The sequence below is a fragment of the Amycolatopsis marina genome (genome assembly GCF_900111885.1).
Classification (GTDB): Bacteria; Actinomycetota; Actinomycetes; order Mycobacteriales; family Pseudonocardiaceae; genus Amycolatopsis; species Amycolatopsis marina.
In genome coordinates, this window is record NZ_FOKG01000004.1 from 174164 (window position 1) to 289506 (window position 115343).

Here is a 115343-nt window from a genome sequence, read left to right on the forward strand (position 1 = left end):
GTTGACGACCCGACTGCCGCACACCCTGGCCGCGATGCGGGCCGGGGTAGTGGACGGGTACAAGGCCTCCAAGATCGCCGACGTCACCGGATGTTTGTCCGATGATCTCGCGCGGCTTGCCGATGAGCGGTTGTCGCAGCGGTTGGCGGGCAAGGACCCGACGCGGTTGCGGCGGGCGGCGCACCATGTCGTCGCCCAGGTCGTTCCCGACGGCTACGCCAAGCGGGTGGCGCGGCGGCGGGCGGAACGGTCCGTGCAGTTGGTGCCGCAGGGCGAGGGCATGGCCACCCTGATCGCCGACCTGCCCGCCGAAACAGCCACCTCGATCTACACCCGCATCGACCGCGAAGCCCGACGGCTCCGCCACGCCGGAGCCACCGACACCCTCGACCAACTCCGCGCCGACTTGTTCGGGAAGATGTGCCTGCGTGACGGCACCGGGTCGGGGGCTGTGCGGGCGGAGGTGTTCGTCTACGTCGCCGCCACCACCCTCCTCGGGCTGGACGACGAGCCTGCCGAGATGACCGGGCACGGCTACATCCCCGCCTGGCTGGCCCGGCAGATCGCCACCGGACCCAACACCGTATGGCGCCGCATCCTCACCGACACCATCACCGGGCACCCGATCGACCTCGGCCGCACCCGCTACCGACCCCCCGCACCGCTGGACGAATTCGTCCGCATCCGCGACCGCGAATGCCGAGCATCGGGCTGCTACCGGCCGTCACAGTCCTGCGAACTCGACCACAGCCTCGACTGGCACAAGCACGGCACCACCACCGAAAAACGCCTCATCAGCCTCTGCAAAACACACCACCGCCTCAAAGACCAACCCGGCTGGAACTACACCGTCAACCCCGCCGACAACACCCTCACCATCACCACACCCACCGGCCAACACCACACCACCCGACCACCCCGCCTCCACCAACCGGTCAGTAACTGTTCGTGTCGACCCCCTCATTCACGGTCACCTCGGGACTAAGGTAAGACTTACCTCGCATCTCCGCCTAGCCGAGGAGAACTGTGACTGTCGCTGCCGCCGTGGCCAGCTCCGTGCGCGAATCCATCCTCGACTGTGTCGGCAACACGCCCGTCGTCGCGCTGCGCAGGCTGTTTCCCGCGCCGGACGTCGAGGTGGTCGCGAAGCTGGAGCTGATGAATCCCGGCGGCAGCATGAAAGACCGGTCGGCGCGCTACATCGTGGAGAGCGGCCTGCGCGACGGCACGATCCCGCCGGGCAGCAGGCTGATCGAGAGCAGTTCCGGCAACTTCGGTATCGCCCTCGCCATGGCGGCCCGCGTACACGGCCTCGAGTTCACCTGCGTGGTGGATCCGAAGACCACTACTGTCAACCTCGCGATTCTGCGCAGGCTGGGCGTCACCCTCGAGATTGTCGACAAGCTGGACACCGCGGGCGGCTACCTCGGCACCCGCATCCGACGGGTACAGGATCTCCTCGCCGAACAGCCGGAAACCATCTGGATCAACCAGTACGCCAACGACCGTAACTGGGAGGCGTACTACCACGGGACCGGCGCCGAACTGGTCACCCAGCTCGCCCTGCCCCCCGGCTACCTGTTCGCGCCGGTGAGCACCACCGGCAGCGTGCTCGGGTGCGCACGTCGGCTCCGCGAACACTTCCCCGGACTGCACGTCGTCGCCGTGGACGCCGTCGGCTCCGTGATCTTCGGCGGCCCGCCAGGGCACCGCGAGATCCCCGGCATCGGCTCGAGCCGCGTGCCGGAACTCTGCTGCCCTGCCGAGATCGACGAGGTCGTACACGTCGACGACGTCGACGCCGCCCTCGGTTGCCGGGAGTTGCTGTCCGCCGAGGGGATCTTCGCGGGCGGTTCCAGTGGCTCGGTCGTCGCCGCGATCGCCCGCCGCCTGCCGACGCTGCCCAAACCCTGCCGCATCGTGGCGATCTTCCCCGATCGCGGCGACCGCTACCTGGACCTGGTCTACGACGACGAATGGCTGGAGCAGGCCCGCGTCCGTCGCACCGAGACCGACACCACTACCACCACCGACACCGACAGGAGTAGTTCGTGACCTCGACCCATGCCGCCGCCCCGGACACCGGCACCGCTTCCCCGCGCATGCTCTACCTCAACCGCCGGGACGTCGTGGCGGCCGGCGGCACCGACCCCGAGCTCTACGTCACCGCCCTGCGCACCGCCCTCGTCGCCCACACGCGGGGACGAACCGTCCAGCCACTCAAGCCGTACCTGCGCGCGAACGGCAAGCAGGGGCATATCGCCGACCGCATCATCGCCATGCCCGCACACGTCGGCGAACCCGGTATCTCCGGCGTGAAGTGGATCGGCAGCAAACACGACAACCCGACCACGCGGGGACTAGAGCGGGCCAGCGCCGTGATCGTGCTCAACGACCCGGACAGCAATTACCCCATCGCACTGCTGGAAGGCAGCCTGATCAGCGCATGGCGGACCGCCGCGGTCACCTGTCTCGCCGCCGAGTACTTCGCGAGACCCGGCTTCACCGACGTCGCGCTGATCGGTTGCGGGGTGATCGGCAGCACCCAACTCAGGGCGCTCACCCGGTGTTACCCGAACATCACCACCGCGCACATCTTCGACACCGCACCGGAAGCGGCGCAGGCGCTGGCGGACCGCATCAGCGAGGAACGGCCCGGCCTCAAGGTCGCGATCGCGGAGTCTGCAGAGGAAGCCGTGCGCGCGGGTGAGGTCGTCATGCCGTGCACCCTCGCCGACCGGCCCTACATTCCCTTCTCCTGGCTCAGTCGCGGCACCTTCCTCGCCAACGTCTCGATCATGGACGTGCACAAGGACGTGTTCCTCAACGCGGACAAGGTCGTCGTCGACGACTGGGAGCAGAGCAACAGGGAAAAGAAGATCATCAACCAGCTGGTCCTCGCGGGCACCTTCTCCAGGGAGCGGCTGCACGCCGAACTCGGTGACGTCATCGCGGGCAATCGGCCGGGCAGGGAAAACGCCGACGAGATCATCCTGCTCAACCCGATGGGGATGGCCGTGGAGGACATCGCCTGCGCGGCCGAGATCCATCGCAGGGCCCGTGAGCGGGAGATCGGCACCTGGCTGGATCTGTACTAAATGGACCTGCCCACCGAGGAGGTCATGCGCGACCTGGTCGACACCCTTTTTCAGGAGAACCTGTTCGGCTTCGCCGACGGCGAGGTCGAACCGGCCGGCCCAGGCCAGTGGCGGTACCGGGCAGCGGGTGTCGAGGTCCAGGTGCGTCCAGGGGGACGCCTGCAGGAGTACCGCTACAGCCAAGGCCCGGTACGCCACGATGAAACCGAACTGACGCCGGACGAGCTGCTACGTCTGCTGGCCTCGGACTCCGCGCACACCGACCTGGTCGCGGCTGATCTGCACACAGCCGTGGAACACGCGCGGGTGACACTGCACGCTCGGCACGACCTGCTTCCTCGGTCCGGGAGTCTGCTTGCGGGTGAACGCCTCGCCGCGACCCGAAACCGCCCCTTTCACCCCACCGCCCGGGCGGCCAGCGGGTGGACCGCGTCCGAACTCGCCGCCTACGGCCCCATGCGTCCATCGCCGCTGGCGCTGACCTGGGTCGCCGTCCGCACCGAGATGCTGCGCCACGGTTCGGGGGAAGACAGCAGGCGAATCGCCGAACTGCTGCTGGACGAACAGGATGCCGGACAACTTGCCGACGTACTCCGGAAAAGCGGCCTTCCGTCGGACGAGTTCACCGTCTTGCCGGTACACCCCTGGCAGTTCGAGCACGTGCTCCCCCGGGAATTCGTCGACGAGTTCACGGCAGGTACCGTGCGGGTGCTGGGCAAAGGCATCGGGCAGGGGCATCCGACGGCATCGTTGCGCACGATCACGACCGCACCGGAATCGGCTCGGCACCTGAAACTTCCGCTCGGAATCGCCACCCTCGGCGCCGCGCGGCTACTACCGCCCCGCTACCTGGACAACGGCGAGCGCGGTGAACGGTTGCTGCGGACCCTGCTCGACCGCGATCCCGGACTACGCGCCAGAGTGCTGGTCTGTGACGAGCGCACCTGGGTCGGCTGGCAGGCGACGGCCGAGGACGAGTTCGCCGATCGGCCGGGGCAACTGGCCGCACAGGTGCGGGAGTACCCGGGTGGCGTGCTCGACGACCCGGAAACGATCGCTCTCCCGATGGCGGCGCTCGCGGCACACGAATGGCGGGTGTTCGGCCCGGTAATCCTCTGTGGACGGCGTCCGCTCGATTTCTTCACCGAGTTGGCGGAACTCTTCCTCGCGAGCATGCTGGGCTTTCTCCGCTATGGGGTACTTCCCGAACCACACGGGCAGAACGTCGTGCTGACCGTGCGAGAAGGCAGGCCGGAACGGCTGGTTCTGCGGGATCACGACACCGTCCGGCTGTACCCGGAGTGGCTGACGGCAGCAGGCGTCGCGAACCCCGGATACCGGGTCCGCCCCGGCGCACCGCAGTCATTGTCGCTCGAAACGGCGCAACGGCTGGTCGGCTACCTGCAGACACTCGGCGTTCAGGTCAACCTGTACGCCATCGCCGACGCGATCGGCAGGCAGTACGGCATCGCCGAGGACACGCTGTGGGACAGCATCCGGACGGCGACGATCAGCGCACTTGACACACTCGACCTTCCCGCGCACGTGTCAACTGTCCTGCGGCGGCAACTGCTCGAGGAAACTCGTTGGCCGAGCAGGCAGGTGCTCGGTCCACTGTTGCGCAGTGGCCCGTCGTCCGGAGTGAGCATGCCCGCCGGCACCGGTTCGGTGCCGAATCCACTGCGGAGGCCATAGTGGACGGATCAATGGAGACCGTGGATCCGTGTCACGCCGAGGCGGCCTGGCGCGGAGCACGCGAGCGGCTGCTGAACGCCTTCCTGCGTGAAACGGGACTGGACGTGCCTGTCGAAGGTGAACTGCACATCCCGCTGCCCGCGACGAACCGCGTCCTGCTGGTACGGGTGCGTTACCTTTCCGCGTCCGGCGGGCACCAGTTCGCGGACGACATGCTGCTTCGTGACGACAACGGGGTGACCGGCCCAGTAGGAAACGCGGACTTCCTCGACGCGCTGCTGTCCGAGGTCGCCGCGAGGTCGGGGTTGAGCGACGCCGAAGCGCGGAGGAAAGAACTCGCCGAACAGGTGCAGGGCAGCGTCTCGCACACGGCCCGCTACCTGGCCGGGGCGGCGAGCGCGCCGCAGCCCGCGCCGGATGAGAAGGTGTCGACCAGGTACGCCGAGCAGCACGTCCTGACTGGACACCCGTTTCACCCGACACCGAAGAGTGCCGAGGGATTCGACGAAACCGACCTCGGCCGCTACAGCCCGGAACTCGGCGCCTCGTTCATTCCGCACCAGCTGGCGCTTGCCGGGGAACTGGTGCTACAGCGGAGAATCACGGACACCAGCTGGGTGCCCGACGAGGTTCGGGGGCACGTGCCCGACGGTTTCGTACCGCTTCCGGCGCACCCGTGGCAGGTTCGGTACCTGCTCGCGCAGCCCGCGGTGCGAGAGCTGGTGCGTCAGGGCGGGCTGGTGCCGCTGGGGCCGCTCGGCCCAGCGGTGTATCCCACGTCGTCGGTGCGAACGGTGTGCGCACCCGCGTTCCCGACCTCGTGGAAGCTCCCTCTGCACGTGCGCATCACCAACTTCTTCCGCACCAACCCGGTCGAGCACCTGCGGCGGGCCGGTGACGCCTCCGCGCTCATCGCGCGACTGCTGCCGGGCTGGTCCTGCGCCGGTTTCGAGGTACTGCTGGAAAGTGGCTTCAGGACGATCGATCCGGACACGACGAGTGCCGATCTTTCGGCCGAGTTCGGCGTGCTGTACCGGGACAACCCGTTCCACTCCAACGGCCAGTCGCCCAGGGTGCTCGCGGCACTTCTGGAAGAGGGTTCCAGGGGCGAACCACCGGAGTTGGTCCGTTGCGCTTGGGAGGCGGGGGACGTCGTGGAGTGGCTGCGGCACTACCTGCGGATCTCTTTGCTGCCCCTGCTGGGCGTCTTTGCCGCCGACGGCGTCAGTTTCGAGGCACACGTGCAGAACTCCCTGCTGTGTACCGAGGACGGCTGGCCGGTGCGATTCTGGGTGCGTGATCTCGAAGGTGTCAGCGTGAGCAGGGACCGGATACCGGCCAGGGCGGGCGACAGCGCACCGGTTCGAGACAGCCCCGTCTGCTACGACGATGCCGAGGCGTGGCTACGGCTGCGATATCACGCGATCACCAACCAGCTCGGACACGTGGTCCGGATACTCGGCAGGCACACCGGAATCGGGGAGAAGCCACTGTGGCGAGTGGCCCGTGCGGAGGTCGCGGCCTGCGGAGCCGCAGGCGACTACGGGGGCGAGTTGCTCGGCGCGGCAACTCTTCCGGCAAAGGCGAACCTGCTGAGCCGGTTCAGCGGGCGCGGTGAGCGGCCGCTGTACGTCGATGTACCCAATCCGCTGCGTGAGGAGTGATCAGGTGAGGCAGATGGAACCGGATCTGGTGCAGCGGGCGCTACGAGCGCCGGGCTTTCCCGAGGTACGGCGCAGGGTGTTCCGTCAGTTGCTGGAGTCACTGCTCTACGAGAACGCGGTGCGGGCACACGAGAACGACGATGGCCGGTCGGTCGTGGCGGCGGTGAGCGACGAGGGAGAGCCGGTGCGCTACGTCGTCACCGCGCGCCGCCGGTTCGGCTTCGGCCGGGTCGCCGTGACCGGGCCGGTCCTACGAACGGACTCGGGCGGCATCGCGGAAGCCGAGTCACTGAGCGGGTTTCTCGGTGAGGCACGGGCGGCGCTGGACGCGGATCCGGAACTGCTGACCAGGTTCGCGAGGGAACTCGAGGAGACGCTGGTCAAGGACGCGGCAGCACAGTACGTACGCGTCCGGCGAGGTGGTCGACTGGCGGACGCGAGCTACGACGAACTGGAAGGCCGCATCACCGACGGACACCGGTATCACCCGACGTTCAAATCGCGGATGGGTTTCGACGCCGCGGACAACTACGCCTACGGTCCCGAGTTCGCTCACCCGGTACATCCATTGTGGATCGCGGCGCACAACGAAATCAGTGAGGTGAGCACGTCCTCGACACTGTCCGGACAGGACTTCGTTCGCGGACAACTCGGTGCCACGAAGACCGAGCACTTCCTGGACATCCTTCGCGAGGCGGGGGCGGAACCCGCCGACTTCACGTTGGTACCGGTGCATCCCTGGCAGTGGCGGGAGCAGGTGGCGACCGCGTTCGCCGAACCACTCCGGCAGGGTTCGCTGCACCTGCTCGGCCCCGATCCGGACGAGTTCCTGCCGCAGCAGTCCATCCGGACCATGGCCTGCGTCACGACACCACATCGCCCCTACCTCAAACTCGCACTGTCCATCGTGAACACGTCCACCAGCAGGGTGCTGGCCCCACACACCGTGCGCAACGCCGCGCCGATCTCCGACTGGCTGCGGGACGTGGTCGAATCGGACCCGTTCCTGCGCGACGACTGCAGGGTGGTCCTGCTCGGCGAGGTGCAGGGCAGCGCTGTCGTCCCGGACCAGCCAGGTGGGTTGCTTCGGGAGGACACCTACGGGGTCCTGTCGTGCATCTGGCGCGAGAGCCTGTATCCACATGTCGAACCGGGCGAGAATGCCGTGCCGTTCACCGGACTGACCGCGCGCGAACTCGACGGAACCCCGATGATCGAGCACTGGGTGCGCAAGCAGGGAGTGATCGGCTGGCTCGACAGGCTGGTCGAGGTCAGTGTCGTTCCGCTGCTGCACCTGCTGTGCAGGCACGGCATCGCGCTGGAGTCGCACGCGCAGAACATGGTTCTCCTGCACCGGGGAGGAGTTCCGGAGCGGGTGGTGCTGCGCGACTTCCACGACGGGGTGCGATTCTCCCGTGCACATCTCGCCGAGCCGGATCGTTGCCCGGAACTCGCCGGGACACCGGCACACCACGGGAACCGGAACTCCTTTGTGGAGACCGACGATCTTGATCTGGTGACGGACTTCCTCCTGGACGCGTTCTTCTTCATCAACCTCGGCGAACTGTCGATCTTCCTCGCGGACACCTACGGGCTGGCCGAGCGCGAGTTCTGGAAGGTGGTTCGGGCCAGGGTCGCGGCCTATCAGGAAGCCTTTCCCGAACTGACCGGCAGGTTCACCCTGTTCGACCTGGCCAAACCGACCATCGCGGTGGAGCGGCTCACCACCAGGCGGCTGTTGCCGGACACCGAACTCCGGCTGCACTCGGTGCCGAATCCCCTCGCGGGCCCGTGATGGCAGCGGACAGGATCACCGCGCTGGTCGCCGAACGCGCGACGCGGTCCGAACCTGTATGTCTCTATGCCTACGACCTCGACGCGCTGGCGGCGCACGTCGGCGCGCTGGTTGGCGAACTTCCCGAGCGGTGCCGGATGTTCTACGCGATGAAGGCCAACAGCGCGGCGCCCTTGCTGCGCACACTGGCCCCGCTGGTCGCCGGATTCGAGGTCGCGTCGGGCGGCGAACTGGCGAAGGCACGGGAGGCGGACCCGGACGTGCCGGTGCTGTTCGGAGGGCCCGCGAAGACCGACAGCGAGATCGCCGAAGCGCTGCGCGCGGGGGTACTCCGGCTGCACGTGGAGAGCGTGCTGGAGCTGCACCGGGTCTCTGCGGTCGCCACCCGCCTGGGTAGCCGTGCCGACGTACTGCTGCGAGTGAACCTCGCGGGACCGTTTCCGGCCGCGACCATCGCGATGGCAGGAGTGCCCACCCAGTTCGGAATCGACGAGTCGGCACTGCCCGAGGCGATCCGTGCTGCGCAGGACCTCCCCGGCGTCCGGCTGACGGGGTTTCACCTGCACTCGCTGTCGAACAACCTCTCGGCCACCGCGCATCTGGAAATGCTTGCGCTCTACCGGGACCGGGTCATCGGCTGGGAACGGGAGTTCGGGCTGCGCTGCGAGGTCGTGAACATGGGTGGCGGGATCGGCGTCAACTACGGCGATCTGAGCGCGCAATTCGACTGGCCCGGTTTCACCAGCGGGCTGCGCGACCTCGCCAAGCGGACCTTTCCCGGGCACTGGCGGGAGATCGACTTCGAATGCGGCCGGTTCCTGGTCGCCGGATGCGGCAGTTATGCGGCAGAAGTCCTCGACATCAAGCACAACCACGGTTCGGCGTTCGCGCTCGTGCGCGGCGGCACACACCACTTCCGACTGCCCGTGTCCTGGCAGCACAGTCACCCGTTCGTCGTCCAGCCCGTCGAGCGGTGGCGGTACGACGCGCCGCGGCCGGAGTCGTCCGGTGAACCGGTAACCGTGACCGGCGAGCTGTGCACACCCAAGGACGTCCTCGCCAGAGCGGTGGTGGCACCACGGATCCGGGCGGGCGACGTGCTGGTCTTCCAGTACGCGGGGGCCTATGGCTGGGAGATCTCACACCATGACTTCCTCAGCCATCCACACCCTGAGCAGGTGTTTCTGGGCAGAAGGTGACATCCGCTATGTACGGATTGTGTTAACGAACCCGAGGATCTAGGGTCCGTTAGCCAAGCCTAACCAAACGGGTTATCCGGAGGAATGCCATGCCCAGTTCGACACGCCCGCGCCGCATGTGGCGGACCGGCGTCGCAGCAGCCATGGCGGCCTGCTTCGCGCTCACCGCCTGCGGCGGGACCGAGGAGCCTGCCGAGCAGGCACCGGCCGGCGAAGGCGCCTTCCCCCGCCCCATCGAGCACGCGATGGGCGAGACCACCATCGAGGCCGAGCCGCAAACCGTCGCCGCGCTGGACTCCAGCTACGTCGACGCCGCGCTGGCACTGGAGACGAAGGTCGTCGCCTTCACTCAGTTCCCGGTTTCGGGCGAGCAGTTGCCCGACTACCTGCCGGACAGCGACAAGCAGTTCGCCGCGGACGCCAAGGTGATCGGCGAGCTGGGCTCACCCGACGTCGAGCAGTTGTACGACATCCAGCCGGATCTGATCGTCTCCGCCAAGGTCCGCCACGAGCAGATCTACAACGAGCTGACCGGGGTCGCCCCGACGGTCTTCAGCGAGACCACGGGCGCCACCTGGAAGGACAACATCCGGCTGCTGGCGAAGGCGCTGGGCAAGGAAGAACTGGCCGAGCAGAAGATCGGCGAGTACGAGGCCAGGGCCAAGGAGATCGGCGACAGCGTCCGCGAGAAGCTCGGCCGCGACGCGACGGTGTCGCTGGTCCGTTTCGTGGAGGGCGAGCCGACGGTGCGGCTCTACAGCAGCGCGTCCTACCCCGGCATCGTCTTGAACGACGCCGGACTGAAGCGCCCCGAGGGACAGCCGAACCCGCAGGACTCGATCGCGGCCGACCTCAGCCAGGAGAACATCACCCAGCTGGACGCGGACCACGTTTTCGTCTCCACCTACGCCGATCCCCGTACCGAGGAGGAGGACCCCCGCGCGCAGTTCGAGAGCAACCCGCTCTGGGGCACGCTTGAGGGCGAGATCGCCAGTGTGAACGACACCACCTGGTTCACCTCGGTGAGTCTGCAGGGCGCGCACGCGATGCTGGACGACCTCGCCAAGCAGTTCGAGGTCGACCCCGCTCGCTGACTCGTTGACTCATGACCGATGGCCGGGTCGCGCACTCGCAGCGCGGCCCGGCCATCGTCATCAGAGCGGGTGTTCCAGCCAGACGTTCGGCTCGACGTAGACGCCGACGTCCTGCGCGGTGGATGCCAGTACCGGAACGAGGCCGCCGTCCACCTCGTTCTCGCCGTCGGCGAGGGCCAAGCCGGTCCAGTCCCGCCACTGGGCCAGCGTTCCGGTGATGGTCATCGCGAAGGGCGCGATCTTCACCAGTCGCGCGCCGAGCCGTTCGTGAGTGCGCAGCCAGGGATCCCCGGGCAGGCCGTCCGCACGGCGCCAGGTGAGGTACTCGGCCATCGGCACCCGTGGATGATCCCGCTTTCCCGTCGGCCGCACCGGTACGACGAGTCGGCTCAGCCCCTGCTCCCGTGCGCACTCGCGCAGCGCGGTGAGCGCCGCGGCGGCCACGCCCTGACCACGGCGAGCCCGCGCCACCTGCACGTCCAGTGCGCAGAGCGCGGTCGGCGCCCGTCCGTCCAGTGCATCCTGGACGGCCCAGAGGATCGCCCCGTCCCACCCGTGCTCCGGCAGTTCGGTCCTGTCCTCCGCCGGAAAGGCCAGCGGGATGCCGACGGCCCTGGCGACGGGCTCACCTTCGTCGAGCACAACGAGGAAGAACTCCGGCCAGCGCCGGGCGAGGCGCCGGGCCCTGGTCAGATCGCCGATCGGGTCGTGCTGCATGAACTCGGCGCCGATGTCGCCCAGTGCCAATGCCGGTTCAAGCAGGTCGGGCCGGTTGGCCAGGTTGTGGATCACCATCTCGCCATCCTCGCGATCCGGCCCCGCCGAGCGCAGCTGATTTGCCTCAGGGCTCCGCGGTGGTCGGTCACGGCCGGGTCGGCGAACACTCACGCAGAGAAACAAGCTGTCACCAAGAGTAGTAATGTGGCGACACAAAGGCGGGGAGCGGCCCAATGGGCGGCTCCCCGTACCTAAGACTCTGCGCCTAGCGCTCTACAAGGATAGCACCTCGTGACACAACCCTCATCTTTGTCTTCGGCAAGCTTATCCAACGACCCATACGCGAGCCACGTACTGGCGCGGCTCCTCGACTTTTTCCATGACACCACCCCCTGGCCACGCCGTCTCTGGGAGGTCAGCAGCGTTCTTGCTCTGGAAGAGGCCGCGGAGTGCGGCGACTGGACGCGAATGAGGGTGCTGTCGTCGGGGGCTGCATCCTGGTACATGCACGAACTCGAGCGCCAACTTGGACCTGACCGCGGCCTGGGCCACACGAAGCTGCGGAAGGAACTGACCGGTCTGCTGCGGTCGAAACTCCTGTCTGACAGCCGGGAGCGTCGTCGATTGATAGAGCTCTTGCCATCAATCAAGCAGGGTTACTTATCCAGATGGGCTGACAGCGTCGATTCGGCAAACCCTCCCTCGCCAGAACGCCTCGCACGCGCGCTCGCTACCTACTTGCTCGATTGTGGCCACAGCACAGGACGCCTACACGGGTGGGCTCGCAAGCTCAGCATGAACGCCGACGCAACGTTGGTCGACCTGCTCGCAGGTGCCTGTCAGCTGGCAGAACAACGAGATCAGACCTTCGAAGTAATCGTGCCCTTCATGTCTGTTCCCGACCATGAGTCGTTGGCCTCGCACCTACCCGAGTGGCTCTCACCTCGCCAGACTGCCGCGTGGTTTGCGGAGCAAAATGTAGCTGATCCGCCACGACACAACGGCGCCTTCGTCTATCAATTCACCGTCAAGGATGCAGTGGCTGCAGCAAGGGCAGCCGGCGCTCTGGTTCGTCGCCTGGACGCCCGCCGCTCATATGCTCGGCGAGCGAAAAAACAGCTCACGGCCGTCGGACGGGTTTGGATTGCTGGCCAGCCGGGCTCACTACCACTCTCGCCACCTGATCGCGGAGTCAGTGTTCTGTCCCTGGTAAGTGAGAAGACGATGTACTCGGTAGACCGGAACGACCGGCTCGATGAGGCACTAGAATTGGCGGCGCCCCTCAACACTGGCTCGGTGTCCACGGCGGCCGCAGGCGCCTGGGCCGCGATTGAATCCCTGCTGTACCACCCTGGCGACCAGATGGATGTCGAAGAGGGGCGAGCGGTGGTTGCCGACCGCCTTGCAGCAATCGTCGCATGCTCCTGGCCACGAGCAGAACTCACTGCATTGTCCTATCGTCACAAACCATCTGTTCCTGATGACGTCAGCCGACGCCTAGTAGCATGTAACAGCAACATGGAACGCAGCAGGGTAATTGCTGACGCGCTAGTAGAGCACATTCCATTGCGACTGACCACACCGCACGAGAAGGCTGCTTCAAAACGCATGGAAGCAGTTCTCGTCGATCCATACAGACAACTAGGCGACGTCAGCACCATTATCCGAGGCGTCTTTCGACGTCTGTACCGGCAACGCAATATCGTGGTTCACGGTGGAAACACCGCAGCGGTGGCTCTCGAGTCGGCCTTAAGAACGGCTGCGCCGTTGATCGGCGCTGGCTTGGACCGTCTTGTCCACGCCCAGCTGATCAACGGCGTGAGCCCACTGGTTCTAGCCGCACGTGCCGAAAATTCCCTCGCCTTGGTCGGGGATCCACTTGGACCCCATCCAACCTGCCTGCTTGAGTAAAGCGACTCAAAAGACGGCCACGCAACTGAATCCTGCCAACCAGGCTGTGGATCATCACCATCTCGCCATCCCTCAGGGCTCCGCGGTGGTCACTGCCGGGTCGGCGAACACCCGGTCGACGAGGTCCACGGCCAACTCCCACGCTCCCGGGAACAGCGCGAAGGCCAGCACCGTGAAGACAGGGAAGATCACGGCGTTCTCGACTCCCTTGCCGGTGCGGAACCGCAGGAAGCTCGGCGGGCGGATCTCGTACCACGTCTCCCCCGCGATGGGCACGGGGAAGAGAAAGGGACAGCCGGACTCCGTCAGCGCGTCACCGAGACAGTGGGTGATGCAGCCGACCGCGACGGCGATCCCGAGATAGCCCGACACCGCGTCCAGCTGGGCGAGCGGATTGGGACCCGCCTCGTACACCCACCAGACCACGGCAGCGCCACCGACCGGCAGCAGCCAGTCACCGAGTGCGTCCTCGGCGAGCAGGAGCCCGAGCAGTACCACTCCGGCCACCGCCCACGGCCCGCCCGCGGCTGTCCCCGCCGCGGTGAGAGCGCCGAGCGCGAGCGCGAACAGCACCGTGTGGGAGAGGTGCCGGTGGGTGCCCTTGCCGTTCTCGTCCCTCGGCCCCTTCGTGACCGAGTAGAGGGCGCCGGATGCCTTGCGCAGCAGCCAGGACACACCCCCGGTGAGCGGGCCGAGCAGTTTCGACGCACGGGCGCCGGGATGGTCGAGGTCGGGCAGCAGGGCGAAGCCCGCCGTGGTCGACGCGAACACCACCGCCTGCGGGATCGAGTCCACCCCGGTCAGCGGCGCGACCGCCAGTCCCGCGCACCAGCCGGTCAGCGCGTGCGTTCGACCCATCATCTGCTGTTTGCCTCCGAGCCCCAGATCCGTGCGGAGGCATCAGTCTCTCGGAGGGCACCGACAGTCCGGACTACTGACGCGCCGCCCTACGGCAACGTGATCATGAAGACACCCGGGCGCGGGCGCCTGCTCTGACGTCGACGAAGCGGGTGCCGGTGACCAGGCCGCTCAATCCGCGGTGGTCGCCGGTACGCCAGACCAGCACCACGCTGACCACAGCCAGAACGGCGCCGGCGGCAGTCGCGTCGAGGAACACCAGGACGAAGAACCCACCGGTCCCGGTCAGGAACCGCACGAGGATGCGCAGGACGGAAGGTTTGCTTCCGCCTGGATCCACCGGCGCGAGCAGCACGACCCGCTGCCCGAACGTGCCGCCGTCGCCGAACAGCGGCACCAGCAGCAGCAACAGGACCGCGGGCAGCAGGGTGCCGATCGCGGGGCTGGCGTTCCAGTCGAACGGCTTGCCGTAGCCGTAGATCCCGATCGTCCTGATGACCACCTGCGCGGTCCAGCCGAGCAGGGCGACGGACAGCAGGTCGAGCATCATCCCCAGCAACCGCCGCCACGCGGTGACCGGTCGCGGTTCTTCGGGCTCCTCGGACACCGCCTGTGCCGGTAGCAGTCGCAGGACAGGTGCCATGACCACGCCGACCGCGGTGCCGACGCCGTTCGCCAGCAGGTCGTCCACGTCGAAGATCCGATAAGGACAACGGAACAGCCCCCACACGGCGGTGAACTGGGTCAGCTCGATCAGCAGTGATGCCAGTACACCCAGCGCGAGCACGGTCGGCACACCGCGTCGCAGCAGATGCCTGCCGAACATACCGAGCGGCACGAACAGCGCGACGTTGAACACGAACTGCTGCAACGCCGGGTTGTGCAGCAGCGCCGCGACGCCGGTACCCCGCTGCTCCCTGCGGATGTCCGTGACGAACTGCAACGGCCGCAACTGCGGTGTGCTCGTGGCGTGCTGCGCGCACCACTGCGCTGTCGTGTCGGGTACCGGGACGAGCGTGTAGGTCCACAGCGCCATGAGGTAGACGAGGAACGCGCCTGCGAGCACGGCGTGCCCGATCCCGAGTTCACCACGCCTCCGGTAGCTCCACGCCACATACGGCACGACGAGAAACACGGCGAGGACACCGCCGGCCAGGAAGGCGATCAACGCCGAGGTCTGCAGGCTGCTCACCAGGCGACGCTAACCCGTCCGTCCCGGCGTCGCCGGGCGCAGACGCCCCCGGCGTCCGCAGCTAGCCCGAGTGCTCCGTGCGTTCCAGAAGTTCCTTCGCGCCCCGGATCTCCCGCTCGACATCGGATCGCAGCGTCCGCCGGAGGATCAGCTCCACCGGCAGGCCGACGATCGGAAGGAAACCGAACTCGATCGTCCGAGTCACGCGCGTCCCATCGCTGACCGGCCTGCACACGAAACTCGCGGCGAACGTGGACAGCCTGCGGGAGAGCCGGTTGTGCGGCGACGGCGCGTACTCCACGTCGACTCGCTCGCCGGGCGTGAGCCGCATCCGGGAGACGACCTTGGGCATCGGTCCTGGCAGTCCCGGCAGCCGGGAGCGGAACTTGAACTCGGTGACGTTGCCTTCGCGTCGCACCCAGTCGATTCGGCCCAGCTTGTCGTCCACCTCGGCGTAGCGCCGCGGGTTCAGCACCAGGGCCAGGAACTCGTCCGGTGAGCAACGCACTGTCTGCTCCACGCGTACTTGAACCATAGTAAGAGAGTACTCTCTTACTATGGCGAGAACCACTCCCGGAGTGACCAGGGAACGCATCCTCGACGAGGCCGTCCGGCTCTTCTCGACGCGCGGTTACGACGCGACCTCCGTGGTGGACATCCAGGTGGCGTGCGGCCTCTCGCCCGGTTCCGGCGCGCTCTACAAGCACTTCCCTTCCAAACAGGCGCTGCTCGAACACGCGGTCAAACGGAACCTGGAGACGATGGCGAGCAGGCACGCCGACGCCGTCGCCGAACTTCCGGAGGATCCACGCGAAGCGCTCCGGCTGCTCGCGGACGTCGTCTGGTCGGTGATGGAGCGGGAGCGCGAGCTGATTCGGATCATGATTCGCGAGTTCTCCGGCTTCCCACAGCTGTTCGAGCAGATGTGGCAGGGCGTGCTCGCGCACGTGTACAGCGTTTGCGCGGACTGGATCAGGGCGCTGCGTGACCGGGGACAGACGAGCGTCACCGACCCAGAAGCGACCGCGGCGGTGCTACTCGCTTCGCTGACCTACTACCCGATCCTCGACACCCTCATCGGGCACACTCCCGGCGATCTGGAAGCGCCGCGCTTTCTGGCCGCCTGGCTCGACCACGCGGCCGGCACCCTCGGCCTGCCCGCCGAGCCCTGACGAGCGGACGTCATCACATCTTCGTGCTGCGCCCGAAGAACACGCCGAGCGCGAGCATGCCGACCGCGAGGCCGAGGTGCAGCCAGTTGTCGGCGGTGTTGACCGGCAGGAAGTTCGCCGCCGAGCCGGGCCGCACGATCAGTCCGTAGATGCCGAGCACCAGGTATGCCAGCCCGCCGCCGAGCAGGAACGCCCGCGCGCCCGTGGCGGCGCGGGCAAGCGTCAGCCCCACGACCCCGAACGCCAGGTGCACCAGGTTGTGCAGTACGGACACGGCGAAGACGCCGAACAGCATCGCCCCGCTCCCGTGCCCGGCGAAGGCCAGCAAGTCGTATCCGGAGGTGGCACCGGGCACGAATCCGAGCAATCCCAACAGCAGGAAGATCACGGCCACCGCGGCCGCGACGACCTGCACGGGCGCGCGACCGGTGTAGTGGGCGACGTCGTGCGGTGCCATCGGCTGATCCTGGGGACGGGACATGCTGACGCCCTCTCTGATGTCTCTCCGTGTTCACCGCCTCACGCGGAAGCAGTATGTCCAGTGTGGATCCAGGGCCAAGCCTGCGCCAACTTGCGAGGGAAAATCTCACTGTCCGCGCTCCGGCAACTACGGCACTCCACCTCCTCCCTTCCTGTCCTCACCCGCGCGGGTCAGGGTGAGCTTCGCCGCGTTGACCACCCACCACAGCGGACACATACTTCGAACAGATGTTCGGAGCATCGACGCTGGCTTCCCCACGGCGGCAGGATCAATGTGGAGAGAAGTGCGATGTCGTTCAACAACCCTGTGCTTCCGTGGCGTGACCTGGAGCGAGCACTGTCCGGTCGCGGCCCCGAACCCACGGGGGACGGCGGGGACAGTCCGGCGTGGACCCGCAAGCGCGAGGGCTACGCCGGACCGGCGAACCTGCGGCCTTCCCGCGACAGCGGCGGCTTCGAGATCCGGGTCCCCTACGCGGAGCTGCACGCCCACTCGCACTTCAGTTTCCTAGACGGCGTGAGTTCGCCCGAGGCGCTGGTGGAACAGGCCGTGCGGGCGGGGCTGGACGCCATCACGCTGACCGACCACGACGGGATGTACGGCGTGGTCCGGTTCGCCGAGGCGGCGCGGGAACTCGGGATGCGGGTGGGATATGGCGCCGAACTGAGCCTCGGCCTGACCGGACCGCAGAACGGCGCGGCCGACCCGGCAGGGACGCACCTGCTGGTGCTCGCGCGGGGACTCGAGGGTTACCGGCGGCTGTGCCGGGTGATCAGCAACGCCCAGCTCCGTGGTGAGGAAAAAGGCAGGCCGGTCTACGACCACGACGAGATCGTCGAGGAACTGCGCGGGCACAGCGTCATCCTCACCGGCTGCCGCAAGGGCGCGGTCCGCGCGGCACTGGCCAGGTCCGGCCCTGCGGCGGCGGCAGCGGAACTGCGCGGTCTCGCCGACAAGTTCGGCAGGCACCACGTGGCTGTGGAGCTGACCGACCACGGCATGCCCATGGACTCGGTCCGCAACGACTGGCTGGCCCGGATAGCGGCCGATCTCGATCTGCCGACAGTGGCGTCCAACGCCGTGCACTACGCCGTTCCCGCCGATGGCAGGCTCGCCGCGGCCGTCGCCGCCGTCCGGGCGAGGCGCAGCATCGACGAGCTCGCCGGCTGGCTACCGCCCGCACCAGCGGCGTTCGTCCGATCCGGCACGGAAATGGCCGCCCGGTTCTCCCGGTACCCCGGGGCGGTCCAGCGGGCCGCGCTGTTCGGCGTGGAGTGCGCCTTCGACCTGCGACTCGTCGCACCGGAACTGCCGCCGTTCCCGGTGCCCGACGGCCGCACGGAGGTGAGTCACCTGCGGGCCCTGACCTGGGCCGGCGCCGCGACCCGCTACGGCACCCGAGCCGAGAACCCGGCCGCCTATCGCCAGCTCGAGCACGAGCTGGCGATGATCGAGCAGCTCAACTTCCCCGGCTACTTCCTGATCGTCGCCGACATCGTCAGATTCTGCCGGGACAACGACATCCTCTGCCAGGGCAGAGGATCCGCCGCCAACTCCGCCGTCTGCTACGCACTCGGTATCACCAACGCCGACCCGGTGCGGTGGGGTCTGCTGTTCGAACGCTTTCTCGCGCCCGAACGGGACGGGCCACCGGACATCGACGTGGACATCGAGTCCGACCGCAGGGAAGAGGCGATTCAGTACGTCTACGGCAAGCACGGCCGCCACCACGCCGCGCAGGTCGCCAACGTCATCACCTACCGCGCCAAGTCGGCGGTGCGGGACATGGCAAAAGCGCTGGGGTACTCCCCGGGGCAGCAGGACGCGTGGAGCAGGCAGATCGACCAGTGGGGACATGTCGCCAAGGCCGGTCCCGGCGAGGAACAGCCGATCCCTGCCGAGGTGGCAGAGCTCGCGAACCGGATCGGGGACGCGCCGCGCCACCTCGGTATCCACTCGGGCGGGATGGTCATCTGCGACCGCCCTGTTTCGGAGGTGGTGCCGGTCGAGTGGGCCAGGATGGCCGGGCGCACGGTGCTGCAGTGGGACAAGGACGACTGCGCGGCGGTCGGGCTGGTCAAGTTCGACCTGCTCGGGCTGGGCATGCTCTCCGCGATCCACTACGCGACAGACCTGATCGCCGAACACGAGAACATCACCGTGGACCTCGCCGAACTCGACCTGGCCGACGAGGCCGTCTACGACATGTTGTGCAGGGCCGACGCGGTCGGCGTGTTCCAGGTGGAGTCGCGCGCGCAACTGGCGACCCTGCCCCGGTTGAAACCGCGGGAGTTCTACGACCTGGTCGTCGAGGTCGCACTGATCCGGCCGGGTCCGATCCAGGGCGGGTCGGTGCATCCCTACATCCGCAGACGCAGCGGCGAGGAACCGTGGGAGCACGAGCACCCGCTGCTCGCCAGGGCACTCGACCGAACGCTGGGCGTCCCGCTGTTCCAGGAACAGGTGATGCAGATGGCGGTGGACGTCGCGGGGTTCAGCGCGGCAGAGGCCGACGAGTTGCGCAGGGCGATGGGGGCCAAGCGCTCCAGCGCGAGGATGAACCGGCTGCGTGAGCGGTTCTTCGACGGCGCGGCGGCCAACGGCGTCACCGGCGAACTCGCCGAACGCATCTTCCACCAGATCCACGCCTTTTCGGGATACGGCTTTCCGGAGGCGCACTCGATGTCCTTCGCGCTGCTCGTCTACGCCTCCGCGCACCTCAAGCACTACCACCCCGCGGCGTTCTGCGCGGCGTTGCTGCGCGCTCAGCCGATGGGCTTCTACTCTCCGCAGTCACTGGTGGCCGACGCACGGCGGCACGGCGTGCTCGTCCGGGGCCCGGATGTCAACGTCAGCCTCGCGCACGCCGATCTCGAAGCCGAACCCGGCAGCACCGGCGGGCAGGCCGTGCGCCTCGGGCTCGCCGGGGTCAGGGGAATCGGTGACAAACTCGCGGAAGCGATTGTCGCCGAACGGAATGCGGGCGGGGTCTACAGCGACACCGCCGACCTCGGCCGCCGGGTCACACTGCGCGAACCGCAACTCGAGGCGCTGGCGAGCGCGGGGGCGCTGGCCGGATTCGGCGGTGACCGCCGCCAGGCGCTCTGGGCCGCGGGCGCCGTCGCCAGGCAGCGCCAGGGACACCTGCCCGGCAGCACGCCGGGCCAGCAACCCCCTGCGTTACCCGGAATGTCCAAACTGGAGGTCGCGGCGGCGGATGTCTGGGCCACCGGAATCTCCCCGGACAGCTACCCGATCCAGTTCCTCCGCGAGCGGTTGAACGCCGCAGGCGCCCTCGCCACCGCATCGCTGACCGACGTCCCCGACGGCACGCGCGTCCTGGTCGGCGGGGCCGTCACCCACCGGCAACGCCCGGCGACGGCCGGCGGAATCACGTTTCTCAACCTGGAGGACGAGACCGGGATGGTGAACGTCGTGTGCTCGCCGGGGTTGTGGACGCGGCAGCGCGCCATCGCCCGCAACAGCCCGGCCCTGCTCGTGCGCGGGGTGGTGCAGAACGCGACGGGTGTGGTCAGCCTGGTGGCCGATCTGTTGCGCCCCTTGGAAATGGGCGCCGTCGGCAGCAAGTCCAGGGACTTCCGCTGATCAACCGGGCCGGAATACCGGAATCGATGAACTCAGCGACGCCGCAGTGACGGGTCGAGCAGGGCGGGCGGTGTGTCGTGCTTTTCGTGCGGGGCGAGGTCGACGCCGGGAGCGACGATCGCGTCGATCGCGTCGAGCACGTCGGCGGAGAGCACCGTGTCCGCGGCGGCGAGCTGCGAGTGCAGGTGCTCCGGCGTGCGGGGGCCGATGATCGCGCTGGTCACGGCCGGATGCGCGGTGACGAACCCGAGCGCCAGCTGGATCATGGTCAGACCGGCCTCGTCGGCGAGCGTGGCCAGCTGTTCGACGGCATCGAGCCTGGCCCGGTTGGCGGGGATGGTGAGGTCGAAACGCTCCGGCAGGATTTTCGAACGGTTGGTGCTGACTTCCCGGCCCTCGCGGACCGCGCCCGAAAGCCAGCCCGAGGCCAACGGGCTCCACGCCAGCACGCCCGTTCCGTACTGCTCGGTCACTGGCAGGACGTGGGTCTCGATCCCCCGCTGGAGGATCGAATAGCTGGGCTGCTCGGTGACGTATCGGCTCAGGTGATGCTCCCGGGCCGCCCACTGAGCCTGCACGATGCGGTAGGCCGGAAAGGTCGAGGAGCCGAAGTAGCGGATCTTTCCCGCCCGCTGCAGGTCGGTCAACGCCGACAGGGTCTCCTCGTCGCTGGTGCTCGGGTCCCACCGGTGGATCTGGTAGAGGTCGACATGATCGACACCGAGGCGGCGCAGGCTGTTGTCCAGCTCGGTGACCAGCCAGCGGCGTGAGCTGCCCTGATGGTTGCGCTCGGTTCCCATGGGCATGCCCGCCTTCGTGGCCAGCACGATGTCGTCGCGACGGCCTGCGATGGCTTTGCCGACCAACTCCTCCGATTCGCCGTCGCTGTACCTGTCGGCGGTGTCGATGAGGTTGATCCCGCCCTCCAGAGCGGCATCGACGATAGCGGTGGCCTCGTCCTGGGTGGTACGTCCCAAGCCGCCGAAGTTCATCGCGCCGAGCACGAGGGTGCTGACCTGCACACCGGTGCGGCCCAAGGTGCGGTACTGCATGGCTGTTCCTCCTGGAGAGATGAAGGGAGTCCGTGTGGTGCGTGGATTGGCTTTGCTCCGCCGGTTCTGGCATCCTGAGCAAACGGAACCGTGTTCCGCTAACCAACATACGGAACAATGTTCCGTTTGCCAAGCAGGGTGCGGGAGGTAGTGGCGCAGTGGTCGACACCGACGGCGGGTCAGGGTCACCTGCCCCACGGAAGCGGGCCGACGCCCGGCGCAACGAAAAGGCGCTGCTGGACGCGGCCGCCGCGGCTTTTGTTACTTCCGGCGTCGATGTGCCCGTGCGCGACATCGCCGCAAAGGCGGGCGTCGGTGTTGGCACGATCTACCGCCACTTCCCGACGCGAGCCGATCTCATCGTCGCCGTCTACCGGCATCAGGTCGAGGCATGCGCTGAGGCGGCCCCGGTGTTGCTGGCTAACAGCAGCACACCGCACGCCGCTCTGGCGCAGTGGATCAGTCTCTTCGTCGACTTCGTGATCACCAAGCACGGCCTCGCCGAGGCACTGCAGTCCGACGATTCCGCATTCGAGACACTGCACGCCTATTTCCTCGACCACCTCTTACCCGCGTGCACCCAGCTGCTCGACGCCGCTGCCCGAGCGGGCGAGATCCGCCCCGACATGGATGCCTACCAACTGCTGCGCGGCATCGGCAATCTCTGTATCGGCGCGGACAACAACCCCCACTACGACGCGCGTCGCATGGTCGAACTCGTCATCGCCGGACTACGCATCCATTGAGGACAGCCGATCACGGATTGGCCGTCTATGGCAACCGGACGACGGCGAACGAAACCGTCTCGGCGGTGAGCGCGTCAACCGGGTCCGGCACGTCGAGGCCGAGACCGTGCTCGCCGAGCAGCCGCACGATCCGGTCGGCCGCGTTGCGCCTGCCGCTGGGGCTGGCGTTCATCACCAGGGCCAGTGCGGGGCCGTTCGGTGCGGCTTCGATCCGGTACGACGCCGGGCGCACGCTGCGCAGCGCTCGGGTGATCTCGGCGGTGGACACGGGTTCGTCGGACACGTGCACAGTGTCGCAGGTGCCCCGATTCAGCGACAGGCAGTGCTTTTGTCCCATGGACACACCCGCGCCTCTTCGGGGGAAACGTCCGCGCGCCGCCCCGGAATTTGTCGCGCCCGGTCTAGTTTCGGGTCCATGGAGGATCGCGAAACCACCGTCCGCAGCCGGGAACTGGGTGAAGCGCTGCGCGCTGCGATGCGCGGGGCCGGTCTGTCCGGCTCCGAAGTCGCGCGCAAGCTCGGCTGGTCACAGAGCCGGGTTTCCCGGCTGTTGAGCGGAAAGCGCGGCGGCACGGAGATGGAGGTGGTCAGCTTCCTCACCATCTGCGAGGTGAAGGGCGCCGAACGCGAACGGCTGCTCCAGCTCAGTTACGAGCAGACCCGGCCGGGCTGGCTCCAGCAACACGGCGACCGTCTCCCGAAGCAACTCCGCACCCTCATCGACCACGAGGACAAGGCGGTGAGCATTGGCGACTTTCAGCCGGTGATCCTCCCAGGACTGCTACAGACCGGCGACTACGCGCGAGCGTTGATGACCGAGACCGGTAACGCACCTCCCGATGAAATCGAGGATCGAGTAGCCGCCCGACTTGCCAGGCAAAGCCTGCTCAGCAGGTCTCCCGCGGTGCGCCTTACCTTCTTTTTGCACGAGTTCGTCCTCCAGCTTCCGGTCGGAACACCGGAGGTGATGTCGGACCAGCTGCACCACCTATTGCGAATGTCAGTGCGCCCACACATCTCCCTGCGCGTGATACCCGCTGCAGTGGCGGGCACGCCGGGATCGCAGGGCACTTCCAGTTGATGGACTTCGCGGAGTTCAAACCCGTCGTGTACCTGGACAGCGAGACCTCATGCCTGTTCCTGGAGGAATCCCGGGAAATCGCGGCCTACCGTCGGGTCTTGAACGGGCTCGCGGACAAGTCCCTCAGTGAGGGACAATCGCGGGAGCTGATTGCCAACCTGGCAACCGAGCTGTACTCGTCGGGAGAGGACCGCGATGAACAAGCCTGAGCCGGGTGGCGTCGCCTGGCGGACCAGCAGCTACAGCACCAATGGCGGCAATTGCGTGGAAGTCGGCTGGCAGACCAGCAGCCACAGTGGCAACGGCGGCGACTGTGTCGAAGTCGGCTGGCAGACCAGCAGCCACAGTGGCAACGGCGGCAACTGCGTCGAGGTCGGCCACCGGCCGGACGAGGTCCTGGTCCGCGACACCAAGGACCGGTCCGGCGGCACCCTCACCGTCCCTCACGCTCCGTGGCAGGCCCTGCTCACGCAGGTGCGTTAGTCACCGACTTCCACCACGTGGTCCAGCGACCTTCCAACCCCGCGAAGTCGGCCGGGTCGGTCTCGTAGGCGGTCAGCACCGCGAGGGCTCCGCCGTCGGGACGGTTCGGGTTGCGCGGTTGCCGGGCCACGACGAGCAGTCCGTCGCCGAGTTCGTCGACGGTGAGCAGCAACTGGTTCTCCGTCCGCGCGTAGACCACACCGTTGAACTCGTCGCCTGGTGCCAGGCTTGCCCGGTATCGCTCGCCCTCCGCGAGTCCGGCCGCCGCACCGAGGCCGAGCACCTGGGCGAACGGTTCCCGCTGATCAGCCAGGATGCCTTCCAGCACAAGGGTTTGCCGCTCGGCGAGACCGTGCCGCTCCACAGCGAACCGCAGCTGGTGCAGGAACGTCGTCCAGCCCTCGGTGATGTCGTCGTAGTAGGCGTCCCAGTCGGGATCCAGCCCGAGCGGTGACCGGGTGATCCGGACGACCGTTCCACCATTCACCGGATGCAGGCTGAACCGGTCGTTCCCCTGAACCTTCAGCACGCGCTGCTCGGGGTCCTCGGTCACGTCCTTGAAATAGATCTCGCGCACCTCGTCGTCAAGCCCGTCGAAGTGCCACCCGTGCCAGCGCCGGATGAGTTCCGGGTCGCGCAGCGCCTGCCAGACCTCGTCGGCGGGCGCGGCGATGGTGACCTCGATGCGCGGGCTTTCCTTGCCCTGTGACGGGTTCGCTTCCATGTCTTCTCCCAGTCGGTGATGGCCGGTCATTCGGCTTTGGGGGCGGGGTGACCGGCTCCGATCAGCCGGTAGGGGCGCCCGGACGGCGTGTCGAAGTCGGCCACGACGTCGGCGATGGCGCCGGCGAGGGCCTCGGTGAATCGGTGTACGTCGCCGGGAGCACCGAAGCGAACCTCGGTCTCCACGGTGAAGGTGAGCAATCGCTTGCCCTGACGTTCCGCGCCCGCCTGCATCCTGGCGACGTCACGGACGGTGCGGGTGGCCGCGTCGAGCAGATGCTCGGCGGCGTGGATATCGGCCGCGTGGCGGCTTTCGTGCCTGCCGAGCACACCGGGGTCGACCACGAAAGCGTCCGCGGTGGACCGCAGCACCCGCTCGACGAATCCACGCCTGCGCCGCTCCTCCACGAGCTCGATCAGCCCGGCTTCCTCCAACTGGCGCAGGTGATAGCCGAGGCGCTGACGCGGCATCTCCAGCTCGGCGGCCAACTCGGACGCCGACGCGGGAGTGCGCAGGCGGGCCAGTAGTTGCCGGCGGAGCGGGGACAGCGCCTGGCGCACCCGGTCGGGCTCCTCGACGAGGTCTCGTGTGGTCACAGTCACAGCTTCCAATTGACAGATTAATTTGTCAAGTGAAAGCCGTTGGCTGCACAGCCATGGCGCAGCCGGCCCCCAGGAAGGTCGAGCGAGGGCGGATCAGGCCTCGTCGCCGTCCTCGTCCTCGGTGGAATCAACCGCTTCCGTCTCCGTGACGGCATCAGCGGCGGCGGGGGTGTCGTCGGACCCCTCCGCCTGCTCACCAGCCTGCGCGGTGTCCTCAGCGGTGTCATCCTGCTCGGACTCGCCGGTGATCTCGGCGATGAGCTGGGTGAACCCGAACTCCTCACGCAACTGCTCGAAAATGGGTGTGCTGACCCGCTCGGCCGCGGGCGCTTCGATCGTCTTCATGCGTCTCCCTCGCTCCCTGCGTGTGACGCACACACTCACGCAGTCGTTCCCGATCCGAACGCCCGTCCCCGCATCCGCATCGATGTCTGTTACCGCGCGTAATACTAGGCAGTTGATCGAATTAACCGAAACGAAATGTGAAACTCGCCGCCCTCGCAGTGGTACACGCCACTGCTGGGACAACAAAATGGAGCGGCTAAATGTCATTCGGACTTCAGGTGGTCACCCAGGGTAGTACGCGGACTCAACCGCCTGCCATCGCCCCGACGACAAGGAAGGGCTCGGCGCCGGTGACGACCGACTCGGGCAGCGGCTCATCCGGCGACTCGTGGGAGAGGTCCTCCTCACAGGCGAAGAAGCGGACGAAGGCACGCCGTTTCTGTGTCACGTGGTCCCGGATGGTGCCGCGAAGCATCGGATAGCGCTCCTCAAGCGCGTCGAGGACCGCGCGCTGGGTGACCTTTCCGTCGATGTCGAGCAGCACCTCGCCGTCAACCCGGGCGAGCGTGCGCAGGTGGGTCGGCAACTTGACGCGAATCATGGCAACGTCTGGACTTCCACGGAGAGCACGGCCGGAAGGTCGCGGACGATGGGCGACCAGCTGTCACCCGCGTCGGCGGAGACGTACACCTGACCGCCGGTGGTGCCGAAGTAGACGCCGCAGGAGTCGAGCGAGTCGATGTCCATGGCGTCCCGAAGGACGTTGACGTAGCAGTTGCTCTGCGGCAGGCCGTTGGTCAGCGCCTCCCACTCGTTGCCGCCCGTCCGGCTGCGATAGACCTGCAGCTTTCCGTCCAGCGGGAAGTGCTCGGAGTCGCTTTTGATCGGAACAATGTAGACGGTGTCCGGCTCGTGCGCGTGCACACTGATCGGGAAACCGAAGTCGGTGGGCAGGCTGTCGCCGATGTCGTGCCAGGATTCACCCGCGTTGTCGGTGCGCATGACGTCCCAGTGCTTCTGCATGTACAGCACGTCCGGGCGCGATGGATGCATCGCGAGGTTGTGGACGCAGTGGCCCACCTCGGCGTCCTCGTCGGGAATGCCGCCGGACCGCAGGCCCTTGTTCATCGGCTGCCAGGTCTTGCCCGCGTCGTCGGTGCGGAACACACCCGCGGCCGAGATGGCGACGAACATCCGCGCGGGGTCGCGAGGGTCGAGAACGATGGTGTGCAGGCACATTCCGCCCGCCCCTGGCTGCCACGAGGGCGCCGAGTCGTGCGTGCGCAGGCCGGGCAGCTCGGCCCAGGTCTGCCCACCGTCGACCGAGCGGAACAGCGCGGCATCCTCGACGCCCGCGTAGACGGTGTCCGGGTCGGTCAACGAAGGTTCGAGGTGCCAGACCCTGGTGAAGTCCCAGGGCCGCTGCGTGCCGTCGAACCACTGGTGCGTACCGACTTCTCCGTCGTACGTGAACTCGTTGCCCACCGGCTCCCACGTGTCGCCGCCGTCGTCGGAGCGCTGGATCACCTGGCCGAACCAGCCGCCGGACTGGGAGGCGTAGAGACGGTTGGGGTCGGCGGGTGAACCGGCGAGGTGGTACATCTCCCAGCCCGCGAAGTGCGGGCCACTGACATCCCACTTCTCGCGCTTGCCGTCCGAGGTCAGCACGAACGCCCCCTTGCGCGTGCCGACCAGCACTCGTACCCCGGTCATCCCCACTCCGTTCGCCAAAGCTGCCGTCGCGCGAATGTAGCAGCCGTCACTCCTAAAAAACAACCAGACAGTCCGAAATAAAGATCAGCGCTGCTAGCCTTGGGCGTTATGGCAACCAGTAGGAGCTACAACGACGCGTGCGGGATGGCGCACGCACTGGACCTGGTCGGTGAGCGTTGGGCCCTACTGGTCGTACGAGAACTGGTGCTGGGCCCCAAGCGCTATACGGATCTGCGGGTCGGCCTGCCCGGAATCAGTGCGAACGTGCTGTCCCACCGGCTCGACGAGCTGACGGAGACAGGAGTCGTGCGGCGGCGCAGGCTCGGCCCGCCGTCCGGAGCGTCGGTGTACGAACTCACCGAGTGGGGCCAGGAACTCGAGCCGGTCATCATGCGGCTCGGCCGCTGGGGGGCCCGATCACCGTCCCGGCCCCGCGAGGCGAACCTCAGCGTCAGCTCTGTCGTCCTTTCGTTGCGCACGAACTTCGAGCCCGCCGCCAGTGCGGACATCGGTGTCGGGCTGGAGTTGCGCTTCGGCGAGGAGCACTTCCTTGCCAAGGTGGACCAGGGCAAGTTCGAAGTCCACCGAGCACCGGGCAATCACGACCAGGCTCCGGACGCCGTCGTGGATACGACGCCGATCATTCTCGCCGGGCTCCTCTACGGCGGGCAGGATCTCGACGCCGCGGTCGACTCGGGATCGGTGACCGTGGAAGGTGACCGGGCCGTGGTCGAGCGATTCCTGACACTTTTCCCCCTTCCGGTTCCCGCAGCGGGTTGGACCGAACAGACCAGCCGGTAACACCAGGCCCCCGCGTCGCGAAATGTTGGTACAGCGCAAAAGCGCCGGTTTGCCAACGGGGCAGGGAGCCACCTGAATGATCGAGTCGCCTGCTGCGCGGCAGGCAAGGAAGCCCCACCCGGCCCAAATGTTCAGCATCGGTGGGGTCGCTGCTGCGCTGGTTGCCTCGGTCATCGCGCTGTTCGCGACCAGTACGGCAACCGGTGAGTACTCGATCGTTTACCGAGTGACCGGAAGCGGAACCGCGGAGACGATCAGCTACATCACCGACGGGATCGCGCGTCCACCGGTCAGCGGCAGACAGCACGCTGATGTCGAACTGCCCTGGGAGAAGCACTTCACCCTGCCCCGGAACGATCTCGGTTTCGTTTCCGTCACGGCGCAGGGAGACGGCAGGGGCGAGCTCACGGTTCGGATCGAGGTGGACGAGCTCCTCATCAAGGAGGTGACGGCGGCAGGCCGGGACCGAGCTGTGGCAACGGCGGATCTGGCTGGGTCTCCGCGCCCCGGATAATGGTGACGCCGTTCAACACCGCACGTTCCAGTCTCTCCCGATGAGCAGCCTCACCGTCACCGTCCTCGGCAGCGCCACACCATACGCACGGCCGGACACCCGTGTTCCGGTTATTTGGTGTCCACTGGGGAGACTCGGCTCTGGTTCGATACCGAAACGGGCACGCTCGCCGAACTCCAGCGGCACACCACACTGGAGCAGTTCGACGAGATCTGGATCTCGGATGCCCATGCCGATCACACTCGGCCGAGCGCAGCCAGGCCGAATCCGCTTTCGCCATCACCGAGCTACACGAAGGTTACCGGGCAAAGGTGGGCGACCCCGCCCTGGAGTCCACAGTGGTCCAGCACGGAAATACCGGCGTTCGCGGTACGCGTCGAGCCACCACACTCCGGAGGACGCGGTCATGCGGGCGGGCCACTGAAACACATTTCGGGATGATCGGGACCACCCGTCCCACTGCCGCACGGTTTCGGCGCGAGGTCAAGGCTTCCACGCAGGATCCCGGCCGGTGAGGCCGAGGACCCGGTCGAACAGAGGCGCGTCGGCGGGGACCGCCGCCACCGGCCCGAACAGTCCGTTCTTGCCGTCCTCGTCTGTCGACTGCGACAAAAGCGCGAAGAGTGCCTCCGTGCTCCCCTGATCGCATTCGAACGGCTGCCCGGTCGCGCGAGCAAGGTCCCAGCTGTGCACGGCGACCTCGTCCAGTGCGATGACGCCCATCATCTCGGCAGGCATCGTCACGCCCCCGGCGCGCGTTTCCCCGGTCCAGGCGACAGGGTCCGCCCAGGCCTCCACCAGTGCGTCCAGCCGTGCGGGAAGCTGCTCCCGCCAATCCGCGGGCAAGTTGCCGGCCGAGGCCTCGGGCGGCCCTTTCGTGCCCGCGCCGGGCGTCTTCTCGGCAGCGGTGCGAAATTCGTACGTCAGCGCCATCAGATGGTCGAGCAGATCCCCCACCGTGTACTCGGTGCACGGCGTCGGCGCCGAGAGCTGGTTGTCAGTCGTCCCGTTCAGCAACATCTTCAGCTGCCCGGCCACCGGGGCAAAATCCACCACGACATCTCCAAATAAACCAGATAGTTAATTAACCGTCCGGTTTAGGATAGAGATTCCACACGTGCTGTCAAGGGCGGAAGAGGCGTCCGGCGCGCTTCAACGTCAACAGAGCACCCACTGTCGCGTAACCTCGCCACTCCAAGGTCGCGGCCGGCGAGTAGCTGGCGAAGTCGACCGTCCAGCCGCCATCCTCCTGCTGTTGCGCGGCCAACGCGTCCAGTTCGGCTTCGATCACGTCGGCCCGCAGCAGCGCACTCGCCGGGCTACCGGGCACCGAAGCGAAATTGAGTGCACGCATCGTCTCCCCTTCGCTGCCACCCTGAACCGGAACCAGGCCGGTGTCCGGCACGAACCGACCGAGTCGCGCCAGCAGCGGCGGCGCCGCTGAATACCGCTCGTGCGCGGCATCGAGGAAGCGGACGGCGAACGACAGCGCGATCGCGTGCGGCGCCGAGTCCAGCGCGGCGAGGGCGTCGAAGCAGTACTGGGTGGCGCGCTCCAGCCAGGGATGCGCCGCGACGGCAGGATCGTGTGCGGCAACCCGTAGCGCGACGCCTGCGGTGAACACGGTGCTCTGCAGCGACGAAACGGTGTGCTCGGCTCCTGCCCAGAAGGGCGCGCAGGCGGTGGCGTCGGCTACCGGCAGCGCGAACGGCAGGCCGCCGTCCGGCAGCGTCACGGAGTCCAGCCAGTCACACAGCTCAACCGCCCGCGGAGTCCTCGCCGGTGCGATTTCCTCGAACACCTCGAAGGCATGAAGCGCGCCGCCGGGCTGACTTTCCGGCGCGCGCAGGTCAGGTTCCAATCCCCAGCCGTATCCGCCGTCGGGGTTGCGATAGCCATCAACTGCGGCGAGTACGGCGTCTGGCCCCGTTTCCCCCACAAGCAACTCGAAGCGACGCCGGTCAAGCAGCCGACCATGACCGGAAAGGAATGACGCGGCACGCGACAGGTCAACACTCATGGGACCAAGCTTGGCGTACCGGAAGGAAGCGAGTATTGAACAGATCGGCCACCCGACGTGGAGAGGCGGCGTTGCGACATTCGTACGTCAGCGCCAACAGGTGGTCGAGCAGATCCCCCACCGTGTACTCGGTGCACGGCGTCGGCGCCGAGAGCTGGTTGTCAGCCGTGCCGTTCAACAACACCCTCAGCTGCCCAGCCACCGGAGCAAAGTCCACCACGCCGGCCCCCTAATAAACTAATTAGTTAATTAACCTTTCAGTTTAGCATGGTGGGTCCGCACGTGCTGTCAAGAGCGGATTACGCGGTCGAGGGTGTCGGCGGCTCGTCGCGAAGCTGAGCCAGACGAACTGGCACTGGGGAATCAGGCGCCGCCTGATTCCCCAGCAGACGCAAGACGAGCAGGATCACGCGACACTAGACGATCGGTTCCCCTTCATCGGGCTCACCTGTCCCGTCCAGCTTCCACTTGAGCTGGAACTCGATCTCCTCCTCGTCGTCGCCACGCTCGTGCTCGATGGAGAACTGAGCCCGACCTGGCACCCGGAATCGCTCGCCCGCAATCTGAATCCGGAAGGAGCTTTCCGTCTCCAGCGCGTCCGCGAGGCGCCGCAGCTTCGCGACGACGTCTGCCGTGGAGTAGATACGTTCGATGTCTCGTGGTGCCTTGGTCACGCGGGTCCTCCATTTCGCCCCTTTCGACAGGGGCATCTATGCGCCGACAACTTCATTCAACCGTCTGCGGGCGCCTGTCCGCCACCCTGCTGCCCCCGAATGAGGACCGGCCACGACGCCCGCTTCAGCGCCGGGATTCGCTGTTCCGGGCCAGGTACTTCGCACGCCACCTCGAGCGGCATGCCGATACCTCAGGCCGTTCTCGCCGTCCTCGTCCGTCGGCTGCGACAGCAACACTAATTTTGTTGCAGCGCCAGTGCCATGTATTTCGTGCTCAGGTACTCCTCGATGCCTTCGTCTCCACCCTCGCGCCCGAGCCCGGATTGCTTGACACCGCCAAATGGACCCGCGGGATTGCTGACCAGTCCTTCGTTGATGCCGACCATCCCGGTTTCGAGGGCTTCCGCTACGCGAAATGCTCGTGAGATGTCACGGCTGAACACATAGCCGACGAGCCCGAACCGGGTTTGGTTGGCCAGGGTCAAGGCCTCGTCCTCACCGCGGAACGTCGTGATGGCCGCAACCGGGCCGAAGACCTCCTCCTGCGCGATCCGAGCGGTCGCGGGCACATCGACTAGCACAGTGGGCGAGTAGAAGTAACCCCGATCACCTGGCATCAGACCACCGGTGACGGGCCGTGCTCCACAGGTGACGGCGTCCTGCACCAGTCCGGCCACCTTCTGCCGCTGCTTCTCGTCAATCAGCGGGCCGACTTCGATTCCGTCCTCGGTACCCCGGCCGACGCGCAGGGCAGCCATCCTCTCTGCCAGCCGTTCGACGTACTCCTCGGCGATGGACTCGTGCACCAGCAGCCGGTTCGCCGCTACGCAGGACTGCCCCATGTTGCGCATCTTCGCCACCATCGTTCCCTCGACCGCATCGTCGAGGTTCGCGTCGTCGAACACGATCAATGGCGCATTTCCGCCAAGTTCCATCGACGCGCGCAGGATCGTGTCCGCCGCTTGGCGCAGCAGGATCTTGCCAACTTCGGTCGACCCGGTGAAAGACACCTTGCGGAGCCGGGAATCGGCCAGGATGGGGGCCACCAGCGCCGCCGCATCGGACGAGGTGACGACGTTGAGCACACCAGACGGCAGGCCTGCTTCGCTGAGTACTTCCGCCAAGAAGAAGCTGGCCAGTGGTGTCAGCTCGGCGGGTTTGAGCACCATGGTGCAACCCGCAGCGATGGCCGCGCCAACTTTGCGTGTGCCCATGGCCAACGGAAAGTTCCACGGTGTGATCAGCAGGCATGGGCCCACCGGCTGCCGGTGGGTGATGAGCCGTTGAGCGCCAGCCGGAGCTGGTCGATAGGTGCCGCCGATATGCGCCGCCTGCTCGGAGAACCAGCGCAGGAATTCCGCCGCGTATGCGACTTCGCCCCGTGACTGCGCCAGTGGTTTGCCCATTTCCAGGGTGATGAGCAGCGCCAGTTCTTCGGTGCGGGCGACCAGCCCGTCGAAGGCGCGGCGCAGTATCTCTGCCCGTTCCCGCGGCGCTGTCGCCGCCCAGTCCGGTTGCGCGGCACACGCGGCATCGAAGGCTGCCCCTGCGTCAGTGGGGCCACCATCGGCAACAGCGATCAACGGGAGCTCAGTAGCCGGATCGACGACCTCGAACGTGCGTCCGGATGCGGCAGGCCGCCAGTTGCCTGCGGCGAAAACGCCGGTGTGCACGGCGTCGAGCACTCGTCGCTCCCGATCGGTGTGCATGCCGGTCGACCCGCCTGGAATCGTGGTCATCTGTCGTCGCTCTCTCGTCCGCCCGTTCACAGCGAAACGGTCAGGATCTCTTCGATCTCGGCCTGGGCGAACAACCGGGGATGGTTGCCACTGACGACGTCCTCGAGCGCGCCTCGCGCGATCGAGGCGATCATCGTGTCGTCGACGCCCAGGTCCCGTAGCGGAAGCCGGGCCTTGACGTCGTCGGCCAGGTCTCGAACCGCGGTGATCGCGGATCGGGCGTTGCTCCGTGTGTCGGCGGATGTCGGCAATGCCATCGCCTGTGCGACCAGGCTGTACGGCGAACCGGCCACGTCGACCGATCGTCGCATTACTTCGTCGAGCACCGCGGTCAGCGCGAGTCCGTGGACGGCGCCGGTGTGATTGGTGATGGTGTGGGCGATGCCGTGCACCAGGCCAAGCCCACTGAGGGTCAGCGCGAGGCCGGCCAGGTGCGAACCCATGATCAATCGAGATCGTGCGTCGAGGTCGGAACCGTCAGCCACGGCGGTCACCAGACTGGAGCTGACCAGCCGGATGGCCTCAGTCGCGTAGGCCACCGACAGTGGGTTGGCTCCCTTGGAGGCAAGCGACTCGATCCCGTGCGTCAGGGCATCCATTCCGGTCGCGGCTGTCACTTTCGCGGGTAGACCCACGGTGAGTTCGGGATCGAGTATCGCGTAACGCGGACGTACGCTCGCATGGCCGATATAGACCTTGCAGCGGGCAACGGGATCCTCGATCACGCCGAAGCCGTTGGTCTCGGCGCCAGTCCCCGCCGTAGTCGGTACAGCCACGATCGGCAGGCCGGGAAACGGTGGTTCCGCGGTGTAGGCGTAGTCCCTGGCAACACCACGGTTCGCGGCCAGCAGGGCGATGCCTTTAGCGGCATCGAGGGCGGAGCCTCCGCCGACGGCGACCACGGCAGCGGCGCCGAACCGGCGTACCTGGGCAGTGGCATCGTCGATGGTGCGGGTGGTGGGGTTCGATTCGACGCCCTCGTAGAGCGCGGTCTCGATGCCAGCGCTCTCGAGGATGCGAAGCACCTGGTCGAGAATCCCAGTCGCTCGCATCCCCCTGTCGGTGACGACGAAAGCGCGCTGATGTCCGACGTATGCGATCGCCTGGGGCAGGTGGTCCACCGCGGCGGCCCCGAAATCGACATGCGCGTGCGGTTCGATACTCAACGCTGTGCCGGAAAGCGGGCCGACGAGTTCGTTCATGGTCACGCTCCCGCCGGGACGCGCAGGTCGATCCCTGCCAGTTCCTCGTAGAGCCGCACCGGAATCATCTCGCCCGCAAGGCCACCGTACTTCGCCTTGCCCCGGCGGTAGATCTGTTCCACGACCGCCGAAAGCTCCACGGGAACGTTCACGTCGCGGGAGAGATCGACTGCCAGCCCGAGATCCTTACAGGCCAGCATCATGGCGAAGGACTCGTCGTAGTCCCCGTGTTCGAGAATGCCTGCCACGTCCCGTTCCAGGAACCGGGAGTTCGCGGGACTCGCGATCAGGGACTGCCGGAGCACATTCAGGTCGACCCCGGCCTTTACGCCAATGGTGAGTACCTCGGCGGTGGCGACCAGATGCGAGAACCAGAGCAGATTCACCATCAGCTTCACCGTGTACCCGGCCCCGTGGCCGCCGACCAGGAAGATCCGCTCGGCATCGCCCATGATCTCCAGCAGTGGCCTGCACCGCTCGAAGATCTCTTTGTCACCACCGGCGAATATCTGCAAGGTGCCCTCGCTCGCTCCACGCGCCATCCCGCTGACCGGAGCGTCCAACCGATGTACACCACGCTCAGCAAGGCGTTCGCCCGCGGTACGCGCAGCCTCCGGCGTCGAGGTGGACATGTCGATCCACACGGCGTCGGCGTGCAGTTCCTCGACCACGCCGGAGCCGACCAGGACGCTCTCGACCTGGCGCGGTCCGGGAAGCATCGTGATCAGGACGTCGACCTCGGCCGCCACCTCAGCCGGCGTGTCGGCCCATGACGCGCCGAGCGCGACGTGCTGCTCCGCGGCTTCGCTGTCTCTGTCGTGCACCACGAGCGGGACACCGGCCCGCAACAGGTTGAGCGACATGGGTCCACCCATGTGCCCGAGTCCGATGAATCCAACCTTCACGAGTACCTCACTTGGCGAGAAAGACGGAGTTGGGAGAGGCCGGCGCGGATGGCCGGTGTTCAGGAGAAGTCGATCCAGGTGGTCTTCAGCGCGCTGTATTCGTCCATGGCGTGCAAGGACTTGTCGCGGCCGGAACCGGAAGCCTTGAAACCACCAAAGGGAGCGAAGACATCGGTGGCGTCAAAGGTGTTGACCCATACCGTCCCGGCGCGCAGTTTGCCGGCGACGCGGTGGGCGGTGGCCAGGTCCTTGGTCCAAACCGAGGCGGCAAGGCCGTAGACGGTCTGGTTGGCCATTGCCAAACCTTCCTCGACGCCGTCGAACTCCAGCACGGACAGGACGGGACCGAAAATCTCTTCCTGTGCGACCCGGCTGGTGTTGGCGATCTTGTCGAGGACGGCGGGCTCGACGAAGTACCCGCCGCTGTCCGGGTTCAACCTTCGCCCGCCGATCAGGTCAGCACCATCTTCCCGGCCGAGGTCGATGTAGGTGAGCACTGTGTCGAGCTGACGCTGATCCACGATCGGCCCCATCGTGGTGGTGGGATCAAGCGGATCGCCGACGACGAACCTTGCCGTGACGTCGAGGACTCGGGACAGTAGTTCGTCCTTGACAGCGCGGTCGGCGAGCAGCCGCGATCCCGCGTTGCAGGTCTGGCCGGCGTTGTAGCAGATTCCCCAGGCGATCGCTTCGGCTGCGGCAGGCAGGTTGCTGGAATCGGCCAGCACGAGTTGTGGCGACTTGCCGCCCGCCTCGAGTTGCACCTGCTTGCCGTTGGACTCGCCCGCGTACTGCAGGAAGAGCTTGCCCACATCCCCGGAGCCGGTGAAGGCAATCTTGTCGACGTCGGGGTGACGGCCGAGTGCCTGGCCGGCCTCCACTCCCAGTCCTGGCACCACGTTGAACACGCCTGCCGGAACACCGGCTTCGATCGCCAGGCGGGCCAGCAGCAGCGCGGACAGCGACGATTGTTCCGCCGGTTTGAGGACCACGCTGTTGCCTGCCGCCAACGCGGGTGCGAGCTTCCACGAAGCGATGATCAGCGGGTAGTTCCACGGGACAACGGCACCGACCACCCCGAGCGGTTCACGGGTGATTGTCACCAATGTTCCCTCACCGCTGGGTGCCACCTCGTCGTAGATCTTGTCCAGCGCTTCGGCATACCACTGCAGGCAGAACGCCGCGGACGACACGTCGACACGAACCGACTCGGCGATCGGTTTGCCTACGTCGAGCGTCTCGAGCAGCGCGAGTTCCTCGGTGTGCTCCCGGACGAGTTCGGCCCACCGCAGCATGATCTGCTTACGGGCGCGGGGCGCCAGCGATCGCCAGCGTCCATCCTCGAAGGACGATCGGGCGACGCGGACAGCCGAGTCGACGTCCGCCGCACTCCCGCGCGCCACCTCGGCAATGACACTGCCGTCACGGGGGGTACGTGACTCGAACGTCTCGCCGGACAGCGCTGGCCGGTAGTCGCCGTCGACGAACATGCGCCCTTCCGGTGTGCTGTTCTTGGCGGCCCGCACCCAGTCTTCGTGGCTACGCTTCAGCAACTCGCTCATCGCACCGCGCACCTCTCGACTGCGTCCTCGTCCAGTTCCACGCCGATCCCTGGTGTGTCAGGGACATTGACATATCCCTCCGCATCGATCCATACCGGTTTCGCGAGCATGAAGTCCCGTCGCTCGGCCGTCCATCCCACCGGGTCGTAGGGGAACTCGAAGTAGGGTGCTGCTCCGACGCCCGCGGCGACATGCAAGTTGGCGAGCACGCCGATGCCGTTGGTCCAGCTGTGTGGGGTGAATTGGCGGTTGCGGTGTTGAGCCAGTTCTGCCGCCGTGCGACTGCGATGCATGCCGATGGCCAGTACGCAGTCCATTTGATACACATCGAGCAGGTCGTGGTCCAGATAGGTGAGCACGTCATTGAACGAAGGAAGCATCTCCCCACCTGCGATCCGCAATCCTGTCGAAGCGCGCAGCTCTTTGAGACCTTGCAGATCGTTGTAGGGCAACGGTTCCTCGACCCAGAAAACGCCCAGCTCCTCGAGCCGACGCACGGTTCGGGATACGGTCTTGACGTCCAGTGCCGGGTCGACATCGCCTGCCATCCGCCACGACTGGTTGAGGTCGACCATGATGGTGAAGTCGTCCCCCAACGCATCGCGCACACCGCGCACCGAGGCGATCCCCCGCTCGATGCCGTGCCGATCGATCCGAATCTTCATCGCGCGAAACCCCTGCTGCCGCGCGGCAAGCGCTGACTCGACCCGCTCCTCCGGGCCCTTGAGCTCCCCTGTGGACATGTAAGCGGGGATGCGGGTGGTCAGGTTGCCGAACAACACCGATACCGGAACGCCGGTGACTTTTCCGATGATGTCCCACAGGGCGACTTCGAACGGCCAGAACCGTCCGGCGTGGAAGTTGATGGTCTCGATGACCCTGATCTGGCGCATGATCTGCAACGGATCGGTGCCGATGAACAGGTGCTCGAACGCCTCGAACCCGTCCATGGTGTCGCCAGACCCGATGCCGACGATGCCCTGGTCGGTCTCCACTCGAACCACCGTCGCGTCGAAATGCGTTCGTGGGATCGGATCCCATGCAGCATGGAACGGCGGGTCAAGGTTCAGCCGGAGCCGGTCCAGCCGAATATTGGTGATCTTCATTCTCAGTCCGCTGTGTAGAAGGGATTGTGGGGGCGGGCACGGGCCTGGAGCACGCGGTCGAGGTCAGGTTCCCGAGCAGCCCCCGCGTTCAGCGCTGTCCGAACCGCCTCACGGTTGTTGCGGTAGACCAGGTCGGGGTCCTTCGCGGCCGGGTTCACCCAGACCGCGGCGATCAACGCGAGTTCATCCACCTGCTCGGCCCGCACCACTCCGTCGGCCACGGCGTCAGCGACCCCGGCCGCGATACCTGCCTGCGCCGGTCCCCAATGCAGCAATCCGTGGTCGTGCTCGGAGATCGTGGCCTTGTTGACGAAGAGGGTCAGGGGCTTGACGGGTAACCCGGGGCGAAGGATGGCGACGAACGGCTGGTGTCCAGGGTTGGGGCCGGCCAAGGCGCCCGCCCAGGCGGTACCCACGGAGCCGTCTCGCGGGCCGAGAACCGTATTGACGTGAGCTGCTTCGGCGCCCTCACCGATGAAGCTCTCGCCGATCTGCACCTCGGTCACAGCAGTCCCTCCTCCTCGAGCCACTTCTCCGCCACGTCGTCGGCGTCCAGGCCATCGACGTCAACCTGGGCGTTGAGCCGCCGCATCGTCTCGGTGTCGAGCCTCTCCGCCAGAGGTGCCAGGATCTGCGCGATCTCCGGGTGCTCGTCCAGCGTCGCTTGCTGCAAGGTCGGTGCTCCTTGATAGACGGGAAAGAACTGCTTGTCGTCGGTAAGCACGGTCAGATCCAGATTCGCGACCCGGCCGTCGGTAGCGAACACCTCGCCGAAGTTGCAGGTGTCGCCGTTGTCCGTCTCGGTATAGATCACCCCGGTATCAAGCGTCTTGATCTGCTGGCGGGGAACGTCGATGCCATAGGTCTTGAGTAGGCCGCTGAGCCCGTCGTCCCTGGCCGCGAATTCACTTTCGACGCAGATGGTCACTGCTTGTGGGTCCGACTTCGCCAACGAGGCAAGATCGGACAGGGAGGCCAGGCCCTTCTCCTCGGCGAACTCTCGACGGACGGCGAGGGCGTAGGTGTTGTTGAAGTCCGCCGGCTCCAGCCAGGCGATGGCGTTTTGGGCACCGTCTTCCTTCTTCACCGCCAAGTACTGTTCCTCCGGATCACCGATCGGCGTGGTGTGCTTGAGGTAGGTGATCCACCCGGTTCCGGTGTACTCCCAGTACAGGTCGACTTCGCCGGACTCCAGGGCCTTTCGGGTATTGACCGAGCCGGTGATCTGCTTGGGCTCGGCGTCGGCACCGTTGGCGGCCAGCAACTGGGCTGTCAGGGAGGCAAGGATGTTCTGCTCACTGAAGTCTTTGGCACCGACGACGAAGGAAGCGCCTGCCAGCGACCCTTCGCCGACCGAGGCATCCCCGGACCCGCATCCGGCGAGCGCGACCGCCGCAAAGCCTGCGGTCGCCAAGGTGAGAAGCTTGCGCATATACATGGGGTTCTCCAGAAATGGTGGTGTGCGGTTCAGAGTCCGCGTGGACGAACCGACTTTTCGAGGACTCCCGCGAGCCAGTCGAGGGTGAACGCGACGACGGCTGTGAGCACGGCACCGGTGACGAGGATCGGGGTCCGGGTGGTCTTGATTCCGGCGACGATGATGTCGCCGAGTCCTCCTGCGTTGACGAAGGTGGCGACTGTCGCGACACCGACACAGATGATGATCGTGGTGCGCAGCCCTGCGAGCATCACCGGTATCGCAAGCGGCAGTTCGATCTTGCGCAGCACCTGCAGCGGAGTGAGGCCCATGCCGTTCGCGGCCTCTACGAGGTTCCGGTCCACCTGCTGGATACCGACGATGGTGTTCCGCAGGACCGGTAGCACGGCGCTGGCGATCAGGGCCGCGATCGCGATGTTCTGGCCGATCGAGAACACCATCGCCATGATGACCAGGACACCGAGCGCAGGCGTCGCCTGACCCACATTGGCGGCGACGAGCGCGAACGGTGTGAGCCACTGGGTCCCCGGTCGCGTCAGCAGGACACCGAGCGGCATCGCGATCAGTACCACTGCTGCTGTGGCGATCGCCGTGAGTTTCAGGTGCTGCAGCGTCGCGTCACCGATCATCCCGGCATTGAGCACCCTGACCTCGATACTGTCGAGTTCGCGGCTGGAAACCCATAGGTACAGCGCGAGAACGACGCTCACAAGTATGGCGGGAGTCAGCAGATGTTTGGCCAGTGCGCGCCGCGACCAGCGTTCATCTGTTTTCACCTCGAACGCCGAACTGAGGGTGTCAACGGACATGGGAATCATTCACCTGGCCGGCTCGTGCCCACAGTTCGCACACCCGCTCGAAGTCGAGACTGCCCAGCGGATGTCCGGCCGCGTCGTGCACGGTGACGTGTGCGCTTCCGCCGCGAAGCATGGCGTCGATAGCGTCCCGGATGGTGTCCTCGCAGCGCACCACTATCCCGTCGGTACTTCCGTCCGGTAACGCCCGATCGAGCACGCCCTGGTGTATCGCGTCGCCGACCGTGGTCAACCCCATCCGCCGGATCGCGGCGCCGGAGCCGACAAAACTCGCGACGTAATCGTCTGCCGGTGCGGACAAGATCCGTTCTGGGGTGTCGAACTGGGCGATCACCGAACGTTCTCGGAGAACCGCGATTCGATCACCGAGCCTGATGGCCTCGTCGAAGTCGTGCGTAACGAAGATGATCGTCTTACGCAGTTCCTTCTGCAGTTTCAGGAACTCATTCTGCAGGTGTTCCCGAGTAATCGGATCGGTCGCACCGAACGGCTCGTCCATCAGCATGATCGGCGGATCGGCGGCGAGCGCGCGGGCAACACCCACCCGTTGCTGCTGTCCACCGGACAGTTGCCGCGGATACCGTCCGCGGTATGCCGAAGGGTCCAAACCCACCAACTCGAGCAACTCGTCGATACGGCCGGCGATCTTCGTCGCTTTCCAGCCGAGCAACCGTGGGATCAGGCCGATGTTGTCCCCGATCGTCATGTGTGGGAACAAGCCGATCTGCTGAATGACGTATCCGATGCTCCGGCGGAGTTCGTTTCGGTCGATGCGCAGGACGTCCTGCCCGTCGATGAGGATGTGCCCGCTCGTCGGCTCGATGAGCCGGTTGATCATCTTCATCGTGGTGGTCTTGCCGCAACCGGAAGGACCGAGGAACATCACCAATTCGCCGGGGGCGATGTCCATCGAGACATTCTCTACAGCGGGAACGGACTGACCGGGGTACCGCTTGGTCAGATCGGCGAGTTGGATCGAAGCGCCGTGCGAACGTGCGGCCGGTGAACCAAGGCCCGGACGGCGAGCATCGGCGACAGGAATGGGGTTAGACACGGAGCCCCCTCGAAGTCGTGAGACGGCGGATGAGAATGAAAGTGGCGTCGAAAGCCAGTGCGAGCAGGACAACACCGACCGTGCCGGCAATAGCCTGGTTCAGCGCGTTCGTCGCGCCAAGCCGGGAAAGGCCGGCGAAGATTTCGTTGCCGAAGCCCGGCCCGGCGACGTAAGCGGCGATGGCGGCGATGGCGAACAACATCTGCGCTGCGACGCGGATGCCTGTGACGATCACCGGCCACGCCATCGGAAGCTGTACGCGCCAAATCGCGGTCGGTCGCGACAGCCCCATTCCGTTGGCTGCCTCGAGGATGGCCGTGTCGACGCTTCGCAACCCGGCAATGGTGTTCCGCACGATCGGCAGCAGCGAGTAGACCACCAGAGCGATCACCGAGGGCACCCAACCGAGACCGAAGAACGGGATCAACAGGGCCAGCAGTGCCAGCGAGGGGATCGTGAGAAGTCCCCCTGCTGTGGACACCGCGATGCCGGACCAGCGCGGGCTCTGCCAGGTCAGCACGCCCACCCCCAACCCGACGACCGTGGCGATTCCCAGCGCCAGCACCACGACCGTGAGGTGCTCAAGGCTCATGACGAGAAGGTCATCCCAGTTGAAGTCGAGGTACTCGAGGAACGTCACCTGCCCACCTCCGTTCGTGTGACGGCGACAACAGGAAGCTACAATCGGGTAGGTTTACGAGCAATATGAGTTGTCCATATGGCAACACCCCCTGGGAGCGAATGTGGCAACGCGGGTCAACGCGGCTGGATTGCGACGAGATTTCGAAATTCTCGATGTGCTCGCACACGGGCCCTCCGGTCGAGGTGAGCCGATGGGCGTCAGCAAAGTGGCCCAGCTGGTCGGCCGGGAGAAGTCGCAGGTGTCGCGGGCCTTGTCATCCCTGGCAGAAGAGGGGCTGGTCGAACGCGACGAGCAAACCCTGGGATACCGCGTCGGTTGGCGGCTCTTCGCGCTCGCTGCCCGAACGCTCGAGTCGCGTCTGGTCACCATCGCCACGCCCTACCTGCGGGGAGTCGTCGCCCGCGTGCAGGAGACGACTGTGCTGTGCGTGCTCCGCGGAAATGACGTCCTCACCATCGCCAGCGAAACTCCTTCACACGCGTTCCGCGGGGTGGGCTGGGAAGGCGTAGCAGTCCCTGCCGCGGCGACCTCGGCGGGCAGGGTGCTCGTCTCCGACTGGGACACCGATGCGGTACGCGCCTTCTTCACTGCGGAGAAGCTGGCAACGGCCGGCGCACACCCCCGCATACAACATCCGGATCAACTTCTGTCCGAAATAGACGGGATCAGGACCCGCGGATACGCCATGGTGGACGAGGAGTTCGAGCACGGAGTGGTCGGCTGCTCGGCACCGGTTCGCGACTTCAACGGCCGGATCGTAGCCGCGATCAACATCACCGCACCCAAAGCACGCCTTGGGGACCGACTCGAAGCAGCAGGCCGGTTTGTCGTCGGCGCTGCGCAGCAACTCACCCAACGACTGGTCAGCGAAGGCTGAGCATTCGCAGATCGACCTCGCAGAGGCCGCCGTCCGCGAGAAAGATCTCGAACGGCAGGAACAACACCTGCCCAGAGGTGGTTCCCAACGTGGAGCCGGCAAGGGGGCTCGAACCCCTGACCTTCTGTTTACAAGACAGATGCTCTACCAGCTGAGCTATACCGGCCAAGTCGCGACGCGGCCGGACAGGTCCGGGTACGCCGTCAAGATCCGAGTTTATCGCCCACGTCTCGGCACCTCGCGCGACGGGTCGGATCGCACAACTCGCGCCCCGTACGGCCTCGCGGGCAGAATGGCTCTCACCTGCGGAAACTTCAGGTCATAACGCGGCGCTCACGATCACGACACGATGTGGTGGACGCCACTACTACGAACGTGCAACGGTCGAGGCTCCGGCGTCGATGGTCAGCGGGAATCAGTGAGGAGGTGGACCGAGCTTGAAGATCAGCCAGCGCGGGAAAATGGCCGCCAATCGCAGGCGCGCGTGGAACATCCTGGAGCCGCCGGAGGACGACCAGGGCGGTGAGAAGCGTGCCGCCGCGGGCAAGCGCCGCGGCCAGGAACCCGAGCGCGCCTGGCATGTGCTGGAGGCGCCGACCGGCGAACAGCCGGCGGTGGACGCCGAGATCGCCATGGGGCCGCAGTTGCCCGACGAGACTCGGGTCCACTTCGTGCTCGACCTCGCGCTCCGGCTCGGCGAGGTGCAGATGCTCAGCGGGGCGGGTGCCTCCGACGTCACCGCCACGATCCTCGCGGTCACCTCCGCCTACGGTCTGCCGCAGTGCGAGGTCGACGTGATCTTCACGTCGATCACCGTGAGCTGCCACCGTGGTTCCGACGTGCCGCCGGTCACGTCCCTGCGCGTGGTGCGCAGCCGCAGTCTGGACTACAGCCGCCTCACCGACACCGAGGCACTCGTCCAGAAGATCACTCGCGGCCACATCAGCGCCGAGGACGCCTACAGCGAGTGGCAGCGGATCTACCGCGCTCCGCACCCCTACCCGCGCTGGGTCTCCACCCTCGCCTGGGGCGGGATGGCCGCGTTCGTCTCGATCATCATCGGCGGCAACATCTGGACCGCACTCGTCGCGTTCGTGATCAGCTCCGTGGTGGACCGGCTCGGCCGCTTTCTCAACAAGTACGGGCTGCCATTCTTCTTCCAGCAGACTGTCGGCGGTCTCATCGCCACACTCACGGCGACCGTGCTGGTCAACACCAGCCTGATACCGCTGGAACAGCCGACGATCGTCGTCGCCGCGGCGATCACCGTGCTGTTGTCCGGGCTGTCCACCGTCTCGGCCGTCCAGGACGCCATCACCGGCTACTACGTCACTGCCTCGGGTCGGACCATGGAAGTGGCCATGATGAGCGCCGGACTGATCACCGGCGTCGCGCTCGCGATCAACATCGCCGCTTCGTTCGAGGCCGACCAGACCCCGCCACCGATCCCGGCCACCACGGCGTTCGACCTGCCATCGATCATCATGGCCGGTTCCGGCGCGGCGGCCTGCTTCGCGCTCGCCTCCTACTCACGGCTGCGGCCCCTGCTGGTGGCCGCGGTCGCCGGCGCCGTCGGCGCCGGGGCCTACGGCTCCCTCCGACTGCTCCCCGACGTGGAGCAGATCACCGCGTCCGCCGTCGCGGCCACGCTGGTCGGCCTCGGTGGCGGGGTGCTCGCCCGCAGGCTGAAGGTGACCCCGCTGGTCGTCGCCGTGTCCGGAATCACCCCGCTGCTACCCGGTCTTTCCACCTACCGCGGCCTGGACCAGCTCGCGAACTTCGGCGAGATCACCATCCTGATGAGCGCCGTCGCGATCGGACTCGCACTGGCCGCCGGCGTGGTCCTCGGCGAGTTCCTGGCCCAGCCGCTGCGCACCGGTCTCGGCAGGCTCGAACGCAAGCTGTCCGGGCCGCGCATGGCCGGTCCGCTGCGACCGGGACGCCGCCTGGACTGAGGACACCGCTGATCAGGCGTCAACCTGCGGAATTGCTCACACCACGGACTCGCCTCCCGCGCGATAGTGTCGGGGTATGCCGCGCCCGGACACTACCGAGCCAACGAACACGGCGGCGGAGTTCGTGGTGGTGGCCAATCGGCTGCCCGTGGACCTCGACCGCTCCACCGACGGAACACAGCGCTGGACCCAGAGCCCCGGCGGCCTGGTGTCCGCGCTGGAGCCGTTCCTGCGCTCCCGCAAGGGAGCCTGGGTCGGCTGGCCCGGCATTCCGGACGTCGAGGTCGACGAGTTCACCGACGACGGGCTGATCCTGCACCCGGTGACGCTGTCCGCCGACGAGGTCCGCGACTACTACGAGGGCTTTTCCAACGCCACCCTCTGGCCGCTCTACCACGACGTAGTGGAGCGGCCGGTCTTCGATCGTGGCTGGTGGGAAAGCTACGTGCGGGTGAACCAGCGGTTCGCCGAGGCCAGCGCGGCCGTCGCGGGCGAGGGCGCGACGGTGTGGGTGCAGGACTACCAGCTGCAACTGGTGCCGAGCATGCTCCGTGAACTGCGTCCCGACCTGCGCATCGGCTTCTTCCTGCACATCCCGTTCCCGCCGGTGGAGCTGTTCATGCAGCTGCCGTGGCGGGCCGAGATCGTGCGAGGCCTGATCGGTGCCGATCTCGTCGGGTTCCATCGCCCGGGCGGCGCGCAGAACTTCCTCTGGCTGGCGCGCCAGCTGATCGGCCTCGAGCCGAGCCGGGGGGCCGTCGGCGTGCGTTCCCGGCCCGGCATGGTGCAGGTGGGCGACCGCACGGTACGGGTGGGCGCCTTCCCCATCTCCATCGACGCGGCCGGCCTCGACAACCTCGCCCGGACCAAGGAGGTAGCCGAGCGCACCGCACAGCTGCGCACCGACGTCGGCAATCCGAGGACGATCCTGCTCGGCGTCGACCGGCTCGACTACACCAAGGGCATCGACCTGCGCCTGCAAGCCCTGCACGAGCTGCTGCAGGAGGGCCGTGTACACCCGGAGGACGTCACCTTCATCCAGCTGGCCACCCCCAGCCGGGAGCGGGTGGAGCACTACCAGCGGATGCGCAGCGACATCGAACAGATGGTCGGCCGGATCAACGGCGAGTTCGGCCGTGTCGGTCACCCGGTGGTGCACTACCTGCACCAGTCGGTGAACCGCAAGGAGCTCGCCTCGTTCTTCTCGGCGGCCGACGTCATGGTGGTGACTCCGCTCCGCGACGGGATGAACCTGGTGTGCAAGGAGTACGTCGCATGCCGACATGATCTTGGCGGGGCGCTCGTGCTGTCCGAGTTCGCCGGCGCGGCGGCCGAATTGAGCAGCGCGTTCCTGGTCAACCCACATGACCTTGATGGGGTGAAGAACGCTCTGGAGGCTGCCATTACGCTCGACCCCGCCGAGGGCCGCCGAAGGATGCGCGCCCTACGCCGTCAGGTCCTCACCCATGACGTCGATCGGTGGGCGCGCTCGTTCCTGGAAGCTCTCGGGGCCGAGCCGTCCAGCTAAATCTCAATCGCCCCTGCCAGCTCCCAAGGAGGAGTGTTGACCGCCGAGGCCCTGCCCGCCGAGCTGCGGCGCGCGATCATGCAGATCGCCAGGACGCCGCGCCTGCTGGTCGCCTGCGACTACGACGGCACGCTCGCGCCGATCACGGCCAACCCCGACGAGGCCCGCCCGCTGCCTGAATCCGTCGGTGCGTTGCGCTCGCTCGCCGGGTTGCACGAGACCACCGCAGCGGTGATCTCCGGTCGCGCCCTGCGCGACCTCGCGACGTTGTCCCGCCTGCCCGCCGAGGTCCACCTGGTCGGCAGCCACGGTTCCGAGTTCGACATCGGCTTCGTGCACGCCCTCGACTCGACTGCCAGAGAGCTGCACCGCAGACTCGAAGCCGAGCTGGAAAAGCTCGTGCTGGACGTGCCGGGCGTGTCGCTGGAGGTCAAACCGGCGAGCATCGCGGTCCACGTGCGCCGCGCCGAGCACTCGGCAGGCCGGCGGGTGCTGGAGGCGGTCCACTCCGGACCATCCCACTGGGACGGCGTCTCGGTGACCGACGGCAAGGAGGTCGTCGAGCTCGCGGTGGTGCAGACCGACAAGGGTAAGGCGCTGGACACACTGCGTCACCAGGCCGGTGCCACCGCCGCCGTCTTCATCGGCGACGACGTCACCGACGAGAAGGCGTTCGCCCGGATCACCGGCCCGGACCTGGGTGTGAAGGTCGGGGAGGGCGAAAGCCTCGCCCAGTACCGCGTTCCGGACACCATTGACGTCGCGACGGTGCTTGCGTTCGTGCTCGAGGAGCGGCGCAACTGGCTCTACGGCGAGCAGGCGCCTCCCATCGAGCGACTGTCCATGCTGGCCAGCGAGCGTTCGGTCGCACTGGTCACCCCGGACGCCACGCTGAACTGGCTGTGCCACCCCGGCCCGGACGCGCCTGCCGTGTTCGCCGACCTGCTCGGCGGCCCCGGGGCAGGCCACTTCTCCATCAAGCCGGACCGCAACGGCCTCCCGCTCGGGCAGCGGTACCTGCCGAACACGATGACCGTGGAAACTCGCTGGTCCCGCCTGCTGGTCACCGACTACCTCGAGCCAGAGAGCCCGCAGCACCGCACGGACATCGTCCGGGTGATATCCGGTGAGGCGACCGCCTCCGTGGTGTTCGCGCCGCGTCCCGAGTTCGGCGGCGTGCCGGTGCGGCTGCTGCAGGAGGAGGACGGTCTGCGTGTGCTCGGCACGTCGGAGCCGATCGTCCTGCGCGCACCCGGTGTGCAGTGGGAGATCACCTCCGACGGTCTGCACGACACCGCGTCTGCGCTGGTGCAGCCGACACCGGAGAAGCCGGTCGTCCTCGAACTTCGCTGTGGCACCACCGACCTCGGTCCGCACGAGCTATCCGAAGTGGATCGTCGCAGGCGGGCGGGCGGGTACTGGAGCGACTGGGCCACCACGTTGAAGCTGCCGCAGGTCGAGTCCGAACTGGTGGCGCGCTCGGCGCTGACGTTGCGTGGTCTGGTGAACACCGACACCGGCGGAATCATGGCCGCGGCCACGACCTCGCTGCCCGAGGAGATCGGCGGTGTCCGCAACTGGGACTACCGCTACTGCTGGATCCGGGACGCGGCGATGACCGTTCGCGAACTGGTGGCACTGGGCTCGATGGCCGAGGCCGAGGGCTATCTGGAGTGGCTGCACGGCGTGCTCGCGACCCTGGCCGGCCCGGAGCGGCTGCACCCGCTGTACACGCTGGCCGGCACCCAGATCGGCGCCGAAGCCGTGATCGACTCGCTGCCCGGCTACAAGGGCTCGCGGCCGGTACGCGTCGGCAACCTGGCCAACCACCAGGTGCAGCTCGATGTGTTCGGCCCCGTGGTGGAGCTGGTGGTCGACATGGCGGCGGCGCGCGGCGAGCTGCGGGACCACGACTGGCAGCTGGTGCGGGCGATGGCCGAGGCCGTCACGCGACGGTGGTCCGAGCCGGACCACGGCATCTGGGAGGAGCGGCACGTGCCGCGCCACCGGGTGTACTCGCGGGTGATGTGCTGGGTGACGATCGACCGGGCGATCAAGCTCGCGGAGGTCTACGGCCGGGAGGTGCCGAACGGCTGGGTCGAGCTGCGTGACGCGATCTCGGCTGACGTGCTCGAAAACGGCTGGAACGACGAGGTCCGGGCGTACACGACGGCCTACGACGGAACGGACCTCGACGCGGCGTCGCTGTTCGTGGGACTGTCCGGCCTGCTCGACCCGCAGGACGAGCGGTTCCAGTCGACGGTGACCGCGATCGAGGCGGAACTGCGCAGCGGGTCGACCGTGTACCGGTACCGGCGCGACGACGGACTCCCCGGCGATGAGGGCGGCTTCCACCTGTGCGCGGCCTGGATGATCGAGGCGTATTTGCTCACCGGGCGAAGGACCGAGGCGGAGGAGCTGTTCGAGCAGCTCGTCGACGCGGCGGGACCGACCGGCCTGCTGCCCGAACAGTACGACCCCATCGCGGAACGCTCACTCGGCAACCACCCGCAGGCCTACTCCCACATCGGCCTGATCCGCTGCGCCAACCTGCTGGCGCAGTAGCGGCTCGCAGCCCTCGGTGCCACCCCACGTACGCGGGGTGGCACCGAGGGGACTGCGCTAGCGAATGACCTTCGCCTTGCCGACCTGCACTTCGACCGTGCCCTCGGCAGGCGCGTTCAGCTCGTCACCGCTGTACCGCACCGACAGCTCGTAGCGGCCGGGCTTGAGCGCCCTGTCCGGAATGGTCACGGAGACGGTGCCGTTCTCCGCCACCGTCGCCGTGGCGACCAGCCGACCACGGTGGAGCAACTCCACCGTGCCCGACACCGGGACGGCCGAGGTGATCGTGAGGTCGATCGAACTGTCGTGGCGGAACGGTATCCGCGCCGTGTCACCGGTGACGCCGGTGCTTGCCTTGGCGACTTCCACGGCGACGGCGCCCACCGCCGGCAGATTCGCCTCGTCACCGCTGTAGCGAACGGACAGCTCGTGGTTTCCCGGCACGAGTGCCGTGCCCGGCATGGTCACGGCGGCCGCGCCGTTCTCGGCCACCGTCGCCGTGCCGAGCACCCGGTCACCGTCGAGCAGCTCCACAGAACCCGAGACCGGGTTCTCCGACTCGACCATGACATCGACTGTGCTCTCCTGGCCGTACGTCAGCTGCGCCGGAGTCGCGGTGACGGAGGTGGTCGCCTGCTCGATGGGCTCAAGCCAGATATTGCGGAACTGCACCGGGTTTCCGTGGTCCTGCAGCCGGATCGCGCCGGTGAACGGCCCTTCGGGAATGGACCCGCCGGTCGGACCGGTGATGGCGACGTCGTCGTGCACGGTCACCCCGTTCCACACCACGGTGACCCGAGCGTCCTCGGTCTTGTTCCCGGCGTCGTCGAACCGCGCGGCGCGGAACTCGATGTCGTAGCTCTGCCAGGTTTCCGGTGCCGTTGCGGCGTTGACGTCCGGCGGCTTCTGCAGATAGATCGAGCCCGCCTCGTTGTTGTCCAGCGTGTCGTCACCGAACGAGTCCAGGATCTGGATCTCGTAGCGCTCCTGCATGTACACACCGCTGTTGCCACGGTCCTGCCCGGTCACGTCCGGTGGCAGTTGCGGCACCTTGAACTCGACGTGCATCCGGTAGTCGCCGAAGGCCTCCTTGGTCCGCAGGTCACCACCCGCTACCTCCATGGCGTCGCCGTCCACGTTCTTCCAGCCGGCGGTGCGTCCGTCGGTGTACAGCCACTCGGACTGGTCCCCGCCATCGAAGAGGGTGATCCGCTCACCCGGCTCCCGGACGGAGATGAGGTCGAGGTTGACGTGGCCGGTGTCGTCGGAGTCCACTCTGTACTCGATGGTGTTGGCACCGGCGCGCAGGTTCAGTCTCTCCTTCTTGGTCGCCCACTCCTTCCAGGTCACTGTGGACGGCAAGGTGGTCTGCCTCGCCTTCTCGCCGTTGACGTAGATGCTGACCGTCTTGTCACCGGTGAACGGGTTGGGACCGTTGGAGTACCGCAGGCCGACGTCGTAGCCGCCTTCCTTGTCGACCTCCACCCGCATCGTGGTGGACGCACCCGGTTGCCCGAAGCCGGCGACGAAGCCGACGCCGGAGTGCCCGGCGTGGTCGTTGTCCACCCGCGCGCTGCCTTCCAACCGGGCTTCCTCGGCCTCGTAGAAGACCTGAGTCGTGTCCGGCTGCTCGCCGGGGATCGCGTTGAGCGTGTACCACGCCTCGGTGTTCCACAGCTCCTGCCCGTTCGCGGCGGCGAACGGACGTGGCGACTGCAGGTGCACGACCCGGCCCCGCTTCAGGCCATCGATGTCGAGCGTGACCGTCTTGCCATCCGCCGAAACCTCGGCAGCGGCGACGGTCAGGGTTTCCTCGTCGACCTTCGGGCCGCCGTAGTCGGGAGTCGGCACATAGCGCCACTGCTCGACCTTGTAGCTCTGCGCGATGTTCTCGACGGCTTCGGCGGACAGCGGCTGGGTGTACTCGATCCGGAATCCGTCCTCGGTGGCGCTCATCGACTTCATGTCGAACGTGTTCTCGCCGCTCGGCGCCAGTTTCTGCAGGCCGTACTTCAGCTTGCCGGGTTCACTCCAGTTGCCTCCCTCGCCGATGCCGCCGACGTAGATGGCCCCATCGGGACCGATGACAGTCCGGTTGACACCTGCTTCGAGGCCCGCCGAGTGCCGGAACACCGCGCCCTGATACTCCCCGTGCACCTTCTCCAGCGATGCGCGCTGCAGGCCGCCGTAGGTCACGTCACCGAAGAGCAGTTGACCGGCGAAGGGCCCCTCCTCCAGCGTGACCGGGTTGCTCGGGGAGTTGCCGATCTCGTTCTGCGGCAACCACAGGACCGGCTGGGTCACCGGGTTGTCGTCGAACGGCCCATCCGGGTTGGTGTAGTGGTTGAAAAACCGGTCCTGCTTGACGTGCAACAGTTTCGACGAGGGCAGCCAGCCGCCCTGGTTGTCCATCACGAAGAGTTCGCCCTCGGGGCCCCAGCCCATGCCGTTGGGCGTGCGCAGCCCGCCTGCGACATAGCTGACCTCCCCGGTTTCCCGGTTCACCTTGATGGTGGTGCCGCGGTTCTCCGCGGGCTGCGGGTCGGTCGTCGCACCGCCCTGGTTGATCGCGACCGAAAGGTTGACGTAGAAGTTCTCCTCGTCGTGCAACAGGCCGAAGGCGAACTCGTGGAAGTTTCCGCCGTAGGGCCATTCGGTGACGGTGGCGTGCTCGAGGAGCCCGTCGCCATCGGCGTCGGTCGTGAGTTCGGTGAGGCGATCCCGCTCCGACACGTAGATGGAGCCGTCCACGACGGCAACGCCCATCGGGTTCAGGAGACCGCTCGCGACCTTCGTCACCGTCACCTCGTCGGGGCCGGTCGCACCGGTGACGTTGTCCAGGAGGAAGACCTCGCCTGGCTCGGGATTCTCCACCGGGCCACCCGGGCTCACCGAACCGGAGGTCACGACCACCAGCTGGTCGTCCTCGGTCCAATCCATCGCGGCCACCATCGGCTGAAAACCCTCGGGGCGCAGGTCGGTGAGGGTGTAGTTCGGGTTCACCGAGTCGAGGGGGAGGCCATCGCCCGGAGTGTCGGTGTCGCCCTCGCAGTACTTGCGTCCCGGCGCCGTCACGCGCACGACGTCGGCGTCGGTGCTCAGCACCGAGGTCGGCACCACGGTGAACTCAGTGGCACCTGGTGGCTGCCACGCCAGGGTGAGTTGCTGGTCGTAGTGCGCCTCGAAGTACTCGATCCGCAACGCGTGGTAGCCGGGCGTCAGCGTGACGACGCCGTCCTTCGGCTCCGCCGCGTGCAGGCCGTCGTGGTCGATGACGAGCTGGTCGTCGATGTACAGCCGCGAGCCGTCGTCGCTGATCAGGCGGAAGGTGTAGTCGCCCTCGTCGGGGATGTTGATGTTGGCGACGACGTGCGACAGGAAGTTGTCCTCGAACCCGAACTCACCCGCGCTGCTGAAGTCGATCACCGGCATCAACTTGTCGACATTGGGCGTGCTGCCGGACTTGAGCTGACAGATGCGTTCCAGCGACTGACGCAGGTCGAAGGTGCGCAGCGTCACCCCTGGTTCCTGAGGTGGCACATCGTCGGCCTGCGCGGCAGCGGTTGGCGCGCCGACGACGGCGATTGAACCGAGAAGGGCGACCCCGAGGAGCCCGACCAGGCTCCTCCGGCATCTCTGCAGCGTTCGCGACGGCATCTGCTTCCTCCTTGAAAGTCGATCGTGGCGACGGCAGTGGCCTCCATCACACGATCGATACTTTCTCACAGAACCATCAAAAGCTAGATCTCGTTACACAAAAGTTTGCTCAACGAGCTCACAAGTACCGAGGTGGACGACAGTTATCCACAGACGGCACGGGGTTACCCACAGCTAAAGCCGCCACCCGGCGAGTGGCGGCCCTGCTCAGAACGTCCCCAATGCCACATTGGGGACATGCCCGAAGCGCACGAGCGCGTTCAGCGCAGTGGGACGTGGCGGACCGCGTTGATGGCGGCGCCCAGGTTGTCCACCTCGAGCGCGCGGATGCCCTGGGGAAGCGGACCTGGGTCCGGCGGCACGATCGCGTGGGTGAAGCCCATCCGCACGGCTTCCGCCAGCCGCCTGCCGACGCCGGTGACCCTGCGGATCTCCCCCGCGAGCCCCACCTCGCCGATCGCCACCAGTCGCGGCGACAGTGCGACGTCACCCGCTCCCGACCAGACGGCCAGCGCCACCGCGAGGTCGATCGCGGGTTCGGTGATCTTCATGCCGCCGACCGTCGCCGCGTAGACGTCCTGCTCGCCGACCTTCAGCCCGCCCCGCTTCTCCAGCACGGCCAGCACCATGCCGACCCTGGCCGAGTCGAGCCCGCTGACCGCGCGCCGCGGCTGGGCCAGGCTCGACTTCGCCACCAGCGCCTGCACCTCGGCCAGCAGCGGACGCTTGCCCTCCACCGTGACGGTGATGGCCGTTCCCGGCACAGCCTCTGCGTGCCGGTTCAGGAACAACCCGGAAGGATCCGGTACGCCGACGATGCCCTCGTCACGCAGTTCGAAACAGCCGATCTCGTCGGCGGGCCCGAACCGGTTCTTCACGCCGCGCACCATGCGCAGGGTCGAGTGCCGGTCACCCTCGAACTGCAGGACGACGTCCACCAGGTGTTCGAGCACCCGCGGGCCGGCCACTGATCCGTCCTTGGTCACGTGGCCCACCAGCAGCACGGGCAGCCCGCGTTCCTTCGCCAGCGCGACCAGGCCCGCGGTGACCGCGCGAACCTGGGTGACCCCGCCAGGGGCCGAGTCGGCCAGTGGAGAGGCCATGGTCTGCACGGAGTCGACGATCAGCACACCCGGCTTGACGTCGTCCACGTGGGCGAGCACGGCCGACAGGTCGCTCTCGGCGGCGAGATACATCTGGTCGTGCACGTTGCCGGTGCGCTCGGCGCGCAACCGCACCTGACCCGCGGACTCCTCGCCGGTGACGTACAACGAAGGCCCGAACTCGCCGTCCTGCCGGAGTTCACGACGACCCGGCTCCGGCTCCGCGCCGGCAGCCCAGCGATAGGCCACTTCGAGCAGCAATGTCGACTTGCCGACTCCAGGCTCGCCTGCCAGCAGCACCACCGCACCGGGAACCAGCCCGCCGCCGAGGACCCGGTCCAGTTCCGGGACTCCCGTGCTCCGCGCCCGCGCGGCCTCGACATCGACCTCGCCGATGGGCCTCGCCGGGGCACTCGGCGCTCCCGCTGCGATCCTCGCGATCGCGGGCCGGGCGTCCCCACGCTCCTCGATGGATCCCCAGCCGTGGCACTCCGGGCACCGCCCGACCCATTTGGCGACCTCGTAACCGCACTCGCCGCAGCGGTACGTCGTCCCCTTCTTCGCCATGGATCAGACGCTAGTCACCGGGTCCGACAACGCGTGGCGGCGGTCGCGCACATCTACGCCGGTCGGCTCGGCTCGCAGGCTCACTCTCAGTGGCTGCTCGAGGAGTCCTCGTGCTCCCCGTGCTCCTCGGTCACCCTGGAGTGGGTCGGGGCGCCAACGGGCATGTCCACCGTGACCGAGCCCGCGTTCTTGAACGTGAAGGTGACGGGAACGCTCTGACCTGGCCAGATCTCCCTGGTCAACTGCTCCAGCACGATGCTCGCGTGCCCCACCTGGTCGTCCACCTGCTCCTCGCTGGGCGGCGGGACCGAGGCGGACTGGGGCAGATCGGCGTTGACGTCCTCGCCGATCGGGCCGATCACCAGGGTGCTGCGCTGGACGACGTCACGGTCACCCTGTACCGAAACGTTGCCCGCCGCCTCCGAGGTCACCGAGACGAGTTCGTCGTCGGTGGCGCCCTCATTCACGATGACCAACTCCGCGATGGCCTGCGAACCCGACGGGTAGTAGTAAACGGGCTGACCCGACTCCGTGGTGGACACGGCCTCGGGGAAGACCAGCTCCGCGTCGCGGATGGCGAGCGTGCCTGCGTTGGCCGCCGCACCGTTGATCGCGGCCTCCTGGGTGTCGGTCTGGGTGATCTGCCCGGCACCGCATCCAGCGATGAACAGGACTGCACCGAGACCGGCCACGACCGAGCTCATCCTGCGCGAGCCCAGCGCGCGACGATTCTGCTGCCTCACGGTCTTCAGCCCTTCCTAGCTACTCCACGACCCTGCTCGCGAAGGGTAGCCGGGCGGCCGATCACCTCCGGCACGTGGTCGTCATTGCGGGCGAGCGGCGCAGGAATTGTGAGATCGAATGGTCCTTAGTGGATTGCAACACGCACGCCGAGACGATTCGCCGTCACCTGCGTGAGTATGGAGAAATCGGGTTTGTCAACCCCCATCCAGAGCAGGATTAGGCCACTGACCTGCAAGGACGATCGCGGGCCGCTAGGTACGCACTCTCGTCGCGTGCTAAGCTGGATGTAGCGAAAGGGGCAGAGGACACATGGTTTTCAAGGTCGGAGAGACCGTCGTCTACCCGCACCACGGTGCCGCACTCATCGAGGCAATCGAGACCCGCGTGATCAAGGGCGAGGAGAAGAAGTACCTCGTCCTCAAAGTCGCGCAGGGGGACCTGACGGTCCGCGTGCCTGCTGACAACGCCGAGATCGTCGGCGTACGTGATGTCGTTGGCCAGGACGGTCTGAACCGCGTTTTCGACGTGCTGCGTGCTCCCCACACCGACGAGCCCACGAACTGGTCTCGACGGTACAAGGCCAACCTCGAGAAACTCGCCTCCGGCGATGTGAACAAGGTGGCCGAAGTGGTGCGCGACCTCTGGCGGCGAGAGAAGGACCGCGGCTTGTCCGCTGGTGAGAAGCGGATGCTGGCCAAGGCGCGACAGATACTGGTGAGCGAGCTCGCACTCGCCGAGGGCACTGACGAAGGCAAGGCCGAAGTGCTGCTCGACGAGGTTCTGGAAACCGCAACAGTCTGACCCGGGCTTCGAGACATCGCGAAGCGACGGCGTACAGACAGGTGAGGGCTGCGCAGGGCTGCGACACCGCTGTCGTCGCGCTGGTCCCTTACGACAGGGATGACCGGGCTCCGGCCGTGGAGTCAGCTGCGCTGGCTCACGTTCGGGACGAACCCGTCCTGGTTCACACCCTCCGGGGCCTGCTCGGCTCCGGAGTCGTGGACCGGGTGGTGCTTGCGGTACCTCCGGCGGACTCGCCCGACCACTCGGCGTATGCCGGCTGCGTCGCGGCGCTCGAATCCGCCGGCACCCGCCTGGCACAAGTGCACTGCGGCGCCGGCCGCACCCACGCGGTGCGGTCGGCGTTCGCCGCACATCTCCTGGACGACGCCGACGTCGTGCTCGTGCACGACTCCACCAGGCCGTTCGTCCCGCCATCCGTGCTTCGGTCGGTGGCCGCCGCCGTTCGAGCCGGCGCCCCCGCCGTGGTTCCGGTGGAAGCCGTCACCGACACGATCAAGGTCGTCGCCGACGGCACCATACGGTCCACTCACGACCGCTCCGGTTTGCGATCGGTACAGAGTCCCCACGGCTTCTCCGCAGCGGAACTACGGCGCCGGGTCGCCGCGGACGGCCCTGGCCTGGATGATGCTGTGTCCGACGCCACAACCGTCGCAGGTCATCCGCATGCCGTACGGCTGAGCACCCCGTTCGACATCACCGTCGCCGAGGCGTTGCTCGCCGACGAACAACACCAGGCCGGAGGGCACCAGTGAGAATCGGTCAGGGCGTGGATGTCCACCCCGTCGAGGCGGGCAGGCCGTGCTGGATCGCGGGTCTGTTGTGGCCCGGCGTCGACGGCTGCGCCGGGCACTCCGACGGAGACGTCGCGGCACACGCACTCTGTGACGCACTGCTGTCGGCCGCGGGGCTCGGTGACCTCGGCGCTGTGTTCGGCACCGGCGATCCGCGCTGGGCGGGCGCGCACGGCGCGGAACTGCTCGCCGAGGCGCAGCGGCGCATCGAGGCGGCCGGCTACCGCGTGGGTAACGCCGTCGTCCAGGTGATCGGCAACGCGCCGCGCATCGGCACTCGCCGTGCGGAGGCCCAGCAGACGCTGAGCCTTGCCGCTGGCGGTCCGGTAAGCGTTTCCGGCACCACCAGTGACGGGCTCGGGCTGACCGGGCGCGGCGAGGGCGTCGCCGCTGTGGCCACCGCTCTGCTGTTCCCCTTGGACGTCGCTGATGCGAGCACCACGGCGGGTTGAGCACTAGCCTCGCGCTCATGACCGTGAAATTCAACGAGGCCGTACGGGGACTGCTCGACGGCAAGAACTTCGCCACCGTTGCCACCGTGAACCCCGACGGAGGACCGCAATCCTCGGTCGTGTGGGTCAAGCGCGATGGCGACACGCTGCTGTACTCCACGACCAGGGGCAGGCGTAAGGAACTCAACCACCGGCGGGATCCGAGGATCAGCGTGTCGATCTTCGAGACGGAGAACCCGTACAACTACGTCGAGATCCGGGGCACCGTCGAGCTGACCGAGGAGGGCGGCCGCGAACTGATCGACGAGCTGTCGAACAAGTACGGCGGCAAGGACTACCCCGCCGAGGCCGAGGGCACCGTGCGGATCGTCGTCCGGGTGATCCCGGAGAAGATCACCGGCTTCTCCGCCTGACCCGCCCACCCGTCACCCGACCACCCCCCCTGAACGCGGCACTACGTGCCCACCCGCCCACCCGTCACCCGACCACCCCCCTGAACGCGGCACCACGTGCCCACCGTCACCCGGCCATCACCCCGTAGTGTTTGGGGCGTGACCATCGAGGCTGTTCTTTTCGACTTCTCCGGCACGCTGTTCCGTCTCGAGCAGGACGAGACGTGGTTGGACCACCTCACCGACTCGGGTGGCGATCCGCTCGACGTGGAGGCACAGACCGAGCTGATGCGGCGAATGACCGCGCCGGTCGGCAAGGTCGTGGACCTCTCCGCTGATCACCAGCACGCGTGGGAGAACCGCGACCTCGACCCTGAGCTGCACCGCAAGGTCTACCTCGAGGTGCTCCGGCAGTCCGGGGTGCCGCAGGTCGAGCAGGCGAAGGCCCTCTACGACCGGCTGATCGATCCCAGTCAGTGGACGCCGTATCCGGACACCGCGGACGTGCTGAAGGGGTGCGCGGACCGAGGCCTGCCCGTCGGCGTGCTCAGCAACATCGCGTTCGACATCCGGCCCGCGTTCACCGAGCGCGGCCTGGACGCGTTCATCAAGGAGTTCGTGCTCTCCTTCGAGGTGGAAGCGATCAAACCGGACCCGGCGATCTTCCGTACCGCCTTGGACCGGCTGGGCGCCTCCGCTGAGCGGACCCTGATGGTCGGCGACAGCGCCGAGGCCGACGGAGCGGCCGCCGACCTGGGCTGCGCGTTCGCGCTGGTGGAACCGTCCCCGACCAGCCAGCGGACGGACGGGCTGGTCACCGCGCTGCGCACGCACAACGTGCTCTAAGCGTCGCGCACTTGCTGGCCTTCACTGCACCCTGGCTGAGGTGACCCGTACCATTTCAGGGTGGTCCTACACCTATACGACACAGCGGCCAGAGACGTGCGGGAGTTTCACCCCGCTCGCAGCGGAACTGCGTCCATGTACGTGTGTGGTGCCACCGTCCAGGGAGTTCCGCACATCGGCCACGTCCGTGGTGCGCTGAACTACGACGTGCTGCGCCGCTGGCTCATCCACAGTGGACTCGACGTGCTCATGGTGCGCAACGTCACCGACATCGACGACAAGATCCTGGACAAGGCCGAATCGGCAGGCAGGCCTTGGTGGGAGTGGGCGGCCACACATGAGCGCGCGTTCGAGGACGCGTACGAGGTGCTCGGCTGCCTGCCACCGTCGATCACGCCGAGGGCCACCGGGCACATCACCCAGATGACCGAGCTGATGCAGCGGCTGATCGACACCGGGCACGCCTACGCCGCCGACGGCAACGTCTACTTCTCCGTGGCCTCGTTCGCCGGTTACGGCGCCCTGTCCGGACAGCGGCTGGACGACGTCCAGCAGGGGGAGAACCAGGCGACCGGCAAGCGCGACCCGCGGGACTTCACGCTCTGGAAGCGTGCCAAGCCCGGCGAGCCGTCCTGGCCGACGCCGTGGGGTCCGGGCAGGCCGGGATGGCACCTGGAGTGCTCCGCGATGGCCACCAACTACCTGGGCGCCGAGTTCGACATCCACGGCGGCGGGGTCGATCTGGTGTTCCCGCACCACGAGAACGAGCGGGCGCAGTCGCACGCGGCCGGTGACGGGTTCGCCCGCTTCTGGCTGCACAACGCGTGGGTGACCCTCTCCGGCGAGAAGATGTCGAAGTCGCTCGGGAACACCGTGGCCATCCCCGAGATGCTGCGCCGCTACCGCCCAGTGGAACTCCGGTACTACCTGATCCAGCCGCACTACCGCTCGACCATCGAGTATTCCGACGGCGCACTGTCGGAGTCGGCGCAGGGGTACCGGCGGATCGAGCAGTTCCTGCGCCGCGTCGCGGGAACGGTCGACGAACTGGGCGTTGGCGAGGTGCCGGCCGACTTCGCATCCGCCATGGACGACGACCTCGGCACCCCGCAGGCATTCGCCGTGCTGCACAACACTGTGCGCGACGGTAACGCCGCCTTGGACAACGCCGACACCACGAAGGCGCTGGAACTGGCCACGGCGGTGCGGGCGATGGCCGGGGTGCTCGGCGTCGACCCGTTGTCGGCGACCTGGGCGGAGAGTTCGGGCGGCGACACCGGCGTCCGGCAGGCGCTGGCCGTGCTGGTCGAAGGCATGCTCGAACAACGGCAGCAGGCGCGAGCCGATCGTGACTTCGCCCGAGCGGACGCCGTGCGAGATCAGTTGCAGGGCGCCGGGATCACGGTGGAAGACACCGCAAACGGTCCTATGTGGACTATTAAGGACTGAGGAACAATGGCAGGCAACTCCCGACGCCAGGGCGCGATTCGCAAGCCCGGTACGAAGAAGGGGCAGGTCGTCGGCTCCGGCGGCCAGCGACGCAAGAGCCTTGAAGGCAAGGGGCCGACGCCGAAGGCCGATCAGCGGCCGGGGCACCCCAAGCAGCGCAAGGCGGCAGCCGCGGCCAAGGCCGAGAAGGCGCGGAACAAGAAGGCCGAGGGCCCGGAGATCATCGCCGGACGGAACCCCGTGGTGGAGGCGCTGCGCGCCGACGTCCCGGGGACCGCGCTGTACGTCGCGTTGAACATCGACGCCGACGATCGGGTGACCGAAGCCGTGCGTATGGCAGCCGACAAGGGCATTTCGATCCTCGAGATCCCGCGCGAGGAACTCGACCGCAAGACCGGCAAGGCGATGCACCAGGGCCTCGGCCTGCAGGTGCCACCGTTCGAGTACGCCCACCCGGACGACCTGTTGACCATGGCGCAGGACTCCGGGAACGCGCCGCTGCTGGTCGCGCTGGACGGGGTGACCGACCCGCGCAACCTGGGCGCGGTGATCCGTTCGGCGGCCGCGTTCGGCGCGCACGGTGTGCTGCTTCCCGAGCGCAGGAGCGCCGGGATGACCGCCGTTGCGTGGCGGACCAGCGCCGGAACCGCGGCGAAGCTGCCGGTGGCCGTCGCGACGAACCTCACCCGCCAGCTCAAGGCGTGGGCCGCGGAAGGACTGATGATCGTCGGTCTCGACGCGGACGGCTCGGTGGACATCGACGAACTGGACCTCGCCGCCGACCCGCTGGTGGTCGTGCTCGGCTCCGAGGGCAGGGGCCTGTCGCGGCTGGTCAGGGAGAACTGCGACGCGACGGTGTCGATCCCGATGGCAGCGGGCGTGGAGTCGTTGAACGCCTCCGTCGCGGCGAGCGTTCTGCTCGCCGAGGTGGCCCGGCGCCGGCGCATCGCGGGCCGTATCTGACACCGGCTGTCACCATGGCCGGTCCGGGGCGGTAGGTAGCCGCGAAGTGGCCATGGTGACTTTCCTGCGACTCCTCACTCCAACGGGCTAGGCCCTCGGCTAGGGTCACGACGTCCTCACCTCATCCAAAGGTGCGGACTATGTCGCGCTGACCAGGGGGCCCGTCCAGCATGTCGTTCGTCTCGCCACTGTTCCTGTGGTACTTCATGCCGGCGGTCCTGCTCGCCGTGCTGGTGTGCCCCAGAAGCTGGCGCAACGGCATCGTCGCCCTCGGCAGTCTGATCTTCTACGCGACCGGCGCCGGAGCGTTCACGCTGCTGCTGATGGCCTGCATGGTGGTCAACTACGCGGCGGGACCGAGGCTGCAGCCCGACGAGTGGGACATGCGGCCGGACAAGCAACGCCGCTGGCTGCTCATCGGCGTGATCGCCTTCGACCTGTCCATTCTGGTGATCTGGAAGTACGCCGGGTTCGCGACCGAGCAGATCGCGTGGTTCACCCAGCAACTCGGTGGCGACTTCCCTGTCGCGCAGCTGGCGCTGCCGATCGGGATCTCGTTCTTCACCTTCCACCACATTTCATACGTGGTGGACATCTACCGCGGCGAACGGCAGCCGCTGCGGAACCCGGTTTCGTTCGCCACCTACATCGCGATGTTCCCGCAGCTGGCGGCCGGACCGATCGTGCGTTACCGGGAGATCGCCGACCAGCTGCCCCAGCAGCGCCTGCACCGCCTCGACGACATCGCGGCCGGTTTCCCCCGGTTCGCACTCGGCCTGTGCAAGAAGGCGATCATCGCCGACTCGCTCGCGCCGATGGTGGACGCGTGCTTCGCCACTCCTTCCGACGAGATGACGTTCTCGATCGCCTGGCTCGGTGCCATCGCCTACACGCTGCAGCTCTACTTCGACTTCTCCGGCTACTCGGACATGGCCATCGGCCTCGGCCGCATGCTCGGCTTCCGGCTACCGGAGAACTTCGCGCGGCCCTACTCGTCCGTCACCATCACCGAGTTCTGGCGCCGCTGGCACATGTCGCTCTCGCGCTGGTTCCGCGACTACGTGTACATCCCGCTCGGCGGGAACCGGGGCGGGATCGGGAAGACCTACCGCAACCTCTGCATCGTGTTCGTCCTGACCGGGCTCTGGCACGGGGCGAACTGGACCTTCCTGATGTGGGGCGTCTACCACGGCGCACTGCTCATCGTCGAGCGAGCGTTCGGCTGGGACCGCAACCCGGAGCAGCCGGGCAAACTGCTCGGAAGGCGAGTACTGACCCTGGTCCTGGTGATCTTCGGCTGGGTCCTGTTCCGCTCACCCGACCTCGGTCAGGCGCTGACGATGATCGGGCACATGCTGCTCCCGGACTTCGGCGGCCTCACCGACGTCGTGGAGTCGACCATTACCAATCAGCGGTTGATTCTCCTGCTGGCGGCGCTGGCGGTGTTCGCGCTACCGGCACACCCGGTAACCGGCCCGATGCTGGAGTCCTCGCGAACCAACTCGGCAACCGTCCTGCGCGTCGGCGTGATGACCGTGGGCCTGTTCTACGCCGCCATCCTCGTCGCCACGGGCACGTTCAGCCCGTTTCTGTACTACCAGTTCTAGGGGTGTAGCCACCGGGGAACGGGGTACTCGTCAGCGCCGTCGGTATGGCGGCAGACGGTCACGCTGGCCAGAGGACGAGGGGCACCGATGACACGGACGCCGACGCGGAAAGCGACATCCCAACCGATTCCCCATGCCCCGAGGCGGGCAGGAGCGCCCGGCCAGGCGCTCCTGCGCCTGATCAGAACGACCGACCACAAACAGATCGGCATCCTGTACCTGGTGACGTCGTTCGGGTTCTTCCTGATCGGCGGCCTGATGGCCCTGCTGATGCGCACCGAACTGGGCTACCCGGGCCTGCAGTTCCTCTCCAACGAGCAGTACAACCAGCTGTTCACCATGCACGGCACCATCATGATGCTGCTGTACGCGACGCCGAACGTGTTCGGCTTCGCGAACTTCGTGCTGCCGCTGCAGATCGGCTCACCGGACGTCGCGTTCCCCCGTCTGAACGCCCTTTCCTACTGGCTGTACCTGTTCGGGGCCATAATCACTATCGCCGGGTTCGCCACTCCCGGTGGAGCCGCGGACTTCGGCTGGTTCGCCTACACCCCGCTTTCCACAGCGGCCTACTCTCCCGGGGTTGGCGGAGACCTGTGGGCGGTTGGTCTGATCATCACCGGACTCGGCACGATTCTCGGTGCGGTCAACATGATCACCACGATCGTCTGCCTGCGGGCGCCCGGCATGCTGATGTGGCGAATGCCGATCTTCACCTGGAACATCCTGTTCACCAGCGTGCTGGTGCTCGCCGCGTTCCCGATCCTCACCGCCGCGCTGTTCGGCCTGCTGGCCGACCGTCACCTCGGCGCGCACGTGTTCGACCCGGCGAACGGCGGGGCGATCCTGTGGCAGCACCTGTTCTGGTTCTTCGGCCACCCCGAGGTCTACATCGTCGCCCTGCCCTATTTCGGCATCATCAGCGAGATCATTCCGGTGTTCAGCCGAAAACCACTCTTCGGCTACAAACTGATGGTCTGGGCGACGGTTGCCATCACCGGCCTCTCGCTCGCGGTGTGGGCGCATCACATGTACGCCACCGGTGCTGTGCTGCTGCCGTTCTTCGCGTTCCTGTCATTCCTGATCGCGGTGCCGACCGGGATCAAGTTCTTCAACTGGATCGGCACGATGTGGAAGGGGCAGCTGACCTTCGAGTCACCGATGCTGTGGTCGATCGGGTTCATGGTGACGTTCCTGTTCGGCGGCCTCTCCGGGGTTCTGCTCGCGGCACCGGCAATCGACTTCCACGTGACCGACACCTACTTCGTGGTCGCGCACTTCCACTACGTCCTGTTCGGCACCATCGTGTTCGCGACGTTCGCCGGAATCTACTTCTGGTTCCCCAAGATCACCGGCCGGATGATGGACGAGTCGCTCGCCAAGCTGCACTTCTGGACGACGTTCATCGGCTTCCACACCACGTTTCTGGTGCAACACTGGCTCGGCGCGGAGGGCATGCCCCGGCGCTATGCGGAGTACCTGGCCGGCGACGGCTTCACCCTGCTGCACATGGTGTCCACGATCGGGTCCTACATCCTCGGCGCGTCGGTACTGCCGTTCATCTGGAACGTCGTTCGCAGCTGGCGCTTCGGTGACCCCACCGACCTGGACGACCCGTGGGGCTACGGGAACTCACTCGAGTGGGCCACCACGTCGCCGCCCCCACGGCACAACTTCTACGACCTGCCCCGCATCCGCTCCGAACGACCGGCCTTCGAACTGCACTACCCCCAGTTTGTCGAACGCTTCCGCAACGAAAGTCATCGCACACCCAGAAGTCAGCGGGAACGACCCGTGGCCCCCGAGGAACTGGGGGCCGCGCTGACCCAGCCCGAAGAACAGGGACCGAGCAGCGATCCACGAGGGAAGTGACGGGAATCGCCTGACGGGGTGTCGAAGAAGCGCGAATTTGCCGCGACCGCATACAGCGAATGGCGGGACGAGGACGGGGTCCGGCAGCCGCTCCCGCGATCAGGTGAGTTTCGGGTAGTCCCGCCTGCTCCAGCCGAGCATGCCCTCGATCCGGACCATGCCCGCCTGCTCCAGCAGTTGCACCGGTTCCGCCCCCGTGAAGCGGTACAACCCGGTCTCCGTGGACCGGAACCGGGCACGGGACTCGGCGGCGTACCAGTGCATCGCCGCTCGGTATGCCGGATCGTGCGCGATCACGTCGAGTTGGAGCAGATTGCTGAAGAAGATCGCGTGGAACCGGGCAGGCTGTGCGAAGTAGCGCTCGTTCTCGGCGTAGTAGGCAAGTGCGGTGCTCGCGGTGGAACGCGCCTGCTCGAGGTACCGAACTTCGCCGGTCGCCCGGTACAACAGGACGCCGGCCCCGATCATCACCCCCTGGTTGTAGGAGAACTGCGCCTCCCAGATCGATCCGTCCAGCCTGATGTTGTCCCAGTACAGCCCGTTGGGCGCGAGCAGACAGCCGCGCACCCACTCGTACATCCGCAGTGCCCAGTCGAGGTAGTACTCGTCACCGGTGATCAGATAGAGGTGCAGTCCGACCTCCGCGCCCGGACCGTTCGAGACCGTGTTTCGATCCGTACTCCAGTCCGCCTGGGTCCAGAAGACGCCGCCGGGACAGGGATGATCCGGATCGGTGTCCCAGCCGAACACCACGAGATCGAATATCTCGGCGGCACGATCGAGCGCCGCCTGGTCGCCGCCTTCCGTCATGTAGTGCCGCTGAATCAGGCCGAGCGCGTTCCATTCGTTGTCGTCATAGAACTTGTCGCCACCCTGCCCGAGCGGTGGGCGCAAGTAGGAGTCGTACCCCGGCGGTTCGGTTGTGTCGTTCCAGTACAGCTCCAGCGCCCGGTAACGATCGGCGACATCTCCGGCGTAACGGTGGCCGACGGCCGGCAGGCCGGCCAAAACCTGCGTGGCGATCATCGCCTGGGAGAACGGCCACACGTACGACCAAGGGTTCCCGCCGGTGCGTGGGTACTCCTCGAGGTACAGGGAGCGTTCGGGGTCGTAGAAGTGGCGCTGAAGCGCCATATAAGTCTCCTGCGCACGCCGCGCGTACAGTCCACGGCCCGCACCACCTGATCCTCCGGTCCCGTCGCTCGCGAGCGCGGAGGGCGCGGCGACGAGGCCCGCGGTGACCGCAGCGCCGCCTGCGATCAGAGCGCGTCGTGAGATGTCCCGGCGAATATGGTCCACAATGTCCTCCCAATGCAACCGAATCAGGGACTGTGCCTTGCCGGAAAGCAGGTCAGCCAGGTCCTGGTCCCATGTGGACAAGCTCGGAGAGCCGCTAGCGGAGCGGGCTGATACGCAGGCCTCGGAGGTAGTCGTAGGAGACCGACGCGGTACGCGTGGGGTGCGGCTGCTGGTCCCGCTCGATGATGAAATGGTGCGAACCGAGGTGCCGCAGATGCGCGAGAATTCCCGGAAAGTCGACCGTTCCGTCGCCGAGGTCGGTCTCGATCCGCTCGGTGGGAGTGCCGTCCTTGAGGTGCAGCAGCGGGAACCGCTCCTCGTATGCGTCGAGGTAGGGGCCTGGATCCACACCCGCGCACAGGATCCAGTAGAGGTCCAGTTCGAACCATACGAGCGCGGGATCTGTGTGTTCGAGCCAAACGTCGAACAGCCGCTCCCCTGTCTCCGGGGCACGAGCGAACTCGTTGTCGTGTAGATGGGCGTACCAACGCAGCCCACGCGCACGGGCCGCCTCGCCCCAGCGGTTCATCTCCTCGGCCATCCGCCGATAGCCGTCAACGGTCTCGGCACCGTCCATGTACGACACACCGACGTACTTCTGTCCGAGCGCCGCGGCGCGGTCGAGGGTCGGCCCTGCCCGCTCACCACGAAAGTCACCGGGATGGTGGTGACTACCGATCACGCGAAGGCCGTTGTCATCGGCAATCCGGCGGAACTGTTCCGGCGTGCGATTGCCGTAGTCGTATGCGGGCTCGATTTCGGCGTACCCCGCCTCGGCGAGCATGGCGAGCGTTGCCTCCGGGTTCTCGGCCAGCATCGAACGGACCGAGTACAAGCCGAAACCGATCTTGCCCGGTGGCACCGGCCGGGCCCCACGAGCGTCCGCGTGTGCGCTGAGCGCGGGCGGGACGGCCATCGATGCGAGACCTGCGGCCGCGGCGACACCGACCCCTTGCAGAAGGTGCCGGCGCGACGGCTTCTGTGTACCGAAGTCCATCTTTTGCTTCCAATCATCAGAAGGCAGTACGTCGCACGTTAATTGCCCGCCCTCCAACATTCAAGGCATTCCGCTGCCACTACCCGGCCTGACCGGATTGCTGTCCAGGACATTGGGCCGGACGGCGGCACGTCATCCGGCAGATGCCGTCATCCTCAGGCTGCCCGGTTGCCCCTCGGGACGGTCCGCTCAGCATCCATTGTGGACAGAATCACTGTGGAAATCGCCGGCCAACAGACCGGCGAACCGGTCAGGAATCGAGAAGCAGCTACGGGTCGGTCGATCCTAATGTGGCCTTCATGAACGCAAAGTTGAAGGTCAGCACCGTCATGCTCGGCGTCAAAGATGTGGACCGCGCCAAGAAGTTCTATGTCGAAGGCCTGGGTTGCGAGCCGGAACAGGACTTCCCTGGTTTCGTCAAGTGCAGGCTGGGCGAGGGATCGTCGTCATTGGCGCTCTACGAATGGGCGGCAGCGGCCCAGGACGCCGGTGTCTCCCCAGAGGGAGCGGGGTTCCGGGGCTCTTCGTTCCACTTCATCACCGATTCCAGGGACGAAGTGGACGAGGTCATGCGCACCGCCGTGGCTGCCGGCGGCACTGCGGTCAAGAAGGCGGCCGCTGCCGAGTGGGGCGGGTACTTCGGTTACTTCAGCGACCCCGACGGATACCTGTGGAAGGTCGCCACCACAGCCTGACCGGCAGAACCGGTCACAGGCCGAGCAGGTGCGGGGCCGACGCGAGCGAACGAAAATGCTCGGCCGGATCCTGGACCAGACGGCGAGTGGCGAGGTCGAGCACTCCGCCCACGTTCGCCACCTCGGCCACGAGCGTGCCGTCCGCGCGACGGACATCCTGTTGGACCCGGAATGCTTTGCCCTCGCCCCAGACGAACGTGCAGGACACGTCCACCTCGTCCCCGGCACGGAGCTCGTGGTGGTATCGGACCGTTTCCTCGATGCGCACCGGCGCGACACCACGGGCATGCAACTTCGCCTGGGTGATACCCGCCGCCTGTAGACACTCCCACCGGGCGTGCTCGCCGTACTGCAGGTACACCGCGCCGTTGACGTGCCCCTGGGCGTCGAGCTCGTAAGTGCGGACGCCGACGCGCACTCGAAAGACATCGGGCATGTGCGGGCACCCCTCCCGGTCGATCTGCGTGTCGCTCGGAGGCTAGACCCGGCCACCGACAGTCCGAATCAACCGGGGTCGTCCCGTCTCACCTGGTCGCCATCGGTGACCCCGCCTCCTCGGGCTGCGGCGGGGCGACTCCGGGAGGCGGCGCGGACGCGGGTGCGCGTTCGCCGGGGTCCTCCATGGACGGAGCCGGTGTCGCCGGCGCCGAGTACGGGGATGGAGGCGGGGCGTAGGAGGTGGTGATCGGGCCTGGACCCGCCGGTATCCGCTCGTCGGAGCCGACCTGCCCCTGCGAGACCGCCACGCTGATCAGGAAAACCGCGGCGCCGGTGGCCAGCGCGCTCGCGCCGATCGCCACTCCCTTGCCACGCCGCCGGATCCGGCTGCCCTGCCGGATGATCTGCTCGGGCTCAAGACGTATCGGCGGGCCAGTACCGACGTCGGTGAAAAGGCTTCTGATGTCGTCGTCGTTCATCGTGTCACCTCCCTCCTTCCCTGCTCAGCGCGATATCGCCGTAGTGTGGCCCCAGCCGTTGGCGCAGCGTGGCCAGACCCCGTGCGGCCTGGCTCTTCACCGTCCCCACCGAGCAGCGCAACGCCGCCGCCGTCTCCTCGACCCCCAGGTCCTCCCAGTACCGCAGCACCAGCACGGCGCGTTGTTTCGGCGGGACCGCGGCCAGCGCGGTAAGCAGCAACATGCGGTGCGACGGGTCGTCGTCGGTGGCGGCGGGCGGCTCGGGGAGCGTCCCGGGAAGATGCTCCCTCCGCCGCCACAGCCGCCGGTTCTCCGCGAGAAAGGTACGCACCACGATGCGCCGCGCATACGCGTCGAGCGCATCGTGGCGGGCAAGCCGCGGCCACGCCACATACAACTTCACCAGCGCCGTCTGGGTGATGTCCTCGGCACGATGCCAGTCACCACACAGCAGGTACGCCGTTGAGCGCAACGGATGCACCCGCGCGGCGAAGTACTGGCTGAAGTCCCCGTCCCAGGGCGAGCCTGAACGAACCACCGTTATTTGCGCCAGGCTGCCGGTGCGGGAGCGGGTTCGACCACCGGAGCGGGTTCTGCCGGGCCAGCCCCCGGTTCGGCAGGCGCGGGCACCGCTCGCGGCGGGGCAGGAGCTGGAACCGCACGCGGGGGCTCTTTCTCCGGAACCTCGCTTGGCGCGGCAGGCACGGGCACCGCACGCGGGGGCTCTTCCTCCGGAACCTTGCGGGGTGGGGCAGGCGCCGGCGTCGAACTCGGCTCCTCTTCCGCCGGAACGGCGCGGGGTGGCTCCTCCGGCGGCGCGACCTGTGTGGGGTGCGGTTCCCGTGGTTCCTCCGACGCCGTCATCGCGGCGGCCACCGGAACCCCGACACCGACCGCGAGCACCACCGCAGCCGCCGAAACGACAATTCGAGTACGCATGCAACTCCCTGTCCGTGGACGCCGTCCCTGTTCGACGGCATCACTACAGATAGACATGCGCCGACCCACACGGATGGTTGCAGCCGGTTTTCGGCAGGTTCGCGCCGCCCTCGCTCGCGACTACCGCGAGGACGGCGACTGCACACGACGTGCCTCGACCCCGTCGAGGATGACGTCAAGGCCGTCTTCGAACCAGTTTCTGTCCCCCTCGGGTAGTGAGTCCGAGATCAGCGCCCGCAGAAACGGGAATGCCCGAAGATCGACGTCACGAAGCCGTTGCTGCCAACTCCGGCCCGGGTCTTCGGCAGCGTTTGCCTGCCGGTCGCCCAGGAGGACGCGTGCGGTGCCCTGGACGTAGTTGTTGATGGTCATGATCGCCCGCGCGGCCTCGTGCGGCGGAAGCCTCAGCTGTGCGAGTGCGGACAGCGCCCACTCCATGGCAGCGAGCGATGCTGTCCCGAAGGGCGGGGTCACGGTCGCGGTGGCGGTGAGCATCCAGGGGTGGGCGAGAAAGGCCGACAGGTCCTGACGGGCCAGCACATGCATGCACTCGCGCCACCGCAGTCCGGCGGGGTCGGGATAGTCGTAATCGCCGGTGACCTGTTCGACCATCGCGGTCACCAGCTCGTCGCGATGGGAGACGTGCCGGTAGAGCGACGCCGCCCCGGTTTGCAGGTGTTCGGCGACGCGGCGCATGGACACCGCCTCCAGGCCGTCCTGATCGGCGAGCTCGACTGCCGCGGCGACGATCCGTTCTCGTGACAGCGGGCCAGAAGGCCCGGTTCGAGGACTCACACTGCCACCTCCAGGCCACACCCTATTGCATTGCGAACAACGTTCGCTACTCTCGTTGCGAACGGTGTTCGCAACGAGAGGTGGTCACATGCCAACTGACAGGACAGAGCCAAGATCGCGGTGGCTCGGGCTCGCAGTCCTGACCCTGCCGGTGATTTTGACCTCGATGGACGTCACGATCCTGCACATCGCGATACCGACCATCACCCATGAGTTGACGCCGAGTCCGAGCCAGACGTTGTGGATTGTGGACTCTTACGGATTCTTGCTGGCGGGTCTGCTGATCGTGATGGGCAATGTCGGTGACCGGATCGGACGGCGCCGACTCCTGCTCACCGGCGCCGCGGTGTTCGGCACAGCCTCAGTTCTCGCGGCATTCGCCGCGACCCCGGAAGTGCTCATCGCGGCGCGAGCTTTGATGGGCGTCGGCGGTGCCACGCTGATGCCGTCGACGCTGTCCCTGATCCGCAACATGTTCACCGATCCCGGCGAACGCACCCGTGCCATTGGCGTCTGGACCGCCAGCCTCTCCGGCGGCATCGCCGTGGGCCCTGTCGTCGGCGGCGTGCTCCTGGAGTCGTTCTGGTGGGGATCGGTCTTCCTGATCAACGCCCCGGTCATCGTGGTGCTTCTGGTGGCCACACCTCGCTTCGTCCCGGAATACCGGAGCCCCAGCAAGGCACCGCTGGATCTGTTCAGCGTGGTCCTGTTGTTCGCCGCGATCCTGCCGGTCGTCTGGGCCATCAAGGCTGCCGCGGAAGAATTGGCAGTCACTCCACCAGTGCTGATCGGACTGGTCGGTGGCCTGTGCGCTGGCACGGTGTTCCTCATCCGGCAACGCCGCCTGCAAGCTCCGCTCGCCGATGTCGGACTGTTCGTCAATCCGCGTTTCACCGGCGCGATCGTGGGAGCTGGTCTGGCCATGTTCTCGCTGGTGGGCGTGATGCTCTACAACGCCCAATACCTGCAACTCGTTCATGGTCTCGCACCGCTCGTCGCCGCCGTGGCGATGCTTCCCGTGATGGTGGCGGTGGGTGGCATGGCCGTTGTCGCCTCAGTACTCGTCGGGCGTCTCGGCTACTCCCTGATCTTCGGAGCCGGAGCGGCGATCGCAGCCAGCGGGATGCTGGCGTTCAGCCGGGTATCGGCCGACGACGGCCTCCTGCTGGCCATCGTGGCCGCCGCCTTCATCGGAGCAGGGATAGCACCGATGATGACGCTCGCGACCGACATCGTCGTTGCTTCCGCTCCTCCCGCCCGATCCGGCTCCGCGGCCGCGCTGTCCGAAACCGCCAGCGAGTTCGGCGCCGCACTCGGCATTGCCGTCCTCGGCTCGATCGGCACGGCCCTCTATCGAGCCCGCGTCCGCGACGGACTCCCCGCCGACCTCCCACCCGAGGCCACGGAGACCGTCAGCTCCAGTCTTGGCGCAGCCACAGGGTTTTCCGAGCAACTACCGGCACAAGCCGCTACCCACCTCAGCGACCTCGCCCGCACGGCTTTCGTCGACGGCCTGAGTGCCGCCACGACCGCGGCAGCTGTCATCCTCTTCGCCGCCGCCGTCGCCTGTCCGGTCCTGCTCGGGAAGCGACGAGTGGCCGAGCCGCTGTGATCAAACGGATTCGGCTCGTCCGGAACGCTCAGCCCACCGGGAGCGAGGGGGCCGAAGACGCTGCCGGATCCCCTGGTTGCTGTTGCTGGCCGGCATTCGGGTCGATCTTCCGTATCGCCAGCTCGGCCAGCTGCAGCAGTGGCTGCGTGAACTGTCCTTCGTCGAGTCCGTCATGGCTGTAGTGCAGCGTGACCACCACGTTGCGGTAGAGAATGGACAGCTGAGCGGCCGCGACACCACCACTGCTGCCGTCGATCTCACGGAACTTGTCGTCGGTCGCATTCGGAACCCCGATCGCACTACCGGGTTGGCGGCGCAGTTCATCCTTCGCCTTGTCCACGCCTGACTGCGCACGGTACTTACGTGGGTCGTCGGCCTTGTGCAATCGCGTTGTCACAGAGATATGTGCCCCCGGCTGCCCTTCGTCGCGGAAGGTGTCCGTATTGGAGTACATGCACTGCGCGTCTTTCGCATAGCTTTTGTCACCGCTGAGGCCGCTGCCGCCCTCGGTGGTGAACGTGCCGGGAATGACCTGGCGGATCTCGGTTTCGGTGAACATGCCGCAGCCCATCGGCGCATCCGCGAGGTCGAGGGATGTGTCGATGGGCGTTGATTCGTCGGAGTCGCTACTCAGGTACCAGAGCCAGTACCCGCCGAACGCAAGACCGAGCACAAGGAGAGTGACGAGGATGCCGATCAGCACCCCGCCCTTGCGTCCGCGTTTCTGTTTCGGGGCACCGGGTGCCGCGCCCTGCTGGTAGTACCCCTGCGGGTACTGCTGGTGGTATTGCTGCGGGTACTGCTGAGCGTATTGCTGCTGGTACTGGGAGTACTGCCGGCTCGGGTTCGGCTGTTGTCCAGTCCCCATATCCTCCGCCTCTGTTCACAAAAAAAGGGGGTACTTGCCAGCCCCACGGACTGGCAAGTACCCGCCGTAGCTGCCCCCAGCCCCTGACCACAGCTGTCGCAAGACTAGATCAACGGCGACACCCGGTTTGTCAGGTGAACACCCGACATCGAGGTCACGTTTCGACACCCCCAGTTGGCGGGGATGTCACCTGGGGACCGGCGAGGGCCGTTGCCGCGTTCCTGGAACGAGCGCCAGCTGGTCCGCGTGGAACGCGTCGCGGCGCGGTGGCGGCAGCCAGGTGTCCGGCCGCAGATGCCGTTGCCGGGCCAGTTCTGTCGCGTCGAGCGGAGCCGCGAGGTCGATCCCGTAGTTCTTGGCGTTGCTGCCGACCGGAACCAGCCGCATACCCTCCGGTTGCACACCGATACCGATCGCGACGAGATAGGCGTCGTCGAGCAGATCGGTGAAACCTGCCCAGGCTCCCGCGAACGACCAGATCGACGCCTGTGCCCAGCGACCGCCGATGTCCCAGGCCACTCGCGGCCACTGGGCATGTCGCTTCGCCTGTTCCTCCGCGTGCTCCACCATCGCCGGGATCAGTCCGTCCGGCCGGGGCACCGAGCCGTCCGGCAACGTGAGGTTGATGAGGCCGAATGCGGCACTGAAGGCTACGGCGACGAGAGGATCACCCGATCGTGGGGAAAGTGCTGTGTCGTATCGGTCGCGAGGCAAGGTGCCCACGCGTACGCCGTGCTCGCTACCTTCCTCGCGATGCCCCAGCCACAACGCCCACACCGGCTCACCAGGCCGTCCCTCGAAGAAGTCGAGCCACCGCGGACCTCGCCATCCCCAGTCGAGGCCGTAGATGGGAAAGTCCACTGGCGGCGACACCTGCTCACCCATCGGATCCATTCGGACATAGTGCACCCGTACGGCCGGAAGCGCACCATCTCCGTTGTCACTCCGACGTCACAGGAATCGGCCAGACCGGCTGCTTGAGCACCCTCCGTGTCCGCATACCGCCGATCGAGTCGTATTCGCACCCGAGCTGGACCCCCGAGGTGACCGCCAGTCAACTCGGCTCACCTAGTGCAACGTCTACAGTGGACAGCGTCGTTCACAGCTGCCAACGGCGGAAGCCTGCCTCCGCGTCCACCACCTGGCCGGTTATGGTGCCCGCATCCCTGCCCAGCAGCATGGCAACTACTCCGGCCGCCTCGTCCGGCGTGTTCCAGCGTCCCCTCGGTAGCTGCCTGCCGACCTCGCGGGCCAGGTCGACACCCGCCCAACCGGTATCGGTCGGTCCGGGATTCACGCAGTTCACGGTGATCCCGTCATCGACAAGCGCGTCCGAGAGCGTCAGTGTGAGCTGGTGCAACGCACCCTTTGTGGTGGCGTAGGGAATCTCCCCGCTCATCGGCGCCCGGTGCTGCCCCGAGGTGAACAACACGACCCGGCCCCCGTGCGGACTCTCGACGTACTGGCGCGCAAACGCTTGCACCAACAACAACGTCGCGCGCACGTTCACCGCCCATGTCCGGTCCAGCTCTTCGGCCGTTGTCTCGACGAGCGTGGCCACCGAGCTACGTGCGTGGTTCACGACGAGCGCGTCCACAGAGCCGAACCGGCTCACCGCCGCGTCCACCAGCCGAGCGGCCGCCAGCGGGTCTTCCAGATCGACCTCGGCGTGGTCGATCGTCCCACCGGCAGCGCCGAGTTCCCCGATCACGGCGTCGATTCCGCCCGCATCCGCGCCCCACGGTTCGGTCGCATCGTAGGGAGACCAGGACTGCGCGAACACCTGTGCGCCTTCGGTGAGCAACCTGCGGGCGATGGCGAAGCCGATCCCCTTCCTGCGGCTTACCCCGGTGACCAGTGCGGTACGCATATGCAGAGTGTCGGCACGCGCGACACCGCGGCGCAAGCGATTTACCGCCGAGTCCGATATGGACGACTGGCGGGTTCAGCCTGGCCGTAACCGCGCAGCCGGTCCACGATGTGTTCGATCTCCTGCCGTGGCAGGAGCGCGGGTGTGCCCGCGGAACGCGCGAGCAGCCACAGCCTGCACACCCACTCCAGCTGTTCCGCCCGGTGGTAGGCCGCGTGGAGTGTGTCTCCGAAGGTAATGGTTCCGTGGTTGGCCAGCAGACAGCCCCGCCTCCCATCGAGGGCTTCCAGCATCGTCTCGGCCAGCTCCGGGGTGCCATATGTGGCGTAGCCCGCCACCCTGGCGGACGCGCCGATCGCGGCGAGCATGTAGTGGATGGGTGGAACCTCGTCGACCAGTGTGGAGACCGCGGTCGCGTGCACGGAGTGCGTGTGCACCGAAGCGCTGATCTCCTTGCCGTCGGGATCGCTTGCGCCGGAATAGATCCCGAGGTGCATCGGAAGTTCACTGGTCGGCTTCAGCGAGCCGGCCACCGCGGAACCGTCCAGAGACACCACGGGGATGTCCTCCGGCGCGAGGGACGCGTAGTCCACCCCCGTCGGCGTCACCGCCACCAGCTCACCCGATCGCACGGAGATGTTTCCCGACGTCCCGACCACGAGCCCGTCGGCGACCATCTTCCGGGCGTACTCGCACACCTCGGCCCGCTCGTCACCCAGCAGCACTACAGCCTCCACTGCTCGCGCGCCGCCGCCAACGCGGCCTGGTAGTCGTCGTAACCACGCTGGTAGAGCGCCGCGTTCTCCGGCCGCACCTCGACCGTGCGTGAGTTGGCGGCCCACAGCTCGGCGTCGAACGGCTCGCCCAGCGCCTCCCCCGCGACCAGAACCGCGCCGCGGGCGCCGACCCCCGGTTCACCGGGCAGCACGATCGGCCTGCCTAGCACGTCGGCGAATATCTGCGTCCACTCGGCGGACCGCACACCGCCGCCGCAGGCGTACAGAGTGCCGGAAAGCCCAGCCGCCTCGAAGCAGTGCCGTGCGGCATAGGCGATGCCCTCGCAGAGTGCGCGGATCATGTCCGCACGCGTGGATTCCAGGCTGAGCCCGGAGAACTGTGCCCTGGCCGCGGCGTCCACGAACGGCGCCCGCTCCCCGGAAGTCGACAGGAACGGCAGCACGCGCACGCCACCCGCACCGGGGCTGCTCTCCGCGAGCAACGGGCTGACCTGATTCACCTCGATCCCGAGGACACCGCAGGCCCAGTCGAGGCTCGCTGTACCGACCATCGCGGGCATCGCGCGCAGGAACTCCCCATCCCTCGGAGTGCAGAGGAACATTCCCGCGGGTTCACCGTCCGGATCGAACTCCGGGCTGTCGGTGAGCACCTGGCAGGCCAGTGTCGTACCCGCTGTGAGGATCCCGTCACCGACCCGCGACACCCCGGCGCCGATCGCGCAGGCCGGCAGGTCGAACGGGCCCGCGGTGACCGGGAGCCCGGTCTGCAGCCCGAGAAGTTCCGCACCCCGCGCGTCCAGCCGGAACACGGTTCGTGGCCTGGCCGGGTCGGCGAGCAGGTGCCGCCGGTGCGTGAGGCCACAGGCCTCGATGGCCACTTCGTCGTAGCGACGGGTCGCCGGGTTCAGGAACGGGAGGGAGGCGTCGGAGACGTCCACTGTGATCTCGCCGGTGAGCCGCTGCAGTACGGCGTCAACGCAGTAACCCGCGACGGCGGCGCGGTCGAGCGACTCCGGCTCGTGTTTGTCCAAGTAGGACAGGATCGCGGCGGCGCTGCCGGGGAACAACCCCGAAGCGGTGCGGCGAAAGACTTCCCGCGTCACGCCCTCCGCCTGCCACTTGGCCAGCAGCGAGTTCGCCCTGCCGTCCAGCCAGGAGATCGCGGGCCGAACCGGGGCGCCGTCGGCGTCCCGTAGCCACACCCCGTCGCCCTGACCGGTCAGGGCCAGTGCGGCCACCGGGCCCTCCAGCTGCCCGCGCACCTCGCGGACGACCGTGGCGACCGTGCCAAGCACCTGCTCGAGGTCCTGCTCCACCAGGCCCCCCGCCAGGTGGTGCACCTCCGAAGGTGTGCAGGCCTCGGCGATCGAAATCCCGGATCTGTCGAACACGACCGCCTTGGTCAGCGAGGTGCCGATGTCGACGCCGATGATGTGTCCGTTCATGGCTGCTTACCTCTGTCCGCTCACTTGGCAGGCGGCAACGTGCACGGCCGAAGGCCTCGCGAATGCTGAGGCAGGCCGCCGCGCCGCGAAAGGCGGCTCTGCGCTGGAAGACGCGGTCTGGCTCCGCATTCGTCGATCGCACGTTCTGCCAACAACACTGTGTCCAGTCATGGCCGCCTACCCGAGTACGTCGGGGTTGGCGACGTGCGCGAGCGCCTCGCCGCGAGCGTAGCGACCCAGCTCGGCGGCGACGATCGTCGCGGCGCGCTCGGCGGTCTGCCTGCTCGCCCCTGCCAGGTGCGGCGTGGCGATGACGTTCGGTGCGTCCCGCAGCGCCCAGTCCGCGGGCGGCGGTTCCACGTCGTAGACATCCAGCGCCAGCGCGCCGAGCCTGCCGGTGCGCAATGCCTCCGGCAGCGGGGCGTAGTCCAGCAGTCCGCCACGGGCGCTGTTCACCAGCACCGCACCCTCCGGCAGCAGTGCCAGCTTGTCCGCGTTGATCAGGTGATGCGTCTGCTCGGTCAGCCTCGCGTGCAGGCTCACCACGAAGCTGCGCCGCAACAGCTCGTCGAGCTCGACGACCTCGGCACCGTCGGCCGCGATGGCCGCCGGATCCGCGAACGGGTCGGACACGAGCACCTCCGCGCCGAACGCGACCAGCACCCGTGCCACCCGCGAGCCGATCGCGCCGTAGCCGACCAGGCCGACCGTGGTGCCCTCCAGCTCGACGCCTGCGTTGGGGTACGCGTAGTAGTCCCCGCGCCAGGTACCGCCGAGCAGTTCGGCCGAGGACGTCGAGATCCGCCGCATCGCCGCAAGGATCATGCCGATCGCGAACTCCGCCGCCGCGGTCGCGTTGCGGCCTGGGGCATAGGTGACCGCGACGCCCGCCTCGGTGGCAGCCGCGAGGTCGACGTTGACCGGGCCGCCCCGGCAGACCGACACCAGCTTCAGCTCCGGCGCGGCAGCGAACACCTTCTTCGTGAACGGAGCCATCTGCGTGACCACGGCCTCCGCGCCGCCGAGGGCCTCGATGACCTGCTCCTCGGTGCCGCTGGCCTCCAGCACGCCGCCGACCGGGCCGAACGGCTCGATCGGCCACGGCAGGGACAGCGTGGCGCAGTCGGCCGCCGTGCCCAGCTCTGCCCGCACCGCAGAGACCAGCAGGTCGGTGCCGACGAATTCATCTCCCGCAGCGAGTACCCGCAACGTCGTTGTTCCTCTCACTGTCCGTATTGCCTCGCACTTTCCCGGGAAAGTGCGAGGCCCTGTCGCTCCGTCCCAGGTCACGCGCTTCTCAACTCGCACTTTCCCGGGAAAGTGCCGTTGTCAACAGGCCACGTGGGCCTGTTCGTACTCGGTGATGTGCGCGACCTTGCCCGCACTGGCCGAATCCGGGTCGAAGGTGTGGCCGATCCACTCGGCCACGATCTTCTTCGCCAGCTCCGGCCCGATCACCCGCGCACCAAAGGTGATCACCTGGCAGTTGTTCGACTTGACGGAGCGTTCGGCCGAGTAGGAGTCGTGCGCCACCGTCGCCCTGACCCCGGGAACCTTGTTCGCCGAGATCGCCACTCCGATTCCCGTGCCGCAAACCAGCACGCCCCGGTCCGCCTCGCCGCGCGCGATTGTCTCCGCGGCCGCGAGGCCGAGCACCGGATAGGCGCGGTCGTCCTCGGCGTCGGCGACACCGAGGTCGGTCACCTCGCTGACCCGCTCGTCGTCGCGCAGCAGGTCACGTACCGCGTTCTTCAGCTCCACACCGGCATTGTCCGCCGCCACCACAACTCGCATCAGCTTTCCCCTCCCTCTGTTCGCGCCGACGGCGCCCGGAACGCCAGTGCCTCGCCGACAGCAGTCACGATGAGCGCGAAGGAAGTCGCGCCAGGATCCGCGTGTCCCCTGCTCCGCTCGGCGAGCCGAGCCGCCCTGCCCTTCGCGGGCACGAGGTGGGCCGTCTCCTGTGCGGCGTCACTCGCCCGCTGCGCGGCCTTGCACCAGGCGTCGGCCACTCCCGCACCGGATGTGGCCTGCTCCCGGAGCACCGCGCGGAACGGCTCGATCGCGTCGAGCATCGTCTTCTCCCCCGGTTCGGCCTTGCCCAGGTCCACAAAGGCACGCGCGGCGTCGTCCACCGCGTCGGCGACGACCGTCGTGGTGATCTCCTCGGCGGCCAGCCCCCTCAGTCCGGCTCCGGTCTCCGCCAGCAGGACCCCGTACAGCGCACCGGAGGCGCCACCGGAGGCGTCGGCGAGCGCCGTACCCGCACGCAGGAGCGCGCCGGCCAACGGCTCACCGTCCTGTTCGGCCGCACGGGCCGCGGCCACCGCGGCGCGCATGCCGCGAGTGATCCCGAGCCCGTGGTCGCCGTCGGCCGCGACCGCGTCGAGTCTGCCGAGTTCGTCCTCTGCCTCGGTCACCGCGGCCAGCGCCGCGGTGAGCACCTGGTCGGCGATCCCCTCGCCCGCAACACCTTCTGCTCCCGTCAGCGCGGAATCCACTGTGGATTCCAGCTCGACGGTCTCCAGAACCGCTCCCGTGCTTCGATAGCCGGGGGTGTCGCAGGGAGCGCCGTACAGCTCCGCGAGTTCGTCGTCGAGAACCATGATCGACAGAGAGACACCGGCCATGTCGAGTGAGGTAACGAACTCACCGACCTCGGTGTGCAGCGGGCTCAGCCCTGCTGCGGCAAGCCGTTCGTGCACCCGCTTGTAGGTGACGAACATTTCCTCGTACTTGGTGCGGCCCAGTCCGTTCAGCAGCACGACCACCCTGCGGTCGCCGCTCTCGGGCAGCGGCAGTTCGGGAAGCAGACCGTCCACCAGTTCGTCGGCCAGTTCCACCGCGTCCAGCCTGCCGACGGTGCGAACGCCGGGCTCACCGTGGATGCCGAGGCCCAGTTCCATCTCCTGCTCGCCGACACGGAACAGCGGTTCCGCCGCACCCGGCAGGGTGCAGCCGCCGAAGGCGACGCCGAACGTGCGGGTGTTCGCGTTGGCCTTCACCGCTGCCGCGTGGACGCCGTCCAGGTCGTCGCCGCGCTCGGCGGCGGCGCCAGCCACTTTGAAGACCAGGAAGTCGCCCGCGACCCCGCGCCGCTTCTCGGGCTCCTCGGCGCTACCGCTGGCGATGTCGTCGGTCACCAGGATCGTGCGGCTGTCGATCCCCTCTGCCGCGAGCCGGCGCGCGGCGAGCCCGAAGTGCAGCACGTCGCCCGCGTAGTTGCCGTAGCCGAACAGCACACCCGCTCCGCCGTCGGCCGCTTTCGCCGTCCGGTAGACCTGCTCCGCACTGGGGCTGGTGAAGACGTCCCCAACCACCGCGCCATCGGCAAGGCCGGGCCCGACCAGTCCGGCGAAGGCCGGGTAGTGCCCACAGCCGCCGCCGATGACCACGGCGACCTTGCCCTGGCGCGGCACCTGACTGCCGAGCACGCCGTACGCGTCCGGCACCTTCCGCACGCTGCGCCCGTACGCGGTGACGAATCCATCGATCCAGTCCCGCTTGAAGGTCGTCGCGGCTCCGAGCACGGTCATGGCCTGCCTCCCGCATCGGTGGCGACGAGCTCACCCGCCAGGTACGCGAGCAACGTCCGGCGCACCTCGTCGTTGTCCTTCGCCACCGCGGTGGCGAGTTCCAGGGCGTCCGGCTTCGGCGGGTAGGTCGGGTTGGGCAGTGCGACCACGGTGAGGCCCGCGGCAGCGGCCGCCCTGATGCCATTGCTCGAGTCCTCGACGCCGAGACAGTCGGCGCCGCTCAGCCCGAGCCGGGCGGCAGCCTCGACGTAGACGTCCGGGCTCGGCTTTCCCCGCGCCACCTCCGCGCTGGAGACCGTCGCGGTGAACTCGCGTTCCAGGTCGTGGGTGTGCAGGATCGCGTCGATCACCCGGCGAGCGGCCGAGGAGGCCATCGCGATCGGAACCCGCGCACTGACCTCCCGCACCATCGCGTCGGCTCCCGGCAGCAGCGGGGCGTGTCCCGCCTCGATCGCCGCGATCATGCCGTCGACCACCGCGCGTTCGACGTCGACCGGCGTCTCCGGAGTCCCGCTTCGTTCGGCGAGATAGGCGGCCCATTCGGGAGCGCTCATGCCCTGCACCGTGGCGGTGTCACTGTCCGTCCACTCGACCTGGTGCCGCGCTGCGTACGCGACCCAGTTCTCCTCCCAGAGGTGCTCGCTGTCGACAAGGACTCCGTCCATGTCGAAGACCACCGCGGCGAGTGCCATCGAAACAACCCCTTTCACATGCTTGATGTTAAATTAACACTCTAGGCGCGATCTGTCACCATCATGCGATGCGGTACGACTCGACGAGACTGGAGACCTGATGCCGACCCGACTGCTGCTGGCCCGGCATGGCCAAACCGAATGGCATGCCGAGAACCGGTATGCCGGAACCAGTGAGGTCGCGCTGACGCGGGCCGGACTGGAGCAGGCCCGTGCGCTGGCCGAGTTCGTCCGCCGACTGGAAGGGACACGCAGGCCCACCGCGCTCTACTGCTCCCCGCAGGGCAGGGCGCGGACCACAGCGCAACCGGCGGCCGACGCACTCGGCCTCTCCCCCCGGATCTCCGGCGAACTGCGCGAGGTGCACTTCGGCGTCGTCGAGGGCCGCACCCTCGACGAGGTACGAGCGGAGGACCCCGAGCTGGTGAGCCGTTTCCGGGCGGATCCGGTCGCCTGCGCGTTTCCCGGTTCGGAGCCGCCGGAGGACGCGGCGGAACGCGGCGCGAAGGCACTGCGGACGATCGCGGAGGCCGATGACGAAGTTGTGCTGGTGGTCGCACACAACACACTGCTCCGGCTGACGCTGTGCCGCATGCTCGGCATCCCGCTGTCGACCTACCGAACGGTGTTTCCGCAACTGGGCAACTGCGCGCTGACCGAGATCGACATCGATGGCGACCGGACGGCCCTGCGACGGTTCAATGTGCCGGTCGACGGACGACTTTGACGGTCGTGGTCGCGCGTTCGGAAACAAGCTCTGAGATATTGGCCGGATGAGCAGCGAGACGTCGAGCGGCGGCAGTGCACGCTCTCGTAGCATCCGCCAGCAGCGCATTACCGACTACGTCGTGGAGAAGGGATCCGCCTCAGCGGCCGAACTCGCCGAACTGACCGGCGTCAGCGTCATGACCGTGCATCGCGATCTCGACGAACTTGCCCGGCGCGGCCTCCTGCGCAAGTTCCGCGGCGGGGTCTCGGCGCAACCGTCGACGGTGTTCGAGAGCAACGCCGAGTACCGGCTCGGCGCGCACGTCGAGGCGAAGGCCGCGATCGCCCGCCAGGCCCTGACCTACGTCGAGCCGGGCATGTCGATCCTGCTGGACGACTCGACCAGCGCGCTGGCGCTGGCCAAGCTGCTGCCCGAGGTGGCGCCGCTGACGGTGGCGACGAACTACCTGCGCACGATCGAAGTGCTGAAGAACGTCGAGGACGTCCGGCTGATCTGCATCGGCGGGGACTACTCCAGCACGCACGACTCCTTCCTCGGCATGCCCTGCCTGGAGGCGGTGGAGCGGATCACTGTGGACGCCACCTTCGTCTCCACCTCGTCGATGAACGGCGAGATGACCTTTCACCAGGAGCCGGAAATCGTCATGGTCAAGCGAGTGATGCTCGCAAGTGCCGAGACCAAGGTGCTGCTGATGGACTCCAGCAAGATGCCGCGGTCGGCGCTGCACCGGCTGGCCCCTGTGGCGGACTACGACCGGCTGATCGTGGACTCCGGGGTGCCTGGCCAACTGCTCGAGGAGCTGCGCAGCCGCACCGTGGTCGACGTCGCGGGCTGACCTGCCCGAGGCGGAATCAGTCCGCGAGTTACCCGAAATCTCATCAAGTGCGTTAAATTAACATGCATGATGAGTCTGTGGATGCTTGCCATGGGGGCGGCATGAGTGGGCCGGTGACCATCGGGGTCGACGTGGCGACGGCCGGCGTGCGGGCGGTCGCCATGGCCGTGACCACCCGCGCTGTGCTGGCGTCGGCCTCGCGCAAGCTCCCCGCGCCGCAACGGGATGGTCGCGGCCACAGTGAGTCGGACGCGAACGAGTGGTGGCCCAACGTCGTGGCCGCGCTCGTCGAAGTCACCGCACAGCTCCCGCGCGGCGGCGCCGAGGTACAGGCCGTCGCCGTGGCCGCGACCTCCGGCACGATCGTCGCGGTGGACGAAGCGGAACGGCCAGTGTCGCCGGCACTGATGTACGACGATCGCAGGGGCGCGCCGTACAACGCGAAGGCCGCCGGACTGGGCGGCGACCGCTGGGCACGCCTCGGTCTCGCCCCGTCCGCCACGGCTGCCCTCGGGCGTATCGCGTGGCTGCGGGACACGGTGCCCGAAACCGCCGCGATCCGGCACACCCCAGAACTGATCGGCGCCCGGCTGACCGGTGCCACCGTGGCGACGGACTCCTCGCACGCACTGAAGAGCGGCTACGACGCGTTGGCCAGGCAGTGGCCGACCGACGTCTTCGACGCGCTCGGCGTCTCCGCCGACTTCCTGCCGGACGTGGTGGCGCCGACCTCCGTGCTCGGGGAGGTGTGCCGCACCGCGGCCGAAGCGACCGGGCTGCCCCTCGGTTGCCTCGTGGTCGCGGGGATGACCGACGGCTGCGCGGGACAGCTCGCGGCCGGAGCCTGCGAGCCCGGCCAGTTCGTCGGCATTCTCGGCACCACTTATGTCCTAAAAGGAGTCAGTGCCGATCTGGTCGCCGACCCGACGGGTGCGATGTACAGCCATCGGCACCCACAGGGCTGGTGGCTGCCCGGCGGAGCGTCCAACACCGGTGGCGAGGCGTTGGCCGATTCGACCGGCCTTGCCGCACTCGACGCCGCGGCGGCGGATCTCGGCCCCGCCAGGACACTGGCGTACCCACTGCGCAGGCAGGGCGAGCGTTTCCCGTTCGTCGCGGCATCGGCGCGTGGATTCGAGCTCGGGGAACCCGAGTCCGCCGCGGAGGCGCACCGGGCACGGCTGGAGGGCGTCGCGTTCGTGGAACGGCTGGCACTGGACCACGTGCGCAGACTCGGTCTGGAGGTCACGGCGCCGCTGTTCACCGCGGGCGGCGGCAGTCGCAGTCCACTGTGGAATCAGATCAGGGCTAGCGTGTCCGGGTTGAGCCTGCGGGTGAGCGAGAGCGCGGAGACCGGCTACGGAGCAGCGTTGCTGGCGGCCGCCGCGCTACTGCCCGGCGGATTGAGCGAGGCCTGCCGAGACCTCCCCGGAGCGACGAGCCTCGTCGACCCCGACCCCGCAGAGCGCGCTGCGCTGGAGGATTCCTACCGCCGCTTCTGTATGGAACTGCACGGCCGGGGCTGGATCGACGACGAACTGCTGACCACAGCGGTGCGGTAACGCCGTCAGGGCCACCCCGCGTCCCGGATGCGGGGTGGCCCTGACGGCGGTTCAGCGTGCGATCAGACCGGGGCGCTCGCCGCCGCAGGGGATCCTGTCCCCTGAGCCTGGGCGATACGCGCCTTTTTCTTCTCGTGTGGGTCGCTGTCGTCCTTCAGCCTGGTCGACAGCAGCGCGACGAGCACGTACAGCGCGCCGAACGTGATCGCGACACCGCCGCCGCCGAACAGCGGGTAGAACAGCGTCACCATGAACGGCCCGACGAACGCGGCGCCGCCCGCACCGAAGTTGAGCACCGCCAGCGCGGCACCCTTGTCCTTTGTGGGCACCATCGACGGCATCAGCGCCGAAAGCGGCACGAACCCGGCGAGCAGCACACCGTAGAGCACGCCGAATCCTGCTGCGGCGGCGAAGGTGCCCGCCGTCATCGCGCCGAAGTACCAGAGCGGTGCCGCGACGGCACAGCCAAGGCAACCGAACCAGGTCACCGTCCTGCGCCAGCCGAAGTAGTCACCGAAGACGCCGAAGAACAGGTTGGCCGCGATGTTCGCCCCGTACGCGATGGCACTGAGCGAGGAGACCTCGGCGGCACTCAGGAAGCCGCCGTCGGTGGCCTCCACGCCGAAGGTGAACGGGAACATCGCGAAGAAACCGTACTGCGGCGCGGTGTTCACGATCCTGACCAGTCCGCCAGCGAGCACCCTGCGGTCCCGCCAGAGGATGTCCACACCCTCGAACAGCCGCTTGAGGCTGGTGGGGTTCTCCACGGTCTCGTCGGCGATCGGCTTGCTGCCGCTGGGTTCTTTGACGAAGAAGCAGCCGATCACCGAGCCGATCGCGACCAGGACCAGCGAGAGCACCAACGTTCCGTACAGGCTCATCCCGAACGGCCCGATGGCGAGTGCGGCCACCGCCGCGCCCAGGGTGGGCAGGCCGCCGGTGAAGGCGAACCAGAACCAGCCCGCGACCGAGCCGCGCATCCGCTCCGGACTGGCGATCTGCGCCCAGACGAGGAATGCGAAGGCGAACAGCGGATAGGCGAAACCGCGGATGGCGTAGGTGGTGATGATGAACGCCGAACTCTGCGTCGGTATCGCGATGAAGAGGAAGATGACCTCGAAGACGATCCACCAGGCCGCGCCGAGCCACATCACCCTGCGCGGTCCCCAGATCGCGGACAACGTCCCGGAGAACCACGCGGCGACCATCACGGCGACGCCGTAGGCCGTCACCGTGGCGAAGGAGGCCTGGGCACCCGGCAGGCCACCACCGTCCGGTTGCTGCAGGTAGTCCGAAAGGTACGTGATCTCGACGCCGTCACCGATCATGAAGATCAGGACCGCGACGAAACCCCACACCAGCGGCCGGGGAATGCCGATTCGCTCGATACCGGTGAGTGGCCGGTCGTCCGGCTCCGGCGTTGCGGGACCCTGCGGGGCGCCCATGCCGGAACCGCGGTCGGTGGGCGGGGACTGGGACATGCTGACCTCCAGAACGAACAGCATCAGACGGCGACCGCGACGTACGACACGGGCCGGCGCCTGGCACTGGAGGCACGTCGCTGTGCTGGCAGGGATGTTTCCTGACCATCAGGCCATATCATGCAAGATGTTAAACTAACACGCAAGATGTTAGCTTGACCTCGTTCCAGATCGTGCGACTGCCGTCCTCCCAGGCTGGGGATGTTCCCAATGCCACATTGGGGACATCCCCGGGTGCGACAAAGGCCGCCCGCGGGCTGCCACAGCGCGGGGTGGCGCTGGACGGCTCGCGGGCGGCCTTGTGCCTGGCCTTGAGTTCCTACTTGGCGGGTACCGGCTTGTTTGCCTTGTCGGACTTGTCCGACTTCGCCGCAGGCTCGGCAGCACCGCCCGATGCGGGGGGCGTACCCGGCCGCTTCGCCGCGTCCTCGGCGGCTCCCGCTTCCAGCGCGCCCAGCTGGCGCATGGCCTCCTGCATCGCGGTCTGGGTCGAGGTGAGCCGCTCGGTGACATCGCGCCGGAGTGCGATCGCCTGTGTCCGCTGCTTCTCGGCGTCGGCGAGCTGGTTCTCCGCGTCGGTGATCATCGCGGTGGCCCGCTTCTTGGCGTCCGCCTCCCGCTCCGTCGCCGCCTTCTCCACCTCGGCGGTCTTGGCGGCCAGTGTCTCCTCGGTCTTCTTCTCCGCGGCCGCGCGACGCTCCGCAGCCTCCTCGTCCAGCTTGTCCCGACGCTGCTCGGCGAGTTGCGCGAGCCGGTCGACCTCGGCGCGCCCGTTCGCCATGAGCTCCTCGTGCTCGGCGGTCAGCTTCTTGCGGCGAGCCTCGAACTCGGCCTCGAGCTCCGCACGCCGGTTCTCCAGCTCCACCTTCTTCTCGGCGGCGAGCTTGTCCGAGGCATCGCGGGTGCGCTCCGCATAGGAGTCGGCTGCCGCCCGGGTCTGCTCGGCCTCCTTCTCGGCCTTCGCGCGCAGTTCGGCGATTTCCTCCTCGGCGAGGTTCATCATCGCCCGGACGCGCTCGGTCATCGCGGTGGCGCCGGAAGGGTTGGCGGCGAGCCTGCCGAGGGCCGCCTTCGACTCCGCAAGGTCTTGCTGGGCTTGTCTCAGTGACTTGGACAACTCGGCGACCGAGGCGACCGCTTCATCGCGGTTCTGCGCGGTGCTCTTGAGGTCGAGGTTCAGTTTCTTGAGCCGCTCGTCGACCTGCTGCTGGTCGTAACCGCGAAACGCGGTGGCGAAGGGGGAGGTCGCGGGGGCCGCTTCAGGCTTGTCGGCTGCTGGCATCCGCAAACCTTAGTGAGTGCACGTGTCGGATCGGATACCGCCATTCGGCTGCATTACGGTTCGGGCAAGTACGGTGGGCCGCCACGGCCGGACGCAGAGCAGGGACGGGCTTGGACTTCCACGCGATCCTCGACGACTTCGCCGAACATTGGCAGGTCTACGCGGCCATCCCGTTCGTCGCGGCGCTGATCGGGTACGTCACCAAACGCGTGGCCATCGAGATGATGTTCAAGCCGCTGGAGTTCGTCGGCATCCGCCCCTTCCTCGGCTGGCAGGGGGTCATTCCGGCGAACGCACGGCGGATGGCGACCACCGCGGTCGACCTGTTGACCAAGCACCTGGTGGACCCGCAGGAGATCTTCGGCAGGCTCGATCCGGACGAACTCGTCCGCGAACTGGAGCAGCCGCTGCTGCGGGCCGTTGAGGACATCACCCGGGAGGTGATGGAGCAGCATCAGCCCCGGCTGTGGGAGATGCTGCCCGCACAGGCACAGCGGATGCTGATCAACCGGGTACGCGCGCAGGCGCCGCAGGTGGTCACCCGGCTGATGCGCGAGCTGGCGGGCAACATCGACGAGGTACTCGACGTCAACGACATGCTCATCACCAACATGGTCCGCGACAAGGAGCTGACCTGCCGGCTGATCAAGGAGGTGGCCCAGCCGGAACTCAGGTTCATCGCACGCTCGGGCATCTGGTTCGGCTTCGCCATCGGGCTGGTCCAACTGGTCGCGTGGGCCCTGACCAAGGAACCGCTGATCATGCCGGTTTTCGGGTTCATCACGGGCTTCGTCACCGACTGGCTCGCCCTGAAGATGATCTTCTACCCGCGAGAGCCGAAGGGTTTCCTGTTCTTCCGCTGGCAGGGCCTGTTCCAGAAGCGGCGCAAGCAGGTGGCGCTCGACTACGGCGGGCTCATCGCCGACGAGGTCCTCACGGTGCCGGGCGTGATGGAGGCCGTGCTGACCGGGCCGAAATCGGACAAGCTCTTCGCGCTGATCACACGCGAGGTGCAGCGCACGATCGACACGCAGGCCAGCATCGCCAAGCCGCTCGTCGCCTTCGCTGTCGGCGGCAGGGAGTTCCAGGAGCTGAAGCGGCACGCGGCGGCCAAGGCCATCGAGTATCTGCCGCAGACCGTGGAACACGTCGAGGACTACGCCACCAACGCCCTGGACGTGCGCAACACGATCGTGGACAAGATGCAGCAGCTAACCCCGCTGGAGTTCGAGGGCATCCTGCGACCTGCGTTCAAACAGGACGAATGGAAGCTGATCGCCGTCGGCGCCGTGATCGGCGGCCTCGTCGGCGAACTGCAGGTCCTGCTCTTCCTCGGCTGAGCCGCCGGATGTGACCTCCTGCGGACCGGGGGTACTGGTTGGCGACCTGCCAGCTAACGTTCGCTGCGGGGAAGTCGCGAGCGGTGGGAGGAAGACCCGGTGGACGTCGACGCCATCGTGGCGGACGTGAGTGCGCACTGGCAGGTCTACGCCAGCATGCCGTTCATCGCCGCGCTGATCGGGTACGTCACCAAACGCGTGGCTATCGAGATGATGTTCAAGCCACTTGAGTTCGTCGGCATCCGCCCCTTCCTCGGCTGGCAGGGGGTACTGCCCGCGAACGCGGAGCGGATGGCCGCCACGGCCACCGGCATGCTGACCGACAACCTGGTCGACCCGAAGGAGATCTTCGCCAGACTCGACCCCGACCAGGTGGCCAAGGAGATCGAGCAGCCGCTGCTGCGGGTGGTCGAGGACGTCACCCGCGAGGTGATGGAGCAGTACCAGCCGCGGCTGTGGGAGATGCTGCCGGTCGGCGCGCAGCAACTACTGCTCAGGCGGGTGCAGGCGGAAGCGCCGAAAGCCATCGCCAAGATCATGCGCGAGATCTCGAACAACATCGAGGACGTGCTGGATCTCAAGCACATGGTGGTGACCAACCTGGTCAGGGACAAGGCCCTGCTCAACCGCCTGATCCGGGACATCTCCCGGCCAGAGATGACGTTCATCGCCCGCTCCGGGATCGTGTTCGGCTTCTACCTCGGCATCGTGCAGCTCGCGGTGTGGACGTTGACCAGGTCGCCGCTGGTGCTGCCCGCGTTCGGCATGCTGATCGGCTGGTTCACCGACTGGCTCGCGCTCAAGATGATCTTCCTGCCGCGTGAGCCGCGGAAGTTCTTCGGCTTCTACACCTGGCAGGGGGTCTTCCAGAAGCGGCGGCATCAGGTGGCCGCCGACTACGGCGAGATGATCGCCGCCGAGATCATCACGGTGCCCAACATCCTCGAGGCCGTGCTGACCGGGCCGAAGTCCGACCGGCTGTTCCAGATGATCACGCGCGAGGTGCAGCGGACGATCGATTCCCAGGCCAGCGTCGTCAAACCGATGGTCGCGGTCGCGGTGGGCACCCGGAAGTTCCAGGAAATGAAGCAGGCCGCGGCGAAGAAGGCTGCCGAACGTGTTCCGCACACCGTGCGCCACGCCGAGGACTACGCGATCCGAGCGCTGGACGTCCGCAACACGATCGTGGATCGCATGCGGCAGCTGAGCCCACTGGAGTTCGAGGGCCTGCTGCGCCCCGCGTTCCGGCAGGACGAGTGGAAGCTCATCGCGGTCGGCGCCGTCATCGGCGGGCTCGTTGGCGAGCTGCAGGTCCTCCTACTGCTGCACTGACCAGCCAGCTTGCGAAACCGAGCTGACGTGCGACGGCGAATGGAAAGTCCCGCGTACGGCGCAGCCCACGAGCGGGGAGGCGGGGCGCATGACCTGCGGTGGTGACGTTCACGACCTCAGGTCCGAGCCTCGGGGAGTCGGTCGTGTCGCGGGTGTTCGGACAAGCACTGACCGGCCACCGATACTGTGCGCGTCAGGTAATCCGGCTACCAGCGCGGGAGGTGTGCGTGGACGCCGTTCTCGACGACCTCGCGCAGCACTGGCAGCTGTACGCCGCGATCCCGTTCATCGCCGCGCTGATCGGGTACGTGACCAAGCGCGTCGCGATCGAGATGATGTTCCGGCCGCTGGAGTTCGTCGGTATCCGTCCCTTTCTCGGCTGGCAGGGTGTCGTGCCCCGGCACGGCGGCCGGATGGCGGCGGTGGCGACCGACCTGCTGACCTCGAACCTGCTCGACGTCAAGGAGATCTTCGACCGGCTCGACCCCGACCGGTTCACCAAGGAGATCGAGCAGCCGCTGCTGCGCGCCATCGACGACATCGTCCGGGACGTGCTGGCCGAACACCACCCGCGGGTGTGGGAAGTGCTGCCCTCGATGGCGCAGGATCTGCTGGTCAAGCAGCTGCAGGCGTCCTCGCCCCGGCTGGTCCGGCAGCTGATCACCGAGCTACGGGACAACCTGGACGAGGTGCTCGACGTCAAGCACATGACGGTGCAGTACCTCACCAGGGACAAGGCGCTGCTGGTCCGGTTGATCCGGGAGACCTCCCGGCCGGAGATGGCGTTCATCGCCCGGACCGGAATCTACTTCGGATTCGCGCTCGGCGTCGTCCAGTCGATCGTGTGGGCACTGACCAAGGAACCACTGGTGATGCCGATATTCGGCGCGGCCATCGGGCTGTTCACCGACTGGCTGGCGATCAAACTGATCTTCGTGCCGCGCCAGCCGGTCTGGCTTTTCGGGCGCTACCGGGTACAGGGCAAGTTCCAGCGCAGGCAGGCCGAGGTCGCGCGGCAGTACGGCGAGCTGATCGCGAACGAGGTGCTCACTACCGCGAACCTGACCGAGTCGATCCTGCACGGGCCGCGTTCGGACCGGCTGCTCGCGATGATTCAGCGGACCGTGGCGGCCGCCGTCGACCAGCAGGTCGCCATGGCAAGGCCGGTGGTCTCACTGGCCGTCGGCGGGCAGCGGCTGCAGGAGATCAAGCAGGCGGCCGCGACGCGAGCAGCGCAGCGGATGCCCGAGACGGTCCGGCACGCCCAGACGTACCTGACCGAGTCGGTGCTCGGACCGAATGTCGCGAGCATGATCGAACAGCGCATTCTCAAGTTGACGCCGATCGAGTACGAGGGCCTGCTGCGGCCGGCGTTCCGGCAGGACGAGTGGAAGCTGATCGCCGTCGGCGCCTTCATCGGCGGCATCGTCGGCGAACTCCAGGTCCTGCTCATGCTGCACTGAGCACTCCACCCGACCGGGTCGGATCGTCGGGGGCCGAGCGGCGGCCCCGGTCGCGGAGGTAGGCGACGAGGCGGCAGAGCAGGTAGATCGTGAACGAGATCGCGGTGACGAAGAAGCTGACCGGCGCACCGGGCGCGAGGGAGAGCACGATCCCGCCGAGCGCGGCGACCTCGGCGAACACCACGGCCAGCACCGTCGCCCGCCACGGACTCGCGGTGATCCGCGCGGCAGCGGCGGCCGGGGTGACCATGAGCGCCACCACCAGCAGCGCACCGACGATCTGCACGCCGAGCGCGGTGGCGATGCCCACCAGCACGGCGAACACCGGCGCGAGCACCCGCACCGGCACTCCCCTGGCCACGGCGACCGCGGGGTCGACGCTCGCGAACAGCAGCGGGCGGTAGATCAGCGCGAGCACGACGAGCACGAACACCGCGGCGATCACGAGCGCGGTCAGATCGGTCGGTTCGATCGCGACGATCTGGCCGACGAGGATGCCGAGCTTGTTCGAGGTCCGGCCAGGGTTGAGGAAGAGCAGGAGCACACCGAGGCCCAGCCCGAAGGACAGGATCACACCGATCACCGAGTCCCGGTCGGACTCCCTGCCACCGAGCAACCCGAGCAACAACGCGGCCACGACCGCGCCGCCGAGGGCACCGTAGGCCACGCTGCCGCCGACCAGCATCGCCGCGGCCGCACCGGTGAAGGCCAGTTCGGCCGTGCCGTGCACGGCGAAGGACATCCGCCGCATCACGATCAGCGGCCCGAGCACGCCTGCCACCAGTCCGAGGACGCCCGCGGCGAGCAGGGCATTGTGCACGAGATCGAGGTTGAGCAGCCGCGCCGTCAACTCGAAGTCGAAGAATTTCTCCATCAGTACTGCGACACCCGCTCGTCCAAGTGATGGTGCGCGTCGTCCTCACACAACCCGCTCTGTGCCCCCGCGATGTGAATCTGCCCGCCCACCCGGATGACCTCGACCCGCGTCCGGTACAGCTGCGAAAGCGTCTCGGAGTTCATCACCTCGTCCGGTGTGCCGATCCGGAACTCACCGTTCACCAGGTACAAGACCCGATCCACAAGGGACAGGATGGGGTTGATCTCGTGGGTCACGAACAGCACCGCGGTGTTCGCCTCGCGCCTGCGGGCGTCGATCAGTTCGCTGACCGCGCGCTGATGCGCGAGGTCCAGCGACAGCAACGGCTCGTCACACAGCAGGATCTCCGGATCACCGACAAGGGCCTGCGCGACCCGAAGCCGCTGCTGCTCGCCACCGGAGAGCCTGCCGACTGCCCTGTCCGCATAGGACTGTGCGCCGACGGAAGCCACGGCTTCGGCGACCCGCTTGCGCCGCTCGACCATCCGGCGCAGCCCGGTGCCCCAGCGATGACCGTCGAGACCGAGCCCCACCAGGTCGGTGCCGCGCAGCGTGAGGCCCTCGTCCATCGCGCGCTGCTGCGGGATGTAACCGACCCTGGGGTTACCCCTGCCCGGCGCTCTGCCCACCAGCTCCACCGAGCCGGCTGTCAACCGCTGCAGACCCAGCAGCACCCGCAGCAGGCTGGTCTTGCCCGAACCGTTGGGGCCGAGTACGGCGAGAAACTCACCGGGCTCGACGCGCAGGTCCAGTCCGGACCAGAGGGTGCGCGACCCGAAGCTCAGCCCGGCACCGTTGATCTCGACGGCGGGGCCGGTCATGAAACCTTCAGGGCTCCCGTCAGTTCGTCAAGCTGCTTGCTCATCCAGGCAATGTAGCCGGTTTCCCCCTCGGGCAACGTCTCGGTCAGCGAAACCACCGGGATTCCGGCCTCGCCGGCCTTGGCGACGACCTGCTCGGTCACCGGGGTGACGGTCTGCACGTTGTTCAGCACGACCTGCACCTCCTTGCCGGCCAACAGCTCGTTGACCTGGTTCTGCGCGGCCACCGGGACGTCCGTCTCCTCCTCGATCGCGCGGGAGAACTCGGCCGGCGTCACGTCGTCGAGCTTCGCGGCCTCGATGAGATAGTGCGCGACAGGCTCGGTGGCAAGCACGTGCGCGTCGTTCCGTTCCGTGGCGATCTTGGCGACGCGACCCGTCAGCTGGCCGAGCTCGGCCTTGAAAGCGGCCGCGTTGTCGGTGAACGTCTGCGCTGCTTCGGGGCGCAGCTCACCGAGCTGGGTCGCGAGCTGGTCGGCGACCTTGCCGACGGTCTCCAGGTCGTACCAGACGTGCTCGTTCACCTCGCCGTGCGCGTGTCCCTCGTGACCCTCGTCGGCGTGGCCCTCGTCGGCGTGGCCCTCGTCGGCGTGGCCGTCCTTCGCGTGGCTCTCGTCGGCGTGGCTCTCGTCGGTATGGCTTTCCTCGGCATGGCCCTCGCCGGCGTGCTCATCGCCTTCGGCCTTGCCGGAGATGTCGAAAGCGACCAGCTTGCGCGCCTCCGGGGCCTGCTCGGCCAGCCCGGTGAAGAAGGCGTCGTAGCCGCCCCCGTTGTAGAGGACCAGCTGGGCTTCCTGCACGTCAGCGGCATCCTCCGCGCTCGCCTGATACGAGTGCGGGTCACCCGAGGGGTCGTCGATGATCGACTTCACCGACACCTGGTCACCACCGACAGCGCTGACGACGCCGCCCCAGACGTTGGTCGAGGCGACCACCGGGATGGTGTCGCCGTTCTCGGTCGCGGAACCGCCACCATCCCCGCAGGCGGCCAGGCCGAAAGCGATTGCGGTGACCGCTGCGGTCATTGTGAGCAGGCGTCCGGTACGACGGCGCGGAATCATCGGGAGTACTCCTGGGCGGGTTCGGCGGCGCAGTTTCGGGCACAACGTGTAGCTAATGGAAACCGTTGTCGAATTCACTTTACCCCATCGGGTGGCCCCTACCTCGTCGACTGCGACACACCGTGGCCCACTCCTCGGACGAGCCGCGGATGTGATCAAGGACGACGCGCGTGGGGTAGCGCTTCTGCAATACGTTCTGAACCGTTACGGTTTGTTCATGGGCCGTCCCATCAGAACCAGGCGTCAGGCGACGCTGGCTTCGCTTGCCGCTGAGCTGGGCGTTTCGCGTACGACGGTCTCCAACGCCTACAACCGGCCGGACCAGCTGTCGCCGGAGTTGCGCAGACGCGTACTGGAGACCGCCCGCCGCCTCGGCTATGCGGGCCCTGACCCGGTCGCCCGCTCACTGCGTACCCGCACGGCGGGCGCGGTCGGGCTGTTGCTGACCGAGAACCTGTCCTATGCGTTCCGGGACCCCGCCGCGGTCGGTGTTCTGGAAGGCCTGGCACTGGCCTGCGAGGACGCCGGCGTCGGGCTGCATCTCGTGCCCGCCAGCCCTGGCAGGGAGGACGTCGCCGCCGTGCACCGGGCCGGTGTCGACGGTTTCGTGGTCTATTCGGTCCCCGACGACGACCCGCATCTGGCCGCGGTGCTCGCACGGCCGGTCCCGACGGTCGTGATCGACCAGCCCGCGATCGAGGGCGTGGACCGTGTCGGCCCGGACGATGCCGCGGCGATCACCGAACTGGCCGGTCACCTGGTGGACCTCGGTCATCACCAGGTCGGGGTGCTCTGCATGCGCCTTTCCCGGGACCGCAACGACGACTTCGCCTCGGTCGAGCGGCAGCGCAGCGCCCATTTCCACGTGCAGCGGACCCGACTCTCCGCGCTGGCCAAGAAGTTCGAAGCGGCCGGGGTGGCCTGGAGCACCGTGCCCGTCGTGGAGCGGTTCGAGCACACCGTGGACGAGGGAGCCTCGGGTGCCCGCCAGCTACTCGACGCGTACCCCCAGGTCACCGCCCTCATCTGCACCTCGGACATCCTGGCGCTCGGCGCGTTGGCCGAGGCGGGACGGCGCGGACTCCGGGTCCCCGGCGATCTCACGGTCACCGGCTTCGACGGTATCGCCGAAGCCACCCGCGCCGGGCTCACCACGGTGCACCAGCCGGTGCTGGAGAAGGGCAAGGCCGCGGGCAAACTGCTGCTGGCCACGAACGAACACATGACGCCGAGGGTGGTCACCCTGCCAACGGAACTGCGCGTCGGCGCGACGTCCGGACCACCACGAACGGCTGAGGAACTGTGGTTCGGCCCGTGAGGGTGATGCACGATGCGAGCGACGGGGGCCGGACGGAGCGTGCGAAGACCGGCTCGCGGCGTCGCATGCAGGTGAGACACGAATGACAGGCGACCAGCGACTGTGCATCACCCGAACATGAGCACGACACCGTGATTTTGGTCTAACTTCGTTGCCCACCCAGTAGGCGAACATGTCCACTTGTCGGACAATCCACGTTCCCGGAGGTGTGACCTTGACCGCGATCGATGAACTGCTTCGCCGCAACAGTGAACTGGGCGATGAGCTTCGTGGCGACCGGTCCACCCCCGAGCCCTCGCTCCACGTCGCGATCCTCACGTGCATGGACGCCAGGATCCGGGTCTTCGAGATCTTCGGGCTGCTGCAGGGCGAGGCGCACGTGCTGCGCAACGCGGGTGGCATCGTGACCGACGACATGGTCCGCTCGCTCGCACTGAGCCAGCGCAAGCTCGGCACCCGTGAGGTGCTGATCGTGCAGCACACCACCTGCGGGTTGAACCTCGTGACCGAGGACGGCTTCAAGGACGAGCTCGAGGCGGACACCGGGCTGCGGCCCACCTGGGCGGTCGAGGCGTTCCGCGATGTCAACGACAGCGTCCGCCAGTCGGTGGAGCGAGTGAAGCGCAGCCCGTTCGTGCCGTACACCGACAAGGTGCGCGGCTTCGTCTACGACGTGCACACCGGCAAGCTCACCGAGGCCGAGTGACCGCACTTTCCCGGGAAAGTGCCGTTCCCCGGGTAGCACTTTCCCGGGAAAGTGCGGCCGCTGGGTAAGCTCGCGGCGATGTCCATCGACCCCGGCACGCTGATCGAGTGGTTCGACGAGCGCGGCCGTGACCTCCCGTGGCGCAGGCCCGACTGCACCGCATGGGGCGTGCTGGTCAGCGAGATCATGTTGCAGCAGACGCCGGTCGTCCGCGTCCAGCCGCTCTGGACCGAGTGGCTGACCCGCTGGCCGCGGCCGTCCGCACTGGCGGCCGCACCGCAGGGCGAGGTGCTGCGCGCCTGGGGCAAACTCGGCTACCCGCGCCGGGCGCTCCGCCTGCACGCCGCGGCCGACGCGATCGCGCGCGAGCACGACGACGTCGTTCCCAACGACGTCGACACGCTGCTGGCACTACCCGGCATCGGCGCCTACACCGCACGTGCGGTTGTCGCCTTCGCCTACGGCAAGCGCGCGCCGGTCGTGGACACCAACGTGCGGCGGGTCGTCGCACGTGCGGTACACGGCGCGGGTGACGCCGGACCGCCGTCCAACACCAGGGACATGGCGGACATCGAAGCCTTCCTGCCGGAGCAGGACGCCGAAGCGGCGAAGTTCTCGGCAGCCGTCATGGAACTCGGCGCCCTCGTCTGCACCGCGCGCTCTCCGCAGTGCGCCGACTGCCCGATATTCGCCGACTGCGCATGGCAGCGTGCCGGCAGGCCTGCCTACGCCGGTCCGGCGAAGCCGGTGCAGAAGTTCGCCGGCACGGACAGACAGATTCGCGGCAGGCTGCTGGACGTACTGCGCGGGACAGCGGAACCGGTCGCCAAGAGCCGACTCGACGTGGTGTGGTCGGAGGCGGGCCGCCGGGATCGCTGTCTCGACTCGCTGCTGGCCGACGGGCTCGTCGAGCAGATCGAGGACGGCAGGTTCGCGCTACCGGGCGAGCACTGAACCCGATGGAGTAACGCTCTACTCCAGGTACCAGTGGCGGTCTTAAACAATGACCGATCGGAGTTCGTGAACCATTGTCGAACGGGGCTTCGGCGGTTAGCGTCTGCGGTGCAATCCCTGCTGATGAACACCTGCGCATAGCCGAATACGGCTGATCTGGGCGAGCGCCCGCGAGTGACTCGCCCCTGTCGAGGGAGATCAACATGGCTGAAAAGCCAGGGTTCGACCGCCGCACCCTGATTCGAACGGGACTGACGGCCACCGCCGTCGGCACCATGGCCGGCCTGTCCGCATCCCCGGTTTCCGCCGAGACACGGGCACCGGTACAGCAACCGCGGATCTACAGCACGAGCGAGTGGCAGGCACGCCCGCCGCGCGCGCCGATCACCGTCCAGAACCACGTGCCCCGTTACATCGTCGTGCACCACACCGTGGAGCCGGGCAACACCGACGACTACTCGCTCGCGCGGGCGTTCGCCATCTCCCGCTCCATCCAGAACTTCCACATGGACACCCGTGGCTGGATCGACACCGGCCAGCAGTTCACCAACAGCCGCGGTGGCTACATCACCGAGGGCAGGCACCGGAGTCTGGAGATCCTGCGCGACGGCACCCGGCACGTTCTCGGAACCAACGTCGCGAACAACAACAGTCAGATCATCGGCATCGAGAACGAGGGCCTCTACACCCAGGAGGACGTGCCACAGCGACTGTGGGACTCGATGGTCCGGCTCGTCGCCTACATGGCGTACCAGTACGGCGTGCCCACGATCAACATCAAGGGACACCGCGACTTCAACTCCACCGAGTGTCCCGGCGGCATCCTGTACGGCAGGCTGCCAGAGCTGCGCAGGGAGGTCGCGCGGGTGCTCGGGGTGCAGGCCCGCGACGCCGTCGAGTGGCCGCTGCTCAAGCCGGGCGACGCGGGCCAGCGGGTCATGGTCGCCCAGCACCTGTTGCGCGAACACGGCGAACGGAACGTGCCGACCGACGGTGTTTTCGGCGCGAGCACCCGGGACGCCGTAGCCAGGGTCGCCGCCAGGCAGGGCGTCACCCCGCATCAGTGTTACGGCAGCGCGAACGCCGACGAGCGCGGCTTTCTCGGCGCCGACATCTGGCCGCTGATCACCCCGGCCGCGGCACCCGGCACGAAGAGCCATGCCGCTCGGGCCGCAGGAGTGCTGACCGACCTGCGTGGCACCAGGCCCGCCACGCTCACCCCGCAGGCGTGGAAGGAACTGCTCGCGGGCTGAGTGCTTCGGTCAGCGCCCGAGCACGCCGGACAGGAAAGCCTCGACCGCGCCCCGGTACTGCCGGGGCGCGTCGTCGTGCACGACGTGCCCCGCGCCCTGAACGACGAGGTGCTTTCCACCGCCGGCCACCCGCGCGGCGAGTTCGGCCTGTTGCCCGACCGGCATCGCGCTGTGCTCCGCCTCGATCACCAGCACGGGGCAGGTGACCGCCTCGACCATGGACCAGTAGTCACGTCTGCCCCATTCCTCGGCGATCTGGTACAGATCCTCCATATCGGCCATCAGGTGGTAGCCGTCCGCGTGCTCGGTCACGCACTCGGCGAAGTAGTTTCCGGTGCTGCCGAAGAACTCCCTCACGTGTGCGATGGACCGGAACGGCACGGGCCACGAGTCGAAGTGGCCTCGCCAGGTCTCCACGGTCTTGCCGCGCTGATCCGGGGCCATGTCCTCCACGACGACCGCGCGGACCAGCTCCGGATAGGCGGCGGCCGTCGCCCACGCGTGCAGCCCGCCCATGGAGTGCCCGATCAGCACCGCGGGGCCCTCGCCCAGTTCCCCGACGAGTTCCGCGACGTCACCGGCGAACTCCTCGGTACGCCAGTTCCCTCTGCGGCCGAGCCTGCCGTGTCCCCGTGCGTCCAGCCCGACGACGTGCCCGTACGAGGTCAGCCACCGGGCGACCGACCACCACGTGGTCGCGCGTCCCATCAGGCCGTGCAACAGCACGATCGGCTGCCCCTGCCCACCGAAGTCCACGACGTCCTCACGCGCCACCTTCACCTACCCCCATCTAAGCTCCGGCCATGCGCAGCCGCACCGGCGGAGCTCTCCTGCTCTGCGGCCTCACCGTCGCCATTATCGGCTGCACCCCCGACAAAGCCCGGCAGCCGGGTTCCCCGCCGACGCCGGGTGCCGCGGGAGCGGGGGACACGTACTACCCGAACGACGGCAACGGCGGTTACGACGCCGTGGACTACCACGTCTCGGTGAGTTTCGACCCGGGCGAAGGCATCCTCGACGGCGACACCACGGTCACCGCGACCGCGACCCAGCACCTGAGCCGGTTCAATCTCGACCTGCGGGGGCTGGAGGTCACCTCCGTCGAGGTGGACGGCACCCGGGCCGAGTTCGTCCGCGAGGGCGAGGCCGAACTCGTCATCACCCCCGCTACCCCGGTGCGGGAAGGCACGACCTTCCGCACCAGGGTCCGCTACGGCGGAAAGCCGCAGGAGGCGAACGGCTACCAGCTCGGTGCGAACGGCTGGCAACAGAGCGCGAGCGGTGGAGCCTTCGTCCTCGGTGAGCCGCACTCGGCCGCGTTCTGGTACCCCGTCAACGAGACCCCGCGGGACAAGGCCACGTTCCGGCTCGACGCCAGGGTGCCGGACGGCTGGTCGGCGATCTCCATCGGCACGGAGGAGGGCACCACCAGCGCGGACGGATGGACCACCTGGTCCTGGTCCGAGCAGACCCCGGTCGCCAGCTACCTCACCACCCTCGCCGTGGACAAGTTCGACATCGAAAGGACGAAGCTGGCCGACGGGACGCCGGTGCTCACCGCCTACGCGCCGGGTACGGAATCGAAACGTGCCGACGGCGACCGTGTCGGCGAGGTCATCGAGTTCCTCGGCGAGCACTTCGGCGAGTACCCGCTGGACACCGCGGGCGGGATCTACCTGGCGGAGGAGATCGGCTTCTCCCTGGAAACCCAGGGCAGGCCGACCTACGCGGAGTGGGCGGATCTGGAGACCGTGGTGCACGAGATCGCCCACCAGTGGTACGGAAACTCGGTCTCGATCGACTCCTGGGCCGACATCTGTCTCAACGAGTGCCTCGCCAGCTACTCGCAGTGGCTGTGGGCCGAGGGAAAGCAGGACATGGACCTCGACGAGCGCTACCACGACGCGATCCAGCGGGTGCGCGGCGACGAGCGTTTCTGGTCGGCGAAGTTGTACGACATGGGTGCGGGCAACGAGTTCGGCGGCGTCTACGACAAGGGGATCCTCGCCGTCCACGCACTGCGCAGGCAGATCGGCGAGGAGGCCTTCGCCAGGGTGCTGCCCGAGTGGTCGGCGGCCCACCGGGACGGCAACGCCAGCTGGCCGGAGTTCGAGCGCTTCGTCACCGACATCGCGGGACAGGACCTCGGCGAGTTCTTCGACACCTGGTTCCGTGGCACTGCCATGCCTGCCGACGAGTTCCTGTTCCCTGGCTCGCTGCGGCGGTAGTCACCACATTCGGCGGGCAGGTCCCGTGCCTGCGCGGCGCACTACCCTGGACGGCATGGCTGTTGTGAAGATCAACGCGATCGAGGTTCCCGAGGGCGCTGGACCGGAGCTGGAGCAGCGCTTCGCCGCGCGGCTGCACGCCGTGGACTCGCAGCCCGGTTTCCTCGGGTTCGAGTTGCTGCGCCCGGTGTCCGGCGAGAACCGCTACTTCGTCTACACGAAGTGGGAGTCCGAGGAGCATTTCCGCGCCTGGTCCGAGGGCCCGGCCAAGGAGGCGCACGCCGGACAGCGCGGTAAGCCGGTTGCCAGCGGGGCGAGCCTGCTGGAGTTCGAGGTCGTCCAGAGCAACGGCCCCGAGACCGAGTGACCGATGCGGACCTCGCCCGGGCCGCCGAGCTGATCTCCGGCGCGGGCGCGCTGCTGGTGTGCGCGGGAGCGGGCATGGGCGTCGACTCCGGGCTGCCCGACTTCCGTGGGGACGAGGGATTCTGGCGGGCATACCCGCCGTACGCCCGGCTGGGCCTCAGCTTCGCCGAAATGGCCGACCCGCAGCACTTCGCCGCCGACCCCGAACTCGCGTGGGGCTTCTACGGGCATCGGCTGGACCTCTACCGCAGGACGGTCCCGCACGAGGGCTTCCGGCTGCTCCGGGAATGGGGCGAACGCACTCCCGGCGGCATGCGCGTCTTCACCTCGAACGTCGACGGCCAGTTCCAGCGCGCGGGGTACCCGCAGGACGACGTCGTGGAGGTGCACGGATCCATCCACCACATGCAGTGCGCCGGTGGCTGCCACGACGACATCTGGTCCGCCGAGGACACGCTCATGGTGGTGGACGAGGAAACCATGCGAGCCGAGCGGCCCCTCCCGAGTTGCCCGGAGTGCGGCGGACTGTCCCGGCCGAACATCCTGATGTTCGGCGACCTCGACTGGATCGGGCATCGCAGTCAGCGGCAACTCGACGCCCTACAGCAGTGGCGCCGCAAGCAGCAGGACCTTGTGGTGATCGAACTCGGGGCCGGGCGTGCCGTGCCGACGGTGCGGCGGCAGGCGGAACTGGCCAGCGCGGCCAGCGGTGCGCTCATCCGGATCAACCCGCGAGAGCCGGATGTGCGGCACGGCCGGGGAATCTCGCTTCCACTCGGCGCGCTGGCGGCGCTCACCGCGCTGGACACTCTGCTGGACGGTTTCTCAGCCGGGTAGGGCCAGCTCGGCGTACACGGCGTCGTGGTCGCTGCCCGGCACGTTCAGCACCCGGTAGTCGCGCACCTCGACCCGTTGGTCGGCGAGCACGTGATCGATGGTCACGGGCGGTGGGTAGAGCCCCGACGGCCAGGTAGGCAGGAACCCGTTCCCGCGTTGTTCCGCGGCGTCGTGATAGCCGGCACTCAGTACCCGGCGCAACGCGGCGTGGTCGAGGGTCGCGTTGAAGTCTCCGGCGAGAATCCGGACGGCCGCGTCGTCGGCCTGTGGCAGGGCGGCCAGTTCCGTACGCCAGTCGTCCACGTCCAAGGTCGGCGGGCAGGCGTGCACGGCGACGATCTCGGCCGTCGCACCGCCCGGCAGGTGGAGCAGGGCCCGCGGCTGCTCGAACGTCGACGGCTCCACGGGCGGTAACTCCTCCAGCGGATAGCGGGACACCAGTCCGGAGCCGGATCCGTAGTCGGCCGCCCGCAACGCCTGGTGCGGTGGTACGGAGAACAGACCCGCATCGGCCAGTGCTGCCACCCCGGACGAATCCAGCTCGCTCAGCGCAAGCACGTCGATCTGGTTGTCCCTGACGTGGTCCACCACGCGCTGGGCATCCCCGTTACTGAAGTACAGGTTCGTGGCCAGCACCCGCAGCACCGCACCGTCGTTGGCAGGTTGCCCGTCCGGCAGCATCCGTGGCAGGAGCACCGCGACCAGGGCGACTGTCAGTGCGAGCACCACTGCGCCGATCCACCACTGCCGCACCACCAGCGCGAGGCCACCGAGCAGCATCCCCGCGACGGCCGCATACGGGGAGAGCGCGAGCGCGGCCGCGGTGTGCCGATTCCCGTCGATACCCGTGAGGCGGAGGAAGACCAGGAGCGCGAACGGAACCGCCGCGACCAGCAGCAGAACGGTGACCGTCATCCGTCCGCGCCCCTTCCTCGTGACCTTCGCCGAACTCTCGGGCTGCACGCTCGCTGCGACAACAATGCTCACCGGACCAGCATGCCCGGGCCAGGCCCACTCAGGCCGACCGCGTGGACCTGGACCGGCGAACCAGGGAGTCCAGCGCGAACGAACCGGAGCCGAGTACCGCGATCAGCAGGAAGATCCAGGAGAACAGCGCGGCCTGCTCGCCGAGGTTCTGCAGGGGAAGCAGGGCCATCGGCTGGTGCACGACGAAGTAGGCGTAGGCCATCGCGCCCGAGCACAGCAGCGCCGCAGGCCTGGTGAACAGGCCGAGCGCGACCAGGCTGCCGCCGACGAGCGCGATCATCGTCGCCCACCACTCGGGCCAGGCGCCGAACACGACACCCGTCCCCTGGCCGTCGATCCCGCCGAAAGCACCGAGCCCCTGCGCGCCGTGGCAGACGAACAGGAACGAGACCACGACGCGCACCGCGGCGATGGCGGCGCCGTGCACCCCGGTGCTCAGGTTGACCAGCCGGTCGGTGGTGGCTGTGGTGGTGGCGTTGTTGTTGTCCTGCGTGCTGATGGTGGTCATGTCGATGCCTTCCGGTTGTCTTGGCGGGGTCGTTTCCTGCTCTCATAAATGCGTCGAACGGGGAGCGACCGGATCGACACCGGACGGAAATTTTTCGTTGAGTTCTTCCGTCGCGGACCGACAGGCCCGTTGCTCGCCGTATCGTCTAAGGCCATGCGACGTGTACTTCTCACCGGCTTCACCCCCTTCGGCGGCGAAGCGGTGAACCCGTCCTGGCAGGCGGTGCGGCTGGTGGCCCAGAATGCGCCCGAGGACTACGAGGTCGCGGTGAGCGAACTCCCGTGCGACTTCGAAAGTTCGCTGCCCGAACTCCGGACAGCCATCGAGCGGCACCGCCCCGAACTGGTGGTCTGTGCGGGGCAGGCGGGTGGTCGCGCCGCGGTGACGCCCGAGCGGATCGCGGTGAATCTGCAGGACGCCCGGATCCCCGACAACGCGGGCCGGCAACCGGTGGACGTGCCGGTCGTGCCGGATGGCCCTGTCGGGTACTTCAGCACCCTCCCGGTCAAGGCGTGCGCCGCGGCGATCGCAGCCGAGGGCCTTCCTGCCGAGGTCTCGCACACCGCGGGGACCTTCGTGTGCAATCACGTGTTCTACGGCCTGATGCACCTGCTCGCGACCGAGCTACCCGATGTGCGGGGTGGTTTCGTCCATGTGCCGTTCAGTCCTGAACAGGCTGGTCAGCGGCATCCGAGCCTGCCGGTCGAGGAGTGCGCCCGCGCGCTCGACGTCCTGGTGCGCACGGCCCTCACCACTCAAACCGATCTCCCCGTCCCCGCTGGCACCCTGCACTGACGGCCCCCGACGCCGCACCCGCCGTCGCCCCTCCCGTTCAGGGATGGAGCGTCTGCAAGTACCACCAAGCAAGATCATTCCTGCGTTTCCTACCTCCAAGCTCCGTCTGTCCCGACGGTGACAGCCAGGAGTTGGTAGCAGTTGGGGGTGCTGGTGATCTTGCTTGGTGGTACTTGCAGACGTACCAACTGACCCCCTGACATGAAGAAACGCCCCCGGGAGCTGGTCCCGGGGGCGTTCTTCGTGTCAGCTGCGTTTACTCGGCTTCGGTCTCGCCCGTCTCCTCACCGCTGGATGCGGCGACGCCGACCGGCGGGGCGTCCGGAACGTTCGACGGCTTGGCCTCACCGCGGAAGGTGAAGTGTGCCGTGTCGTCCTTGGCGCTCTCGCCGTCCCAGCCCTCGACATCCACGATGACGATCTGGCCGGCCTCGATCTCGCCGAACAGAATCTTCTCCGACAGCTGGTCCTCGATCTCGCGCTGGATGGTGCGGCGCAGCGGCCGTGCACCGAGCACGGGGTCGAAGCCACGCTTGGCCAGCAGCTTCTTCGCCTTCGAGGTGAGCTCCATGGCCATGTCCTTGGCCTTGAGCTGCGTCTCGACGCGGGTGGCCATCAGGTCCACCATGTCGACGATCTGCTCCTCCGTCAGCTGGTGGAACACGATGATGTCGTCGATCCGGTTGAGGAACTCAGGCCGGAAGTGCTTCTTCATCTCCTCGTTGACCTTCTGCTTCATCTTCTCGTACTTGGCAACGCCCTCGTTGCCGGAAGAGAAGCCGAGGCTCACGGACTTGGAGATGTCCGAGGTGCCCAGGTTCGAGGTGAAGATCAGCACCGTGTTCTTGAAGTCGACCGTGCGGCCCTGACCGTCGGTCAGGCGGCCGTCCTCCAGCACCTGCAGCAGGGTGTTGTAGATCTCCTGGTGCGCCTTCTCGATCTCGTCGAAGAGCACCACGGAGAACGGCTTGCGCCGCACCTTCTCGGTGAGCTGGCCACCCTCCTCGTAACCGACGTAGCCCGGAGGGGCCCCGAACAGCCGCGAGGCGGTGTAGCGGTCGTGGAACTCGCCCATGTCGATCTGGATGAGCGCGTCGTCGTCGCCGAAGAGGAAGTTCGCCAGCGCCTTGGACAGCTCGGTCTTACCGACACCGGACGGGCCGGCGAAGATGAACGAGCCGGAGGGGCGCTTCGGGTCCTTCAGACCGGCACGGGTCCGGCGGATCGCCTGGGAGACCGCCTTGACGGCGTCGTCCTGACCGATGATCCGCTTGTGCAGCTCGGCCTCCATGCGGAGCAGACGGGTGGTCTCCTCCTCGGTGAGCTTGAACACGGGGATACCGGTCCAGTTGGCGAGGACCTCGGCGATCTGCTCGTCGTCGACCTCCGCGACGACGTCCAGGTCACCGTCCTTCCACTGCTTCTCCCGCTCGGACTTCTGGCCGAGGAGCGTCTTCTCCTCGTCCCGCAGCCGGGCGGCCCGCTCGAAGTCCTGGCCGTCGATGGCCGACTCCTTCTCCCTGCGAACGTCGGCGATCTTCTCGTCGAACTCGCGCAGGTCCGGCGGCGCGGTCATCCTGCGGATCCGCATCCTGGCGCCGGCCTCGTCGATCAGGTCGATCGCCTTGTCCGGCAGGAAGCGGTCGTTGATGTAGCGATCGGCCAGCGTGGCCGCCGACACCAGTGCCGAGTCGGTGATCGAGACGCGATGGTGCGCCTCGTACCGATCGCGCAGCCCCTTCAGGATCTCGATCGTGTGCTCGAGCGAAGGCTCACCGACCTGGATCGGCTGGAAGCGGCGCTCCAGCGCGGCGTCCTTCTCGATGTACTTGCGGTACTCCTCAAGCGTGGTCGCACCGATCGTCTGCAACTCACCACGGGCGAGCATCGGCTTGAGGATGCTCGCCGCGTCGATCGCGCCCTCAGCGGCACCGGCACCCACGAGCGTGTGCAGCTCGTCGATGAACAGAATGATGTCGCCACGGGTCTTGATCTCCTTGAGCACCTTCTTGAGGCGCTCTTCGAAGTCACCGCGATAGCGGGAACCGGCCACGAGCGAGCCGAGGTCAAGCGTGTAGAGCTGCTTGTCCTTCAGCGTCTCGGGAACCTCACCCTTGACGATGTTCTGCGCGAGGCCCTCGACGACGGCGGTCTTGCCGACGCCGGGCTCACCGATGAGCACCGGGTTGTTCTTGGTGCGGCGGGACAGCACCTGCATGACCCGCTCGATCTCCTTGCTGCGCCCGATGACCGGGTCAAGCTTGCCCTCCCGCGCGGACGCGGTGAGGTTACGGCCGAACTGGTCGAGCACCAGCGAGGAGGACGGGGTGCCCTCGCCACGGCCCGCACCGGCTTCCGCGGGCTCCTTGCCCTGGTAGCCGGAGAGCAGCTGCAGCACCTGCTGGCGCACCCGGTTCAGGTCCGCGCCGAGCTTGACGAGCACCTGCGCGGCTACGCCTTCACCCTCGCGGATCAGCCCGAGCAGGATGTGCTCGGTGCCGATGTAGTTGTGGCCGAGCTGCAGCGCTTCGCGCAAAGACAGCTCCAGCACCTTCTTGGCACGCGGCGTGAAGGGGATGTGCCCGCTCGGGGCCTGCTGCCCCTGGCCGATGATCTCCTCGACCTGCTGTCGCACACCCTCCAGCGCGATACCCAACGACTCCAGCGCCTTGGCGGCGACACCTTCACCCTCGTGGATCAAGCCCAGGAGGATGTGCTCGGTGCCGATGTAGTTGTGGTTGAGCATCCGGGCCTCTTCCTGGGCCAGGACGACCACCCGCCTCGCGCGGTCGGTGAACCTTTCGAACATTCCCACTCCCTCGACTGCTGCGCCGGCGGCCCGATCTCACCACGTCCCCGTCGATTTTAGGGACGAAGCCCGCGATGAGTTCAGCACCGTAAGACCACTGTAGTGGCCCAGCCACCACACCGGCGTCCGACTACGCCGGAATCGGATCGCGACTCCCCGCCCGCGCGGGATCGCGACCTGTCGTTATCGACGTCTTTCCGCTGGCTGTTGACGTCCATTACAACGTGCCGCCCCCCGTTTGGATTCCACCGGGGGTCCCTGTCCGCTCACCGCGAACACACTGGTTGTTGTGGCGTTCGTCCGATCGTGGTTGACAACTGACGCACCTTCCGACCCAATGTAAGGTAAGGCAGTCCTAATCATTCGAACGGCGCAGTGGGAGGGTTCGCGTGAGCATCGACCGGTCCTTCCGTGACGCGGGCCACACCGTCCGTCCGGAAGCCGGCGCAAGCGCCCCCGGCGGCCTCACGACCTCACTGGAGCGGATCGCCGGCCTGCAGGAGCGGGCCGAGATCCGAGCGGACTTCCCCGCGGACGGCCGTTGGCTCCGATGCACGGACCTGCTCGACCATCCGGCCGCGCTCGACCAGTGGCGGGTCAGACTGCGCGACTGGCTGCGGGCGGAGTACGGGACCGCACCGGAACGCACCGTGGCCAGCTACGTGATGTCCTGGTACCTCCGTGTCCCGGCGTACGCGGGCGCGCTGCTGCTGCACCACGAACGCCGTGTGCCCGATCTGCGCCCGGACGATCTGGCGATGCGGATCGCGGTAACGGGCAGGCCCGATCCCGACGGCGTCGCGGTGCTCGGCCGTTCCTTCTACTGCCTGCCCTCCGATCCCGGCAGTGGCAGGCAGGAGGCGACGGTGGTCGCCGATGAACGAGCGCTGGCCGAACTGCTGCGCACCCGTTACGTGGCGCACGCCTCCCAGTTCGTGCGGGCCTACCGCAGGAGCAGCCCGCTCGGCTCACGAACACTGTGGGCGGGCGCCACCGACGCGCTCGACAGCGCGCTCTGGTGGGCTGGGGCACAGGGTGGCACTCCGGCGGCCGAAGGGGCCGCCGTGGCCGACGCCGCTCTGGTGCTGGAACGCCGCTACCCGCCGCTGACGTCGGCCTCCACGCTGAGGATCGAGGCCGGGGCAGGCGGGGGTCGCAGCTGGACCAGGCGCAGGGAAAGCTGCTGCTTCTCCTATCTGCTGCCGCACGAGTCCGAGTGCGCAGGCTGCCCGCGCACCTGCCCCAAGAACTAGCCGCCGCACCTCCGATTGAGGGTTGCGACGCAGTGGAGTGACGACCTCGCCATAAAGTCTCAACCGGGTGTTCAGGGATACGATTCAAGGACATGACCCAAGGCAAACAGGCCGTGTCCGGAGACTTCGACCTGACGATGGACGAGCTGCGCGTCGTGGCGCGTTACGTGGTCCGGCACGCGGAGGACGTCCTGGCGGTTTTCGAACAGGCTGTGCCCGACGATCCGCGCCCGCGCGCGGCGGTCGACGCGGCCTGGACGTTCATCAACGGCGCCGAAAGGACCACACTGCAGCGGGTCACTTCCCTCGATGCTCATCGGGCCGCCCGGTCCGCACCGTCCGAAGCCGCGCGACTGGCCGCGCGCTGCGCCGGTGACGCCGCATCGGCCGCATACCTGCACCCCATCGCCCAGTCCAGCCAGGTCGGCCACATCCTGCGAGCCTCCGCGAGCGCCGCGCGCGTCGGGGAGCTGGCGGCGGGCGGGGACCCCGCGGTCGGAGACGCCTTGCTGGAACGGTCACGGCAGCGAGCGACACCAGTGCTCATAGACGTGCTCCGCCGCTACCCGCCCGCGACAACCGGCGGCCAGCGCGTCGCCCGGCTGATGCGCACGCTGGACCATTCCCTGCGCCAGCCGGCCGACCCGGTGGCCGGGCACACCGACGCGGGCAACAGGGAGTGCCCGTCATGATCCTCCCGAAGGTCCGCGACCCTCGCTTCGTGACGATCCGCCGCGGCGGGACTCTCACGGACGCGGATCACCGCCTCCTCGCGCTGTGGGCCGCCTCGTGCGCGGAACACGTCCTCGGCCACTTCGAGTCGGCCCAGCCTGGGGACCCACGACCACGCCAGGCGATCGAGCACGCCCGTGCCTGGGTGCGTGGCGAGGTGAAGATGATGCGGGCTCGCGCGGCGGGCGGCCATGCGATGGGGGCGGCCAGGGAGCTGCGTGGGGCAGCACGGCATGCCGCGTACGCCGCGGGCCAGGCCGGAGCCGTCGCCCACGTCGCCGCACACGAACTCGGCGCCGCCGCATACGCGATCAAGGCAGCGCGGGCGGCGGCGCCGGAAGGCCTTGATGAGGCCGTGGGGAGACTCGAGTGCCAGTGGCAGCGTGATCAGCTCCCGGAGGAGATTCGCGAGCTGGTACTTGATGACCAGAGGTTGCGCAACGACATCTGCTGGTCGGTGTTCGACTGTTGAGCGGGCAGCTGGGAACTGTGGTTTCCGCGGGCGCGGTGTGGTCCTGAACTCGGCCGGCGAGGTCCCGCTGTCGAGGCGGCAGGGTGTCCACCGCAGCCCCGGACAGCGCCAGAAGTCGGAGCCCAGGCGACTCGGTCGCGGACCGGAGTCCGCTGCTAGGCTGAGCAGCATGTCAGCCGCATCGTGCTCGGCCGCTTGCGCGGCAGTGACCAGGACGTCCCGCTAGCGGCGGGACGTCCGACTCACAACACCCCCACCTGGAACGTCCTACCGCTTCGTGATCAGTCCGGAGTGGCACTTGTGCTGCTCCGGAACTCTTCAGAGCGACGGAGCATTCGATGCTTTCAGGCATTTCTTCTTCCGGCGGGCAAAGCCCGTCTCCCATGCGCGCATGGCTCGTGCTGTGCGCGATGTCGATGCTGCAGTTCTTTATCGCGGTCGACGTGACCGTGGTCAACATCGCACTGCCCTCGATCGGCGCGGATCTCGGCGTCGATGGCCACTCGCTGACCTGGGTAATGATCGGCTACACCATCACCGGCGGCGGGCTGCTGATGCTCGGCGGTCGCCTCAGCGACCTGCTGGGGCGCCGCCGCATGTTGCTGGTCGGCACTACCCTGTTCGGCGCAGCATCACTACTGGCGGGGCTGGCCCCCTCGTTCGCGGTCCTGGTGGTCGCGCGCCTCGTCCAAGGGGCTGGCGAGGCCCTCGCACTGCCGGCCGCGATGGCCACGATCGTGCTGATGTTCCCCGAGGGCCCACACCGGTCGCGGGCCCTGAGCGTGTGGGCCGCGGTCGCCAGCTGTGGGCTGGTGCTCGGGTTCGCCCTCTCGGGAATCATCACCGCCCACCTGGGCTGGCGATGGATCTTCCTGATCTCGGTGCCGTTCATCCTGGTCGTGATCGTGGCTACGCTCGTGCTCGTCGAGGGCGAGCGTCCCGCTTCCCGTGGGCAGGCCCGGCTGGATCTTCCGGGCGCGTTCCTGCTCACCGCGTGCCCGTTGCTGTTCACCTACGCCGCGGTCGAGGCCGGCGAACCAGGCACAAACCCGTGGGTGAGCGTGGTAGCGCTGGCCGGTGCGGTGCTGGCTGCCGCCGGGTTCGTGCGGGTCGAATCGCGGTCTCCGAACCCCCTGGTGCCCCTGGCCTTCTTCGCCAACCGCGCCCGCGTGCGGGCGAACCTGACGACGATGCTGCTCAGCGGGGCGCTATCGACCTCGTTCCTGCTGTTCACGTTCTACCTGCAGGACCGTCTCGGGATCGGCCCGCTGGGAGCCGGGCTCACGATGCTGCCGTTGGCTATCGCGCTGATCACGGCCTCGATTCTCGTGCCCCGACTGCTAGGCAGGTGGGGAGCGCGCGCGTGCGTGCTGGCAGGCCTCGGCTCCGCCACGGGCGCGATGACGGTGATCGCGCTCGTCGCAGCCCTCGATGCTGGAGCGGTGTGGCTGCTGCCTGCGATGTTGCTGATCGCCGCCGGGATGGGTTTTGGTCTGGTGGGGCTGCAGTTCATCGCAGTCAGCGGAGCGACCGACGAGGACGCCGGAATCGCCTCCGGGGTCCAGCGAGCAGCCGACCAGCTCGGAGGGGCCAGCGGCGTAGCGGTCTACATAGGGATCGGGTTCGCCCCCGCCGTGCGCGCTGGCGACCCGTTCGTGATCGCCGCGGTGCTCGCCATCGCCGGGCTGGTCGTCGGTGCCGTGGTCATCAGCCGTTCCTCGGCCACGACGGAACTGCAGCCGAAGGCCGGGTAAGAGGCCGCGCCGCCACGCACCGCCATCCCGGTCGGCAGCAGCGTGGCGGCGTGCCCCTCCCAGCAGCATGCAGACGAGTCCTGCTCAACGACGGTGATGCGCGCCCGGCAAGACGAATGGATCAGCGCTGGAGGCGTACGACCAGAGCATCGGACTCGACCTACAGAACCCCGCGGTCGACCGCTGGTCGTCAAGGCACCGTGTGGAGGAGAGAACACCGGCCGCAACCCTGTCGACAGTGGCAAGTCAGGGCTCAAGAGATCAGTGGTCGTAGGCGGCAGCGGTATCCGATCTGGTGGGTCCTGGCCGGAGCGAATCGAAACGACTCGCCGCTCCTGCGCCCCACTCGAAGCTCTCACCGTATTCAGGTTCCTGCTTCCAAATCCAGCACTGCGGACGCGATACACGGAAGAGGAAATCGATTACGCCGCCACGTACGGCCAGCCATCCGGTGACCGTGCTGTGACCAAGACAGAAGTGGGGCCACCGGAATGAATCCGGTGGCCCCACTACACGACCTGTAGTGCCCGCTCGAAGCAGGAACCGTGAAGAACGATCAGTTCTTCTTGTGGTAAGCCTCGACCACCTCGGACGGGATACGCCCACGGTCGGAAACCTGGAAACCGTTCTTGCGTGCCCACGCACGAATGGCCTGGTTCTGCTCGCGGTCCACGGTGGCGGGCCTGGCCGCGGCTTTCACTGCCGCGCGAGTGGAACTGCGCTTACGGCCACCGGAACGGCGCGCGTGCTCGATGTACTGCGCCAGCGCGTCCCGAAGCTCCTCGGCATTGTCGGCGGACAAATCGATCTGGTAGCTCACACCGTCCAGACCGAACTCAACCGTCTCCTCTGCCTCGGAACCGTCCAGATCGTCCACGAGAGAGACGAGAACCTTCTGCGCCATCAGTTTTCCTCCTGCTTTGAGCTGGCGCCAGATCGCTGGAGACGCGATCCCGCCAGAAGCTTCGACTCCGACATTAATACCCGCTGCTGCCGATAAACGCAAATCACGATTGCTGTAAGGCGTCCCGGTTGTTGTGAAGTGCAGTCCGGCCAGCGCTAACCGGGAGCCACTTGTCAGTCTTATGGGTTATTCGGGCCGCACCAGCGGGAACAGGATCGTCTCCCGGATGCCGAGACCGGTGAGCGCCATGAGCAACCGGTCGACACCCATTCCCGCACCACCACTGGGGGGCATTCCATACTCGAGTGCGCGCAGGAAATCCTCGTCGAGAACCATGGCCTCACTATCACCCTCAGCACCGAGCCGGGCCTGTTCCGTTAGCCGTTGCCGTTCCACGACGGGATCGACGAGCTCGGAGTACCCCGTCGCGAGTTCGAATCCGCGGACGTAGAGGTCCCACTTCTCCGCTATCCCTGGCTTGCTGCGGTGTTGCCTGGTCAGCGGGGAAGTCTCCAAGGGAAAATCACGGACAAAAGTGGGCTCGTAGAGATGATCGCCCACCAGATGTTCCCACAGTTCCTCGACCAGCTTGCCATGCCCCAGTTTCGGGTCCACCTCCAGGTCATGGGACTCCGCAAACGATCGCAACGTCTCCACCGACGTCTCAGGAGTGATTTCCGTACCGAGCGCTTCGGACAGCGAGTCGTACATCGTCAGCGTCGTCCACTGACCGGAAAGGTCGTACTCGGAACCATCCGCGAGAGTAACGACCTGAGTACCCAGTGCCGCCTCCGCCGCCTCCTGAACGAGTTCCCGCGTGAGCTTCGCGATGGTGTCGTAAGTTCCGTATGCCTCGTAGTACTCCAGCATCGCGAACTCCGGCGAATGGGATGAGTCGCTACCCTCGTTTCGGAAGTTCCGGTTGATCTCGAAGACTTTTTCGATACCACCGACGACGCAACGCTTGAGGTAGAGCTCCGGCGCGATCCGCAGGAACAGGTCGAGGTCGAACGCGTTGGAATGGGTGACGAAGGGCCTCGCCGCGGCACCTCCGTGCAGGGTTTGCAACATCGGGGTCTCGACCTCGGTATACCCGCGTTCGTGGAAGGAATCCCGCAGCGCCCGCAGGACGGTGGACCTCGTCCGAACCACATCACGCGCCTTGGGACGTAGAATCAGGTCGACGTAGCGCTGCCTGATTCGAGTTTCCTCGGCCAATTCCTTGTGCGCGACGGGCAGCGGGCGCAGTGCTTTCGACGTGAGTTGCCAGCCGTTCGCCATCACGGAAAGCTCGCCGCGCTTCGAGGTGATGACCTCGCCCTGAACAAAAACGTGATCGCCGAGATCGACATCGGACTTCCAGGCCGCGAGTGCGTCGGCACCGACCTTGGCCAGGCTGATCATTGCCTGCAGTTCGGTTCCGTCGCCCTCACGCAAGCTCGCGAAACACAGCTTCCCGGTGTTCCGCAGGAACATCACCCTGCCGGTGATTCCGACCTGCTTCCCGGTGCTGGTATCCGGCGGAAGATCCGAATGCGCGGCGCGAATCTCGGCGAGCGTGTGCGTCCGAGGAACTTCGACCGGATACGGATCGATACCCTCAGCGAGTATCCGGTCACGCTTCTCCCGGCGTACCCGCAGCTGTTCGGGCAGGTCATCGTCAGCAGTGGCGTTCTCGGACGCGGGGATATCGGTCATGAGGCCATAGCGTACGAACTCCTCCTCGCCGGGCGCGAACCGGATTACCCATTGCGGACTTTTACCGGGCCGGGCGGCGGTTATCCGGCGTATTCCACCGCAGGGATCACCCCTGGTCGCCGGTACGGCGCAAGAAAATGCTGGCCAGGACGACGCAGTCAGCAAGATTGCCGGTGCGCGTGGCCGGAGTACGGTTGGTGGCGAACACCACCGGCCACCACCCGGCAATCGGTGTTAACGTCGGTAGCGGTGTTACTCGCCGCCCCGGACGAGCGCGTCGTACCCGGCCCCGACAAGACGACGCAGTGTTGTGACAGCTCACTGCGTACTTCGTGGAGGTCGGACAGATGCCCTGGGTGATCCTCGTCATTTCCGGAGTTCTGGAAACCGTCTGGGCCGCGGCTCTCAGCGCGTCAAAAGGTTTTTCCAGACTAAGCCCCACGTTGCTGTTTCTGGTCGCGCTTGCCTTGAGCATGGCCGGGCTCGCCTTCGCCATGCGCAGCATCCCCATCGGAACGGCCTACGTCGTCTGGGTCGGAATCGGCGCCGTGGGAGCGGCCGCCTACGGCATGGTGGCGCTCGGCGATCCGGTCACCGCGGCGCGCATCGCCTGCCTCGTGCTGATCGTGGCCGGAGTCGTCGGCCTGAAGGTGCTGGGGTGACGCCGGGGCTCCGGCGTTCCGGGGACGCTCAGCGCGTATTGCGTTCGTAGACCAGCCGCAGGCCCAGCAACGTGAGTTCGGGGACGTGCTCGGTGATGGTCTCGGATTCGCTGAGCACGAGTGGGGCAAGGCCGCCGGTCGCGATCACCGTGACCGGCGGGCCCTCGGGGGCGAGTTCCCGGACGATCCGGTTCACCAGTCCGTCCACCTGCCCGGCGAATCCGAAGAGGATTCCCGACTGCAGACATTCCACTGTGCTCTTGCCGATGACGGATCGCGGCCGCACCAGCTCCACCTTGCGCAGTGCGGCCGCGCGCGCCGCAAGGGCGTCCACCGAGATCTCGATGCCTGGCGCGAAGGCGCCGCCGAGAAACTCACCCCGGGGCGAGATCGCGTCGACATTGGTCGAGGTACCGAAATCCACGACCACGCAGGCAGTGCCGAACAGGTGGTACGCGGCGAGGGTGTTCACCAGCCGATCCCCGCCGACCTCCTTCGGGTTGTCCACCAGAAGGGCGACGCCAGTGCGGACTCCCGGCTCGACCACGATCTTGGGCACCGCGGGGTAGTACCGGTCGAGCATCACCCGCAGTTCGCGCAGCACCGCGGGCACCGTGGACAGCGCGCTGATCCCGCTGACCAGGTCGGCATGCGGCCCGAGCAGCCCGCGCATCGTCAGCGCCAGCTCGTCGGCGGTTATCCGGGCATCGGTGCGCATGCGCCAGTCCCGGACCAGCTCGGCCTCGTCCCCCCTGCCTCGATAGAGGCCGAGAACGATGTTGGTGTTGCCGACGTCGATGGTGAGCAGCACTAGCGCACGTGACCCGTCACTGGATCAGCTCTCCGCGTGCAGCAGGGCGTCCAGCCGGGCCGCGTCCACGGTCTCGGCGACCGGAAAGTTCGCGATGTGGCCGTCAGGGGCGGCCACTGGCAGCGCGCCGCTCACCAGACCGGAACCGGCCGGCGCATGTGCCGCGTCACTGCCCGCGTCGGTGATCCGGTTGTCCGCGTCCACGAAAATGACCCGGGGCCGGAACGCGGCCGCCTCGGCGGACTCCATCTGCCCGTAGGCGATCAGAATCACCAGATCACCGGGGTGCACCAGGTGGGCGGCCGCGCCGTTGATCCCGATAACGCCGCTGTCCCGCTCACCGGCGATCACGTACGTCTCGAGCCGGGCGCCGTTGGTGACATCCACAATCGACACCTGCTCGCCGGGCAGCAGATCGGCGGCCTCCATCAAAGTCTCGTCGACAGTGACCGAACCAACGTAGTGCAGGTCGGCCTGCGTCACCGTCGCCCGGTGAATCTTGGATTTCAGCATCGTGCGATACATGGCGGACTCTCCCTATACCCCTGCATCCTCGGTAAATCCCTCGTCCTGCTCCACCCCGTGCCCGGCTGCCGAGCCGAGCAGAACCGGAACGTTGTCGATCAGGCGGGTATTCCCGACCCGCGCGGCGATCAGCAACCGTGCTTCCCCGTCGACGGGCGCGGGCTCCAGTTCGGTTCCGCGCAGTTCGAGGTAGTCGACCTCGACCTCGGGACGAGCCCGTAGCGTGCTGCGGGCCGCGTCCATCACCGCCTCGTCCCCTCGGGCACCCAGGTGCGCGCCAGCGGTCAACGCCGCCGAGAGCACCACGGCCTGCTCCCGCTGTTCGGCGGACAGGTAGACGTTGCGCGAGGACAGGGCCAGCCCGTCGCGCTCCCGGACCGTCGGCACCCCGACCACCCTCGTCCGGAAGTTCAGTTCGCGGGCCATCCGGCGGATCAGCACCAACTGCTGGTAGTCCTTCTCCCCGAAGAAGGCGTAGTGCGGCCCGACGATGTTGAACAGCTTCGCGACCACGGTGAGCACACCCGCGAAGTGCCCTGGACGCGCCGCCCCTTCCAGTTCGTCGCCGAGCGGACCTGGGGAAATGCTCACGGCCCGGTCCTGCGGGTACAGATCCGCGGCCGACGGCGTGAAGGCCAGTTCCACACCGGCGTCGTCAAGCACCTCGAGGTCCCGCTCCAGTGGCCGCGGATAGGCCTCGAAGTCCTCGCCCTCGCCGAACTGAAGTGGATTGACGAAGATCGACGCCGCGACGACCGTGTTCGGCAACCGC

The 115343-nt window shown here is 67.4% G+C and carries 108 protein-coding genes, 1 tRNA gene, 3 pseudogenes and 1 riboswitch (1 of these 113 cut by a window edge); of the genes and pseudogenes, 51 read left to right on the plus strand and 61 right to left on the minus strand.

Annotated elements, in window-relative coordinates; translation table 11 throughout:
* The 8 genes from BM199_RS08745 to BM199_RS08780 all read left to right on the plus strand — a co-directional run.
* The coding region (locus BM199_RS08745; RefSeq protein WP_091671864.1) for an HNH endonuclease at positions 1–985 on the plus strand (985 nt) is incomplete at its 5' end.
* Between the two features lie 41 nt (positions 986–1026).
* The gene (gene sbnA, locus BM199_RS08750) at positions 1027–2055 is read left to right on the plus strand and encodes a 2,3-diaminopropionate biosynthesis protein SbnA (RefSeq protein ID WP_091671866.1); all 1029 of its coding nucleotides are present in this window, start codon (positions 1027–1029) and stop codon (positions 2053–2055) included.
* Entirely contained in the window at positions 2052–3098 is a 1047-nt protein-coding gene (gene sbnB / locus BM199_RS08755) for a 2,3-diaminopropionate biosynthesis protein SbnB (RefSeq protein WP_281245680.1), read from the plus strand. The genes sbnA and sbnB overlap by 4 nt, the downstream gene beginning before the upstream one ends.
* Positions 3099–4793 (plus strand): IucA/IucC family protein, encoded by a 1695-nt coding sequence (locus tag BM199_RS08760; RefSeq protein WP_091671868.1) that lies wholly within the window; start codon positions 3099–3101, stop codon positions 4791–4793.
* Positions 4793–6457: an IucA/IucC family protein gene (locus BM199_RS08765; protein ID WP_091671870.1), complete on the plus strand. Its 1665-nt coding sequence runs from the start codon at positions 4793–4795 to the stop codon at positions 6455–6457. Before BM199_RS08760 ends, BM199_RS08765 begins: the two co-directional genes overlap by 1 nt.
* Positions 6458–6470: 13 nt before the next feature.
* On the plus strand, positions 6471–8252 hold the full coding sequence (locus tag BM199_RS08770; protein ID WP_091672123.1) for an IucA/IucC family protein: 1782 nt from the start codon (positions 6471–6473) through the stop codon (positions 8250–8252).
* Positions 8252–9451, plus strand: coding sequence for a type III PLP-dependent enzyme (locus BM199_RS08775; protein ID WP_091671871.1), 1200 nt, complete (start codon positions 8252–8254; stop codon positions 9449–9451). Before BM199_RS08770 ends, BM199_RS08775 begins: the two co-directional genes overlap by 1 nt.
* Before the next feature lie 89 nt (positions 9452–9540).
* Positions 9541–10545 (plus strand): ABC transporter substrate-binding protein, encoded by a 1005-nt coding sequence (locus tag BM199_RS08780; protein ID WP_425425507.1) that lies wholly within the window; start codon positions 9541–9543, stop codon positions 10543–10545.
* Between the two features lie 60 nt (positions 10546–10605).
* Here the strand turns inward: BM199_RS08780 and BM199_RS08785 are convergent, their stop codons facing one another.
* Positions 10606–11340 carry a GNAT family N-acetyltransferase gene (locus BM199_RS08785; RefSeq protein ID WP_091671873.1) on the minus strand — a complete coding sequence of 245 codons (735 nt, stop codon included), beginning with the start codon at positions 11338–11340 and terminating at the stop codon, positions 10606–10608.
* A gap of 213 nt (positions 11341–11553) precedes the next feature.
* Here BM199_RS08785 and BM199_RS33235 point away from each other — a divergent pair, with 213 nt between their 5' ends.
* Positions 11554–13173 carry an integrase gene (locus BM199_RS33235; protein ID WP_143101800.1) on the plus strand — a complete coding sequence of 540 codons (1620 nt, stop codon included), beginning with the start codon at positions 11554–11556 and terminating at the stop codon, positions 13171–13173.
* Between the two features lie 72 nt (positions 13174–13245).
* On the opposite strand, the gene BM199_RS08790 is transcribed toward BM199_RS33235, so the two are convergent.
* The 3 genes from BM199_RS08790 to BM199_RS08800 form a co-directional block, all read right to left on the minus strand.
* Entirely contained in the window at positions 13246–14034 is a 789-nt protein-coding gene (locus tag BM199_RS08790; RefSeq protein WP_091671875.1) for a metal-dependent hydrolase, read from the minus strand.
* A gap of 100 nt (positions 14035–14134) precedes the next feature.
* Positions 14135–15223 carry a VanZ family protein gene (locus BM199_RS08795; protein ID WP_091671876.1) on the minus strand — a complete coding sequence of 363 codons (1089 nt, stop codon included), beginning with the start codon at positions 15221–15223 and terminating at the stop codon, positions 14135–14137.
* A gap of 61 nt (positions 15224–15284) precedes the next feature.
* A complete protein-coding gene (locus BM199_RS08800) occupies positions 15285–15758 on the minus strand; it encodes an SRPBCC family protein (RefSeq protein WP_091671878.1) in 474 nt (157 codons plus the stop codon).
* A gap of 22 nt (positions 15759–15780) precedes the next feature.
* Here BM199_RS08800 and BM199_RS08805 point away from each other — a divergent pair, with 22 nt between their 5' ends.
* On the plus strand, positions 15781–16395 hold the full coding sequence (locus tag BM199_RS08805; protein ID WP_091671879.1) for a TetR/AcrR family transcriptional regulator: 615 nt from the start codon (positions 15781–15783) through the stop codon (positions 16393–16395).
* Positions 16396–16408: 13 nt separating this feature from the next.
* Here BM199_RS08805 and BM199_RS08810 read toward each other — a convergent pair whose 3' ends face one another.
* The gene (locus BM199_RS08810; RefSeq protein WP_091671881.1) at positions 16409–16852 is read right to left on the minus strand and encodes a DUF4383 domain-containing protein; all 444 of its coding nucleotides are present in this window, start codon (positions 16850–16852) and stop codon (positions 16409–16411) included.
* 312 nt (positions 16853–17164) lie between these two features.
* Here BM199_RS08810 and BM199_RS08815 point away from each other — a divergent pair, with 312 nt between their 5' ends.
* A complete protein-coding gene (locus BM199_RS08815) occupies positions 17165–20482 on the plus strand; it encodes an error-prone DNA polymerase (RefSeq protein WP_091671882.1) in 3318 nt (1105 codons plus the stop codon).
* 32 nt (positions 20483–20514) lie between these two features.
* On the opposite strand, the gene BM199_RS08820 is transcribed toward BM199_RS08815, so the two are convergent.
* Complete coding sequence (locus BM199_RS08820; protein ID WP_091671884.1) at positions 20515–21534, minus strand: aldo/keto reductase; 1020 nt, start codon at positions 21532–21534, stop codon at positions 20515–20517.
* Between the two features lie 158 nt (positions 21535–21692).
* Between BM199_RS08820 and BM199_RS08825 the strand changes: the two genes are divergently transcribed.
* Positions 21693–22280, plus strand: a complete 588-nt coding sequence (locus BM199_RS08825; RefSeq protein ID WP_091671885.1) for a TetR/AcrR family transcriptional regulator — start codon at positions 21693–21695, stop codon at positions 22278–22280.
* A gap of 25 nt (positions 22281–22305) precedes the next feature.
* On the opposite strand, the gene BM199_RS08830 is transcribed toward BM199_RS08825, so the two are convergent.
* Entirely contained in the window at positions 22306–22563 is a 258-nt protein-coding gene (locus BM199_RS08830) for a hypothetical protein (protein ID WP_143101801.1), read from the minus strand.
* A gap of 192 nt (positions 22564–22755) precedes the next feature.
* On the opposite strand from BM199_RS08830, the pseudogene BM199_RS08835 reads away from it, so the two are divergent.
* Together BM199_RS08835 and BM199_RS08840 are read left to right on the plus strand one after the other, a co-directional pair.
* Positions 22756–23570 (plus strand): annotated as a pseudogene (locus BM199_RS08835) (helix-turn-helix domain-containing protein).
* Positions 23557–23844: a DUF397 domain-containing protein gene (locus BM199_RS08840; protein ID WP_091671888.1), complete on the plus strand. Its 288-nt coding sequence runs from the start codon at positions 23557–23559 to the stop codon at positions 23842–23844. The pseudogene BM199_RS08835 and the gene BM199_RS08840 overlap by 14 nt, the downstream one beginning before the upstream one ends.
* Here the strand turns inward: BM199_RS08840 and BM199_RS08845 are convergent.
* From BM199_RS08845 to BM199_RS08865, 5 genes are all read right to left on the minus strand, one after another.
* On the minus strand, positions 23828–24568 hold the full coding sequence (locus tag BM199_RS08845; RefSeq protein WP_091671889.1) for an SRPBCC family protein: 741 nt from the start codon (positions 24566–24568) through the stop codon (positions 23828–23830). The genes BM199_RS08840 and BM199_RS08845 overlap by 17 nt on opposite strands.
* 26 nt (positions 24569–24594) lie before the next feature.
* On the minus strand, positions 24595–25164 hold the full coding sequence (locus BM199_RS08850) for an ArsR/SmtB family transcription factor (RefSeq protein WP_245788233.1): 570 nt from the start codon (positions 25162–25164) through the stop codon (positions 24595–24597).
* A 99-nt stretch (positions 25165–25263) separates the two neighbouring features.
* Entirely contained in the window at positions 25264–25515 is a 252-nt protein-coding gene (locus tag BM199_RS08855) for a hypothetical protein (RefSeq protein WP_091671893.1), read from the minus strand.
* Between the two features lie 244 nt (positions 25516–25759).
* The gene (locus BM199_RS08860; RefSeq protein WP_091671895.1) at positions 25760–26056 is read right to left on the minus strand and encodes a MoaD/ThiS family protein; all 297 of its coding nucleotides are present in this window, start codon (positions 26054–26056) and stop codon (positions 25760–25762) included.
* Positions 26053–27168 (minus strand): WD40/YVTN/BNR-like repeat-containing protein, encoded by a 1116-nt coding sequence (locus tag BM199_RS08865; RefSeq protein WP_091671896.1) that lies wholly within the window; start codon positions 27166–27168, stop codon positions 26053–26055. Before BM199_RS08865 ends, BM199_RS08860 begins: the two co-directional genes overlap by 4 nt.
* Positions 27169–27276: 108 nt before the next feature.
* On the opposite strand from BM199_RS08865, the gene BM199_RS08870 reads away from it, so the two are divergent.
* Entirely contained in the window at positions 27277–27969 is a 693-nt protein-coding gene (locus BM199_RS08870; protein WP_091671898.1) for a winged helix-turn-helix transcriptional regulator, read from the plus strand.
* A 76-nt stretch (positions 27970–28045) separates the two neighbouring features.
* A complete protein-coding gene (locus BM199_RS08875; RefSeq protein WP_143101802.1) occupies positions 28046–28483 on the plus strand; it encodes a hypothetical protein in 438 nt (145 codons plus the stop codon).
* A gap of 483 nt (positions 28484–28966) precedes the next feature.
* Here the strand turns inward: BM199_RS08875 and BM199_RS08885 are convergent, their stop codons facing one another.
* From BM199_RS08885 to BM199_RS08950, 14 genes are all read right to left on the minus strand, one after another.
* On the minus strand, positions 28967–29539 hold the full coding sequence (locus BM199_RS08885) for a TIGR03086 family metal-binding protein (protein ID WP_245788234.1): 573 nt from the start codon (positions 29537–29539) through the stop codon (positions 28967–28969).
* A 67-nt stretch (positions 29540–29606) separates the two neighbouring features.
* Positions 29607–30503 carry a hypothetical protein gene (locus BM199_RS08890; protein ID WP_091671903.1) on the minus strand — a complete coding sequence of 299 codons (897 nt, stop codon included), beginning with the start codon at positions 30501–30503 and terminating at the stop codon, positions 29607–29609.
* Complete coding sequence (locus BM199_RS35175; RefSeq protein ID WP_091671904.1) at positions 30493–30723, minus strand: maleylpyruvate isomerase N-terminal domain-containing protein; 231 nt, start codon at positions 30721–30723, stop codon at positions 30493–30495. Before BM199_RS35175 ends, BM199_RS08890 begins: the two co-directional genes overlap by 11 nt.
* Positions 30724–30919: 196 nt before the next feature.
* Positions 30920–31177, minus strand: coding sequence for an amphi-Trp domain-containing protein (locus BM199_RS08900; protein ID WP_091671906.1), 258 nt, complete (start codon positions 31175–31177; stop codon positions 30920–30922).
* A gap of 236 nt (positions 31178–31413) precedes the next feature.
* Positions 31414–32886, minus strand: coding sequence for an NAD-dependent succinate-semialdehyde dehydrogenase (locus BM199_RS08905; RefSeq protein ID WP_091672128.1), 1473 nt, complete (start codon positions 32884–32886; stop codon positions 31414–31416).
* Between the two features lie 56 nt (positions 32887–32942).
* A complete protein-coding gene (locus tag BM199_RS08910; protein WP_091671907.1) occupies positions 32943–34118 on the minus strand; it encodes an iron-containing alcohol dehydrogenase family protein in 1176 nt (391 codons plus the stop codon).
* A gap of 2 nt (positions 34119–34120) precedes the next feature.
* A complete protein-coding gene (locus BM199_RS08915) occupies positions 34121–35023 on the minus strand; it encodes an NAD(P)-dependent oxidoreductase (protein WP_091671909.1) in 903 nt (300 codons plus the stop codon).
* A gap of 59 nt (positions 35024–35082) precedes the next feature.
* Positions 35083–36585: an aldehyde dehydrogenase gene (locus BM199_RS08920; protein WP_091672130.1), complete on the minus strand. Its 1503-nt coding sequence runs from the start codon at positions 36583–36585 to the stop codon at positions 35083–35085.
* Positions 36582–37691, minus strand: a complete 1110-nt coding sequence (locus BM199_RS08925) for a mandelate racemase/muconate lactonizing enzyme family protein (RefSeq protein ID WP_091671910.1) — start codon at positions 37689–37691, stop codon at positions 36582–36584. Before BM199_RS08925 ends, BM199_RS08920 begins: the two co-directional genes overlap by 4 nt.
* A 2-nt stretch (positions 37692–37693) precedes the next feature.
* Positions 37694–38197: a formaldehyde-activating enzyme gene (fae, locus tag BM199_RS08930; RefSeq protein WP_091671912.1), complete on the minus strand. Its 504-nt coding sequence runs from the start codon at positions 38195–38197 to the stop codon at positions 37694–37696.
* A complete protein-coding gene (locus BM199_RS08935) occupies positions 38194–39129 on the minus strand; it encodes a glycine betaine ABC transporter substrate-binding protein (protein ID WP_218160317.1) in 936 nt (311 codons plus the stop codon). The genes fae and BM199_RS08935 overlap by 4 nt, the downstream gene beginning before the upstream one ends.
* Positions 39130–39158: 29 nt before the next feature.
* Entirely contained in the window at positions 39159–39938 is a 780-nt protein-coding gene (locus tag BM199_RS08940) for an ABC transporter permease (protein ID WP_091671916.1), read from the minus strand.
* Complete coding sequence (locus tag BM199_RS08945; RefSeq protein WP_091671917.1) at positions 39928–40854, minus strand: ABC transporter ATP-binding protein; 927 nt, start codon at positions 40852–40854, stop codon at positions 39928–39930. The genes BM199_RS08940 and BM199_RS08945 overlap by 11 nt, the downstream gene beginning before the upstream one ends.
* Before the next feature lie 136 nt (positions 40855–40990).
* Positions 40991–41638, minus strand: a complete 648-nt coding sequence (locus tag BM199_RS08950; RefSeq protein ID WP_245788235.1) for an ABC transporter permease — start codon at positions 41636–41638, stop codon at positions 40991–40993.
* A 103-nt stretch (positions 41639–41741) separates the two neighbouring features.
* Here BM199_RS08950 and BM199_RS08955 point away from each other — a divergent pair, with 103 nt between their 5' ends.
* Entirely contained in the window at positions 41742–42518 is a 777-nt protein-coding gene (locus tag BM199_RS08955; RefSeq protein WP_281245681.1) for an IclR family transcriptional regulator, read from the plus strand.
* Positions 42519–42608: 90 nt separating this feature from the next.
* Here BM199_RS08955 and BM199_RS08960 read toward each other — a convergent pair.
* Positions 42609–42684, minus strand: a tRNA-Thr gene (locus BM199_RS08960).
* Between the two features lie 271 nt (positions 42685–42955).
* On the opposite strand from BM199_RS08960, the gene BM199_RS08965 reads away from it, so the two are divergent.
* The 3 genes from BM199_RS08965 (at position 42956) to otsB (ending at position 48566) form a co-directional block, all read left to right on the plus strand.
* Entirely contained in the window at positions 42956–44473 is a 1518-nt protein-coding gene (locus tag BM199_RS08965) for a threonine/serine exporter family protein (protein WP_177242536.1), read from the plus strand.
* A 76-nt stretch (positions 44474–44549) separates the two neighbouring features.
* Positions 44550–46001 (plus strand): alpha,alpha-trehalose-phosphate synthase (UDP-forming), encoded by a 1452-nt coding sequence (locus tag BM199_RS08970; protein ID WP_091671921.1) that lies wholly within the window; start codon positions 44550–44552, stop codon positions 45999–46001.
* A gap of 36 nt (positions 46002–46037) precedes the next feature.
* A complete protein-coding gene (otsB, locus tag BM199_RS08975; RefSeq protein ID WP_091672134.1) occupies positions 46038–48566 on the plus strand; it encodes a trehalose-phosphatase in 2529 nt (842 codons plus the stop codon).
* A 57-nt stretch (positions 48567–48623) separates the two neighbouring features.
* On the opposite strand, the gene BM199_RS35180 is transcribed toward otsB, so the two are convergent.
* From BM199_RS35180 to BM199_RS08990, 4 genes and pseudogenes are all read right to left on the minus strand, one after another.
* Positions 48624–48950 (minus strand): Ig-like domain-containing protein, encoded by a 327-nt coding sequence (locus tag BM199_RS35180; RefSeq protein ID WP_425425511.1) that lies wholly within the window; start codon positions 48948–48950, stop codon positions 48624–48626.
* Positions 48939–52223, minus strand: a pseudogene (locus tag BM199_RS08980) (3-keto-alpha-glucoside-1,2-lyase-like domain-containing protein); the annotation flags it as partial. The pseudogene BM199_RS08980 and the gene BM199_RS35180, both read right to left, overlap by 12 nt.
* A 260-nt stretch (positions 52224–52483) precedes the next feature.
* Positions 52484–53893 (minus strand): DNA repair protein RadA, encoded by a 1410-nt coding sequence (radA, locus tag BM199_RS08985; RefSeq protein ID WP_091671924.1) that lies wholly within the window; start codon positions 53891–53893, stop codon positions 52484–52486.
* A gap of 86 nt (positions 53894–53979) precedes the next feature.
* Positions 53980–54636 carry a copper chaperone PCu(A)C gene (locus BM199_RS08990; RefSeq protein WP_245788236.1) on the minus strand — a complete coding sequence of 219 codons (657 nt, stop codon included), beginning with the start codon at positions 54634–54636 and terminating at the stop codon, positions 53980–53982.
* 310 nt (positions 54637–54946) lie between these two features.
* Here BM199_RS08990 and BM199_RS08995 point away from each other — a divergent pair, with 310 nt between their 5' ends.
* The 9 genes from BM199_RS08995 (at position 54947) to ctaD (ending at position 63813) form a co-directional block, all read left to right on the plus strand.
* On the plus strand, positions 54947–55438 hold the full coding sequence (locus BM199_RS08995; protein ID WP_091671928.1) for a CarD family transcriptional regulator: 492 nt from the start codon (positions 54947–54949) through the stop codon (positions 55436–55438).
* Positions 55439–55479: 41 nt separating this feature from the next.
* Complete coding sequence (locus tag BM199_RS09000; RefSeq protein ID WP_177242537.1) at positions 55480–56193, plus strand: IspD/TarI family cytidylyltransferase; 714 nt, start codon at positions 55480–55482, stop codon at positions 56191–56193.
* Complete coding sequence (ispF, locus tag BM199_RS09005; protein ID WP_091671931.1) at positions 56190–56684, plus strand: 2-C-methyl-D-erythritol 2,4-cyclodiphosphate synthase; 495 nt, start codon at positions 56190–56192, stop codon at positions 56682–56684. The genes BM199_RS09000 and ispF overlap by 4 nt, the downstream gene beginning before the upstream one ends.
* A 17-nt stretch (positions 56685–56701) precedes the next feature.
* Positions 56702–57097, plus strand: coding sequence for a PPOX class F420-dependent oxidoreductase (locus BM199_RS09010; protein ID WP_091671933.1), 396 nt, complete (start codon positions 56702–56704; stop codon positions 57095–57097).
* 138 nt (positions 57098–57235) lie between these two features.
* On the plus strand, positions 57236–57922 hold the full coding sequence (locus tag BM199_RS09015) for an HAD family hydrolase (protein WP_091671934.1): 687 nt from the start codon (positions 57236–57238) through the stop codon (positions 57920–57922).
* A 60-nt stretch (positions 57923–57982) separates the two neighbouring features.
* Complete coding sequence (gene cysS / locus BM199_RS09020) at positions 57983–59371, plus strand: cysteine--tRNA ligase (RefSeq protein ID WP_091671936.1); 1389 nt, start codon at positions 57983–57985, stop codon at positions 59369–59371.
* A 6-nt stretch (positions 59372–59377) separates the two neighbouring features.
* A complete protein-coding gene (gene rlmB / locus BM199_RS09025; protein ID WP_091671937.1) occupies positions 59378–60334 on the plus strand; it encodes a 23S rRNA (guanosine(2251)-2'-O)-methyltransferase RlmB in 957 nt (318 codons plus the stop codon).
* Between the two features lie 170 nt (positions 60335–60504).
* On the plus strand, positions 60505–61941 hold the full coding sequence (locus tag BM199_RS09030; RefSeq protein WP_091671939.1) for an MBOAT family O-acyltransferase: 1437 nt from the start codon (positions 60505–60507) through the stop codon (positions 61939–61941).
* 87 nt (positions 61942–62028) lie between these two features.
* Positions 62029–63813, plus strand: coding sequence for an aa3-type cytochrome oxidase subunit I (gene ctaD / locus BM199_RS09035; protein WP_091671941.1), 1785 nt, complete (start codon positions 62029–62031; stop codon positions 63811–63813).
* A 99-nt stretch (positions 63814–63912) separates the two neighbouring features.
* On the opposite strand, the gene BM199_RS09040 is transcribed toward ctaD, so the two are convergent.
* Together BM199_RS09040 and BM199_RS09045 are read right to left on the minus strand one after the other, a co-directional pair.
* A complete protein-coding gene (locus BM199_RS09040; protein WP_091672135.1) occupies positions 63913–65112 on the minus strand; it encodes a glycoside hydrolase family 76 protein in 1200 nt (399 codons plus the stop codon).
* Between the two features lie 94 nt (positions 65113–65206).
* A complete protein-coding gene (locus tag BM199_RS09045; RefSeq protein WP_177242538.1) occupies positions 65207–66109 on the minus strand; it encodes a sugar phosphate isomerase/epimerase family protein in 903 nt (300 codons plus the stop codon).
* A 299-nt stretch (positions 66110–66408) separates the two neighbouring features.
* Between BM199_RS09045 and BM199_RS09050 the strand changes: the two genes are divergently transcribed.
* Positions 66409–66804 carry a VOC family protein gene (locus tag BM199_RS09050; RefSeq protein WP_091672137.1) on the plus strand — a complete coding sequence of 132 codons (396 nt, stop codon included), beginning with the start codon at positions 66409–66411 and terminating at the stop codon, positions 66802–66804.
* Positions 66805–66817: 13 nt separating this feature from the next.
* On the opposite strand, the gene BM199_RS09055 is transcribed toward BM199_RS09050, so the two are convergent.
* From BM199_RS09055 to BM199_RS09070, 5 genes are all read right to left on the minus strand, one after another.
* A complete protein-coding gene (locus BM199_RS09055) occupies positions 66818–67240 on the minus strand; it encodes an acyl-CoA thioesterase (protein WP_091671944.1) in 423 nt (140 codons plus the stop codon).
* 88 nt (positions 67241–67328) lie between these two features.
* Positions 67329–67721, minus strand: coding sequence for a hypothetical protein (locus tag BM199_RS09060; protein WP_091671945.1), 393 nt, complete (start codon positions 67719–67721; stop codon positions 67329–67331).
* Positions 67722–67725: 4 nt separating this feature from the next.
* Entirely contained in the window at positions 67726–68259 is a 534-nt protein-coding gene (locus BM199_RS09065) for a SigE family RNA polymerase sigma factor (RefSeq protein WP_091671947.1), read from the minus strand.
* A gap of 2 nt (positions 68260–68261) precedes the next feature.
* The gene (locus BM199_RS33240; protein WP_143101803.1) at positions 68262–68660 is read right to left on the minus strand and encodes a hypothetical protein; all 399 of its coding nucleotides are present in this window, start codon (positions 68658–68660) and stop codon (positions 68262–68264) included.
* Positions 68661–68780: 120 nt separating this feature from the next.
* On the minus strand, positions 68781–69455 hold the full coding sequence (locus tag BM199_RS09070) for a TetR/AcrR family transcriptional regulator (RefSeq protein WP_218160318.1): 675 nt from the start codon (positions 69453–69455) through the stop codon (positions 68781–68783).
* Positions 69456–69543: 88 nt separating this feature from the next.
* Between BM199_RS09070 and BM199_RS09075 the strand changes: the two genes are divergently transcribed.
* Entirely contained in the window at positions 69544–71067 is a 1524-nt protein-coding gene (locus BM199_RS09075; RefSeq protein WP_091671949.1) for an MFS transporter, read from the plus strand.
* A 28-nt stretch (positions 71068–71095) separates the two neighbouring features.
* Here BM199_RS09075 and BM199_RS33810 read toward each other — a convergent pair whose 3' ends face one another.
* The 9 genes from BM199_RS33810 to BM199_RS09120 all read right to left on the minus strand — a co-directional run bounded on the left by BM199_RS33810 (position 71096) and on the right by BM199_RS09120 (position 80215).
* Positions 71096–71770: a hypothetical protein gene (locus tag BM199_RS33810; RefSeq protein ID WP_177242539.1), complete on the minus strand. Its 675-nt coding sequence runs from the start codon at positions 71768–71770 to the stop codon at positions 71096–71098.
* Between the two features lie 351 nt (positions 71771–72121).
* Positions 72122–72829: a hypothetical protein gene (locus BM199_RS09085; RefSeq protein WP_091671953.1), complete on the minus strand. Its 708-nt coding sequence runs from the start codon at positions 72827–72829 to the stop codon at positions 72122–72124.
* Positions 72830–73034: 205 nt separating this feature from the next.
* The gene (locus BM199_RS09090) at positions 73035–73805 is read right to left on the minus strand and encodes an SDR family oxidoreductase (protein ID WP_091671955.1); all 771 of its coding nucleotides are present in this window, start codon (positions 73803–73805) and stop codon (positions 73035–73037) included.
* Between the two features lie 41 nt (positions 73806–73846).
* Positions 73847–74530, minus strand: coding sequence for a class II aldolase/adducin family protein (locus BM199_RS09095; RefSeq protein WP_091671957.1), 684 nt, complete (start codon positions 74528–74530; stop codon positions 73847–73849).
* Entirely contained in the window at positions 74530–75987 is a 1458-nt protein-coding gene (locus BM199_RS09100) for an FGGY-family carbohydrate kinase (protein ID WP_091671958.1), read from the minus strand. Before BM199_RS09100 ends, BM199_RS09095 begins: the two co-directional genes overlap by 1 nt.
* Positions 75988–76164: 177 nt before the next feature.
* Positions 76165–77196 (minus strand): 2-hydroxyacid dehydrogenase, encoded by a 1032-nt coding sequence (locus BM199_RS09105; protein WP_091671960.1) that lies wholly within the window; start codon positions 77194–77196, stop codon positions 76165–76167.
* A 120-nt stretch (positions 77197–77316) separates the two neighbouring features.
* On the minus strand, positions 77317–77781 hold the full coding sequence (locus BM199_RS09110) for a ribose-5-phosphate isomerase (RefSeq protein WP_091671962.1): 465 nt from the start codon (positions 77779–77781) through the stop codon (positions 77317–77319).
* Entirely contained in the window at positions 77781–79523 is a 1743-nt protein-coding gene (locus tag BM199_RS09115; RefSeq protein ID WP_091671963.1) for a dihydroxyacetone kinase family protein, read from the minus strand. The genes BM199_RS09110 and BM199_RS09115 overlap by 1 nt, the downstream gene beginning before the upstream one ends.
* The gene (locus tag BM199_RS09120; RefSeq protein WP_091671965.1) at positions 79520–80215 is read right to left on the minus strand and encodes an HAD family hydrolase; all 696 of its coding nucleotides are present in this window, start codon (positions 80213–80215) and stop codon (positions 79520–79522) included. The genes BM199_RS09115 and BM199_RS09120 overlap by 4 nt, the downstream gene beginning before the upstream one ends.
* A gap of 100 nt (positions 80216–80315) precedes the next feature.
* Between BM199_RS09120 and BM199_RS09125 the strand changes: the two genes are divergently transcribed.
* The 3 genes from BM199_RS09125 to BM199_RS09135 all read left to right on the plus strand — a co-directional run bounded on the left by BM199_RS09125 (position 80316) and on the right by BM199_RS09135 (position 83342).
* On the plus strand, positions 80316–80942 hold the full coding sequence (locus BM199_RS09125) for a histidine phosphatase family protein (RefSeq protein WP_091671967.1): 627 nt from the start codon (positions 80316–80318) through the stop codon (positions 80940–80942).
* Between the two features lie 46 nt (positions 80943–80988).
* On the plus strand, positions 80989–81780 hold the full coding sequence (locus BM199_RS09130) for a DeoR/GlpR family DNA-binding transcription regulator (protein ID WP_091671969.1): 792 nt from the start codon (positions 80989–80991) through the stop codon (positions 81778–81780).
* A gap of 101 nt (positions 81781–81881) precedes the next feature.
* Complete coding sequence (locus BM199_RS09135) at positions 81882–83342, plus strand: FGGY-family carbohydrate kinase (RefSeq protein ID WP_091671971.1); 1461 nt, start codon at positions 81882–81884, stop codon at positions 83340–83342.
* Between the two features lie 62 nt (positions 83343–83404).
* Here the strand turns inward: BM199_RS09135 and BM199_RS09140 are convergent, their stop codons facing one another.
* Both BM199_RS09140 and BM199_RS09145 read right to left on the minus strand, forming a co-directional pair.
* Positions 83405–84847, minus strand: a complete 1443-nt coding sequence (locus tag BM199_RS09140) for an MFS transporter (protein ID WP_245788237.1) — start codon at positions 84845–84847, stop codon at positions 83405–83407.
* 295 nt (positions 84848–85142) lie between these two features.
* Positions 85143–86105 carry a coiled-coil domain-containing protein gene (locus BM199_RS09145; protein WP_177242540.1) on the minus strand — a complete coding sequence of 321 codons (963 nt, stop codon included), beginning with the start codon at positions 86103–86105 and terminating at the stop codon, positions 85143–85145.
* Between the two features lie 110 nt (positions 86106–86215).
* Here BM199_RS09145 and BM199_RS09150 point away from each other — a divergent pair, with 110 nt between their 5' ends.
* The 3 genes from BM199_RS09150 to BM199_RS09160 all read left to right on the plus strand — a co-directional run bounded on the left by BM199_RS09150 (position 86216) and on the right by BM199_RS09160 (position 90240).
* Positions 86216–87445, plus strand: a complete 1230-nt coding sequence (locus BM199_RS09150; protein ID WP_091671973.1) for a DUF445 domain-containing protein — start codon at positions 86216–86218, stop codon at positions 87443–87445.
* Between the two features lie 156 nt (positions 87446–87601).
* Entirely contained in the window at positions 87602–88777 is a 1176-nt protein-coding gene (locus BM199_RS09155; RefSeq protein WP_177242546.1) for a DUF445 family protein, read from the plus strand.
* A gap of 227 nt (positions 88778–89004) precedes the next feature.
* Entirely contained in the window at positions 89005–90240 is a 1236-nt protein-coding gene (locus BM199_RS09160; RefSeq protein WP_091672140.1) for a DUF445 domain-containing protein, read from the plus strand.
* Here BM199_RS09160 and BM199_RS09165 read toward each other — a convergent pair.
* The 3 genes from BM199_RS09165 to BM199_RS09175 are packed head-to-tail and all read right to left on the minus strand — an operon-like array spanning position 90227 to position 92999.
* On the minus strand, positions 90227–91114 hold the full coding sequence (locus tag BM199_RS09165; RefSeq protein ID WP_091671976.1) for a metal ABC transporter permease: 888 nt from the start codon (positions 91112–91114) through the stop codon (positions 90227–90229). The genes BM199_RS09160 and BM199_RS09165 overlap by 14 nt on opposite strands.
* Complete coding sequence (locus BM199_RS09170; RefSeq protein ID WP_091671978.1) at positions 91114–91938, minus strand: metal ABC transporter ATP-binding protein; 825 nt, start codon at positions 91936–91938, stop codon at positions 91114–91116. Before BM199_RS09170 ends, BM199_RS09165 begins: the two co-directional genes overlap by 1 nt.
* Positions 91935–92999, minus strand: a complete 1065-nt coding sequence (locus BM199_RS09175; RefSeq protein WP_091671979.1) for a metal ABC transporter solute-binding protein, Zn/Mn family — start codon at positions 92997–92999, stop codon at positions 91935–91937. The genes BM199_RS09170 and BM199_RS09175 overlap by 4 nt, the downstream gene beginning before the upstream one ends.
* 217 nt (positions 93000–93216) lie before the next feature.
* Between BM199_RS09175 and BM199_RS09180 the strand changes: the two genes are divergently transcribed.
* The 4 genes from BM199_RS09180 to BM199_RS09195 all read left to right on the plus strand — a co-directional run bounded on the left by BM199_RS09180 (position 93217) and on the right by BM199_RS09195 (position 97230).
* Positions 93217–94317: a LacI family DNA-binding transcriptional regulator gene (locus tag BM199_RS09180; protein WP_091672142.1), complete on the plus strand. Its 1101-nt coding sequence runs from the start codon at positions 93217–93219 to the stop codon at positions 94315–94317.
* A gap of 214 nt (positions 94318–94531) precedes the next feature.
* The gene (locus tag BM199_RS09185; protein ID WP_091672144.1) at positions 94532–95023 is read left to right on the plus strand and encodes a beta-class carbonic anhydrase; all 492 of its coding nucleotides are present in this window, start codon (positions 94532–94534) and stop codon (positions 95021–95023) included.
* Positions 95024–95101: 78 nt separating this feature from the next.
* The gene (locus tag BM199_RS09190) at positions 95102–95977 is read left to right on the plus strand and encodes an HhH-GPD family protein (protein WP_091672145.1); all 876 of its coding nucleotides are present in this window, start codon (positions 95102–95104) and stop codon (positions 95975–95977) included.
* 203 nt (positions 95978–96180) lie between these two features.
* Positions 96181–97230, plus strand: coding sequence for a peptidoglycan recognition protein family protein (locus BM199_RS09195; RefSeq protein ID WP_091671981.1), 1050 nt, complete (start codon positions 96181–96183; stop codon positions 97228–97230).
* Positions 97231–97239: 9 nt separating this feature from the next.
* Here the strand turns inward: BM199_RS09195 and BM199_RS09200 are convergent, their stop codons facing one another.
* Positions 97240–98010, minus strand: a complete 771-nt coding sequence (locus BM199_RS09200) for an alpha/beta fold hydrolase (protein WP_091671982.1) — start codon at positions 98008–98010, stop codon at positions 97240–97242.
* A 23-nt stretch (positions 98011–98033) separates the two neighbouring features.
* On the opposite strand from BM199_RS09200, the gene BM199_RS09205 reads away from it, so the two are divergent.
* The 3 genes from BM199_RS09205 to BM199_RS09215 are packed head-to-tail and all read left to right on the plus strand — an operon-like array spanning position 98034 to position 100661.
* A complete protein-coding gene (locus tag BM199_RS09205) occupies positions 98034–99458 on the plus strand; it encodes a M1 family metallopeptidase (RefSeq protein WP_091671984.1) in 1425 nt (474 codons plus the stop codon).
* A gap of 55 nt (positions 99459–99513) precedes the next feature.
* A complete protein-coding gene (locus tag BM199_RS09210) occupies positions 99514–99825 on the plus strand; it encodes an antibiotic biosynthesis monooxygenase family protein (RefSeq protein WP_091671986.1) in 312 nt (103 codons plus the stop codon).
* Positions 99822–100661, plus strand: a complete 840-nt coding sequence (locus BM199_RS09215) for an SIR2 family NAD-dependent protein deacylase (protein WP_245788238.1) — start codon at positions 99822–99824, stop codon at positions 100659–100661. The genes BM199_RS09210 and BM199_RS09215 overlap by 4 nt, the downstream gene beginning before the upstream one ends.
* Here BM199_RS09215 and BM199_RS09220 read toward each other — a convergent pair.
* Positions 100650–101648 carry an endonuclease/exonuclease/phosphatase family protein gene (locus BM199_RS09220; RefSeq protein ID WP_245788239.1) on the minus strand — a complete coding sequence of 333 codons (999 nt, stop codon included), beginning with the start codon at positions 101646–101648 and terminating at the stop codon, positions 100650–100652. The two genes, BM199_RS09215 and BM199_RS09220, sit on opposite strands and share 12 nt — an antisense overlap.
* Positions 101649–101676: 28 nt before the next feature.
* A complete protein-coding gene (locus BM199_RS09225) occupies positions 101677–102156 on the minus strand; it encodes a DoxX family protein (RefSeq protein WP_091671990.1) in 480 nt (159 codons plus the stop codon).
* A 153-nt stretch (positions 102157–102309) separates the two neighbouring features.
* Here BM199_RS09225 and pcp point away from each other — a divergent pair, with 153 nt between their 5' ends.
* A complete protein-coding gene (gene pcp / locus BM199_RS09230) occupies positions 102310–102951 on the plus strand; it encodes a pyroglutamyl-peptidase I (protein WP_091671992.1) in 642 nt (213 codons plus the stop codon).
* Positions 102952–103207: 256 nt separating this feature from the next.
* Here the strand turns inward: pcp and BM199_RS09235 are convergent, their stop codons facing one another.
* Positions 103208–105760, minus strand: a complete 2553-nt coding sequence (locus BM199_RS09235) for an ATP-dependent Clp protease ATP-binding subunit (RefSeq protein WP_091671994.1) — start codon at positions 105758–105760, stop codon at positions 103208–103210.
* 389 nt (positions 105761–106149) lie between these two features.
* Here BM199_RS09235 and BM199_RS09240 point away from each other — a divergent pair, with 389 nt between their 5' ends.
* From BM199_RS09240 to BM199_RS34475, 5 genes and pseudogenes are all read left to right on the plus strand, one after another.
* On the plus strand, positions 106150–107013 hold the full coding sequence (locus BM199_RS09240) for a (2Fe-2S)-binding protein (RefSeq protein ID WP_091671996.1): 864 nt from the start codon (positions 106150–106152) through the stop codon (positions 107011–107013).
* A gap of 92 nt (positions 107014–107105) precedes the next feature.
* On the plus strand, positions 107106–107705 hold the full coding sequence (locus tag BM199_RS09245; protein ID WP_245788240.1) for a putative immunity protein: 600 nt from the start codon (positions 107106–107108) through the stop codon (positions 107703–107705).
* Positions 107702–108217, plus strand: a complete 516-nt coding sequence (locus BM199_RS09250) for a putative immunity protein (protein WP_091671998.1) — start codon at positions 107702–107704, stop codon at positions 108215–108217. Before BM199_RS09245 ends, BM199_RS09250 begins: the two co-directional genes overlap by 4 nt.
* Positions 108218–108600: 383 nt before the next feature.
* Positions 108601–109971 carry an MFS transporter gene (locus BM199_RS09255; protein ID WP_245788241.1) on the plus strand — a complete coding sequence of 457 codons (1371 nt, stop codon included), beginning with the start codon at positions 108601–108603 and terminating at the stop codon, positions 109969–109971.
* Positions 109972–110040: 69 nt separating this feature from the next.
* Positions 110041–110318 (plus strand): annotated as a pseudogene (locus BM199_RS34475) (IS5/IS1182 family transposase); the annotation flags it as partial.
* A 209-nt stretch (positions 110319–110527) separates the two neighbouring features.
* Here BM199_RS34475 and BM199_RS09260 read toward each other — a convergent pair.
* Both BM199_RS09260 and lysS read right to left on the minus strand, forming a co-directional pair.
* Positions 110528–110875, minus strand: a complete 348-nt coding sequence (locus BM199_RS09260) for a histone-like nucleoid-structuring protein Lsr2 (RefSeq protein ID WP_091672000.1) — start codon at positions 110873–110875, stop codon at positions 110528–110530.
* A 186-nt stretch (positions 110876–111061) separates the two neighbouring features.
* On the minus strand, positions 111062–112573 hold the full coding sequence (lysS, locus tag BM199_RS09265; RefSeq protein WP_091672002.1) for a lysine--tRNA ligase: 1512 nt from the start codon (positions 112571–112573) through the stop codon (positions 111062–111064).
* 242 nt (positions 112574–112815) lie between these two features.
* Positions 112816–112880, plus strand: a riboswitch (guanidine-III (ykkC-III) riboswitch).
* 40 nt (positions 112881–112920) lie between these two features.
* Between lysS and BM199_RS09270 the strand changes: the two genes are divergently transcribed.
* Entirely contained in the window at positions 112921–113235 is a 315-nt protein-coding gene (locus BM199_RS09270; protein WP_091672152.1) for a DMT family transporter, read from the plus strand.
* Between the two features lie 28 nt (positions 113236–113263).
* On the opposite strand, the gene BM199_RS09275 is transcribed toward BM199_RS09270, so the two are convergent.
* The 3 genes in view from BM199_RS09275 to panC are tightly spaced (at most 24 nt apart) and all read right to left on the minus strand, a layout consistent with a single transcriptional unit that may run on beyond the window.
* Positions 113264–114046, minus strand: coding sequence for a type III pantothenate kinase (locus tag BM199_RS09275; RefSeq protein WP_091672003.1), 783 nt, complete (start codon positions 114044–114046; stop codon positions 113264–113266).
* Between the two features lie 24 nt (positions 114047–114070).
* Complete coding sequence (panD, locus tag BM199_RS09280) at positions 114071–114571, minus strand: aspartate 1-decarboxylase (RefSeq protein WP_091672005.1); 501 nt, start codon at positions 114569–114571, stop codon at positions 114071–114073.
* A gap of 12 nt (positions 114572–114583) precedes the next feature.
* Positions 114584–115343, minus strand: the 3' portion of a protein-coding gene (gene panC / locus BM199_RS09285) for a pantoate--beta-alanine ligase (RefSeq protein WP_281245682.1). 200 nt of this gene lie beyond the right edge of the window; only the last 760 of its 960 coding nucleotides appear in the window; its start codon lies off the right edge, out of view; its stop codon occupies positions 114584–114586.

Coding starts and splice junctions, on each gene's coding strand:
- BM199_RS09180 (WP_091672142.1), top strand. CDS start 93,217: ATGGGCCGTCCCATCAGAACCAGGCGTCAGGCGACGCTGGCTTCGCTT.
- BM199_RS08820 (WP_091671884.1), bottom strand. CDS start 21,534: ATGCAGTACCGCACCTTGGGCCGCACCGGTGTGCAGGTCAGCACCCTC.
- BM199_RS09045 (WP_177242538.1), bottom strand. CDS start 66,109: ATGGACTTCGGTACACAGAAGCCGTCGCGCCGGCACCTTCTGCAAGGG.
- BM199_RS08910 (WP_091671907.1), bottom strand. CDS start 34,118: ATGAACGAACTCGTCGGCCCGCTTTCCGGCACAGCGTTGAGTATCGAA.
- BM199_RS09140 (WP_245788237.1), bottom strand. CDS start 84,847: ATGCTGTTCGTTCTGGAGGTCAGCATGTCCCAGTCCCCGCCCACCGAC.
- BM199_RS08920 (WP_091672130.1), bottom strand. CDS start 36,585: ATGAGCGAGTTGCTGAAGCGTAGCCACGAAGACTGGGTGCGGGCCGCC.
- BM199_RS08905 (WP_091672128.1), bottom strand. CDS start 32,886: ATGCACACCGATCGGGAGCGACGAGTGCTCGACGCCGTGCACACCGGC.
- BM199_RS08860 (WP_091671895.1), bottom strand. CDS start 26,056: ATGATTCGCGTCAAGTTGCCGACCCACCTGCGCACGCTCGCCCGGGTT.
- BM199_RS09155 (WP_177242546.1), top strand. CDS start 87,602: ATGCCGTTCATCGCCGCGCTGATCGGGTACGTCACCAAACGCGTGGCT.
- BM199_RS33240 (WP_143101803.1), bottom strand. CDS start 68,660: ATGCGTACTCGAATTGTCGTTTCGGCGGCTGCGGTGGTGCTCGCGGTC.
- BM199_RS09055 (WP_091671944.1), bottom strand. CDS start 67,240: ATGCCCGATGTCTTTCGAGTGCGCGTCGGCGTCCGCACTTACGAGCTC.
- radA (WP_091671924.1), bottom strand. CDS start 53,893: ATGGCGAAGAAGGGGACGACGTACCGCTGCGGCGAGTGCGGTTACGAG.
- BM199_RS09120 (WP_091671965.1), bottom strand. CDS start 80,215: ATGGCACTCGCCGCGGTGGTCTTCGACATGGACGGAGTCCTTGTCGAC.
- BM199_RS08815 (WP_091671882.1), top strand. CDS start 17,165: ATGTCGTTCAACAACCCTGTGCTTCCGTGGCGTGACCTGGAGCGAGCA.
- BM199_RS08935 (WP_218160317.1), bottom strand. CDS start 39,129: ATGTATATGCGCAAGCTTCTCACCTTGGCGACCGCAGGCTTTGCGGCG.
- BM199_RS08780 (WP_425425507.1), top strand. CDS start 9,541: ATGCCCAGTTCGACACGCCCGCGCCGCATGTGGCGGACCGGCGTCGCA.
- BM199_RS09060 (WP_091671945.1), bottom strand. CDS start 67,721: ATGAACGACGACGACATCAGAAGCCTTTTCACCGACGTCGGTACTGGC.
- BM199_RS08790 (WP_091671875.1), bottom strand. CDS start 14,034: ATGATGGGTCGAACGCACGCGCTGACCGGCTGGTGCGCGGGACTGGCG.
- BM199_RS08785 (WP_091671873.1), bottom strand. CDS start 11,340: ATGGTGATCCACAACCTGGCCAACCGGCCCGACCTGCTTGAACCGGCA.
- BM199_RS09050 (WP_091672137.1), top strand. CDS start 66,409: ATGAACGCAAAGTTGAAGGTCAGCACCGTCATGCTCGGCGTCAAAGAT.
- BM199_RS08925 (WP_091671910.1), bottom strand. CDS start 37,691: ATGAAGATCACCAATATTCGGCTGGACCGGCTCCGGCTGAACCTTGAC.
- BM199_RS09010 (WP_091671933.1), top strand. CDS start 56,702: ATGACCGTGAAATTCAACGAGGCCGTACGGGGACTGCTCGACGGCAAG.
- BM199_RS09090 (WP_091671955.1), bottom strand. CDS start 73,805: ATGCGTACCGCACTGGTCACCGGGGTAAGCCGCAGGAAGGGGATCGGC.
- BM199_RS08870 (WP_091671898.1), top strand. CDS start 27,277: ATGGCAACCAGTAGGAGCTACAACGACGCGTGCGGGATGGCGCACGCA.
- BM199_RS09110 (WP_091671962.1), bottom strand. CDS start 77,781: ATGCGAGTTGTGGTGGCGGCGGACAATGCCGGTGTGGAGCTGAAGAAC.
- BM199_RS08970 (WP_091671921.1), top strand. CDS start 44,550: ATGCCGCGCCCGGACACTACCGAGCCAACGAACACGGCGGCGGAGTTC.
- BM199_RS09030 (WP_091671939.1), top strand. CDS start 60,505: ATGTCGTTCGTCTCGCCACTGTTCCTGTGGTACTTCATGCCGGCGGTC.
- BM199_RS09205 (WP_091671984.1), top strand. CDS start 98,034: ATGCGCAGCCGCACCGGCGGAGCTCTCCTGCTCTGCGGCCTCACCGTC.
- pcp (WP_091671992.1), top strand. CDS start 102,310: ATGCGACGTGTACTTCTCACCGGCTTCACCCCCTTCGGCGGCGAAGCG.
- BM199_RS09175 (WP_091671979.1), bottom strand. CDS start 92,999: ATGATTCCGCGCCGTCGTACCGGACGCCTGCTCACAATGACCGCAGCG.
- panD (WP_091672005.1), bottom strand. CDS start 114,571: ATGTATCGCACGATGCTGAAATCCAAGATTCACCGGGCGACGGTGACG.
- BM199_RS09165 (WP_091671976.1), bottom strand. CDS start 91,114: ATGGAGAAATTCTTCGACTTCGAGTTGACGGCGCGGCTGCTCAACCTC.
- ctaD (WP_091671941.1), top strand. CDS start 62,029: ATGACACGGACGCCGACGCGGAAAGCGACATCCCAACCGATTCCCCAT.
- BM199_RS08855 (WP_091671893.1), bottom strand. CDS start 25,515: ATGAAGACGATCGAAGCGCCCGCGGCCGAGCGGGTCAGCACACCCATT.
- BM199_RS08945 (WP_091671917.1), bottom strand. CDS start 40,854: ATGGACATCGCCCCCGGCGAATTGGTGATGTTCCTCGGTCCTTCCGGT.
- BM199_RS09075 (WP_091671949.1), top strand. CDS start 69,544: ATGCCAACTGACAGGACAGAGCCAAGATCGCGGTGGCTCGGGCTCGCA.
- BM199_RS08800 (WP_091671878.1), bottom strand. CDS start 15,758: ATGGTTCAAGTACGCGTGGAGCAGACAGTGCGTTGCTCACCGGACGAG.
- BM199_RS09125 (WP_091671967.1), top strand. CDS start 80,316: ATGCCGACCCGACTGCTGCTGGCCCGGCATGGCCAAACCGAATGGCAT.
- BM199_RS08840 (WP_091671888.1), top strand. CDS start 23,557: ATGAACAAGCCTGAGCCGGGTGGCGTCGCCTGGCGGACCAGCAGCTAC.
- BM199_RS08995 (WP_091671928.1), top strand. CDS start 54,947: ATGGTTTTCAAGGTCGGAGAGACCGTCGTCTACCCGCACCACGGTGCC.
- BM199_RS09145 (WP_177242540.1), bottom strand. CDS start 86,105: ATGCCAGCAGCCGACAAGCCTGAAGCGGCCCCCGCGACCTCCCCCTTC.
- BM199_RS09235 (WP_091671994.1), bottom strand. CDS start 105,760: ATGTTCGAAAGGTTCACCGACCGCGCGAGGCGGGTGGTCGTCCTGGCC.
- BM199_RS09210 (WP_091671986.1), top strand. CDS start 99,514: ATGGCTGTTGTGAAGATCAACGCGATCGAGGTTCCCGAGGGCGCTGGA.
- BM199_RS08810 (WP_091671881.1), bottom strand. CDS start 16,852: ATGGCACCGCACGACGTCGCCCACTACACCGGTCGCGCGCCCGTGCAG.
- BM199_RS08805 (WP_091671879.1), top strand. CDS start 15,781: ATGGCGAGAACCACTCCCGGAGTGACCAGGGAACGCATCCTCGACGAG.
- BM199_RS09085 (WP_091671953.1), bottom strand. CDS start 72,829: ATGGATCCGATGGGTGAGCAGGTGTCGCCGCCAGTGGACTTTCCCATC.
- rlmB (WP_091671937.1), top strand. CDS start 59,378: ATGGCAGGCAACTCCCGACGCCAGGGCGCGATTCGCAAGCCCGGTACG.
- BM199_RS09115 (WP_091671963.1), bottom strand. CDS start 79,523: ATGACCGTGCTCGGAGCCGCGACGACCTTCAAGCGGGACTGGATCGAT.
- BM199_RS09190 (WP_091672145.1), top strand. CDS start 95,102: ATGTCCATCGACCCCGGCACGCTGATCGAGTGGTTCGACGAGCGCGGC.
- BM199_RS09100 (WP_091671958.1), bottom strand. CDS start 75,987: ATGAACGGACACATCATCGGCGTCGACATCGGCACCTCGCTGACCAAG.
- BM199_RS09255 (WP_245788241.1), top strand. CDS start 108,601: ATGCGCGCATGGCTCGTGCTGTGCGCGATGTCGATGCTGCAGTTCTTT.
- BM199_RS09245 (WP_245788240.1), top strand. CDS start 107,106: ATGACCCAAGGCAAACAGGCCGTGTCCGGAGACTTCGACCTGACGATG.
- BM199_RS08940 (WP_091671916.1), bottom strand. CDS start 39,938: ATGTCCGTTGACACCCTCAGTTCGGCGTTCGAGGTGAAAACAGATGAA.
- BM199_RS09250 (WP_091671998.1), top strand. CDS start 107,702: ATGATCCTCCCGAAGGTCCGCGACCCTCGCTTCGTGACGATCCGCCGC.
- BM199_RS09130 (WP_091671969.1), top strand. CDS start 80,989: ATGAGCAGCGAGACGTCGAGCGGCGGCAGTGCACGCTCTCGTAGCATC.
- BM199_RS09170 (WP_091671978.1), bottom strand. CDS start 91,938: ATGACCGGCCCCGCCGTCGAGATCAACGGTGCCGGGCTGAGCTTCGGG.
- BM199_RS09195 (WP_091671981.1), top strand. CDS start 96,181: ATGGCTGAAAAGCCAGGGTTCGACCGCCGCACCCTGATTCGAACGGGA.
- BM199_RS09135 (WP_091671971.1), top strand. CDS start 81,882: ATGAGTGGGCCGGTGACCATCGGGGTCGACGTGGCGACGGCCGGCGTG.
- BM199_RS08770 (WP_091672123.1), top strand. CDS start 6,471: ATGGAACCGGATCTGGTGCAGCGGGCGCTACGAGCGCCGGGCTTTCCC.
- BM199_RS08775 (WP_091671871.1), top strand. CDS start 8,252: ATGGCAGCGGACAGGATCACCGCGCTGGTCGCCGAACGCGCGACGCGG.
- BM199_RS09260 (WP_091672000.1), bottom strand. CDS start 110,875: ATGGCGCAGAAGGTTCTCGTCTCTCTCGTGGACGATCTGGACGGTTCC.
- BM199_RS09270 (WP_091672152.1), top strand. CDS start 112,921: ATGCCCTGGGTGATCCTCGTCATTTCCGGAGTTCTGGAAACCGTCTGG.
- BM199_RS08875 (WP_143101802.1), top strand. CDS start 28,046: ATGATCGAGTCGCCTGCTGCGCGGCAGGCAAGGAAGCCCCACCCGGCC.
- BM199_RS09225 (WP_091671990.1), bottom strand. CDS start 102,156: ATGACCACCATCAGCACGCAGGACAACAACAACGCCACCACCACAGCC.
- BM199_RS08760 (WP_091671868.1), top strand. CDS start 3,099: ATGGACCTGCCCACCGAGGAGGTCATGCGCGACCTGGTCGACACCCTT.
- BM199_RS08890 (WP_091671903.1), bottom strand. CDS start 30,503: ATGAGTGTTGACCTGTCGCGTGCCGCGTCATTCCTTTCCGGTCATGGT.
- BM199_RS08845 (WP_091671889.1), bottom strand. CDS start 24,568: ATGGAAGCGAACCCGTCACAGGGCAAGGAAAGCCCGCGCATCGAGGTC.
- BM199_RS08865 (WP_091671896.1), bottom strand. CDS start 27,168: ATGACCGGGGTACGAGTGCTGGTCGGCACGCGCAAGGGGGCGTTCGTG.
- lysS (WP_091672002.1), bottom strand. CDS start 112,573: ATGACCGATATCCCCGCGTCCGAGAACGCCACTGCTGACGATGACCTG.